This window comes from Planotetraspora phitsanulokensis (genome assembly GCF_016863295.1).
In the GTDB taxonomy this organism is placed as follows: Bacteria; Actinomycetota; Actinomycetes; order Streptosporangiales; family Streptosporangiaceae; genus Planotetraspora; species Planotetraspora phitsanulokensis.
On record NZ_BOOP01000015.1, the window covers coordinates 56,165 to 170,674 of the forward strand.

Sequence of the window (114,510 nt, forward strand, 5' to 3'; positions counted from 1 at the left end):
GCGACGACCGCGTTGAAGGCCTCAGGCTGTTCGATAGCGGACAGATGCCCAGCCTTCTCGATGACCGCCAGCTTCGCCTCCGGGACGGCCTGAGCCATCGCCTCGGCGTCGGAGGGCGGGGACAACTCGTCCTCGTCGCCCACGACGACCAGGACCGGCACGTTCAGCGCCCGCAGCGTCTCGAAGGAGTCCGGTCGCCCGGCCATCGCGCGCTGGGCCCAGGCCACCGCTCCGGGTGGGGCTGCCTGCACCAGGCCGCGGACCCGTCCGACGACCATGCCCCTGCGCTGTTTGGTGGTCGCGCCGAGCAGCGTGGGCAGGACGTCCTCCAGCAGCACCCCTGCACCGCCGTTGAGCACCGCGGCGGCGATCCGCTCCCGGTTGGCCCGGGCCGCCTCCGTGTCCGCGCTCGCCTTCGTGTCGGCGAATATGGCGCCGGTCAGCCGGTCCGGATGGCGGCGGCACAGGGCCATCGTGACGTAGCCGCCCATCGACAGGCCGCCGATCACCGCGCGGTCGATGCCCTCGTCGTCGAGCAGCCGGGCCACGTCGTCGGCCATCGCGTCGACGGAGGGGTCCTCCTCGCCCAGGAGGGAACCGCCGAAGCCGCGTAGATCCGGGGTTATCACCCGGCAATCGGAGGCGAGGGCCTCCCGCTGCGCGAGCCACATCGCCGATGAGAGCGGGAAGGCGTGGAGCAGCACGAGGGGCATGCCCCTCCCGGCTGATCGCGAGTAAAGCTGCATCACGTCAAGGTAACCCGCGATCGGCCGCTTGCCACCCTCCCCGCACCGAATCACCCGCGGCGCGGTCGGAATCCGGTGGTCGGACTCCGGCGGATCAGCCGGCGGTGGGCAGCGGGGCCGCCGACGGGTTGACCCGCTTGACGATCTCGTTCAGCACGATCCGGACGTACGGCTCGCCAACCCACAGGTGCTTGGCCCCGTCGACCCCGACGACCTCGGCCTGGGGCACCCGGCTGAAGCGCCGCCTGGCCTCCTCCGGCTGGAGGTAGTCGTCGAACTCGGGCACCAGGGCGACCAGCGGCCGGCCGAACTCGGCCCAGGCGTCGAGGTCGGCGTCGGTGGCCCGGCGGAGCGGAGGCGACAGCAGGATCGCGCCCTGGACGAGGGGGTCCCTTCCCCACTTCAGGGCCAGTTCGGTGCCGAACGACCAGCCGACCAGCCAGGGATTCGGCAGGTCGTGGAAGTCCGCGTACTCCAGCGCCGCGGCCACGTCGAAACGCTCGCCCTCCCCCTCGTCGAACGCCCCCTGGGACGTGCCGCGATCGGAGGTCGTCCCGCGGGTGTTGAAGCGCAACACGGCCAGGTCGGCGAGGGCCGGCAGCCGATAGGACGCCTTACGCAGGACGTGGCTGTCCATCATGCCGCCGTGCGTCGGAAGCGGGTGCAGGCATATCAGGGTGGCGGCGGGCGACCCGCCCTCCGGAAGCGCGAGCTCTCCCACCAGCGTCAGACCGTCGGCCGTGTTCAGCTCGATGTCCTCCCGCTTGGCGGGCAGGACCGTCGACGCCCTGATGTCCATCCCGACCCCTCCAGCGTGATCATGCACAATTTCTCCCACAGTATCCCTGACCGCCCACTTCTCCCGTCGTGATCATGCACAGATTCGGCGCCGTCCCACCTGACCTGGCCGTCCACCATTCGTGATCATGCGCGGACTCGGAGACATCCCCGCCGACGTGGGCACACGCCGTACGTGATCATGCACGTGCCTTCAATAGCGATTGCGCCCGGGACCCCGGTTGGCCCGGTTCCTCCAGCAGGCCGTGTGCCAGTGCCGCCGCTCGTCCTCGCCTCCGGGCCAGGCGGGCCAGCTCACGATGTGCGGCACGCCGGACCGGATCTCCTGCTCGCAGCCGGGACACCGATAGGCCTTGCCGAGGGCCGGGCCGGACACGTTCCGCACCACCCAGTCGCCGTCCGGTGCGGTCTCCACCCGGTCCACGCCGGGCACCGACTCGACCGGCCGTCCGGCCCCACGGCCGTCGGGACGCTCGAACGGGCCGCGGCGGCGGGCACGACGCGGGCTCACGGCGACAGTCCTCCTCGGGGGGATGTGTCCTGCGAGAGATCACCTGACACACGACAAAACGGCATATCCCTCCGCATTGTTTCAGGCTCCCGTCAGCGCGCGTACGCGCGGAATCCCGGCACTCCGGCCGTCACGAGCTGGTCGAGCAGCGGCGCGGGGGCGAACGACGGCTCGCGGTACTCGGCGTAGAGCGCGCGCAGGCCGTCCCTGACCCGCTCCAGCCCGATGGAGTCGAGCATCTCGAACGGCCCGGCGGGATACCCGCAGCCCAGCCTCATCGCGTCGTCGATGTCCCCGGCCGTCGCGTAACCCGAGTCCACCATGCGGACCGCGTCGTTGAGATAGGGGTACAACAGCGCGTCGACGACCATCTCCGCCCGGTCGCCGCACCGCACAGGCGTGCGTCTGAGCACGGTCACCAGATCCTGTACGGCTCCCGCGACCTCCTCGGACGTCAGGACGGTCGAGGCCACCTCGGCCACCCGGTCCCCCACCAGATGCAGGCCGACGAGCCGTTCGGGATGCGAGAGCCGTACGGCCAGTTCGACGACGGGCCGGTCGGAGAGCGCGACGACCACGTCGGCGTCGGCCACCGGGGTGAGATCGGATCTCTCCGCGACCGTCGCCTTGAATCCGGCGGCGTCGAGATCGGCGACCAGGCCGGCGACCTCGGGCCCGCTGCCGACGATGCCCACCATCGACACCGCGGCCCTGGGGCCGGGCTCCGGGACCGTGGGCGCGCCCTCGGCGTAGGAGTAGAAGCCCCGGCCCGTCTTGCGGCCGAGCAGCCCCGCGGTGACGAACTCACGCAGGACGGGGGCCGGCGCGTGGCGGGGGTCCCTGCTCTCGCGGAACAACACCTCGCACACCTCGTACGACGTGTCGAGACCGATGAGGTCCAGCAGCGTGAAGGGGCCCATGGGAAGGCCGAGGCCCAGCTTCATCGCCGCGTCGATGTCGTCCCGGGAGGCGAGCCCCGATTCGAGCAGGCCGCACGCGTGGTTGAGATAGCCGAGCAGCAGCCGGTTGACCACGAACCCCGCCCGGTCCCCGACCGTCACCGGCGTCTTGCCGAGCCGCCTGGCGAGGTCGGCGATCTCGCCGGCGAGGCCGTCCTCGGTCACGACGGTGCCGATCACCTCGACCAGCCTCATGACCGGTGCCGGGTTGAAGAAGTGCATGCCGACCACCTGCGCGGGGCGGGAGGTGGTCGCGGCGATGGCGGTCACGGAGAGCGAGGAGGTGTTGGTGGCGAGCACGGCGGACGGCTTGCAGATCCGGTCGAGATCCGAGAACAGCCCCCGCTTGTACTCCATGAGCTCGGGGATCGCCTCGACGACGAGATCCACGTCCGCCAGGTCCTCCCGGGACGTGGTGAAGGTGATCCGGCCGAGAAGGGCGGACTGCTGCTCGGCGCTCATCCTGTCCCTCGCGACGGCCCTGGCCGTGGAGGTCTCCAGGTGCCTGCGGCCCCTCTCGAGGGCCGCCTCGTCCGCCTCGACGCCGATCACGCTCATCTCCGCGCGGGCGAACACCTCCGCGATGCCCGCGCCCATGGTCCCGAGCCCGACCACACCGACCGTCTCGAACGTCCGCGTCATGGAGCCAGTTTCCCAGAGTGCCTCGTCACGGCCTCAGGCCCGGTAGGGTTGGCGGCCATGCGGCTGGTCATCGCGCGGTGCAGCGTGGACTATGTGGGAAGGTTGACGGCTCATCTCCCGATGGCGCCGCGACTCATCCTGATCAAGGCGGACGGTTCGGTGTCCATCCATGCGGACGACCGGGCCTTCAAGCCCCTCAACTGGATGAATCCGCCGTGCAAGATCCGCGAGGAGAACATCGACGGATCGGTCACCTGGTCGGTCATCCACGGCAAGACCGGCGAGAAGCTCGTGCTGACGATCGAGGAGATCCTCCACGACTCGAGTCACGAGCTCGGCATCGATCCCGGTCTGCAGAAGGACGGCGTCGAGGCCCATCTCCAGGAGTTGCTCGCCGAGCACATCACCACCCTCGGCGACGGCTGGACAATGGTGCGCCGCGAGTACATGACGGCGATCGGCCCGGTGGACATCCTCTGCCGCGACCACCTCGGCGGCAGCGTCGCCGTCGAGATCAAACGCCGCGGGGACATCGACGGCGTCGAGCAGCTCACGCGTTACCTGGAGCTGCTCAACCGGGATCCCCGGCTGGCGCCGGTCAAGGGCATATTCGCCGCACAGGAGATCAAGCCGCAGGCCAGGGTGCTCGCGGCGGACCGGGGCATCGACTGCGTCATCCTCGACTACGACGGCCTGCGGGGCATCGAACCGGAGAATCCCACTCTCTTCTGAACGCCCGTCGAGGGGGGTTATTGTGGGGGGTCGGCGTCGATCCAACGCCCAACCTCCTTCGGCCTTCCCCGGCAGGGCCGCCTGGCGGAGGCAAAGGGGACCTGCTCCTCGGATCGCTGGTCATTCACCCGCCACAGGGTTCCTCGCCGGGGGTCGAGCCTGCGTGGTGTCGAGGGTCCGATGACAGCGAACAAGCATTTCAAGCGCCGAGTCCGAGAACGCGCCCGCCGTACGGGAGAGTCCTACACCGCTGCTCTGAGGAACCTTCGACGCATCGACGCCGAGGAGCGGCAGATGGAATGGCAGCGCATCGAGAAGGCCGAGTACGGCTATGCCGTACACGTTCCGGACGACTGGGACGAGCGGCCGCCGAACCTGAAGAACAGCCCCTGGGAGACCGCCCGCTTCGGCCAGCCGTCCGACCGCAGGCACAGCATGATCGTCTTTCGCGGACCCGGACGGCCCGGCATGACCCCGGCCGACGTCGCCGAGCTCGTCCAGGGCACCCTGCTGGCCGCCGGATACGCCGACTTCGTCATCTCGGACGCCGATCTGGGCGGGCGGCGGGCCGCCCGGCTCGACTGCGCCCGGCACGACGCCGGCCGGGTGTGGGCGGTCCGCGAATACTTCGTCGTCGATGACGGCGTGCGTTTCTGCCTGGGCCTCGGGTCGTCCGTGCCGGACGAGGACGACGCCCTGTTCACGGCCATGGCGGAACGGTTCGAGATCCTCGGCGCCTGACCGTCCTCAGCTCCCGGCCGGCGGCTCCCCCGCCTGCCGGGAGCGCCTTCCCTCGTACGGAGGACCGGCGAATCATCCCATTTGGGGGTGACGCGACGGTCGTAGATCCATGAACCTGTACGCATGACACACGCCATTCAGGTGCGCGGGCTGACGAAGCGGTACAGCGGCGTCGAAGCGGTCGCCGGAATCGATCTGGAGATCGAACACGGCGCGGTGTTCGCCATCCTCGGTCCCAACGGAGCGGGCAAGTCCACGACGGTCGAGATCCTCGAGGGCTACCGGAAGCGGGACTCCGGAGAGGTGAGCGTGCTCGGCGCCGATCCCGGACGGCCCACCAGGCAATGGCGCTCCCGGATCGGCATCGTCCTGCAGACGAACCAGGACGCCCCCGAACTGACCGTCCGCGAGATCATGCGGCTGTACGCGACGTACTACCCGGCGTCCCGTGACCCGGACGAGGTCATCGAGATGGTGGGGCTCACCGAGAGCGCCGGCAAGCGTGTCCGCCAGCTCTCCGGCGGCCAGCGGCGACGGGTCGACGTGGCCCTCGGCGTCGTCGGCAGACCCGAGTTGTTGTTCCTCGACGAGCCGACCACGGGCTTCGACCCCGAGTCGCGGCGGCGCTTCTGGGATCTGATCTCCGGCCTGGCGCACGACGGCACCACGATCGTGCTGACCACCCACTATCTCGAGGAGGCCGAGACGCTGGCCGACCGCGTCGCGGTGATCGCCCAAGGGAAGATCGTGGCAGCGGGAGATCCGGCGACCCTGGGCGGCCGTGCGACGGCCAAGGCCCGGGTGAGCTGGGCGGGCGGCTCGATCGAGACCGACACCCCGACGAAGACCGTGCTGGAGCTCAGCGGGCGCTTCGACGGCGAGATCCCCGAGCTGGCCGTGGTCCGCCCCTCGCTGGAGGACATCTACCTCCGCCTGATCGAGCCCTCCTGATCCGGATCCCGCCCATCTGCCGCCGGCGCGGGCCGGCGAACGGACATCATCCCTCACCACCCGATCGAGGCCCCCATGGCTGAAACAGTCGAAACCGCCGGCACACGCCCCGCCACCGTCGTCTCCGGACCGATGCCGTCCACCGTCAAGGTGGGCCTGGCCAGGGCGGTGGTGGAGACGAAGATGTTCTTCCGGGAGAAGGACGCGGTCGTGTTCACGTTCGCCTTCCCGATCGTCCTTCTCGTCTTGTTCGGCTCCATCTTCGCCGGGGAGCTGGAAGGCACCGGCGTCACCGTCTCCCAGCTCTACACGGCGGGCCTGATCGGCGCGGGCGTCATGGGTGCGGGCTTCCAGAACCTCGGCATCGGCATCGCGACCGAACGCCAAGACGGCACGCTCAAGCGGCTGGCGGGCACGCCGATGCCGCCCAGTGCGTATTTCTTCGGCAAGGTCCTCATCGTTCTGATCATCGCGCTCCTCGAAGTGCTCATCCTGCTGGCCATCGGCGTCACGATGTACGACCTCGACCTGCCCTCCGAGGCGTCGAAGTGGGTGACGTTCGTCTGGGTGTTCGTGCTGGGCGTCTCGGGCTCGGCACTGCTCGGCATCGCGGCCAGCAGCCTGCCGAGGTCGGCCAAGAGCGCCGCGGCCGTGATCAGCATGCCCTTCGTGGTCCTGCAGTTCATCTCCGGGGTGTTCATCCCCTTCACGGCGATGCCCACGTGGCTGACGAACATCGCGTCGGTCTTCCCGCTGAAGTGGATGTGCCAGGGCTTCCGCTCGGTCTTCCTGGGGGACGGCGGAGCCGCCCTGGAGGCGGCGAAGTCCTACGAGCTGGACCGCGTCGCCCTGGTCCTCGGCGCCTGGCTGATCGGAGGCGCCGTTTTGTGCCTGACGACGTTCCGCTGGAAGAGCCGCCGCGACGGGTGATTGCGGACGCCGGGCGGACCGGATCAGCCCGGCGGGAGGCGACCACGATGTGTGGTCGCGGCAACGCGGACCGGTTATGACAGAGTGACCGGTTTATCCGGATGTCAAGCCTTCTGGCCACCTCGGCATATACGGAAAGTGCCCGTTTCGTGGCACTTCCGTATAAAGGATCTTGCCTTCATAATGGAGAATTCCGGGGGGTATGACGGCGCGAGGTGGAACATTGACGGGACGTGACTACCGGGGCATGTCTGCCGCGGAGCGGCTCGCCGACCGGAGGGAACGGCTGATAACGGCGGCCTACACCCTCTTCGCCCACCCGGGGTTCCACGCCACGACCATCGAGAAGTTGTGCACCACCGCACGCATCTCCAACCGGGCGTTCTACGAGTGCTTCTCGAGCCGCGAGGATCTGATGCACGCGGTCTACTACCGGTGCGTGGAGGAGACCCTCACCTCGGTCAACCAGGCCATCGACAAGGCTCCGCCGATTTTGGACGAGCGGATCGTCGCCGGCATCGCGGAGTACGTCCGGTTCGTCACCAAGGACGTCCGGCGCGCCCGCGTCATGCACTTGGAGGTGCGCCGGGCCGGGAACGTCCTGACCGCCGCCCGCCAGCACACGGTGAAGGCGTTCTCGGAGATCATCGAAGGCGTCGTCCAGGACGTGCCGCAGCGCCACTCCCTCGACACGCACCTGCTGTCCCTCGGCCTGATCGGGGCGATCACGGAGTTGCTGATCGAGTGGGTGCTCGCCAACCCCGCCCCGCCCACCGACAAGGTGATCGACGCCGCCGTGCACATCTTCCGCTGCGCCTTCGGCGCGTGAGCCGTCCCGGCTCGACGACCCGGGGAACGAGGGGCCTGCGTGGATCTGGTTACGCTGAACGACATGACGCGAGCCGATGACGACAAGCCGGTCGTGCTGTCGAAGATCTACACCCGAACGGGTGACGACGGGACGACCACTCTCGGCGACATGAGCCGGACCCACAAGACCGACCCCCGCCTCGCGGCCTACGCCGACGTGGAGGAGGCCAACGCCGCCCTCGGCGTCGCCATCTCCATCGGAGCCGTCTCCACCGGCGTCCGCGGTCTACCGGACGACGTCGTCGCGGTGCTGACCCGGGTGCAGAACGAGCTCTTCGACGTGGGGGCGGACCTCTGCACCCCGGTGACAGAGAACCCGGAGTTCCCCCCGCTGCGCGTGGAGGAGTCCTACATCGTCTGGCTCGAGGAGCAGTGCGACCGGTTCAACGCGTCGCTGAAGCCGCTGCGCAGTTTCATCCTGCCGGGCGGCGCCCCCGCCACCGCGTTCCTCCACGTCGCCCGTACGGTCGTACGGCGTGCGGAGCGGACGACCTGGGCGGCGCTCGAGGCGCACGACGACGTCAACCCGCTGACGGCGAAGTACCTGAACCGGCTCTCCGACCTGCTGTTCATCCTCTGCCGGATCGTGGCCGACGGCGAGGAGATCCTCTGGAAGCCCGGCGGCACCCGCTGAGCTGTGTTTGCTGGCCTCGCCTTCGGCGAGGCAAGTTCGGGGCGCCCCTTTTGGCGGAGCCTTCCCTCGTCGTTCGGAGTCGCTCGTTCCTCGCTCCCCGCTCACTCCTCAGTCCAGGCACCGCCGCGCCCCTCACATGACCGTGAGGGCCGGGAACGGCCATGGATACGCCGGCCTTGGGGTGAGCGACGTGGAACGCGAGGGGCGCGGCCGGGATCTGGACTGAGGAACGCCCGCAGCGAGGAACGAGCGAGGACGTGACGAGGGAAGACCCGGCCAAAAGGGCGCCCCGAGCCCGCCTCGCCGGAGGCGAGGCAAGAAAACACAGAGCACGCGCGAGCGAAGCGAGTGCCATTTACACAGCGTCGAGGTGGGCGCTGGGCGGGGCCGACTCCAGCCAGGCCAGGAAGCCGGTCAGCGCGTCCTCACTCATGGCGAGCGAGAGCGGTCCCCGTTCCGCCGAGCACACGACCGCCCAGTACCCCGCGGGGCCTTCGCCCGACGCCAGCCGCCTACGGCTGGAAACAGTGAGGCCGCGCCTCGCAATCGCGTGGCGCGGCCTCAGTCGCAGTCCGATGAAGGGGATCCAGTGGAGCTCTCCTCCGACGTAGCGGGCTACCCCGCTTTGCCAGGCCCTGTCCCCTCGGCGTACCCGACAGACGACAGAGCCCCGGCTCCGAGCCAGGGCAATGCCGCGAAACAGCAGGAGTGCGGCCACGGCACAGACGCCGAGAAGTATCGTCAGCGCCGCCATAGCCGCCCCCCTTACAAGATCAGACCTCTTCGCCGGCCGCACGCAGCCGGGCGGCGGCACGCTTGGCTTCCAGCCGTGCGTCCGCGTCCTCCTGATCGGCCTCGATCGAGGCCTGGGCGCGCTGCAGCGCGTCCTTCGCGGCCGCGACATCGACCTCCGAGCCCAGCTCGGCGGCCTCCGCCAGGACCGACACGTCGTTGTCCGCGACGGAGAGGAAGCCACCGTGCACGGCCGCGACGAGGTCGGACTCGCTGTCACGCTTGACGCGGAGCACCCCGCCCTCGACGAGGACGCCGAGAACCGGAGCGTGTCCCGGCATAATACCGATCTCGCCGTCGACGGTCTTGGCAATCACCATGTCGGCTTCGCCCGACCAGATCTCACGTTCCGGCGATACAACGCCTACGCGAAGCTTTGCCACTTCTCAGCTCCTCCTTCCAAGGAGACTGGAGACGCCGGTACGGCTTGCCGTACCGGCGTCCCGGGCGACTAGCGCTGGAGTTCCTTCGCCTTGGCGATGGCCTGCTCGATGCCGCCGACCATGAAGAACGCCTGCTCGGGCAGGTGGTCGTACTCACCCGCGCACAGGCCCTTGAAGGAGGCGATGGTCTCGTCCAGCGGCACGAACTCGCCGGGCTGCCCGGTGAACGCCTCGGCGGCGTACATCGGGTGCGACAGGAATCGCTCGATCCGGCGGGCCCGCTGGACGGTGACCTTGTCCTCTTCGGAGAGCTCGTCGATACCGAGGATCGCGATGATGTCCTGCAGTTCCTTGTACTTCTGCAGGATCCGCTTGGTCTCCTGAGCCACCGCGTAGTGCTCGTCCCCGATGACAACGGGGTCGAGGATGCGGGAGGAGGAGTCGAGCGGGTCCACCGCGGGGTAGATGCCCTTCTCCGAGATGGGCCGCGAGAGCACGGTCTGCGCGTCGAGGTGCGCGAACGCGTTGTGCGGCGCCGGGTCGGTGATGTCGTCGGCGGGCACGTAGATCGCCTGCATGGAGGTGATCGAGTGTCCACGCGTCGAGGTGATGCGCTCCTGGAGCACACCCATCTCGTCGGCCAGGGTGGGCTGGTAACCCACCGCGGACGGCATGCGGCCGAGGAGGGTGGAGACCTCCGAGCCCGCCTGGGTGAACCGGAAGATGTTGTCGATGAACAGAAGCACGTCCTGCTTCTGCACGTCGCGGAAGTACTCCGCCATCGTCAGCGCGGACAGGGCGACGCGCAGACGCGTGCCCGGAGGCTCGTCCATCTGGCCGAAGACGAGCGCGGTGTCCTTGAGGACGTTCGCCTCCTCCATCTCCAGCCAGAGGTCGTTGCCCTCACGGGTCCGCTCGCCGACGCCCGCGAACACCGAGGTGCCCGAGAACTTCAGCGCGACGCGGCGGATCATCTCCTGGATGAGAACGGTCTTGCCGACGCCCGCGCCGCCGAACAGGCCGATCTTGCCGCCCTTGACGTACGGCGTGAGCAGGTCGATGACCTTGATGCCCGTGGGCAGCATCTCCGTACGCGCCTCGAGCTGGTCGAACGGCGGCGACGGGCGGTGGATGCCCCACTTCTCGTTGACCTCGAGCGAGGCCTTGGGCACGTCGAGCGGCTCGCCCAGGGCGTTCCACACGTGGCCCTTGACGATGTCGCCCACCGGCACCGAGATCGGCGCCCCGGTGTCGGTGACGGCCGCGCCGCGCACGACGCCGTCGGTCGGCTGCATCGAGATGGCCCGGACCATGTTGTCGCCCAGGTGCTGGGCGACCTCGAGGGTCAGGGTCTTGGTCTCCTCGCCGAGCGTGACGTCAACGGTGAGGGCGTTGTAGATGTCCGGCATGTCTTCGACGGAGAACTCCACGTCGACGACAGGACCGGTGACGCGGGCGACACGGCCCACGCTGGTCTCAACAGTCTGTGCGGTCATATCACTCTTTCCCCGCTGCGGCGTCAGCGAGCGCGTTCGCGCCACCGACGATCTCGCTGATTTCCTGGGTGATCTCGGCCTGGCGAGCCTGGTTCATCTGGCGGGTGAACACGGAGATGAGCTCGTTGGCGTTGTCGGTCGCGGACTTCATCGCCCGGCGCCGGGCGGCGTGCTCGGAGGCAGCCGACTGGAGCAGCGCGTTGAAGATCCGCGATTCGATGTAGCGCGGCAGAAGGGAGTCGAGCACGTCACCAGCCGTGGGCTCGAACTCGTAGTACGGCATCACGGTCTCCGGCGTCGCCTCGGTCTCCTCGACCTCCAGCGGCAGGATCCGCTTGACGACGACCTCCTGCGTCAACATCGAGACGAACTCGGTGTAGACGACGTGGATCTCGTCGATGCCGTCGGCCTCCTTGAAGGAGGAGATGAGCGCGTCGGCGATCTCCTTGGCGTGGCCGTACGACGGGTTGTCGGAGAACCCGTCCCACTCGCCGGACATCTCGCGGCTGCGGAACCGGTGCCACGTGATGCCCTTGCGGCCCACCACGTAGGGCTTTACCTCGAGACCGCGCTCGGACAGGTGCGCCTTCAGCGCCTCCGCCTCACGCAGCACGTTGGCGTTGAAGCCGCCGCAGAACCCCCGGTCGCTCGTCACGATGAGCACGCCGGCCGTGGTCGGCTGCTCCTTCGCGACGGTCAGCGGGTGGTCCACGCTGGAGGTGTTCGACAGGACCGCCGACACCGCATGCGTGATCTCACGCTCGTACGGCACGGCCGCGTGCATCCGCTGCTGCGCCTTGACGATGCGCGACGACGCGATCAGCTCCTGCGCGCGGGTGATCTTCGCCGTGGACTTGACCGACTTGATCCGCCGCCGCAGCAGTCTCAGCTGGGCACCCATACGCTACTTCTTCTCGGTCTTGCGGACGTGCTTGACGATCGTCTCCTGACGCACCTCGTCCGCCGCGAGCGCCTCAACCGGGACGTCCTTGACCAAGAGCTCGCCGCTCGAGGTCGTGAAGCCCTTCTTGAACTCGCCGATCGCGTCCTTGAGCGTCGTGACCGTGTCGTCGGACAGGTCCTTGGTCTCGCGGATGCCGTCGAGCACACCCTTGTACTGGCTGGACAGGTAGTCGAGGAACTCGCCCTCGAAGCGCCGGATGTCCTCGATCGGCACGTCGTCGAGCTCGCCGGTCGTGCCGGACCACACCGAGACGACCTGCCGCTCGACCGGGAACGGGCTGTACTGCGCCTGCTTGAGCAGCTCGACCAGCCGGCTGCCTCGCTCCAGCTGCGCGCGGGAGGCCGCGTCCAGGTCGGAGGCGAAGGCCGCGAAGGCCTCGAGGTCGCGGTACTGCGACAGCGACAGACGCAGCGTGCCGGCGACCTTGCGCATCGCCTTGATCTGCGCCGAGCCGCCGACTCGGGACACCGAGACACCGACGTTGATGGCGGGGCGGACGCCCGCGTTGAACAGGTCGGTCTCCAGGAAGCACTGACCGTCGGTGATCGAGATCACGTTGGTCGGAATGAACGCGGAGACGTCGTTGCCCTTCGTCTCGACGATCGGCAGACCGGTCATGGACCCGCCGCCCATGTCGTCGGAGAGCTTGGCGCAGCGCTCCAGCAGACGCGAGTGCAAGTAGAAGACGTCGCCGGGGAACGCCTCACGGCCCGGCGGGCGGCGCAGCAGCAGGGAGACCGAACGGTAGGCGTCCGCCTGCTTCGTGAGGTCGTCGAAGATGATGAGAACGTGCTTGCCCTGGTACATCCAGTGCTGCCCGATGGCGGAACCGGTGTAGGGGGCGACGTACTTGAAGCCCGCCGGGTCGGACGCCGGGGCGGCGACGATGGTGGTGTACTCCATCGCCCCCTGCTCCTCGAGGCGGCCCTTGACCTGCGCGATCGTCGAACCCTTCTGGCCGACCGCGACGTAGATGCAGCGGACCTGCTTGTCCGGGTCGCCGGAGAGCCAGTTCTCCTTCTGGTTCAGGATCGTGTCGACGGCGATCGCGGTCTTACCGGTACCGCGGTCACCGATGATCAGCTGGCGCTGGCCGCGGCCGATCGGCGTCATGGCGTCGATCGCCTTGAGGCCGGTCTGCAGCGGCTGCTTCACGGGCTGGCGCTGGACCACGGAGGGGGCCTGCAGCTCGAGGGCACGACGGCCCTCGGCCTCGATGGCGCCCTTGCCGTCCAGCGGGTTGCCCAGGGGGTCGACGACGCGACCCAGGAAGTTGTCACCGACGGGGACCGACAGGATCTCGCCGGTGCGGCGAACCTGCTGCCCCTCCTCGATCTTGCTGAAGTCACCCAGGACGACCACACCGATCTCCCGGACGTCCAGGTTCAACGCCAGGCCACGCGTGCCGTCCTCGAACTCGACCAGCTCGTTGGCCATCGCCGAGGGCAGGCCGGAGACATGGGCGATGCCGTCGCCTGCGTCGGCGACGGTCCCGATCTCCTCGCGCGCGGCACCTTCCGGCTCGTACGCCTGGACGAAGCGCTCAAGCGCGTCCCGGATCTCGTCCGGCCGGATCGTAAGCTCCGCCATCTCTCTTTCGTCTCCCTATTCGCCTCAGCCGGCCAACCGGCGGCGGACTTCTTCGATACGTCCAGCGATGGTGGTGTCGATGAGGTCGTCTCCGATCTTGACGGAGAACCCTCCGAGCACCTCCGGGTCCACCTCGACGTTCAGGTGGACGTCGCGCCCGTACGTGGCTCGCAACGAGGCGGCGAGCCGCTGCTTTTGCGCCTCAGTAAGCGGAATGGCACTGCGGACGACACCGACCAGGCGCTCGCGCGTCCTGGCGACGATCCAGCCGAACTCCTCCAAGCCCGTCTCCAGGCTACGTCCCCGCGGGTGCACGACCAGCTGCGTCACCAGACGGAGAGTGGAGGACGCGACCTTGCCGCTGATGAGGCCGGCCAGCAGCTCCTGCTTGCGCTCCCCCGGGATCGCGGCGTCGACCAGCGCACGCCGCAGCTCGGGGTTGGCCGACAGGATCCGCCCGAAGCGGAACAACTCGTCCTCGACGTCGTCGAGCTTGCCCGCCGACTCGGCCTCGGCCGCGGCGGCCGTGACGCCGACACGCTCGACGGCGTCCGCCACGTCGCCGGACCTCGACCACTTGGCGCGGACCGCGGCGACGGCGACCTCGAGGGCGGCCTCGACGACCTTGCCCTGGAGCAGGCCACGGACGGCCTGCTCCTTCTGCTCGGCGGGACGCGAGGGGTCGGAGAGGTTCCGCCGAAGCCCGTGCTCCCGATCGAGCAGATCGGCGATGGCGAACAGCTCATCGGCCAGCGCGCCGAGGTCGGCGGACGCCGCGACGGCGTTGAACCGCTCCTCGACCTCCGCCAGCGCGATCCTGCTCAGACCCCTCATCTGTCACTCACCGCTTCTCGTCCGGCCATGCCGGAGACGCGCTCCGACGAGGCGAAGCACACCGAACCGGCTCGGCCCGGCATCAGCGGACCGCTTCCGGACGGGCCTCGAGCTCCTCGAGGAACCGGTCGATGGTGCGACGCTGACGGGCTTCGTCCTCCAGCGACTCACCGACGATGCGTCCGGCGAGCTCGACCGACAGGCGGCCGATCTCGGCGCGCAGCTGGGCGACCGCCTGCTGGCGGTCGGCCTCGATCTGCGCGTGGGCGGCCTCGACGAGGCGACGCGCCTCGGCCTGGGCCTCCTCGCGGAGCTCGGCCTTGATCTGGGCGCCCTGCTCGCGCGCCTCTTCCCGCAACCGGGACGCCTCCTGGCGGGCCTCCGCCAGCTGGGTCCGGTACTGCTCCAGGGTCTGCTGAGCTTCGGCCTGAAGGTCCTCGGCCTTCTTGATGCCGCCCTCGATCACCTCGGTCCGCTCAGCCAGGGTCTTCTGGATGCGCGGGGTGAGGATCTTGCCGACGACGATGAAGACGACGAGGAAGGCGAAGCTGCCGACGACCAGCTCGGCGGCGTGCGGGAGCAGAGGGTTGTTCCCTTCAGCCGCCAGGAGCGTAGTAGCTGCGATGCTCATGAGTGCAGCCTTCCGTCAGAGGGATTCATCAGGTGTAGATGAAGGGCGCGACAAGGCCGATGAGGGCCAGCGCCTCGGTCAGAACGAAGCCCAGCAGCATGTTCTGCCGGATCAGGCCGTACGCCTCGGGCTGGCGCGCGATGGCCTGCACGCCCTGTCCGAAGATGATGCCCACGCCGATGCCGGGGCCGATGGCGGCAAGACCGTAACCGATGGCGCCGATGTTGCCGGAGACCTCAGCGAGAACGCTCATTGCTGTTTCCTTTACTGGTCGGCCGGTGAGTCCTTCACCGGTCTGGACTACGTCAGAGTTGGTTCTCAGTGATCCGAGTGCAGGGAGCCGCCGATGTACATCGCGGCGAGCAACGTGAACAGGAACGCCTGCAGGAACTGGATGAACATCTCGAAGCCGGTCATGGCGATGGTCATGACCACGCCCAGGACGCCGAGCCCGGCGCCGAGGGGGGTGAGCTTCTCGAAGAGGAACCAGAATCCGACAGCGCTGAAGAAGGCCAGGATGAGGTGGCCGGCGAACATGTTCGCGAAGAGTCGGACGGCGTGCGTGAACGGCGCGATGATCAGGTTCGACAGGAACTCGATCGGCGCCAGCAGGACGTAGATCGGCTTCGGCAGTCCCGGCGGGAACATCATGTTCTTGAAGTAGCCGCCGAGGCCCTGGTGCTTGATGCCGAGATAGATCTTGATGACGTAGATCGTGGCCGCGAACACCGCGGGGAAGGCGATGTGCGACGCGATCGGGATCTGGATCAGCGGGACGACACCGAAGAGGTTCCACAGCAGAATGAGAAAGAACAGGCTGAGGAGCAACGGCATCCAGCGCTCGGCGTCCTTGCCGAGGAACGGCCGGGCCACCTGGTCACGGACGAACTCGTAACCCTTCTCGCCGATGTTCTGCATTCCCCGCGGCACGAGCTGCGGCTTGGCGAACGCGCTCCAGGCGAAGGCGCACACCAGGAGGGCGCCGACGACAGCGAAGATCACCGGCTTGGTCAGCCAGGCGGGCGCCCCGTCGTAGAGCGGGGGGAAGTCGAAGATCGACGGCCCCGGCGCCTTGAAGTCGTCGGCAAGGAGAGTCGTGGCGGTCACGTGACCACCTCGGTTACCTGCTCGGACTGTGACATCCGAGACATGCCATGGTTGTTCGTCCGCTCGCTACGCTCGCGCACGGGCGTTCCCTTCAACGTGATTGATCAACAGAAGAGCGTGGGAAGCCGGCAGCTTTCAGCGGCCGTACTTCAGGTACACGAGGTAGACCGCGAGTACCGCGCCGAGAATGACGCCTATGGGGATGAACGCGTGCACACCGGTCCAATGGCTCAGCAACCAGCCGAGGCCGCCCCAAACCAGGATCCCTGACAGCAGATAGCTGGGGACCGACCAGGCGGCGTCGGCGAAGTCGCGGCCGTCGCTCTCGGGCCTGCGCTCCTGTTCGCTCATCGCGCGCACGACGATAGCAGGAGGCGTGGGGACTAGTCATATCGGGCTGACCCGCGAGCATGATCATCGCGGGCTCCGGCCGGGAACCTCGGCTCCGGGCTCGACGTACAGCAACTTCAGCTTCATGAATCCGCGCATCTCACCGATCGTCCACGTCAGGGTGCACGCGATGACGCTGAGAGCGAACACTCGGGAGTTGAACGCGGTCGTCCCCTCGAAGGCGGTCAGCATCGCCATGATCGCGAGCACCTTCACGACGTATCCCACGACCGCCGCGGCCATCATGGCCATGGGCGAGACCCGGCCGGCCCATGAGACGACGATCAGCCCGAGCGTGAAGAAGACAGCGACCAGAACAAGCCCGATTCCGGCGCCCAGTGCACCCTTGACTCCGGTCAGGATCGCCGCGAGAACAACGGCGACGAGACCCACCGCGAGGGTCGGCACGGCGGCGCCCTTGAGCACGCGCACGTCGTTGGCCTGCATCGGAACTCCAGAATCGGTTGTCAAACGAGCGATTGCTACCTATAAGGACGCGATAAGGTGCGTCCCTGTTAGTGAAAGCTATCACAAGCTCCGCGGTGCCGCCTTTACCAGCCCTTTCAGGAGACTGTGCCGGTCGTCACGTTCGCAGGTCGGGCGGGCGGCTGAGGAGGTGACTGGTGCTGAGCCGGAGTCCGCCCGGAACCCGGGGGCTGGTTCGGAATCTGAGGCCGGCCCGCGACCAGGACATCGGCCGGAGGCGAGATCCGGGACTGGCTGGGGATCTGACCGGCGGACTGCGGATAGGGGTGGGCCCGGACCGGCGCCGCGGGCTCGGCCGCTTCCGGAAAGACGGGGACCACGATCTGCGTGGCGGCCTTGCGCTGGCGCAGCTCCTCACGCTGGCGCCGCCACCGGGGCAGCCCCATCAGCACGAGCACGCCGACCGCGAGCAGGATCGTGAGCGGGAACACGATGAGCGGGACGCCGCCGATCGACAGGCCGACGATGGTGAAGGCGAACAGGAACGTCCACGCGTACATGATCAGGACGCTGCGACGCTGCGAGTGCCCGATGTCGAGCAGGCGGTGGTGCAGGTGGCCGCGGTCGGGCGCGAAGGGCGACCGTCCGGCGGACGTCCGGCGGACGACCGCCAGGATCAGGTCCGTCAGGGGCAGCACCATCACCGCGATCGGCAGGATCAGCGGCAGCATGACGGGGAACTTGTTGATCCCGACCGCGCTCGGCTCGACCGAGGAGGTGATGGTGATCAGCGACGTCGCCAGGAGCAGGCCGATCAGCATCGACCCGGTGTCACCCATGAAGATCTTGGCCGGGTTGAAGTTGTGCGGCAGGAAGCCCAGGCACATCCCGATCAGGATGGCGGCGATCGCGGCCGTCATGTTGATCCGGGAGCCGCCGCTCATCTGGGAGAGCGCGATGGAGTAGGCGAAGGTGGCCATGGCGGCGATGCCCACGATGCCGGCGGCCAGGCCGTCGAGGCCGTCGACGAAGTTCACCGCGTTGATGACGATGACCACGATCATGATCGTGATGACCGTGCGCAGCGTGGTGTCCAGGCCGGTGGATCCCCCGAGGAACTGGGGAAGCGGAAGCCACGGGAGGTACATGCCGAAGTAGACGAGCAGGCCGCCCGCCCCGATCTGACCGCCGAGCTTGACCAGCGAGTCCATGCCCAGCCAGTCGTCCAGGAACCCGGTGACGACGATCAGGCCGCCGGCCGCGAGCAGGGCGATGGTCGTCTGCCCGTTCAGGCCGTGGGCGAAGGCGTCTCCGACGTAAGGCAGATGGTTGGCCATCAGCAGCCCCGCGCCCAGCCCGCCGAACATCGCCAGACCGCCCAGCCGAGGGGTCGGCACCTTGTGCACGTCTCGTTCCCGCACTTCAGGGGCCGCGCCGATGCGCACGGCGAAGACTCTGACCGGGGGCACGAGCAGGAAGGTGACCGCTGCCGCCACGAGCGCCAAGAGGAGATATTCGCGCACGGACCTAGTTTCCTGTAAGGGCGAACCGTATGTGACGAGAAATCAGCACAGACCGCCTCATTCCACGCGGGGATATGTCGGATGCGTGGCGGTCAGCACCTTTACCCGTTGGAGCACCGACGTTACCGCACCGGGGTCGAGGACGGCGCGGGCGACGAGAGACGCGATCTCTTTCATTTCACCCACGCCCATCCCCTGGGTGGTCACGCAGGGAGTGCCGGCCCTGATGCCGGAGGTCACGGTGGGCGGTTCGGGATCGTAGGGGATCACGTTGCGGTTGAGCGTGATCCCGGCTTGCGCGCAGCGGCGCTCGGCCTCGGCGCCGCTCACCCCCAGGTCACGCAGGTCGATGAGGGTGAGATGGGTGTCCGTGCCGCCGGACACCGGCCGCATCCCCTCGGCCGCCAGACCCTCGGTCAGTGCGGCCGCGTTCTCGACGGTCCTGGCCGCGTAACGCTTGAACTCCGGCCGCAGCGCCTCGCCGAAGGCCACCGCCTTGGCCGCGATCACATGCATGAGCGGCCCGCCCTGCGTGAACGGGAACACCGCACGGTCGATCCGCTCCGCCAGTTCCTCCGTGCACAGCAGCCCGCCTCCGCGCGGCCCGCGCAACGTCTTGTGCGTGGTGAAGGACACGACGTCCGCGTACGGCACGGCGGACGGGATCGCCTCCCCCGCCATCAGGCCGATCGTGTGCGCGGCGTCGACGAACAACCACGCGCCGATCTCGTCGGCGATCCCGCGGAACACCGAATGGTCGATCAGCCGCGGATACGACGTGGCGCCACAGATGATCATCTTGGGGTTGTGCCGGATCGCAAGTTCGCGCACCTCGTCGTAGTCGATGAGCTCCGTGTCGCGGCGGACGCCGTAGGAGACGACGTCGAACCACCGGCCGGAGAAGTTGACGTGGGAGCCGTGCGTGAGGTGACCGCCGTGCTGGAGGGCCATCGCCAGGACCGTGTCCCCCGGCTGGAGCAGCGCCGCGTACGCCGCGAGGTTCGCCGAGGCACCGCTGTGCGGCTGGACGTTGGCGTGGTCGGCCTTGAACAGCGCCTTCGCACGATCGATGGCCAGGGTCTCGGCCCGGTCGACCACCTCGCACCCGCCGTAGTACCTGCGCCCCGGATAGCCCTCGGCGTACTTGTCGGTGAGGGTCGACCCGAGCGCCGCCATCACCGCGCCTGAGGTGAGGTTCTCGCTCGCGATCAACTGGAGGCCTCCGCGCAGTCTGGCCACCTCATCCAGCAGGACCTGGGCGACCTCTGGATCCTCCCGCGCCAGCTGGGAGAAATCTGGCCCGTAGAACGGCTCCGACTTGTCCATTGAAATCCGCCCGCATACCGGGGACGACACTCCTCTCAATGTAGACCCCGCGTCGCGGCCGGGCTCTCGACGAGCGGTCCTTTACCCAAGCTGTAGGCAAGGGAGATCAGGAGAATGCGTGTGGAACCCCCACTCCGCCAGGAACCCAGCGGGGGGTGTCGGCGGCCTCGTCGCTGATCGCGGTGAGCACCGCCTGGCGGTACATGCCCAGGCGGCCCCGCCATTCGGCCAGGTCGCGGACGTAACGCTCCGCGACGGGCGCGTCCCAGACGTCCCTGCTCCTGGCCTGCTCGTACGGCCTGTCCAGCGCGCCGGTCAGCCGGTCCATCAGCGGGACCACCTGCAGCCACAGGTCCACGAGCCGCTGGTATTCCGGGTTGAACACCCACGCGGTCGGCTGGCCGCCGGGGCTGAGCAGGTCAGTCCCTGACGGGGCCGGCGGCAGCTCTCCGGGCTGCAGCGGAACCGGTGCGGGCGGGTCGACATACGTCACGATCGCGCCTCCCGTGTGCTCTGTCCCCCGGACGCCTTCACGGCCGGCCTTCCCAGGGGCGTCCCTGCACGTCCGCCGGTCCCGGCGAGCGGTGACGGCCGCCTCCGTAGGAGCCTCCCGGCCCGTCCTGTCCGTACGGCTCCGCCCGGGAGTGCTTCCCGGACGGCTGGAGCGGATCGCCGGACTGCTCCGCGCGAGCCTCGCCGTGTCCCTCCGGGTAGAGCCGGTCGCCGTAGGGCCCGGCCGTCCCGGGCGCCCATCGGCCACCCTCAGGAAGCGTCCCTGCCGGAAGGGTCACATCAGGAATCTGGATCGGCCCGGTCTCACGGCGGCGGTCGACCACGACCCACAACGTGTCGTCGCCCGACCGGCCGGTGGGATAGGAGACCACGTCGACCGGCTGGACCGCGGACGGCAGCGGGATGTCCTGCCAGATCCCGGCGGCGGCCGGCGCCCGGGGATCGACTCCCACGGGGGGCCGCCCGCCGAGGTCGCCCGGACCGTTGAGCGGTCCGTCGGGCACCGGCGCGCCCAGCACCAGGTACGGCTCACGCGCGGCGGCGGAAGGCCGTGCGGCGGCTGAGGGGTCGAACGCGGGGCCGAACGCGGTGGCCGGACCCGGGTCGCGCGCCGCCGCCGCGTCCGCCGGGACGGTCCCGGACCGTGGACCGGTGGGGCAGGCCGCGCCGGGACCTCCCGGCGTTCCCGCCCGATCCGGCGAGACGGGCCTGTGGGAGCGGGGATCGTGGGTCGCGTCGCCGTGCGGGGACCTGCCCGGCCCTGTATAGGGCCTACGGCGGTGTTTCCCGGGATCTGAGACACGTCCATGCGGTGTGCCGCTCCAGCCGCTCTGAGGGCCGTCGCGGTCGCCGGATCGGGAGTCTCCGGGCGGGCAGCCACCCGCCTTGGCGTCACCCGGCTTGGCGTCACCGGGCTTGGCGTCACCGGGCTTGGCATCACCGGGCTTCGCGTCGCCGGGCTTGGAATCCCCCGGTTTCGCGTCTCCCGGCTTGGAGTCGCCCGGTTTCGCGTCCCCCGGTGTGGAATCCCCCGGCTGCGCTCCGCCGCGGACGCCGTCACCCGGCTTGACGCCCAATTTCGTGGGATCGTGCTCGCGCTTCGGCCTGACAGGCTCACGCTTTTCCGGAGAAGGCGTGACATGCTCTCGCCCGGGGCCTGCGGCCTTGTCCTTCTCACGCTCCGTCTCACGCGGGCCGTCGCCGGTGACGACTCGCCTCGGCGCGGGCGTCGAGACGATCGTCATCAGGGACTCGTGGCCGCCCTGCCGCCGCTGCTTCTCCTGCTTCTCGAGGAGGGTCAGACGGTCGGTGACGTCCTTGACCATCCCCCTGCACGCGTCGGCCACCTCCGACGGGTGATGCGTGGCCTGAACGGCGACACCGGCGCCGCGGGTCAGCTGCGCGATCCGCGCGTCGAGCGTGTCCAGCCGCTTCGCGGCCCGCTGGAGACCTGCCAGCATCTCGCGGACGAGCTTCGGATCCATCCCATCGAGCTTGGCCATGGGCATGCCTCCGCAGAGATATCGGCAGAGATATCGGCGCACCTCACGGTAGCCCGGAAGGACCCGTAACCCCATGGTCGATAGCCAGACGGCATGATTCGCCATCGGAGCAGCTCCCCGGGGCGCATGGCCGTGCCAGCGGGAGCCCAGAACCCCCGCTCAGTCCCCCGTACTCAGTCCTCTGTGGCGAGATAGCCGACGATTCCGCGGAGCTTGTCGGCGGGGATGGCCCCCTTGCGGAGGATCCGGGGCACCGCGGTGGTGAGGTCGAGGATCGTCGACGGCACGTTGTCGGCGCACGGCCCGCCGTCGAGGTAGACGGAGACCGAGTCCCCCAACTGCTCCTCGGCCTCAGCGGCGGTGGTCGCCGGCGTGGCGCCCGACCGGTTCGCGCTGGAGACCGCCATCGGGCCCGTCTCCTTGAGGAGGTCGAGGGCCACGGGGTGCAGCGGCATGCGGACGGCGACCGTCCCCCTCGTGTCGCCGAGATCCCACGACAACGACCGGTTGGCCCGCAGGATGAGCGTCAAGGGGCCGGGCCAGAAGGCGTCGGCGAGGTCCTGGCCATAGGTGCCGAGGCTCTCGACCAGGGCGTTCGCGGCCCGGACGGTGCCGACGAGCACGGGGACGGGCATGTCCCTGCCGCGCCCCTTGGCCTCGAGGAGGGCGTTCACCGCGGAATGGGTGAAGGCGTCGGCGCCGATGCCGTAGACGGTGTCGGTGGGGAGGACCACCAGCTCGCCCCGCCGTACGACCGAGGCGGCGTCGATAAGCCCCGAGACCCGTTCACCCTGATTGGCACAGTCATACCGTCGACTCACATGCCTATCCTGCCACGTGCCCCGCCCCACTCCCTCCCCGGCGATCACATACGGGGAAGGACCGAGGTCAGTCCTGGTTCAGGCGGGCGGTGACGTAGCGATCGCGGCCGGTCAGGTCCTGGCGGAGCCGGACATCGCGCCAGCCCTTGTCCTCGGGGAACAGCCAGTACACCGAGTTGCCCTGCTCGTCCGCGTGCTCGACCGCCACGAATCCCCCCGGCCGCAGCAGCCGCCTGGCCGTCCGCTCCACGGCCCTGACCTCGTCGAGGCCGTCGTCTCCCGAGCCGTAAAGCGCGCGGGACGGGTCGTAGTCGCGCACCTCGGGATCGCGCGGGATCGCGCCCGGCGGGATGTACGGCGGGTTGGAGATCACCAGGTCGACCCGCCCGTCGAGCTCCGGCAGGCAGTCGGCGAGATCCTCCGGGTGGAGCGAGGTCCGGCCCTGGCCGTGTTCGAGGATGTTCTTCTTAGCCCAGCCGTACGCCACGGGGTCGATCTCGACGGCGTGCACCTGCGCGAGCGCGACCTCCTGGGCGATCGACAGCGCGATCGCCCCCGACCCCGTGCCGAGATCGACGACGACCGGCGAGGTGACGTCCATCTCCCGCAGGCGGTCGATGGCCCAGCCCGCCACGACCTCGGTCTCCGGCCTGGGCACGAAGACCCCCGGGCCGACCTCGAGCGACAGGTATCGGAAGTAGGCGCGGCCGGTGATGTGCTGGAGCGGCTCCCTGGCCTCCCTGCGGGCGATGCCCTCCCAGAAGAGCGCGTCGAAGTCGGCGTCCTTCACCGTGTGCAGCGTTCCTCGCGACACACCATGCACAAAAGCCGCAATTTCCTCGGCGTCAGTGCGCGGTGACGGAACGCCCGCCTCGGCGAGCCGGGCGGTTGCGTGGGCGATCTCGTCGAACAGGAAGGTCATGGTCTCTTACGGCATGGGCTCACGGGCGGGTCTGGAACGAGACGCCTCTACGACGAATGAGCGGCGAGCTTCTCCGACAGTTCGGCGTCCAGCAAAGCCTGTATCACCGCATCGAGCTCGCCGTCCAGCACTTGGTCGAGGTTGTACGCCTTGAAGCCGACACGATGATCGGAGATGCGGTTCTCCGGGAAGTTGTAGGTCCTGATGCGCTCGGAGCGGTCGACCGTGCGCACCTGGGACTTGCGCTCCGCCATGGCGGCGGCCTCGGCCTCCTCCTGGGCGATGGCGAGCAGCCGGGCGCGCAGGATGCGCAGCGCCGACTCCTTGTTCTGGAGCTGGCTCTTCTCGTTCTGGCAGGAGACGACCACACCGGTCGGAAGGTGCGTGATCCGGACGGCGGAGTCGGTGGTGTTGACGCTCTGACCGCCGGGGCCGCTGGACCGGAAGACGTCGATCCGCAGGTCGTTCGGGTCGATCTGGACGTCGACGTCCTCGGCCTCGGGGTAGACGAGAACCCCGGCCGCCGACGTGTGGATACGGCCCTGCGACTCGGTCACCGGCACCCGCTGGACCCGGTGGACGCCGCCCTCGAACTTGAGCCGGGACCAGACGCCCTCCCTGCCCTTGATCGCGACCGTGACGTCCTTGTAGCCGCCCAGATCGGAGTGCTGGGCGTCGATGACCTCGGTCTTGTAGCCGGCGCGTTCCGCGTACCTCAGGTACATCCGCAGGAGGTCCCCGGCGAACAGCGCGGACTCCTGCCCGCCCTCTCCCGCCTTGATCTCCATGATGATGTCCTTGTCGTCGTTCGGGTCGCGCGGGACGAGGAGGTGCGTCAGCTTCTCCTCCAGAACCGGGATGCGGCCCTCGAGTTCGGCCGCCTCCTCCGCGAAGGCCGGATCCTCCGCCGCCAGCTCCCTGGCCGCGGTCAGGTCCTCCCGGACGCTCTCCAGCTCGCGGTAGGTCCCGACGATCGGGGTCAGGACCGCGTAGCGCTTCCCGTACGTCCTGGCCTTCGCCTGGTCGGCGTGCACGGCGGGATCGGCGAGCCGCTGCTCCAGGTCCGCGTACTCACTGATGATCTCATCGAGGTTCACCGCACACTCCTTCACTCAGAAATCGCCCGTAATCGCCAAGGACGCCGGCTCCGGCGCGCTCCTGATCGACCGAGCGCGCCCGAACCGGCGTCCTGAAAGAGCTACTTGCTCTGAGCCTTCTTCCCGAAACGCGCCTCGAAGCGCGCCACCCGGCCGCCGGTGTCCAGGATCTTCTGCTTGCCCGTGTAGAACGGGTGGCAGGCCGAGCAGACGTCGGCGTGGATCACGCCGCTCGTCGCGGTGCTGCGAGTGGTGAAGGAGTTCCCGCAGGCGCAGGTCACCTGGGTGACCACGTACTCGGGGTGGATGTCGGGCTTCATGTCTGTTTCCTAACGCTCAGTGCGGTCGCCGGGTCGCTTCTGCCGTGGACGGCTTGCGCGCATCGGCACACTCATGTGCGCGCGGCGGGAACCGGTACCGCTGCGGTTCGGGTTCCAGTGTGCCAGATCCTGCAACCTTCCCAGGCCATCGGCTATTCCTCCGCACGCTCCGCATGACGACGCCCCAGGCGGCAGGCCGCCCAGGGCGTCGATCATGTGAGAACTAGTCGCGGTCGTTGCTGACCGTGGTCTTCTGGACCTGGAGCAGGAACTCGGCGTTCGACTTGGTCTCCTTCATCTTCTCGAGAAGGAGTTCCAGAGCCTGCTGCATGTCCAGGGCGTGCAGCACGCGCCGCAGCTTCCAGACGATCGACAGCTCGTCCTTGGCCATCAGGATCTCCTCCTTGCGGGTGCCGGACGCGTCGACGTCCACCGCAGGGAAGATGCGCTTGTCGGCCAGGGACCGGTTGAGCTTGAGCTCCATGTTGCCGGTGCCCTTGAACTCCTCGAAGATGACCTCGTCCATCTTGGACCCGGTCTCGACGAGGGCCGTGGCGAGGATCGTCAGCGAGCCGCCGTTCTCGATGTTGCGGGCGGCGCCGAAGAACCGCTTCGGCGGGTAGAGCGCCGTGGAGTCGACACCACCGGACAGGATGCGGCCGCTCGCGGGCGCCGCGAGGTTGTAGGCGCGACCCAGACGAGTGATCGAGTCGAGCAGGACGACCACGTCGTGACCCAGCTCGACCAGGCGCTTGGCCCGCTCGATGGCGAGCTCGGCGACCGTGGTGTGGTCCTCGGCCGGGCGGTCGAAGGTCGAGTGGATGACCTCGCCCTTGACCGACCGCTGCATGTCGGTGACCTCTTCAGGACGCTCGTCGACGAGAACGACCATCAGGTGGCACTCGGGGTTGTTGTGGGTGATCGCGTTGGCGATCGACTGGAGCACCATCGTCTTGCCGGCCTTCGGCGGCGAGACGATCAGACCACGCTGGCCCTTGCCGATCGGCGAGACGAGATCGATGATCCTGGTGGTCAGGACGTTCGGCTCGGTCTCCAGGCGCAGGCGCTCCTGCGGGTAGAGCGGCGTCAGCTTGTTGAAGTCGGGCCGCTGCCTGGCCTGCTCGGGATCCATCCCGTTGACCGTGTCGAGCCGGACGAGCGCGTTGAACTTCTCGCGCCGCTCCCCGTCGCGCGGCTGGCGGACCGCGCCGGTGATGACGTCGCCCTTGCGAAGGCCGTTGCGGCGGATCTGGGCGAGCGAGACGTAGACGTCGTTGGTTCCCGGCAGGTAGCCGCTCGTCCGGACGAACGCGTAGTTGTCGAGGATGTCGAGGATTCCGGCGATCGGGATGAGGACGTCGTCCTCGCTGATCACAGGCTCGTTGCCGTCGAAACGGTCACGCCCGCGGCGGTTGCGCTCGCGGAACCGCCCGCGGCGGCCACGGGGGTCGTCACCCTGCTGGTCGCCCCGGTCCCCGCCGCGGCCCTGCTGGTCACCGCGCTCCCCGCGGCTCTGCTGGTCGCCCCGCTCTCCGCGGCCCTGCTGGTCACGGCCGGGCTGGTCGCCCCGGCCCTGCTGGTCGCGGTCACGGCCACGGCCCTGGCCGTCACCGGCGTCCGCGGCGCGCTGGTCGGCGCGGCCGTCACGGTCGCCCCTGCGGTCACCGCGCTCCCCGCGGTCGCGGTTGCGACGCTCACGGCGGTCGCCCCGCTCGCCACGACCTTCGCGGACCTCGCCCTGGGCGGCGTCGGACTGCGGGTCGGCGGCGGAAGCGGATGCGGCGTTCAGGGTCTCGGCAGGAGCGACGGCGGCCGGAGCGCTGTCCACGCGCTCCGCCTGTACCCGCTCCTCGCGCGTCACGACGGCGGGCGCCGCGGCCACGGGGTCGCCGGCCGGAGCCGCGACGGGCTCGGCGGCGGACGCGGTGGAGCGGGTACGTTCCCGGCGACCGCGAGTGGGGCGCTCGGCGGCGACGGCGGTCTCCGCCGGCGCCTTGGGCTCGGCGGCGGTCTCCCCCGAGCCGCCCTGCTTCTCCTGGATGGCCGCGATGAGCTGGCTCTTTCGCATCCTGCCCGTCCCGCTGATGCCGAGACCGCTGGCCATGGCCTGCAGTTCGGGAAGCACCATGCCGGCCAGGCCGGTGCCGGAGCGACGACGCTGTCGGGCCGGGGCGGTATTGGGGGTGTCGCCGGCGGCCTGGCCGTCGGAGAGGAGTTCGGTGGTGTCGCTCAACTAAAGGTCCTTCCCAGGGGTCGGGCGCCAGACTTTTGCGTCCATGCGTCCCGGTGGTGCGACCCGGCGGGACAGACCGGGTCGGAATTCGCGAATCTCATGTGTCCATGACCCTCGGGACTCGCGAGCGGTAGGTGCCCGGGGATCAGCCCCCGGATCGTCGCCACCGACCAGGTGTCTTGGTGGAACGAACTCGCATGTCTCCGAGAACCCCGCCTCTGGCCAGGCCACCCGGAGGTGTGCCGACTGGAGGAAACGGTTTCAGGGAAATCGCCCTGCCCGCGTCGAAAGACGCGAGGCGAAGTGCAGCGATGTGCGAATGACAAGCACGCACCCAACACGGGGGCACCTGGTGCGGCTATCAGCCTAACATCACCAGCGCGCACAGCTATTCCCTGAAGGTCGAAGAGGCATCAGCGTGTCTCGGGAAACAGAACGCCCGCACCAACCGTGTCGACGTTCATTGGCTGGATTAGCCACTCCGTACCCACTTCTGGCGCGATCAAATCCTGCGTATCCCGTGTCGAAAACACAAGGACGGTCGGACCGGCTCCCGAGACGACGGCGGGCACGCCCGCCGATCGAAGCCGGTGCACCAGATCGGCGGTCCGCGGCATCGCGGGCGCCCGGTAGTCCTGGTGCAGCCGATCCTCGGTGGCGGCCATGAGCAGGCCGGGCTCCGGCGTCTGCGTCAACGCCGCGATCAGCAGCGCCGCCCGCCCCGCGTTCGCCGCCGCATCGGAGTGCGGGACGTCCTTCGGAAGCAGTCCCCGGGCCTCCTCCGTGGAAAGGCGGAAGCCGGGGATCAGCACGACAGGCCGCACGTCTTCGTGCGGTGTCAACTTGACCATACGCGCAGGTCCGGACTGGTCCGACCACGCGATCGTCAGGCCGCCCGCCAGGCAGGGGGCCACATTGTCGGGATGCCCCTCGAGCTCTGTGGCGAGCGCGAAGACGTCGGCGTCCGTCAGATCGCCGGGCCCCGTCGCCTCCGCGCCTCGCGGGCCTGCCGTACCGGCGAGGGCGCGGGCCGCGAGGATGCCCGCGCAGATCGCGGCCGAGGAGGACCCGAGGCCGCGGGCATGCGGGATGCGGTTGAGGCAGCGCAGCCGGATGCCCGCCGGCTGGGCGGCGCCCATGCGGTCGAACGTGGCCCGCATCGCCTTGACGATCAGGTGGCCTTCGCCCAGGTCCAGCTCACCCACGCCCTCACCCTCGACGTGGACGCGCACGCCGCCGTCGGCGAGCAGCGTCGCCTCGACCTCGTCGTGCAGGTCGAGCGCGAGACCGAGGCTGTCGAAGCCGGGACCGAGATTGGCGCTGGTCGCCGGGACGCGCACGACGACGCCGGGACGGTCGTTGTCAGTTGTCATTCATCACCTGAGCCCGCTGAGCATGATCACGAACAGTATCCTGGCTGGCCGGACCGACATTTCGCGAATCCGGGTGCGATCACGCCGGATTCGCGCAGGGCGTACCGGAATCTACGCGCGACCACCTGGATGAAGGCGGCGTCAGGCCAGCTCGAGAGCGGAAGCGGCCGCGAAGGCGTCGACGGGGATCGTCACCGGCGCCGGCGCACCGGAGATCGCCCAGTCGGGGTCCTTGAGCCCGTTCCCGGTCACCGTGCACACCACGCGCTGCCCCGGAACGAGCATCCCCTGCTCGTGGGCCTGCAACAGGCCCGCCACGCTCGCGGCGGAGGCGAGCTCCACGAACACGCCCTCCTCCTGGGCCAGCAGCTTGTAGGCGGCGGCGATCTGGCGGTCGGTGACGGCCTGGATGGCCCCGCTCGACTCGTCGCGCGCGGCCTCGGCGAGCCGCCACGACGCCGGGTTGCCGATCCTGATGGCAGTGGCGATCGTGTGCGGATGCGTGACCGGGGCACCGCTGACCAGGGGCGCCGCCCCGCTGGCCTGGAATCCCAGCATTCTGGGCCGCTTGGTGGCGATGCCCTCTTCCGCGTACTCCTTGTATCCCATCCAGTAGGCCGAGATGTTGCCCGCGTTGCCGACGGGGATGCAGTGCACGTCCGGGGCGTCGCCGAGCTCGTCCACGATCTCGAAGGCGGCGGTCTTCTGGCCCTGGAGACGGTGCGGGTTGACCGAGTTCACCAGGGCGATCGGGTAGTTCTCCGCCAGCTTCCTGGTCATCTCCAGGCAGTCGTCGAACGAGCCCTCCACCTGGAGCAGCTTGGCGCCGTGCACCAGCGCCTGGGCCAGCTTGCCCATCGCGATCTTCCCGCGCGGCACGAGGACGGCGCAGGTCAGCCCGGCCCGTACGGCGTATGCGGCCGCGGAGGCGCTGGTGTTGCCCGTCGAGGCGCAGATGACCGCCTTCGCGCCCTCCTCGAGCGCCTTGCTGATCGCCACGGTCATGCCGCGGTCCTTGAAGCTGCCCGTCGGGTTGAGCCCCTCGACCTTGAGATGGACGTCGCATCCGGTCAACTGGGAGACGCGCCGGGCCGGCACGAGAGGCGTTCCGCCCTCGAAGAGCGTGACCACCGGCGTCGTCGCCGACACCGGAAGCCGGTCACGGTACTCCTCGATGAGGCCACGCCAAGCCCTGGACATGATTACTCCCTTCACGCGCCGAGTACGCGTGCCACCTGGGGTATTGGCCACCGAGTCTACGGCCTCCCGTTCGCCATGTGGGAAGAATTGTCCAATTGCTGGACAGGCCGAGCATCAGGGCGGAACTTCCCAAGCTCCCGTCCGCCGAACCTCGCGGATGGGGCCCCGAGGAGGCCGCCCCAGGAATCGACGGCCGCGCCCGCCCACCGCTTCCGGGATCGACTTCCGGGATCGACGACGCCGTCATCAAGGATCTTGTCCCGGGCACTCAGAGTCGATACATGACCGAGGGCCCGTGGTGTACTGTCTCGCCCGGAGAGGTGGGTTTCGCCGTTATTTGACCGCACATTTCTGGTTCCAGTTTGCCAGGCGAGGTCGATATCAGGCCCCGGACCCTCGTAGATCATTAGGGTGACTGTGCGATGAGGGGTCAGGCTGCGAGGCGGAGTCCTCCGTGCTCAGACGCCGTCCGCCACTCGGCCCCGCCCGTTCGCCCCGCGAGGACCTCGCCGGCGAGGCGCGGCGGAATCCCCGCTCGCCCCCGGACAGAGAGGATGCCGCGCCACCTCCCCACAGCACGGCGGAGGCGAGCCGATTCCGGCGAGGGACGGGCTCCTTTCCTCCCCATCAGGCCTTCGGTTCTCGACCTCCGGACAGTCGGTCGCCCCTTCGCCCACCACTGACGGAGGGGTACGCGGCGGGCCAGGACTACGTAAGTCAAATGGGAGATATCACTAACGATGTGGCCTAATGAGCGTCTCTGAGTTCCCCACGCCCGTGACGAAGCAGGCAACCGCGACCGACGACCTCCCCGCGTCCTCCGACCGGCGTCGAGTCTCGGCCCAGAACGGGGCGCCGTCGGGCGAAACTCGGCATCGTCAGCGCGGCGACATCGAGGGCCTCCGGGCGATCGCCGTCGCCCTCGTCGTCCTGTACCACGCGGGAGTCCCCTTCCTTCCCGGCGGATATGTCGGCGTCGACATCTTTCTGGTGATCTCCGGATTTCTGATCACATCGCAGCTCGTCTCCGAATTGGAACGCACCGGCTCGGTGTCGCTGACGCGGTTCTACGCCCGCAGGGCCAAGCGCCTGCTGCCGGCCGTGGCCACCGTCCTCATCGTGTCGGCCGCACTGACGCGCTTCTTCATACCGAAGACGCAGTGGGAGGCCGTCGGCGGCGACATCGTCGGCTCGGCGCTCTACGTGGTGAACTGGCGCTTCGCGGCCAGGTCCGTCGACTACCTGGCCGAGGGCACGGCGCCGTCGCCGGTCCAGCATTTCTGGTCGCTGGCGGTCGAAGAGCAGTACTACGTCGTGTGGCCACTGCTGATCATCTTGGCGGCTCTCGTGGCGAGGATGTTGCGCAGGCGCGCCAAGCCGCTGGTCTGGACGCTTCTCCTCCTGGTCGCGGTGCCGTCGGTCGTCTACTCGGTGATCGCGACGGCGCACTCCCCCGAGAGCGCCTTCTTCGTGACGCCCACCCGCGTATGGGAACTGGCGATCGGCGCGGGGCTCGCCCTCAGCGTGTCCCAGTGCGCCAGGCTCCCCCGGGTGTGGGCGATCGTGCTCGGATGGGCCGGGGTCGTGTGCATCGCGGCGTCCGCGCTCGTCTTCAGCAGCGAAACGGCGTGGCCGGGCTACAACGCCGCCCTGCCCACTCTCGGCACCGCGGCCGTGATCGCGGCAGGGTGCTCGACCCTGCGCAGGGGGCCGGAGCTGGTGCTGGGAACCGCCCCGTTCCGCTGGGTCGGCGGGCTCTCCTATTCGCTCTACCTGTGGCACTGGCCGTTGCTCGTGGCGGCGACCGCCCACTGGGACGGCACTCTCACGGTCGGCCACGGACTGCTCGTGGCACTGGTCTCCGTCATCCCGGCCTGGCTCACGCATCGCCTGATCGAAAACCCCCTGCGGTACTCCGCGGCGGTGTCCGGCTCTCCCCGGCTGGCACTCAGCCTGGGCGCCAACTTCACCTTCGTGGGCGTCGTGGCGGGCATGGCGATCCTGCTGGGGGTGACGAGCTCCACAGCGGCCGCGGGCGGCCCGGCCCGGCAGGCGCCGGGGGCCGCCGTACTGGCGGCCGACCCTCGCGACGACCCCGCCGGGGCTCCCCCCGACCACGTCGAGTACATGGTGCCGGATCCGCTGCAGGCGACGAAGGACCTGCCCGACGCCTACGCCGACGGCTGTCACCAGAACGCGGACGACGCGAAGGTGCTGTCCTGCACGTACGGCGACCCGAACTCGAAGATCAGGGTCGCCGCGGCCGGAGACTCCAAGATCGCGCAGTGGCTTCCCGCACTCCAGTTGCTCGCGACCCAGAACAACTGGCGCCTCACGATCTTCACGAAGTCGGGCTGCACCCTGACCTCCGCGAAGACGATGAAGACGGACGGCACGAAGCAGCCCTATACGTCGTGCGCGGAGTGGAACTCCCGGCTTCTCCCCTATCTCATCAACACCGAGAAGCCCGACTACGTCATCACGTCCCAGGTGTCGTCCAGTGCGATCGACACCGACGGCCGGACCACCCCCGGGGCGATGGTGGCCGGATTGCGGAAGTCATGGTCGGCCCTCACCCGCGCCGGCATGCGGGTCATCGTCCTCGCGGACAATCCGGATCCCGGCATGGAGGTCTACGAGTGCGTCGCGAAGAACCCCGACCGGCTGTCGGCCTGCGCGTTCGACCGGGACAAGGCGTGGAGCGCCGCACCGATCCAGAAGAGGGCCGCGGCCGGGATGGCCCACGTGTCGGTCGTCGATCTCCACGACGCCATCTGCCCGACGGCGCGCTGCTCTCCCGTCATCGGCAACGTCCTCGTCTACCGGCAGGGATCTCATCTCACGGCGACATACGTCAAGACGCTCACGCCGCGCCTCGCGAAGGCGCTTCCCAAGGCGGGTCTGCGGGCGAAGTTCGACGCGGCCGCCGTGTCCGGGCCCACCAGTTAGAACTCCGCTCACGGAACAGCCACGAGGTGGGGGCGGGACGCCGAGTGGGGGCCGTGTTCGTCAGGACTCGGAGCACCTGAGGAGGCCGGTCAGCTCGACGGAAAGGCGGGAGCCGACGCTACGATTCATCAGGTATTCGACCAGAACCGGCGAGGAGTGGCCATCGTGACGGGCAACGGATCCCGCCCGCGGATCAGGCAAAACAATTATTCCCCGCTGGAGGCCCCCGCCGTGGGCCACTGGACGCCTGAGCTCCAGGTCAGCGTCGTCATCCCCGCCCATGGCGGCCAGTACGTGCTGGATCTCGCCCTCGCGGCTCTGTCCGCGCAGACCTACCCCGGACACCTCACCGAGGTCATCATCGTCGACGACGGCAGCGAGCCGCCCGTCCGGTTGCCCCCCATCAGGCCGGAGAACACCCGGCTGATCGTCGCCGACTCCAGCGGATGGGGCCCGGGACACGCCGTGAACGCCGGCGTCAAGGCGTCGGACGGCACGGTGATCCAGCGCTTCGACGCCGACATGGTCGTGTTCCGCGAGCATCTCGAGGCGCTCATGCGCTGGCACCACCTGACCGACTACGTGGTCGCGATCGGGGGCAAGCGCTTCATCGAGGAGCCCGTCGTGGCGGTCGAGGACATGCGCCACGCCGTGTTGCACGACGCCCTGGGCGAGATCACCGACCTTTCCAAGGCCGTTCTCCACTCGACCGAACAGGTGGTCATCAACCTCGACGGTCTCCGCCGGAGCAAGGCGCCCTACCACGCGCTCACCGGCCCCACGGTGTCGTTCCATCGTGCGATGTTCGATGCCGTAGGCGGCTTCGATCCGGCCGTGATCCGGGGTGAGGACACCGAGCTGGGCTACCGGTTCGCTCAGTACGGAGCCGTGTTCGTGGCGGATCTGGAGGCGAGGGGCCTTCACATCGGCCTGTCCACCCAGGGGATCAATCCGACGGAGACGGTCCGGGTGGTGGCGCCCTACCTCGCCCACCGCATCCCGCTCCGCCGCGATCTTCGTGAGCACGGCGGCCGGAGCTGGCTCGTGCCGTACGTCGACGTGGTGTTCGATGTGAGCGACGCGACGGAGCAGCAGGTGCACGAGGCCGTGGACGCCGCTCTGTCGGGGACGTTGCCCGACGTACGGGTCACGCTCGTCGCGCCTTGGTCGACGCTTCCCCGGGGCCGCCATTCCACCCTGAACGAGCCGGCGTTCGAGCTGCGGATGCTCCGGGAGGCGTACCGGCACGATCCCCGCGTCCGTCTCGTCGACGAGGTGTCTCCGACGTCGTTCCCCAGCCCCTACCGGTACGTCGGCCCACTCGACGTGCTTCTGGAGCCCGCCTCGCTGGAGACCATGATCGAGCAGGTCTCCGAGGGAGGACCGGGCCTGCTCGAGATCACCTTCGACGACGGCCGCGAGGCCCGGCTCGAGCGAACCGAGGCCGTCGGCCGCGCCCTCCTGCTCGCCGCTCCCGACGAGCCGCTCGCCGATGTGATCAGGGAGACCCACGGCGTACGGCAGGAGGCCTCGGCGGCGTTCTGGCCGCCCCGCGAGCTCGAGCAGGACGAGAGCACGCAAGAGGATGACGGTCAGGGGACGGACTCGGCGCAGGCCCCCGTCACCGGCGAGGTCGCACGACCCGCCGGACGGCGATCGGGGAGGTGGCCCGGGCTGGGCGGCCTGCGGCCCTCGTCCCGGTAACCCCCTCCCCCAACGCTCACCGCCGCTTGTTGTCGCCCAGCAGCGACTGGAGGCGGCGGAGGCTGCCGAGCCTGCGGGTGATGCGGGTGATGCCCCGGCCGCGTTTGAGCGCGTTCACCTGCCGGCGAAGCGTGCCGACCTCACGGCGAAACTGCACGGCGCTGGCGCGCCAGCGCTTGGACTCGTCACGCCACTCGTTGACCTTGCCTTTGAGCCGCTCGACCTCCTTGGTCAGGCGGACCACCTCGGCCTTGGAGTGGGCGTCGGTCCGTGCCTGATAGGTGGCACGGCGTCCGGCCGGAGGCCGAGCCGACGCCGCGGGCAGGAACTCGTAACTTTCCGCGTCCACCCACATCGAGCCGAACACGTCGGTCACGGCGTCGTCGAGGTTCTCGCCGTCGCGCGCCACGATCTCGGCCCGCGCGAAGGCGGCCGTCCGCTCCAAGCGGGCCACCGTGAGCCCGTCGCCGGTCTCGTCGAGCAGCACGGACATCAGGCCGAGGTCGCGCTCGACCATCAGCTCGAGCATTCGGGACAGGGAGTTCTCTCCCGGCACCCATCCGGCGGGCACGCGCAGCACGTACGGCGCCGCGCCGGACCGGCCGCCGAGCCGGACCCGTCCCTCGTGGCGATAGAAACCGTGGACCAGCACCATGTCGAGGTCCGGGTCCTTCAGCGGGGCTCGGCGGTCGGGCTCGAGCTGGTCCCAGGGACCCAGCAGCAGCACCGACACGTCGGCGATGGTGCCCGCCAGCACGCCGTCGACGGTCCCACGGACGTCCTCGTAGGAGGCCCCGGTGGCGACGACCTCCACCTCGACATAAGGCACCAGGTACTGGCGGAACGGATGCGCCCGGAGCCACCGGTACTGCGGGATGCGGTCGGGGATGAACGCGTAGTTGGAGCGGCTGATCGCCTTCGCGTCGCGCATCTGCATCGTGGGGCCGAGGTGATAGCCGATCGACGCCGGCTCGGGGACGAAGACCGCTCCCGCCTCGGCCAGCCGGTAGCCCATCTCGGTGTCCTCGCCGAGGATCAGCCCCTCGTCCATGGGGCCCGCCGCCTTGATCAGCCGGGCGTTCACCGACGTCGAGCCGCCGATGTGGATGCCGAACGCGTTCGTCCCGCTGGCGCGGAGCCCGTCCGTGCGCTCGACCAGGTTCACGATCCACTCGTGCGGTTCCGTGGGCTCGAACAGCTTCGCCCGCTCGTCGACCTCGACGATCTGCGCCGGAGCCGGCAGCGGCACGGTCGTGAACCGCAGGTAGCTGGTGACGACGAGGTAAGGCGCGAGGTGGTGCCAGCGCATGTGGGCTTCGAGCGCCGTGCGCTCGAGCACGATGTCGGAGTCGAGCCAGTAGACGACGTCGCCCTCGGCGGCCGCGAGGCCGGCGTTGCGCGCGTTGGACCTTCCCGGGGTCGGGCAGGCGATCAGCCGGGTCCGCTCGGGACGGATCTCGGGCAGCCGCAACGGCGGCACACTGCCGTTGTCGACGACGATGACCTCGATCAGCTCGGGTGGATAGGTCTGCTGGACCAGCCCGGCGAGCGTGAGATCGAGTTTCTCCTGCCCGTTGTACGCCGGAACGATCACGCTCACCCGCATGGCGGGGGTCCACTTCCCGAACTCTGGCGGGACGAGGGTCGAGTAGTCGTTGCCGCGGATCCTGGCCGGGGCGAAGGTCACATCCGGCGTTGACGCCTGCGGCATGACCGGCGTCGGGGGGCGGTTCACGATCCCTCCAGGATCCGGGTCGGGCGGAAACCACGCCATTGGTTGGCCGCAGCCTTGACGAATGCGGCTAGCGGTGACCGCCACGTGTGCTGTTCGATAGGGGAACGCCGGGCCAGGAAGGCCAACCCGTGCGTGCGGTAGATGGATCCGCCCGCGGCGTCGACCGCGGCGAGCAACTTGCCGTCGACGGCCGTGGGCACAGGTTCGAACCCGCCGACTGAGGCCAGCCCGGTGCGCTCCAGCAGGATCGTCCCCCCGGCCACGTGGGTCGAGACGATCTCGCTGTGGTGGCCCGCCCTGCGGATCGTGAGGTTCAGCGGTTCGAGGTAGAAGTACTCGGCGGACGTCCCGACCAGGTCGGCCCCGGAGTAGGCCTTGGCGAGCAGTAGATCGGAAAGGTAATCAGGGCCGTACCAGTCGTCGTCGTCCCATTTCGCAATATAGTCACCGCTCGCCCGCCGTACCGCCTCGTTGAGCACGTCGCCGAAGACGGTCTCGTCCGTCAGCTCGACCGCCTGGATCGGGAACGGGAAACCCTGGTCGGCCGCCGCCTGCCGTACCACGTCGGCGGGGAAACCATGGGCAGCGAAGATCACTTCCAGGTTCACGTGCCGCTGCCTGGCGATCTGCTCGAGCGTCGCGCCCGCGAGCCACGGCCGCTTGCTGGCCACGACCACGCTGACCGGCCGCGACTGGACGGCCACCGCGTTCGCGTCGTGCAGGAGGCCGCGTCGGCGTAACCGCACGCTGTGCTCCTCGCGCCGGAGGTCGGTGACCGAGACGCCCGCGCTGTCGGTCTCGGGTTGCAGCCACCGGGTGTCGGTGACCAGGGCTGCCAGCGGGTCATCGGTGAGCCAGCCCGGCGTCGTCTCCGAGTGCAGCGGAACCCCGGCCGCGGCGAGTTGCAGGATCACGTCCAACGGGACGGCGGAGGAGGGCCAGTCAATGTGGATCCCGCGCAGATCACGCAAGCCTGCCACGTCCGTATCGGTGAGCCCGTCGGGGACGGGCGTTTCCGCGATGATCCACTGGCCCCCCTCCCAGCGGGCCTCCGCCATCTCCGCGCTCCCCGCGCGGAGGAAGCCCTTAGGGCTGGTCATGCCACCTCCACTGTGCACCACCATCGAAATGCCGCTCAATAAGAACCGCATTCTGGCACAGCACAGACCAAAAGCGCTCTTCACCCTATTTGGCAAAATACAGCTACGGAGTGTCGTCGCCTTCGACGCGCATCACGCTCGCTACCGCGCGCACGATGTCGAGATCCTGCAGGTCTTCGATCGTCGCCGACAGGGCCGCGTCGTTGGCCCGATGGGTCACCAGGACGAGCTGGGCGTCGTCCCCCCGGCCCTCCTGCCTGACCGTCTGGATCGAGACGTCGTGGGTGGAGAAGACCTCGGCGACCTTGGCGAGCACGCCGGGCTTGTCCGCCACGTCCAGGGAGACGTGGTAACGAGTGATGGTGTCGCCCATCGGATGGACCTTCAGGTCGGCGTACGTCGACTCCTCGGGCCCGCGGGTCTTGGCGATGCGGTTGCGCGCGACCGCCACGATGTCCCCGAGGACCGCCGAGGCCGTCGGAGCCCCGCCGGCGCCGGCGCCGTAGAACATCAGCCGTCCCGCCGACTGGGCCTCCACGAACACCGCGTTGTACGCCTCCCGGACGCCCGCGAGGGGATGCGTCCTCGGGATCATCGCGGGATGCACCCTGACGCCGATCGAACCGCCGTCGTCGGAGCGCGCGCAGATGGCCAGGAGCTTGATGACGTACCCCATGCCCTTGGCCGAGGCCACGTCGGTGGCGGTGATCTCCGTGATGCCCTCGCGATGCACGTCCGCCGCCGTCACGCGGCTGTGGAAGGCGATGCCCGCGAGGATGGCGGCCTTGGCCGCGGCGTCGAAGCCCTCCACGTCGGCCGTCGGGTCGGCCTCCGCGTACCCGAGCGCCTGGGCCTCCTCCAGGGCGTCGGTGAACGAGGCCCCCGTGGAGTCCATCTTGTCGAGGATGTAGTTGGTCGTGCCGTTCACGATGCCGAGCACGCGGTGGACGTGGTCGCCGGCCATCGACTCGCGCAGCGGGCGCAGCAGCGGGATCGCACCCGCGACGCTCGCCTCGAAGTACAGGTCGGCGCCGTTCTCCCTGGCCGCGGCGTGGATGGTCGCGCCGTCCTCGGCCAGCAGGGCCTTGTTGGCGGTCACCACGGACTTGCCCCGGGACATCGCGGCGAGGATCAGCGACCTGGCCGGCTCGATCCCGCCGATCACCTCGACGACGATGTCCACGTCGTCGCGGGTCACCAGTCCTTCGGCGTCGGTCGTGAGCAGCGCGGGGTCGATCTCCGTGTCGCGCCTGCGGCCCAGACGCCGTACGGCGACGCCGGCCAGCTCCAGGGGAGCGCCGATCCGCGCGGCCAGGTCGTCGGCCTGCTCGCCCAGCAGCCGCACGACCTGCGACCCGACGACGCCACAGCCCAGCAGCGCCACCCTGAGCGCCGGTTTGCCGTCAGTCACGAGCCCTCCTCGTCTCCCCGCCGCGTGGTCCCGCGCCGATTCCGGTCACAGTTGCCCCCGCAACAGATCTTCCTCGGTCTCCCCGCGCACGATCACGCGGGACCGGCCCCCGGACACCGCGACCACCGCGGGCTTCGGGAGGTAGTTGTAGTTGTTCGCGAGCGAGCGGCAGTAGGCGCCGGTGGCGGCCACCGCGATCAGGTCGCCCGGCGCGATGTCCTGAGGCAGCCACAGGTCACGGACGATCATGTCGCCGCTCTCGCAGTGCTTGCCGACCAGGCGGGACAACATCGGCCCGGACGTCGTGTCGCGCGAGGCCATGACGGCCGTGTAGTCCGCCCCGTAGAGCGCGGTCCTGATGTTGTCGCTCATTCCGCCGTCGACGCTGACGTAGGTACGCAGGCCCTCGACGTCCTTGACCGTGCCGACCTCGTAGAGCGTCACTCCGGCGAGACCGGCGATCGCCCGGCCCGGCTCCACCGTGAGACGCGGCACGGGCAGCCCCGCCGCCCGGCAGGTCTTGGTGACGATCTCCGCCAGGCTGTCGGCGATGACCTTGATGTCCGGCGCCTCGTCGCCCGCGACGTAGGGGATGCCGTAACCGCCGCCGAGGTCGAGCTCGGGCAGGATCACCCCGTGCTCGTCCCTGATGTCGACGAGCAGTGCGGCCAGGCGCCGCGCGGCGACCTCGAAACCCGCGGTGTCGGTGATCTGCGATCCGATGTGCGAGTGCAGTCCCACGAGCTCGAGTTGCGGCAGGGCGAGGATGCGCCGGACGGCCTCCGCCGCCGCACCGCTGCTCAGCGACAGGCCGAACTTCTGGTCGTCGTGGGCGGTCGCGATGAACTCGTGAGTGTGCGCCTCAACGCCCACCGTCACCCGGATCATGACCTTGGGCCGCCGGCCGTGCCGTTCCGCGAGGAAGCCGAGCCGGGCGATCTCCTCGAAGGAGTCGACCACGATGTGCCCGACGCCCACCTCGACCGCGCGCTCGAGCTCGGCGAGCGACTTGTTGTTGCCGTGCATCGTGATCCGCTCGGGCGGGAACCCCACGCTGAGCGCGACCGCGAGCTCGCCCGCGCTGCACACGTCGAGGCCGAGGCCCTCCTGGTCGATCCAGCGCGCGACCTCGCGGCACAGGAACGCCTTGCCCGCGTAGTGGACCTCGCCGTCGTGGAAGGCGGCCTTGTGGTCGCGGCAGCGGGAGCGGAAGTCCTCCTCGTCGATCACGTAGAGGGGCGTGCCGTACTCTTTCGCCAGGTCCCGGACGTCGACACCGCCGATCGTGATCACACCGCCAGTTCGGCCGGACGTTCGCGGCCAGATCGCGGGGTCGAGGGTGTTGAGGTCGGCCGGCGCGTGCGGAGGGCGCTCCTCAGGCAGCACCTCGGCATGCCTGTCACCGGCGGGATGGGCGAATCGACTCACCCGAACGAGGCTATCCGACCACGCCGCCCCTATGAGACGGCCGCCCACGTGGCGAGACAGGCTCATCGGACACTCCAGGACCATCCATCACAATTTGCTCGGCAACTCACCGTAAAGGTCCCTCAGCACGGCCTGGACGGCTCTCGCCAGCCAGACCCGGGCGGTGTGCACCTCGTCCGCGCGCCGGTCTCCGGCCGGGACGGCGGGAGCGTGTTCGTGCGCGTCGTGATAGGCCAGGGCCAGTCGCTCGCCGTAGGCCTCCCACGCCGGCTCACGGCCGGCCGCACGGCTGGGCAGTTCGGCGAGGACGCGCAGGACGGCCCGGTCCCGGGGATCGTCCAGCGCCTCGGGGCGGAAGCCCTCCCCCGGGACGCCCAGGTCGCGGGCCCACCTGAGCACGGCGGCCGCGCGCGCGTGCGCGAACCGCACGACGAAGCCCGGGTTCTCCCAGGTCCTGGGGAAATCCGGCAGGCCTGGGAGCGAAACGCGCGGGGTTCCCGGAGATCCCGCCGTCACGATCTCACGGGCGATCTCTCCGGGGACGGCCAGCACGATCTCCAGGAAGGCGTTGGGCCGGACCCGGACACCGGCGACTCCGTCGTGACCGCGCAACCCCTCCGCGATCTCCTCCGCCGCGTCCCGCGGCGGGCGGCCGCGGGCGGCCTTGAGAGCGGCCGCGGACACCACGACGGCCTCGCGGTCCCACGGCCCCTGAGGCACGGGCGGCGCCCCCAGGAGCGGGCCGAGCCGGGCGGGTGTCACGCCGCTCACCCTAGGCCGCGGAAGGCCCTGCGGCACATTCACTCAGTCGCACTCGGTGATCATTCGAAAACAGGTAAAAAGTTACCCTTACCAGGAAGTAAGCAATTACGGTCAGACGTTAAGCAGTGGTAGGTTTGAGTCAAATAAGGCCAAACAAGACGGCGTGAGCTTCAAGGCTCGGGCGTGATCTGGCCGCACGCCCCATTCTTTTCCTCAAGTGAGACCAGATGAACGCTGCTTCGCCATGCCCAGAGCCGGCTCCGCCGGTGTCTGCAGCCGATATGGCCGGCGACCTGACGCCGGACACCCAGATCATCATGTCCGGAGATCTCATGCATGCGAATGAAATCACGGAATACACGCAGCAGGACCCCTACTGGTACAAGCAGGCGGTCTTCTACGAAGTGCTGGTCCGCGGTTTCAAGGACTCCAACGGCGACGGCACCGGCGACCTGCGCGGCCTGATCGAGAAGCTCGACTACCTCCAGTGGCTGGGCATCGACTGCATCTGGCTCCTGCCGTTGTACGACTCGCCCCTGCGCGACGGCGGCTACGACATCTCGGACTACCTCAAGGTCCTCCCGGAGTTCGGCGACCTGGGCGACTTCGTCGAGCTGATCGAGCAGGCGCACGCCCGCGGCCTGCGGGTCATCACCGACCTGGTCATGAACCACACGAGCGACAAGCATCCGTGGTTCCAGGCGTCCAGGCAGGACCCCGAGGGCCCTTACGGCGACTTCTACGTCTGGTCCGACGACCCCACGAAGTACGGCGACGCGCCGGTCATCTTCATCGGGGCCGAGGAGTCGAACTGGACCTACGACCCGGTGCGCGGCCAGTACTACTGGCACCGGTTCTTCCACCACCAGCCGGACCTGAACTACGACAACCCGGCCGTCCAGGACGCGATGATGGAGGTCATCCGGTTCTGGCTCGACCTCGGCGTCGACGGCTTCCGGCTCGACGCCGTGCCGTACCTCTTCGAGCGTGAGGGCACCTCGTGCTCCGGCCTGCCCGAGACGCACGAGTACCTGCGTAAGGTCCGGGCCGAGGTCGACCGGCTCTACCCCGACCGCGTGCTGCTCGCGGAGGCGAACGGCTGGCCCGAGGACGTGGCGGAGTACTTCGGCGACCCCACGACCGGCGGCGACGAGTGCCACATGGCGTTCCACTTCCCGCTGATGCCGCGCATCTTCATGGCCGTGCGCCGGCAGAGCAGGGAGCCGATCTCGGAGATCATGTCCCGCACGCCCAAGCTGCCCGAGAGCGGGCAGTGGGGCATCTTCCTGCGCAACCACGACGAGCTGACGCTCGAGAGCGTGACGGAGGAAGAGCGCGACTACATGCACGCCGAGTACGCCAAGGACCCGCGGATGCGGGCCTACCTCGGCATCCGGCGCCGGCTCGCCCCGCTGCTCGACAACGACCGGGACCAGATCGAGCTGTTCATCGCGCTGCTGCTCAGCATGCCGGGATCACCGGTCATGTACTACGGCGACGAGATCGGCATGGGCGACAACATCTGGCTGGAGGACCGCGACGCGGTCCGCACGCCGATGCAGTGGAGCCCCGACCGCAACGCGGGCTTCTCCAAGGCCGACCCCGGACGGCTCTACCTGCCGGCCGTCATGGACCCGATCTACGGCTTCCAGACCGTCAACGTCGAGGCGCAGCTGAAGAGCGAGTCGTCGCTGCTCCACTTCACCCGGCGGATGTTGCAGATCCGGCGCGAGCACCCCATCTTCGGCACCGGCGACTACACCGAGCTGTGGTCGTCGAACCCCAGCGTGCTGGCCTACATCAGGGAAGAGGGCGACGACCGGGTCCTGTGCGTCAACAACCTGTCCAGGTTCGCGCAGCCGGTCGAGCTCGACCTTCGCCGCTTCAGCGGCATGACGCCGATCGAGTGCCGGGGCGGCGTGCCCTTCCCCGCCATCGGCGAGCTGCCCTACCTGCTCACCCTTCCGCCGCACGGGTTCTACTGGCTGTCGATCCAGCAGGAGTCCTGAGCCGTCGGGTTCTGAGGCGGGCGCCGGGCCGGCCCGGTTCAGAGCCCGGGTCTCAAGCTGGCACCCGACTCAGGGCCCGGGTTTCATCGGACGCCCGGGGTTTCAGCGGGCCGTGACGGGCACCCGTGCCCGCGCGGCCCGCCGCGCGGGGATCAGTGCGACCAGCAGCGTCGCGCCGATCGCGACGAGCAGGGCGCCGGCGAGCATGCCGGGCGTGGGCGCCCGGCCGATTCCCGCCCCCACCCCGCTGCCGCGGCCCTCCAGGTCGATCAGGCCCTTCGACAGGAACGCCCCCGCCGAACCGCCCAGCACCACGCCGGCCATCGCGACGAGCCCGGTGCCCGTCACCAGCGTGGCCATCACCTGCCGCGGGGTCAGCCCCATCGCCTTCAGCACGGCCAGGTCGAGCAGGTGGTCGCGCAGGCCGAGCGCACTCGCCGTCAGCAGGTTCGCCAGCCCGATCAGGGCGAGGACCACGACCAGCGCGACGATGATGACGCGGATGACCGACAGCCGGTCGGCCGGATTCACCGCCTGGTCCACTTCGAGCGCCTGCGCCTGCAACCGCGCGCGCACCTCGCCGGCGTCGGCGCCCGGCCGCAGGACCAGGCTGTAGAACTGCGGCGGCGTCGCATCCTTTGCCGCCAGGCTGTCGACGCCGAACGAGAGCACCTCGCCGTCCTGCTCCGGCTCGATCACCCGGCCGACGATCTTGACGATGAGCGGCGTGCCGCCGATGGTCATGCGGACCCGGTCGCCGATGCGCAGCCCGAGAAGGTCGAGCAGGCCCTGTCCGGCGACGGCCTCGCCGCGGTCCCGGAACATCCTGCCCTCCGCCACCGGGAACGGGTACGGGTCGGAGGACAGGCCGAGCGCCCGGGTGCGTACCGTCCTGGTCTGCCAGGGCACGAGGGCGTCCAGCTCCACCCCCGGATAGGCGGTCACCACGTCGGGGTCGGCCATCGCACGGCCGAGCGCCTCGCTCGCCGTCAGGTCGCCCGGCCGTACGGACAGGGCGGCCGCCTGGCCGACCTGCTCCGGATGGCGGATGAACCCGTCGAGGGTGGCCCAGCAGCCCAGCCCGATGGTGATCATCATCATGGGGATGGCCACACCGGTCAGCGTGAGGATGGCCGAGGTGGGGCGGGTGAAGGCGTCCCTGGCCCCGAGGACGAGTGCGGGCGGGAGCCGTACGAGGAGGGCGACCCTGGCCAGCCGCGACAGGCGGCCGTGCGGAGGCGCCGCTGGGGCCGCCGGGATGGGCGGCGTCGCGCCGCCCCGCCAGGCGGGCAGCCAGACCGCGACCAGCACCACGAGTGCCGTGCCCGCCGTGATCGCCACGAGCGGGCCGGAGGATAGCGGCACGACCACGGTGTCGGAGAGCGCGTAGGCCGTGATGACCCGCCCGGCGACGAGGCCCAGGGCGATGCCGAGCAACCCCAGCGTTCCGTGCTCGGCGACGAGCATGCGCGTCACCTGTTCCCGGGTGAACCCGAGCGACTTCAGCGTGGCGATGTCGCGAAGCTGGGTGAGCACCCGGCCGCCTGTGGCGTTGGCGAGGGCGAGGGCGGCGGCGACCAGCCCGGCGAGGCCGAACAGGGCGAGCAGCAGGCCGAGCAGCCTGTTGTCGAGCTCCATGGAGGCCCGGACCTCGCGCCAGGTGGACACCCGCTGGACCTGGTTGCGCAGTGTGATGACGGCCTGCTGCACCACGATGTCCGTATATCCGGCGTCGGCCAGCCGGAGGCCTGTGACGGACTCGGTGCGGCCGGGCGCCGGTTCGACCATGGTGAGGGTCGAGGAGAGGGTCCAGGCGAGCCCCGGCGTCCACTCGGGATAGAAGCCCTGGTCGCCGCTCTCGGCCAGCCCCGCCACGGTCAGCGTGTGCGTGGCACCGTTCAGTCCGGTGACGGGGAACGGGCTGCCGGGGTGGAGCCCCAGCGCCTTGGCGAACGACTGCTCGACCACGACGCCGTCGGGGTGACGCACGTCGAGCCAGCGGCCTTCTCGAAGGAGCGGCCGGGCGACGGAGGGGAGGGCCGCCGTCGTCTCCTGGAGGGCGATCGGGACCTTCCTGCCGTGGTCCGCGAGCGTGGCGGGAGCGCTTCGGTAGGGCCCGGCGACGTCGGTGACCCCGCCCAGTGCCCGGAGTGCCGGGACGTTCGGCGCGCCCTTGGTGTGGATCCAGACATGGGCGCCCCGCCCGCGTTCGAACAGCCCCCGCCAGGGGTTGGTGCCGTCCTCGAGCAGGGTGGCCGCCGTGATGAGAGCGGTGACGATCCCCGCGACCGCGATGACGGTCAGCAGAGCCTGCCCCCGGCGCGCCCGGAGATCGGCCCGCACCCACCTGACCTCAGCCCGCACGCCCACCCCCGTGATCATGCGCAGATTCGGGGAGACGCCCGCGACCAGCCCTCTCCCCCGGCGTGATCATGTACATGCTCATCCACGCAGCTCGACGATGTCGCCCGCCGTACCGCCCGGACGGCGCTGGATCCTGGCGATGGGCGCGTCGTCGACGATCTGGCCGTCCAGGAGACTGACGACGCGATCCGCCATGCTCGCGACCCTGGCGTCATGGGTGACCAGCACGATCGTCTGGCCCTGCCGATGGACCTTGCCCAGCAGTTTGAGCACGTCACGGGTGTTGCGGCTGTCGAGGTTGCCGGTCGGTTCGTCGGCGAGGAGCAGGCGCGGCTGGTTGGCGAGGGCTCGGGCGAGCGCGACGCGCTGCTGCTCGCCGCCGGAGAGCTGGCCGGGCGCGGCGCTCGCCCGCTCCTCGAGGCCGAGTTCCGCCAGCAGGTATTCGCGCCGCTCCCGTGCGTGCTTCGGCGACGCCCCGCCGAGCAGGGCGGGCAACTCCACGTTGTCGGCCACGGTCATGTTGGTGACCAGATTGAAGAACTGGAAGACGAATCCGACCTTCTGCCTCCGGAGCACCGCCCATCCGCTCTCCGAGAGCGTGTCGGCGCGCTTGCCGTCCAGCCAGATCTCGCCGCTGGTCCGCGTCTCCAGGCCGCCGAGCATGTGGACGAAGGTGGATTTCCCCGACCCGGACGGGCCCATGATCGCGACGAACTCCCCCGGTTCGACGACGAGGTCGACGCCGCGTACGGCCGGCACCGGCAGGCCGCCGGTCTGGTAGATCTTCACGAGGCCGATCGCTCTGATCACAGGGGTCCTCATCGCGGACCACTTCCCTGCATGATCACGAACGGCATCGCCGCAGGTCGAGCGTCATGATCACGAACCTGCGCATGATCACAACACGAGAAGGTGCAGGTCCGGCCGCGAACCGGGAATCCGTGCATGATCACGACGAAGGATGGGGTGGGGGGTGGGGAGAGCATCAGTTCAGGTCCTCCTGGCAGCGTTCGAGCCAGTCCAGGTCGGCTTGGAGGTGGAGCATGGCGCCCTCGATGAGCAGGCGGGCGACACGGTTCCCCGGGTCCGTGCGCTCGGCCAGCTCGTCGAGGTCTCTCATCAACGACAAATAATGCCTGCGCTGCCGGTTGACCAACGCCATCCGGTCGGAGATGCCCGTCAGGGGGGCCAGCACGAGCTTCATGAAGAACTCGTCCCGCACGCGCGGGCCCTCGGTCGGTTCGTCGACCCAGGCCTCCAGCGCCTCACGGCCGGCGGCGGTGAGGTAGTAGACCTTCTTGTTGGGCCGGTTCGACTGCTCGACGTCGACGGCCCGGACGAACCCGTCCTTCTCCAGACGCCCCAGCGTCACGTAGATCTGACCGATGTTGGGTGAGGGATAGGCGCTGCCGAACGTCACCTCGAGCGCTTGTTTGAGCTCGTACCCGTGGGCAGGTTCCTTTGCCAGGAGTGCCAGCAACGGCAGCCGCACTCGCCCACCTCCATGCCAGTCGAGATGCCAGTCGAGATGTCGCCGCGAAGCCCCCGGGCGACCACCGAAGCAGTTACCGGAGCGTTACGGATCCAGCCGTTGACTCCCACATTATCGCTATGCATAACATGCATGCATCTACCTAACACGTATGTAACTACGACTTAATCCGGAGGTCACGTGGTCCGCCGAGCCGCCGCACTCCTGACCGCCCTCCTGGTGGCCGGATGCACAGGGCTGGGCGACTCCGCGGGCCGTACCACGGAGGGCACGAGCGGCACGGGGCCGATCACCTTCGCGACGGGCCGCGACACCACCGCCTATCTCCGCCCGCTGCTCGACCGCTGGAACCAGACCCATCCGACCGAGCCGGTCACGCTGCTCGAGCTCCCCGAGGCGGCCGACGAGCAGCGCGCCCAGATGGTCGCCAATCTCCAGGCCCACAGCGAGGTCTACGACGTGCTCGGGCTCGACGTGGTCTGGACGGCGGAGTTCGCCGACGCCGGGTGGATCGTGCCGCTCGACCGGAGCGTGGTCCCGCTGGACAAGATGCTCAAGGGGGTCGCGGACACCGCGATCTACCGCGACAGGCTGTGGGCCGCGCCGTACACGAGCAATGCCGGGCTCCTCTACTACCGCTCCGACCTGCTGAAGAAGGAGCACCTCAAGCCGCCCACGACGTGGGCCGAGCTGCGCGACGAGGCCTCTCACCTGAGCGCTAAGTACCACATAGGTGGATATGCCGGACAGCTTCTGCCGTACGAGGGCCTGACCGTCAACTTCGCGGAAGCCGTCCAGTCCGCCGGCGGCCAGATCCTCAGCCCCGACGCACGCCGGGTGACGATGGACCTCGGCGCCACCCGCACCGCACTCGACTTCCTGGTCGGCGGCGTCGAGGAGGGCTGGATCCCGCAGGAGGCGCTCACCTACAAGGAGGAGGAGTCCCGGCTCGCGTTCCAGGAGGGCCGGCTGGTCTTCGCCCGCAACTGGCCCCACGCGTACGGCCCGGCGACCCATTCCGCCCTCGCGGGCAAGTTCGAGGTGACCAGGCTGCCCGGGCTGACCGGACCGGGATCGAGCTCGCTGGGCGGGCTCAACCTCGCGATCAGCGCGTATTCCAAGCGGCAGAAGACGGCCCTCGACTTCATCCGCTACTTCACGAGCCCCGAGATCCAGCGCCTCGTCCTGACCGAGGGCTCCTTCCCGCCGGTCTGGGCCGAGCTCTACGACGATCCCGCCCTGATCAAGCGCTTCCCCTACCTGCCCGTGCTGAAGGAGGCGATCCTCTCCGCCCGTCCCCGGCCGGTGACCCCCAACTACAACCAGGTCAGCCTGGTGATCTCCAGCGCCGTGTCCGGCGCGCTCAACCTCAGCAAACCCGTCGACGAAACCGTCGCCGATCTCAAACAGCAGCTCGGCGAGGTCGTCCAGCCCGGAGGATAGATCATGCGCAAACTCCCCCTGACGGTGGCGGTGCTCGCACTCGCGACGGCCGCGTGCGGCGGCAACTCCGCCATCGGCCCCACTCAGAGCAGCAGCGGCGGCGCCGCCGCCGCCAAGCCCCTCTCAGGCGTCAAGATCGAGGTCGCCGCCAAGTGGACCGGCGACGAGCAGGGCAACTTCGAGAAGGTCCTCAAGGCGTTCCAGGACAAGACGGGCGCCACCGTCACCTACGCCTCGACCGGCGAGGACACCGGCGCCTACCTGGGCCCGCGCATCCAGGGCGGCAACCCGCCGGACGTGGCGATCCTGCCCCAGCCGGGCCTCGTCCAGCAGTACGCCGACCAGAACGCGCTCAAGCCGCTGGCCCCCGAGGTGCAGGCGCAGATCGACCAGAACTACACGCCGTACTGGAAGGAGCTCGGCTCGGCCGGCGGCCAGGTCTACGGCGTGCTCGTCAAGGCGGCGCACAAGTCGCTCATCTGGTACCGGCAGACCGCCTTCGCCGACGCCGGCGCCCAGCCGGCGGAGACGTGGGACGACCTGATCGGCAAGACCGCGCAGACCCTGTCGGACTCGGGCACCGCGCCGTTCGCGCTGTGCGCCGCCTCGGGCTGGACGCTGACCGACCTGTTCGAGAACGTCTACCTGTCCTCGGCCGGACCGGAGAACTACGACAAGCTCGCCAAGCACGAGATCCCGTGGACCGACCCCTCGGTCGCCACCGCCCTGCAGAAGATGGGGCAGATCTTCGGGAAGCAGGAGTTCATGCTCGGCGGCTCGTCCGGCGCGCTGCAGACCGACTTCCCGACCTGCGTGACCCAGGCCTACGCCCAGAAGAAGGCCGCCATGGTCATCGAGGCCGACTTCGTGGCCGCGTCCCTGGGCCAGACGGGCGCCCAGGTCGGCCAGGAAGCGAAGATCATGCCGTTCCCGAAGGCGGGCGACACCGCTCCGGTCGTGCTCGGCGGCGACGTCGCTGTGGTGATGAAGGACTCCAAGGGCGCGCAGGCGCTGGTGGAGTACCTGGCCTCCAAGGAGGGCGGCGAGGTCTGGGCCAAGCAGCCCGGCTACCTCTCGCCCAACCGCAACGTCTCCCCCGACAACTACCCGGACGACCTGACCAAGCAGCTGGCGCAGACGATCATCTCCGCGGGCGAGTCGGTCCGGTACGACATGTCGGACCTCGCGCCCAGCGCGTTCGGCGGCACGGACGGCAAGGGCGAGTGGAAGGACCTGCAGGACTTCCTGCGCAACCCCTCCGACGTCAAGGGCGCCCAGGAGAAGCTCGAGGCGGACGCCGCCAAGGCCTTCACGAAGTAGGGAGACGCGGCCGTGACCGAACGGTTGGACGGCCCGCAGGCCCCCGGCGGCGACATCCCCGCCGCCGGGGCCACCTCCGGCCCGATTGAGACCCGATCCGCGCCGGCTCCGGCCGCGCGTGTGGACAGCAGCACCCCCCATCGGCTCGGACCCTCCCCGAGGATGGCGGCGCTCTTCCTCCTGCCCGCCGTCCTCCTCCTGGCCGCGTGGGTGGTCTACCCGATCATCTACTCGATCTTCAGGAGCCTGTACGACTCCGTCGGGGACCGCTTCGTCGGCCTCGGGAACTACGGCTCGATCTTCACGGACTCCGCCACGCTGACCACGATCAGGAACAACGTGATCTGGGTCGTGGTGGCTCCGCTGATCGTGACCGTGCTCGGCCTGATCTTCGCGGTGCTGACCGAGCGCATCCGATGGGCGACGGCGTTCAAGCTCATCCTGTTCATGCCGATGGCCGTCTCCCTCCTCGCGGCCGGAGTGATCTTCCGCCTCGTCTACGAGCAGGACCCCGACAAGGGCGTGGCCAACGCGGTGATCACCGTCGTCCACGACACGTTCTCCTCCAGCGCCGGGTATCCGGGGGCGCGGCCGCGCGAGAACGACCAGGCGCCCGCGGCCGTCCAGAACGGCGCCGTGGTGACCAAGCAGCAGGTGCAGGATGGTCAGCCGGTGCTCATCCCGCTGGTCGGCCTCCCTCCCGACGTCGTCAAGGACGCCGCTCCCGCGAAGGCGGCCCCCGCCGGCGGTGTGAGCGGCACGGTCTGGCTCGACGTCGTCCGGGGCGGCGGCGGCACGCTCAACCAGATCGACCCGCAGGAGAGGGGCCTGGCCGGGATCACGGTCGAGGCGGTCTCCGGCGGCGTGGTCAAGGGCACCACCGAGACGACCGCCGACGGCAGCTTCCACTTCACCGGGCTGCCCGCCGGCTCTTATGTCGTACGGCTTCCGCAGTCGAACTTCCAGGCGCCCTTCAACGGGATCACCTGGCTCGGCCCGGGCCTGATCACGCCCGCGATCATCGGCGCGTACATCTGGGTGTGGGCCGGCTTCGCCATGGTGCTGATCGCGGCCGGGTTGTCCGCGATCCCCCGCGACGCTCTCGAGGCGGCGCGGATCGACGGCGCGACCGAGTGGCAGGTGTTCCGGCGGATCACCGTGCCCCTGCTCTCCCCGGTCCTGCTCGTCGTCTTCGTCACGATGGTCATCAACGTGCTGAAGGTGTTCGACCTGGTGTTCATCATCGCGCCGGGGTCGGTGCAACCGCAGGCCAACGTGATCGCGCTCGAGATGTGGCGGGTCTCGTTCGGCGGCGGCGGCAACCAGGGCATGGGCAGCGCCCTCGCCATCTTCCTGCTGGTGCTGGTCCTGCCGTTCATGATCTTCAACATCCGCCGGTTCAGGAGGGACGAGCGATGACAACCCTGACCGAACCGAGGGCCGCCCAGCCGGTCGAACGCGGTCTCCTCGGGCGCGTGGCCGACCGCCTCGGCGGCGGCGCGGTCCAGGTCGTCCTCGTCCTGGTGGCGGTGTTCTGGCTGGTGCCGACGTTGGGCCTGCTGGTGGTGTCGCTGCGCGGCGAGGCCCAGAACAACGCCTCCGGCTGGTGGACCCTGTTCACCAAACCCGCCGAGATCACCTTCCAGAACTACTCGAGCCTGCTGGCGGCCGGCTTCAGCTCGTCGTTCTGGAACACCGTGCTCATCACGGTCCCCGCGACGGTGCTGGTCATCGGCATCGCGGCGATGGCGGCCTACGCCTTCGCCTGGATCGAGTTCCCGGGCAGGGACGCGGTGTTCCTCGTCGTCATCGCCCTGCTGGTGGTGCCGGTCCAGATCGCGCTCATCCCGATCGCCAAACTGTACGGATTTTTCGGGATATTCGGCTCGATCGCGGGAGTCGTACTGTTCCATGTGGCGTTCGGCCTGCCGTTCGCCATCTTCCTGCTGCGCAACTTCTTCGTCGGCATCCCCCGGGAACTGCTGGAGGCGGCCAGAATGGACGGCGCGCAGGAGTGGCGGATCTTCGCGACCGTGGTGTTCCCGCTGGCCAAGCCCGCGATCGCGTCGCTCGGCATCTTCCAGTTCCTGTGGGTCTGGAACGACCTGCTCGTCGCCCTGGTCTTCGCCGACACCGAGAACCAGCCGATGACCAAGGCGCTGCAATCTCAGATGCGACAGTTCGGCACCAACGTGGACATCCTCGCGCCAGGCGCCTTCCTGTCACTCATCATCCCCCTTGTCCTGTTCTTCGGCTTCCAGCGGTATTTCGTCCAGGGACTGCTCGCGGGCTCCGTGAAATAGCCCCTCATGAACCGGCATGACCGCACAGAAAGGGCCCGGACGCGCGCTTCACGGGGGGAAAAGCGCGCATCCGGGCTAGGCCCCATTCTGTACGGCTAGAGCCGCCGATGTCACCGCATTGACAAGTTTGTCCTCGATCTCATGCCAACTCCTGATATTTCGCCGAGTTCCACCCATGTCGCGATGGTGAGGCGTACAAGGTCGGCATGACCCCGGACATCGGATGCCCGCTTCACGGGGGTAAGCGGGCATCCGATCTTTTGTCTCCGGCGGCCTTGGCCACTCGCGAAAGCCGATAGAGTTCGCGACCATGGCAGGGCGTCCGTTGCACGAAGTAGTGGAAGCCGGATGGGCCACGGCCCTCGAACCCGTCGCCGAGCGGATCTCCGCCATGGGCGACTTCCTCCGGCAGGAGATCACGGAAGGTCGGCAGTACCTTCCCGCGGGGGCGAACGTCCTCCGCACGTTCCAGCAGCCTCTCGGTGAGGTCCGCGTGCTGATCGTGGGACAGGACCCCTATCCCACGCCCGGCCACCCGGTGGGCCTGAGCTTCTCGGTCGCGCCCGATGTCCGGCCGATCCCCGCGAGCCTGGTCAACATCTACAAGGAGTACATGGCCGACCTCGGCTACCCTCAGCCGACCAACGGCGACCTCACCCCGTGGACCGAGCAGGGCGTGTTCCTGCTCAACAGGGTCCTGACGGTGATGCCGGGCAAGCCCGCCTCCCACCGGGGCAAGGGCTGGGAGGAGGTCACCGAGCAGGCCATCAAGGCGCTCGTCGCCCGCGGAGGCCCGCTCGTGGCCATCCTGTGGGGCCGAGATGCGCGTAACCTCCGGCCGATGCTCGGTCAGGTGCCGTGCATCGAGTCGGCCCACCCCAGCCCTCTCTCCGCGCGCAGCGGCTTCTTCGGCTCCCGGCCGTTCAGCAGGGCGAACCAGTTGCTCGCCGAGCAGGGCGCCCCACCAGTCGAGTGGAAGCTCCCCTGATGGCTGCCGATAGGATCACCACCATGAGCGATACAACGGACACGGGACGCTATCTGCGTCTCACCGTCGACCTCGTCGTCGAGGTCATGGACGTGGGCGCCCTTCAGGCGGCGGCTCTCGCGGAGATCCGCGACCCCGAGACGGAGCTGGAGCAGGACGAGCGTCAAGAGCAGATCGAGCTGGTCAACACCGATGACACCGGCGCGGCGGCCCTGCAGTGGCTGATCGAGCCGGACCATGTTCTGGGTCTAGTCGAGCATCTCAGCGACATCGAGCCGCGTGAGGCCATGCTCGGCGTCGAGCCGTCGGACGGCGTCCTCGAGGACGAGGGCGACGAGGACGACCACGACCACGATCACGACGGTCACCAGCACTGACCCGCCCGCCAGGGCTCACACAGGTTCGAGGCGGTGAAGGGGTCCGGCCGGGAGCTCGACGACGATCGGGTCTCCGGGCCGCACCTCACCGCCATCGACGACGATCCCCATGATCCCGGCCTTCCTGACCAGGCCTCCGTCCTCGTCCCGGTCCAGAACCGCTTTCAGCAGTCCGTTCTGGAAGCCGTCGAGCTGCAGGCAGGGATTGCGCAGGCCGGTGATCTCCACCACAGCCGTGTCACCCAGATGAAGCCGCGCGCCCACGGGAAGGCCGAGAAGGTCCAGACCGCGCGTGGTGACGTTCTCCCCCATGTCCCCCGCCCGTACGGCGAAGCCCGCCGCACGCAGTTCGTCGTGCAGCTCCTCGTGGATCAGATGCACCTGCCGCAGATTCGGCTGACCGGGGTCCCGGGCCACCCGGGACCGGTGCTTGACCGTGACCCCCATGTGGGCGTCGCCTTCCACCCCCAGGCCTGCCAGCAGCCGGATGACGTCCTGGTTGGGTTTGCTGAAGGTATGTGCCCCGCTGAGGCTTACCGCCGCCACTGACGCGCTCTGTGCCATCCGCTCCTCCTCATCACCAGACGAGCATCATCTCCCGGCCTCTCGAGTGCGCCGAGCATGCGGACCCGCCGACCCTGGTCAGGGACCGAGCAACTCCTCCCGCTTACCGACCAGCCCGTCGCGCTGACGAGTGAGCTCGCCGGCGCGGGCGGCCAACTGGTTCACCATGCCGTGCACCCACTCGGCCACCTGCTGCACCGCCGTCGCCGTCTGGGCGATCCGCTGATACTTGAGCGCGTCGGTGACGATGTTGTCGAAGAAGGCGTCCGCGAACCAGCGGGTGTCCACCTCCGGCAGCCGTGGAGCGGCCTCCACTCTGACGTCCGCGAGCTCCCTCGCGAACACGTCGAGCGCGCGTTGCGCGTGCCACGCCGCCTCGTCCGCCTTGAGCAGGTGCCCTCGCTTCATCATGTCGGCGAGGCCGCCTCCGCCCAACACGTCCCACGTGGCCGCTCCACGAGCACCCGAGAGATGCCGGAGGAGGTCGCCCACGGCCTGGCCAGCGGCGACTCCCGCCTGATGCGCCTCCTCGTGCTCTCGTAAGTCGGCACGCACACCGGCGAGCCTCGCCGCCACGTCGGCGAGCTCCCGTCCGCGCGGGTCGCCCGACTCGACCAGCATCCGCTCCTTGCGGGCGAGCAGCAGATCGAGCTCCTGATGAGGGCTTCCCTGCTCGACGAGGCCCTCCTCCGCGATCCTGAGGTCGGCGGTCAGCCATTCGAGCCTGACCCGCTGGCCGTCCACCCGCTGTCGCACGGCCGCAGCCTCGGCCCGCTCCCGGGTGAGCCGGTCCTCCCTCCCGCCCGTGAGGCCGGCGATGAAGGAGGCGAAGCCGCCGTGTTCCAGCCGGGCGACGTCGCGATCCTCCTTGGCCGACTCGCGTTCGAGCTCGGCCAGCAGCGCGCGGACCTCGTCGATCTGCCCGATCAGCGTGACGCGTTGGCGGGCGTGCCGCTCACGACGGCGCGCCCGATCCCGGGTCTCGCGCATCTCTTCATCGATCGCATCGAACAGGGTCATATTCCACGAGACGTACGGCAGGGCAGGAAAGTTGCCGCCGCTCGGAAGAGTGTCCGTGAGATGTGGATTCACGCGACGCGGAGCGCGGGCGTACGGCACAGCCATTCGCTGACGGTCCCCTCGAAATCCGCCGGCGGACCGACCCGCAGGCACGACCGGTCGGCCGCGTCGCGCGTCAGCCGTACGTGGAAGGGCTCACGCCCGAGCTCGGGAGAGCCGGAGAAGACGGCGAAGTCGGTGCCCTCGATCCGCAGGTGATCGCCGATCGTGCGGCACCGCGAGCCCGGTTCGCCCCCGAGCCAGGCGAGATGGCCGGCGAGCAGCCGCTCGGCAACGGTGCGGAGCACGTTGACCGTGCACAGGCGGTGGGCGCAGGCCGCGCCGTCCAGCATGACCTCGGGGAGCCCGAACCGCGTGAGCCCCCGCGTCGTCACCCGCAGGCACGTGCAGACGTCGGTGCCGTCCGGGTCCCACGGCGGGCACGAGCGGTCGTCGTCGATGTCGACGGTCCACCCCAGCCAGTCGTCGCCCAGGCGGAAGTCCTGACGTTCGCCCGGGCATGAGGCGCAGTGATAGACGGCTGAGCCGGTCAGCCTGTCCACGATGACCCCACGGTAGGCCTCCGCGACACCGCGCGCCGCCGCGCGGGCGACCTGGGCGGCCTCCGGCTGCGCCTCGACCGGCGCGGTGCTGGAGACCACGACATGATGGCGGGCTCTGGAGACCCGTCTCAGGTCGTCGTCCTTGAGGCCGGTTCGCCGCCAGAGCGAGCGGTCTGCCCTGACCGCCTCCAGTTCCAGGCGCGGCGTGCCGAGCACTTCCATCGCTCTCTTCCGATGTGGTTTTCCCATACGCCACGGGACGATCGACGACAGCTCCACCGGCGCACGGTCCACGGCCACGACGAACACCGACGTCGTCTCCGCGGGAACGGAATAGGTGATCTGCATGGGTCCTCCTGGGGGATCTCGGAAGCCCCACCATGGACGACCCGCCGGGGCGGCCTCCCGCCAGAACCCGGTTCTGTGGATAACGCGCGTTGTCCACAGAACATGCTTCGCCGGACGACGAGACACCGTCGCGGCAGAAGAGATCGCTGTACGGATCGTCGTCGCCCGGGCCGGTCATGTCATACGGAAGACCGGCCCACGGGGACGGAAGGGGAGGGATGCCCCCGCAGGAATCAGGAAGGCGTGCTCGCGCCGAATTCTGACCACGTCACACTCACCGTCGGTGATGACCAGGATGGGCCCGTCTCGGGGAAAGTCGTCGGCCCCTTCGAGCAGACTGATACCCGGCTGGAGAATCGTGCCGCCGCGGCCCCGGACGCGGACCTTCTGGGCTATGTCCTCGACGGGGAGATATCCGGCGTCGTAGGCGGCGGCGTCGCAGAACACGACACGTGCGCGCGGGACGTCCCGGGCCATGGCGTAGGAGGCGATGGCGCCGAGAGCCTTGCCCAGGAGTTTCACGTTCATCGACCCGGAGGTGTCGAGCACCACGCCGAAAGTGGCCTGCCGTACCCGCTCATCGGGACGGGCCCAGCCCGGACGCGGGATGTCGGGTGTGGCCGACTGCCGCCGGGAGGCCCGCGCATACGATCTGCGCCTCTCAACCACTGGGACGTGCGCCTCGAACCATTTGGCGAGTTGGGCGTCCCATTGCAGCGGCGGCTGGTCCAGTGCGCGGATCTCCTCCTCAAGACCGGTCGGGATGTCGCCACGGCCCCCGTCGCGGTGATAGGTGAGTCCGATGGCCAACGCGTTCCGGTAGTACTCGTCGAGATCCACGTATCGACCGGGAGCGCCCGGACGGGGCAACGGCTCCCCCAGGACGTCACCGAGCCCGCGGCCGCGAAGAGTCGCGATCTTCCGGAGCCGGCGCAGGTCTCCGGCGAGTCGCTCGTAAACCGCCTCAGCGGACGACCCGCGCAGCGCCGGGTCGTAGAGCAGACCGTCCGGCATCTCGCCGACGCCCATCTCGACCAGCCAGCCGTTGATGACGTAGTCACACGCCACGTTCCAGAGGTATGGCTCCCGCCAATCGGCCCTGTCGGCGTGACGGAGCGCGGCGTGCAACATCTCGTGAGCCAGCACGAACCGCCATTCGGCGTGCGTCATGGAAACCAGCGGGTTGATGTAGATCTCCGCTGCATGTGCGTTGACCGCGGCGACCGAGATGTCCCAGCCGCGGGCGAGATCGGCGTCCGCGACGATGGTCATCCCGGCCGCCAAGGCACCCAACAATGGATACGAGGAGACGAACCAGCCAAGGGCGACGTCCCAGGGCTTCTTGGCCTGCATCCCTTCGGAACTCCGGGCCCCGCCTACCATCTCGATCGCCCGCGTGGCCGAGGCCGATACTCCGATCGCGAACGATCTCGGGAAATCAAGGCGTTTGGCGACGTCCTCCGAGCCCACGAAGAAATCCGGAAATTTCGGTACTCCTAACTCTGCTGGAATCGCCGTTCGGCGCCACCTGCCGGCCAGTGTTCCCTCGTCCTCACTCGGGAAGTCCAGTGGTAGCGGTTCGGGCGGCCGACCGACCTTGACAGTGCTGAGGAACCGGTCGACGGTCAGGCAACACGCCACGCGATACGCGTGATCCGGGACGCGCTGCCCCGCCATGCGCCCCGTGCCGACGTCGCGCCCCACGTCCCCGGCGGCAGCCGTACGCGGATCGAGATGCCCGAACGCGGCGTGGAGCAGGCAGTGGGCGAACACCCACGCCCACTGATCCACCTCGGCCCGTCGCTTCGGGTGATGGTGCACGGAGCCGTCGGGGGTGATGTATGCCCAGCCGTCCCCGGAAAGCTCTCCGTCAGGAGCGGCGGAGAGCTGACTGCGAAGCGGCTGGAACAGCGGGTGGGCCCGCACCTGGTTCCAGCCCTTCAGTACGGCGTCGCGCCACGGATCGGCCTTGGGCTTCTTGGAGACCACATCAAATCCGGGCGGTGGCCAGGCGGGGCAGGTCCCGGCTTATCTCGACCAGGAACCACGAAGGCAGGACCGGAGCGCCGTCGTCGTCCGTGGCGATCACCAGCTGGGCACACTCAAGGGAGATCTCGGCCAGTTCGATGAGCAACGCCTTGGCGCGGAACGCCAGCTGCCTGCCCACAGGCGACGCGTTGTCCTTGGAAGTCGGCAACCCCTTGATGAGCCTCGCCCGAAACGTCTCAGACAGGAAATAGAGCAGGTCGCGATCGCCGGGGCCGCGCGGCCAGCTCGCGTCGCCCTTGAGCACTGCGTCCAAGTCGTACGCGTGCCGCACGGTCTTGACGTAGGCGCGGAACGCCGACGCGTGCGCCGCCGTCAGTGTGCCGAAGGCCAGGATGGACAACGTCTCATCGTCGATACTCTCGCCGTACGACCAGATGGCGTCCGACAACATGTGCCAGCCACGGGGGGTTGAGAAGGGCTCCTCGGTCTTGGGAGGCGGACTCCACAGATGGTCGGGCCTCTGGACCAGGTAGTCGACGACCCACTGGTGGATGCCGTGATCCGCCGCCCACTTCAGCCAGTCAGTGGCCGATGCCCGCAGATGGATGTGGATCATGCGATTGACGAGCGCGGACGCCATGGGTCTCGCGAGCGCGTTGTCAGTCGCGCGATTGCCGGCGCCGATGACGACCGAGCCGACCGGCAGTTCGTACGTTCCGATCCGCCGGTCGAGGATGAGCGAGTAGAACGCTTTCTGCACCTCGGGCGAGGACGCGTTCAGCTCGTCGAGGAACAGGCAGTACGGCTCGTCCCTGGCGATGGTCTCCGGCGGGGCGAACCTGCTCCGGTCGCCGACGATCTGCGGCACGCCGATGAGGTCCTCTGGGGCGAGCTGGGTGCCGAGGAGCGTGACGCAGTGCAGGCCCAGCGACTCGGCGAACGACTGAACGAGCGAGCTCTTACCGATTCCCGGAGCACCCCAGAGGAACACTGGGCGGACCACTGCGACATGCAGCAGCACGTTGGGAAGCTGCGCCGGGGTGACGGTGAGAGGTGCCTGCACGGCACCGAGATTGCCCGACGGCAAGCGTGCATCGCCACTCGATTTATGGCGAAACGACCCCCGCGCGGCCAGCGGAAAGGCCTACCCGTTCGAACATCTACAGGTCGTTGAAGGGTTGTGCGTAGACGAAACGGCCGCGGATCGACGGGTGGTACCCGGTCAACGGCCTGACCTGGAAGTGCGGGGCCCACTCGGCGACCGGCGGGACGATCCCGTACTCCTCCGCGAGGCCGAAGCCGAACCGCGGGTAGTAGTCAGGATGGCCAAGGAGCACCACCATGGGCTCTCCGAGCGCGTCGGCCGCTCCGAGCACGGCATGCATGAGAGCGTGACCCACACCCTGACGTTGGACGCGTGGAAGCACGCCCAGGGGCCCGAGACCCAGGACGGGCGTCCCGTCGACGTGGGCCCGCGAGCACACCACGTGCCCCACGACGTCGCCGTCCGGTCCGGTCGCGACGAACGACAGCGCGGGCAGCCACGCGTCGCAGGCGCGCAACGCGTCCACCAGGTCCGCCTCGACGACCTGACCGCCGGGGGCCGCCATCGGGGCGAACGCCGCGGTGTGCACCGCGCGGACGGACTCGGCGTCGGCCGCCGTCTCACTTCTGATCAGCATCGGTTCAGACTGCTCGTGCCGATCCGGCCAGTCAATCGAATAACCGGGTCACGTCTGCACGATGGCCAGCGACTGCGCCGGGAGGTAGACGTCGCCCTCCATCAACCGGATGGCCTCGTCGGACGCGAGCAGGATCCGCTTGGCGCCGGGCGAGAGCCGTACGGGCACGGGAAGGCCGCCGAAGTTGGCCAGGACGCGCAGCGAGCCGCGTTCCATGACCAGGAAGTGCCGGTCCTCGTCGTGGCGGACCTTCACCCGGTCGAGCCGGGGGTCGGCGAGCTCGGGGTAGGTCTTGCGCAGCGCGATCAGGTCGCGGTACCAGCCTAGCAGCGACACGGCGCCGTCCTCGGACGGCTCGTCCCAGTCCAGTTTCGAGCGCAGGAAGGTGGACTCCTCCTGCGGGTCGGGGGCCTTCCAGTCGTAGCCGAACTTCTCGAACTCGATCCTGCGGCGCTCTCCCTCGTTCTCGGCGAGCGAGGGTTCGAAGTGGTCGGTGAAGAAGTAGAAGGGCGTTCCCGCCCCCCACTCCTCGCCCATGAAGAGCATCGGCGTGAACGGCGAGGACAGCAGCAGCCCGGCGGCGAGCCACAACTGCTCGGGCTCCATCCGGTCGCCGAGGGGGCGGTTGCCGATCTGGTCGTGGTTCTGCACACAGCAGACGAACCGGTAGCCGGGCACGCCTGCCGCCGACCGCCCGTGGCTGCGGCCGCGGAAGCTCGAGTACGTGCCGTCGTGGAAGTATCCGCGGGTGAGCACCTTCGCCAGCGCCGACAACGAGCCGAAGTCCGCGTAGTAGGCCTGGGTCTCCCCCGTGACGGCGGAGTGCAGCGCGTGGTGGACGTCGTCGTTCCAGGTCGCGTCCAGGCCGAAGCCGCCGGACTCGCGGGGCGCCACCAGGCGGGGGTCGTTCAGGTCCGACTCGGCGATCAGCGTCAGCGGCCGGCCCAGGCTGGTCGACAACGCCTCCACCTCGGCCGTCAACTCCTCCAGGAAGTGCGTCGCGCGCGAGTCGTGCAGCGCGTGCACGGCGTCGAGGCGCAGCCCGTCGATGTGGTAGTCGCCCAGCCACTGCAGCGCGTTCTCGATGAAGTAGCGCCGCACCTCGTCCGAGCCGGGGCCGTCGAGGTTGACGGCGTCGCCCCAGTAGGAGCCCTTGAAGTCGTGGAAGTATGGCCCGAACTTGGCGAGGTAGTTCCCCGAAGGCCCCAGATGGTTGTAGACCACGTCGAGGATCACGCCGAGCCCCGCGCGGTGGCAGGCGTCGACCAGCATCTTGAGCCCGTCGGGCCCGCCGTACTCCTCGTTGACGGCGTACAGGTCGACGCCGTCGTAGCCCCAGTTGCGCCGCCCGGGCACGGGGGGCACCGGCATGAGCTCGATGAAGTCGACGCCGAGAGACACGAGGTGGTCCAGCTTGCCGATCACGCCGCGGAAGGTGCCCTCAGGGGTGAAGGTGCCGACGTGCAGCTCGTAGATGACCGATCCGCGCAGGTCACGGCCGCGCCAGTCCTGGTCGCCCCAGGTGAACCTCGCGTGGTCGCAGACTCGGCTCGGACCCTCGACGCCGTACGGCTGCCGCCGCGTCCTCGGGTCGGGGTAGGGCCCGCCGCCGTCGACGTAGAAGGCGTAGTCGGTGCCGTGCTCGTCCCCGGCCGCGGTCCACCATCCGCCACCTCCCGGCGACATCTCGTGCCTGGTCCCCCCGGACTCGACCTCGACGCGTGCCGCTTGGGGCGCCCAGACCTCGTACATGCCCCTCCAGGTGTCGGGGCGGCCGCGAGGCCGCCGTCCAGCAAGAGTCTCCCCGCCCCCGGCCGGGATTCACCGTTCCAGGATCGCGACGGGGTATCGGGACAGCAGGTGCCCCAGGGGGATCCGGCCGGTGTGCCGCCACCCTGTGAGCAGATCACGCCAGTTCCCCGGCGGCAACATCAGCGTGTCGGCCCCCCAGCCGCCTCGCCGTTCGAGCCTGGCGGGCAGCCGGGTCGCCACGGTCACCGCCCGGTCTCCGCGGGCGAAGGCCACCGCGTGCTCCCCGGCCTCGATCGGCTCGTACGGCAGGGCAGGATCGAGCCGCCTCCTCAGGTTCAGCGCGGTGGTGGTGACGAGCATCTTCTGGCCGTCCCAGCTGTCGTCGGGGCGCTCGAGGAGCGCACGCCGTCTCTCGAAGTCGACCGGCCGCCGGTTGTCCGGGTCGACGAGCGAGAAGTCGGTGATCTCGGAGCCCTGGTAGACGTCCGGGATGCCCGGCATCATCAGCTGCACGAGCTTCTGCCCGAGCGAGTTGATTCGGGCGTACCGGTCGACCACCGCGGTGAAGGACGCCACGGAGGCACCGCAGACGTCGACGGCCCGCTGCGCGAACTCCCTGATCCCCGCCTCGTACGCCGGGTCGCGGTTCTGCCACGAGATGGAGGTCTTGGCCTCGCGGGCGGCCTTGAGCAGGTAGCCGGTGAACCGCTCGGTCGTGATGGGCCACGACGCCATGAGCGTCTGCCAGGCGAGGTAGTCGAGCCGGGGGTCGAACGCCACGGACGAGGTCCACGAGGCCACGGCGCGGGCCCACTCCTCCGGCATCTCCGACAGCACGGCCAGCCTGGCCCTGACGTCCTCCGACCGTTTGGTGTCGTGGGTCGACAGGGTGGTCATGGTCGTCGGCGGCAGGCTCGCGCAGAACGCGTGGAACTCGGCCGGGGAGACCCCGAACCTGTCGGGCTCGCCGCCCACCTCGTTGAGGGCGGCGAGGGGATACCACCGGTAGAGCGCGGTGTCCTCGACGCCCTTGGCCATGACCGGGCCGCAGGTCTGCTGGAACCTGGTCACCGCCTCGGCGGGGCCGTACAGGACGAGGTTGGCCGTCTTCTCGACGGCGTCGGGGTCGGTGTGGGCGGCCGCGTGCGACGCCGCCGACTGGACGATCGCGACCGACTCGGCGGACGGCTGCTCGCCGGGGTTCACATACGCCCGGTAGACGGGCATGGCGGCCAGCAACTCGACGGCGGCGTCGCGCAGGCCCGGGTCGCCGAAAGCCGCGACCAGCCGGTCGACCTCGCCCCGGAAGAACAATTCGATGACGTGCTTCTTCGCCTCGTACCGGACCGACTCGTAGGACGCGGACACACCGGTGTGCCGGGTGAAGGTCTCGACCAGCGAGTCCCGGCCGGCCGGGTCGACGAACAGCCGCGTGATCATGTTGAGAGCGTCGTAGCCCGTGGTGCCGTCGCACGGCCAGTCGCCGGGCAGCCGCTCGTCGTCAATGAGGATCTTCTCCACCCACAGCGGGCCGGGCACGCGCGGGCGGAGCCGCTCCAGATAGCCGCGCGGGTCGGCAAGGCCGTCGGGGTGGTCGACCCGCAGGCCCTCGATGACGCCCTCGCCGACCAGCGACAACATCAGGGCGTGGCTGGCCTCGAAGACCTCGGGGTCCTCCACTCTCAGGCCGATCAGGGAGGAGACGTCGAAGAACCGCCGGTATCCGGGGCTCTCGCGCCAGTTCACGAGCCGGTAGTGCTGGGCCTCCAGCAACTCGGGCAGCGGCAGGTGCTCGGTGCCCGGGCGGATCGGGAACTCGTGGTCGTGGTAGCGCAGGACGGACCCGTCGGCCACGAGCCCGTCGGGTTCGTCGCCGAGGACCGGAAGGGCGACGGGCCACTGCACGTCGAACCACCGTGCGAACGGAGAGTCCGGGCCGTCCCGCAGGGCCGCCCAGAGCGGGGCGTTTCCGGACTCGGGCTGTGGCACGGTCATGTGGTTGGGCACGATGTCGGCGATCAGCGGAAGGCCCTGTGCTGCGAGGTCGCGCAGGGCGTCGGCTCCGCCGAACTCGGCCCGGATCCGGCCGTGGTCCACGACGTCGTAGCCGTGCTGGGAATCGGGGACCGCCTGCAGGACGGGCGACAGGTAGAGCCGGCCCACTCCCAGATCCCGGAGATACCCCGTCAGCCGGGCCACCTCCGGGAAGCCGAGATCAGGTGTGAGCTGCACACGATAGGTCGACGTCACGGCACCGCCCTTCCACGAGTCCCCGGGGCATGTCCCATAGTGCCCGCCACCGGGACACCCCGCCATACACCCCGCCATACACGACGTCGGCCGGACGGCCCCGGCCGGTCGCGGCTCCGGGCACGCGCTCACACGCGGAAGCGGGCACGAGTCAGACCCGTCGCAGGACCCGTACGGACCTGCCCGCCACGGGGACGCCCTCGCCGGCGCGGCACATGCGCGACTCCATCGCGCTCGGCATGGCGGTGTCGAGCTCCGTCGCCCAGATCTCCCCGTAATCCTTGGGGATCGTGAACCTGATGACCTCGGAGTGTGCGTTGAACAGCAGCAGGAACGACTCGTCGGTGATGGGCCTGCCGCGCCGGTCGGGCTCGGTGATCGCGTCTCCGTTGAGGAAGACCGCCAGTGCCTTGGCGTAGCCGTTGTGCCAGTCGGCGTCGGTCATCTCGGTCCCCGACGGGGTGAGCCACGCGATGTCGCTGAGCTCGTCGTGGGATCCCCGCTCCGGCCTGCCGTAGAAGAAACGTCGGCGGCGGAACACCGGGTGGCTGTGGCGGAGCCGGGCGAGCCTCCGGGTGAACTCCAGCAGTTGCCGGCTCTCCCCCTTCCTGACCCCGGCCCCCGGCCTCGTCCCCGGATCGGTCACGGCCGACCAGTCGACCCAGCTGATCTCGTTGTCCTGGCAGTAGGCGTTGTTGTTGCCACTCTGGGTGCGTCCCAGCTCGTCTCCGTGTGACAACATCGGCACGCCCTGGGACAGGAACAGCGTGGCCAGGAAGTTGCGCTTCTGCCGTTCGCGCAGCTGCGCCACCGGGCCGGTCGCCGGGCCCTCGACCCCGCAGTTCCAGGAGCGGTTGTCGTCGGCGCCGTCGCGGTTGTCCTCCCCGTTGGCCTCGTTGTGCTTGACGTCGTACGACACGAGGTCCTGCAGGGTGAAGCCGTCGTGGCAGGTGACGAAGTTGATCGAGGCGGCGGGCCGGCGGCTGTCGTCCTGGTAGAGGTCGCTCGAGCCGGTCAGCCGCGAGGCGAACTCGGGCAGCGCGGCGGGCTCGCCCCGCCACAGGTCGCGGATCGTGTCGCGGTACCGGCCGTTCCACTCCGTCCAGCGGGCGGGGAAGTTGCCCACCTGATAGCCGCCCGGCCCCACGTCCCACGGCTCGGCGATGAGCTTGACCTGCGACAACACCGGGTCCTGCTGGACGAGGTCGAAGAACGCGCTCAGCCGGTCGACGTCGTGCAGCTCCCGGGCCAGTGAGGACGCGAGGTCGAAGCGGAAGCCGTCCACGTGCATGTCGCTGACCCAGTAGCGCAGCGAGTCCATGATCAGCTGCAGGGCGTGCGGGCTGCGCATCAGCAGGCTGTTGCCCGTGCCCGTGGTGTCCATGTAGTACCTGTGGTCGTCCTCGACCAGCCGGTAGTAGTTGGCGTTGTCGATGCCCCGCATGGACAGGGTCGGGCCCAGATGGTTGCCCTCAGCCGTGTGGTTGTAGACGACGTCGAGGATCACCTCGATGCCGGCCTCGTGCAGGGCCTTCACCATGGCCTTGAACTCGAGCACCTGCCCCCCGCGCTCGCCCGCACTCGAGTAGGCGTTGTGTGGCGCGAAGAAGCCGACCGTGTTGTAGCCCCAGTAGTTGGACAGGCCGCGCTTCTGCAGGACGTCGTCCGTCACGAACTGGTGGACCGGCATCAGCTCGATGGCGGTGACGCCGAGCCCGGTGAGGTGGTCGATGATCTCAGGGTGGCCCAGGGCGGCGTACGTCCCCCGGATCGGCTCGGGGATCTTGGGGTGGTTGATGGTCAGCCCCCGGACGTGGGCCTCGTAGATCACCGTGTCGTGGTACGGCGTGGCCGGCGGCCGGTCGTGGCCCCAGCCGAAGAAGGGATTGATCACGATCGAGCGCGGCATGAACGGCGCGGAGTCGCTGTCGTCGCGGCTGTCCGGCTCGCCGAAGCGGTAGCCGTACACGGCCTGGTCCCAGCGGACCGAGCCCTCGACCGCCTTGGCGTACGGGTCGAGCAGAAGCTTGGCCGGATTGCAGCGCAGCCCCTCCGACGGCTTGTACGGCCCGTCCACGCGGTAGCCGTACCGCTGACCGGGACCGACTCCCGGCAGGTAGCAGTGGTAGACGAACCCCTCGACCTCGCTGAGCGGGACCCTCTCCTCTCCGCCCTCGTCGTCGAACAGGCACAGCTCGACGCTCTCCGCCACCTCGGTGAAGAGCGCGAAGTTCGTTCCCGCACCGTCGTACGTGGCTCCGAGGGGATAGGGGTCCCCCGGCCAGATCTCCCTCACGCGACCTCCTCGCCCGCTGGGCCGGCGGGACGGGGAGAGGGCTCCCCGCGCGGTTCACCGGCCCAGCCGCGGCGGCCGCTCACACGACCACCGACATGACACTCGTTCACAAGACATCGTGCCTGCCCACAGAAGGCTCTGACAGTCCCTCCGCGTTAACGTCGCGTATGGGGAGGGGTGAAACACGCCACCTGGCCGCAAAGTCCCCCACAGTTGGTGATCATGCACCATGACTCGGCCGTACCCGTATCAGTGGGCCCGGCCACGGCGCAGCAGGCGCCGGGGGCGCGACTGGGCGGGCCTGCTCTCGGTCCGGAGCCACAGGTTCACGCACACTCCGCCGAGCGCCGAAGGCTCGATCCTGACGTTGCCCCCGGTCGACTCGGCGAGGCGGCGGACGATGTCGAGACCCAGGCCGGTCGAGCCGGCGCCGCTGTGCCCGCGCCGCAAGGCGCCCTGCGGGTCGGCGATCCCGGGCCCCGCGTCCGCCACCAGGATGCCGACCATTCCGCTGCCCTGGTGGAGGGTGACGCGGAACCCCGCCCGCTGCGGCGTGTGCCGGAAGACGTTGCCGAGGATCGCGTCGACCGCCGCCCCGAGGTCCGCCGCGGCCACCGGCACCCTGCTCGGCACGTCCGCCCCGACCAGTTCCCAGCTGCGTTCCTGGTCCTCGGCCAGTGCCGACCAGAAGGCGAGCCGCTCCCGCAGCACTTCGGCCGCGTCGCATCCGCTCTGAATCGGCCGGGTCGGCCGGCGGGCGGCCTCGATGATCTCGTCGACGGCCCGTTCCAGCCGGTCGATGGCGAGCCTGCTCTGCTCCGCCTCCGGGCCGTCGCCCCCGACGTTGAGCCGCAGCGCCGTCAGGGGCGTGCGCAGCCGGTGGGACAGGTCTGCCGCCATCTCCCGCTCGGCCGACAGGAGCCCGGCCACCTGGTCGGCCATCGTGTTGAACGCCCTGCCGAGCGCGACCAGTTCCGGCGGCCCGTCCGGCGTGACGCGTACGGACAGGTCACCGGAGCCGAGGGACGCCGCCGCGTCGCCCAGCCGCCGGGCCGACCGCACCACGCGGGCCGCGAGCCGGTCGCCGACCGCCACAGAACCCGCGACCAGGGCGACGGCGACGCCGGTCAGCGCGGTCCACGACGTCGCCACGCCCCGCGTCACGTCCTTGTCCGGCGCGTAGGCCTCGATGACGACCCGGCGTCCGCCGGCGAGGGCGACGGGTTTGAGCAGCGCGTATCCGCCGGGCACCGGGACCGTCCTCGGCCGCTCGCCCGCCCCCGCGACCTCTCCCGCCGCGACCCGGGAGAAGCCGACGGTCCTGCCGCCGGACAGGTGCACGGCGAGCCGTTCCGCACCGGCCGGCGTGCTGGCCAGCGCCCTCTGCAGCGCCTCGGCGTCGTCGGTGACCACAAGTGCGGGGACGATCGCGGCGGCCTGCCGTTCGGCCTCGGCGATGGCTCGGGTCTCCGCGATCTCCTTGACCGCCATGGCGAGCGGGATGAGGAACGCCAACGCGACCATCGCGGTCACGGCCACCGCCACGAGGGCGATGCTCCGCCTCACCTCCGGCCCCTCACTCCGGGTCCGCGGGCGGCGGGCTGAGCCGTACCCCGACTCCGCGGACCGTGTGCAGGTAACGCGGCCGTGACGCGCTCTCGCCGAGTTTGCGCCGCAGCCAGGACAGGTGGACGTCGATCGTCTGGTCGTCTCCGTAGGACTGCCGCCACACCTCGGCGAGCAGTTCCTTCCTCGACACCACCCGGCCGGGCCGGGCGCACAGGTAGGCCAGCAGGTCGAACTCCCGCCGGGTGAGGTCGAGGGGAGCTCCGTCCAGGCCCGCCTCCCGCCGGTCGGAGTCGACGGTGAGACCTCCGACGCGGATGACGGCCGGCGAGGAGCCCGGCCTGGCCCGCCGCAGCACCGCCTCGAGCCGGGCGTTGAGGTGGTCGCCGGAGAAGGGCTTGACCAGGTAGTCGTCGGCCCCGTCCCGGAGCAGCCGCACGATCTCGGCCTCGTCGTCACGGGCCGTCGCCACGATGACCGGCACGTCCGAGACGGCCCGGAGCATCTTGAGCGCCTCGGCCCCGTCGAGGTCGGGCAGCCCCAGATCGAGGATCACCACGTCGGGCGCGGAGTGGGCGATCTCCCGCAGGGCGTCCAGCGCACGGCCCGCGCTGCGGACCGCATGGCTGCGACCAGTCAGGTCGCGAATGATCGCGGAACGGACGAACTCATCGTCCTCCACCAGCAGAACGGTCGCCATGGGCCAGAAACGTACACGTCTCCGAGGTAATCACGTCCGTTTTCGTCTGCCCGATATCTGTTTTGTCCAGTTATTTCGCTTGTCAGACGCTGATGATGGCGAATATCCCCCTCTCGGAATGAACAGGTGCCGCTAGAGTGAGCGCCCGATGAAACGGGCCCTCGGTTACCTGCTCGCCTGGTGCGGGGCGACCGCGCTCGCCGTCGGCATCTCCTGGCTCGGCGTGCGCGACGTGCTTCGCAACACGGTCATGGACGAACCGCCGCTCGCTCCGGTCGTGGCCGAGGAGGTGGGCGGCACCTCGCGCCCCATGCCCTCCGCCGTGCGCTCCTCACCGGCCGAGCGGCCCGCCACGCCGCGTCCCTCCTCTTCCGCCGTACGGCGTCCGCCTTCGCCCTCACCGCACGTCTCCGCTCACCCCAGCCCCAGGTCGAGCCCGAAGAGTCAGGCGGACGAGACCTTGCGGACGTTCACGCTCAAGGGCGGCCGGGCGACCATCGCGGTCACCGCCCACGACTGCCGGATGGTGACCGCGACGCCCAACGACGGCTACCGGCTCGGGGTGTGGGAGACCTCGACCTGGATCCGCGTCGCGTTCCTCCAGGAGCCCCACGAGTCGTCGGCGTTCTGCACCTGGAACGGCACGCCGCCCCGGCTCGAGACGTACGAGAACTGACCTCGGAAAACGGCGCCTGGACGCCCTCGACCGGGTCGGAGTCGCGCTCGCCTGAGCGTGATTTCCCGGTGCCCTCAGAAAAAGTTCCGTCAGGATGTAGAGGACGTCGAGCCGTGCTTCGACCTACCGGTGGAAGCGCCCTCGAGGGCGCCTTGGCCAAAGGAGACCGCACGTGAAGTACATGATGCTCATGCAGTTCGGCCCGCTGTCCGGCCTCCCGCCGATGGACACCTGGCCGGCGGAGGACGTCAGCGCCCACATCCAGTTCATGCACGACACGAACAAGACGCTCACCGAAGCCGGAGAGTTCGTGGACGCGCAGGGGCTGGCCGATCCCGGACAGGCCAAGATCGTGCGCGCCGGCGCCGACGGCAAGCCGGTGATCACCGACGGCGTGTTCCCGGAGACGAAGGAGTTCCTGGTCGGCTACTGGATCATCGACGTGGAGAGCCCCGAGCGGGCCGTCGAACTCGCCGCGTACGTCTCGGCGGCGCCTGGGCCCGGGGGCAGACCGTTGAACATGCCGATCGAGGTCCGCCAGGTGATGTCCGTCGAGACCGGAGAGCTCTGACCCTGGACGAGACCGCCATCGACGGCCTGCTGCGCGAACTTGTGCCGCAGGTCGTCGGCGTGCTCACCCGGCGCTTCGGCGACTTCGACGCGGCCGAGGACGCCGTCCAGGAGTCCCTGATCGACGCCGCCGCCCAGTGGCCGGAGCAGGGCGTGCCCGCCAACCCACGGGGCTGGCTCATCCAGGTCGCCTACCGCCGCATGATCGAGCAGGTGCGCAACGAGCAGTCGCGGCGCCGCAGGGAAGAGCTCGTGGCCGCCCAGGAGCCGGCGGGCGAGCGGACGGCACCGGCGGCGGACGACGCACTCGAACGGGAACGGGACGACACGCTGACCACGCTGTTCCTGTGCTGCCATCCGGCGCTCAGCCCGGCCTCGGCCATCGCTCTCACGCTGCGTTCCGTCGGCGGTCTCACGACGGCGGAGATCGCCCGGGCGTTCATGGTGCCCGAGGCGACGATGGCGCAACGGATCAGCCGGGCCAAGCAGCGGATCAAGGCGTCCGGCGTGCCGTTCCGCATGCCCGATCACCAGGAACGCCCCCGGCGGCTCGCCTCGGTGCTGCACGTGCTCTACCTGATCTTCAACGAGGGCTACGCCAGCAGCGCCGGACCCGACCTGCACCGCGTCGAGTTGTCCCGCGAGGCGATCCGGCTGGCCAGAACCGCCCACGCCCTGCTTCCCGACGACTGCGAGGTCGCCGGGCTGCTCGCTCTCATGTTGCTCACCGACGCGCGGCGCCCCGCGAGGACGGACGCGATCGGCACGCCGATCCCCCTGACGGACCAGGACAGGAGCCTGTGGGACGCCGGCGCCGTCGCGGAGGGGGTCGCGCTCATCACCGCCGCGCTGTCCAGGGGCGCGGTCGGGCCGTACCAGCTCCAAGCGGCGATAGCCGCGGTCCACGACGAGGCGGCCACGGCCGGGGAGACCGACTGGCCGCAGATCCTGGCCCTGTACGGCCTGCTGGAACGCATGTCGGACAACCCCATGGTCACGCTCAGCCGGGCCGTCGCCGCCGCCATGGTCCACGGTCCCGCGACCGGGCTCGACATGCTCAAGGCGCTCGACGCCGACGGGAGGCTCGCGGAGCACCACCGCTTCTACGCGACCCGCGCACACCTGCTGGAGATGGCCGGGGACCGTCAGGCCGCCGTCGACGACTACCGCGCGGCGGCCGGCCGTACGACCAGCACCCCGGAGCGGGACTATCTCACCACTCGCGCCGCCCGCCTGTCGTCGGACCTGCGGCGTCAGCCGTGAGGACTGTCGCTCCGGACAGCCCGTCACATCGAGCCATAACCGAGATCTTTCCGTCCAGGTTGCACAGTGTTGACCAAACCGGATAGGTCATACCCCCATGACCGGATTCAAGAAATTCCTCGTGCGCGGCAATTTGGTCGAGCTCGCCGTCGCGGTCGTCATCGGAGCCGCGTTCAGCGGCCTGGTCGACGCCCTGGTCTCGGACATCATCACCCCGCTCATCGGCGCGGTGACGGGCGGGCGCGAGCCCGACTTCGCGGACTACTCCTTCAAGCTCAACGGCGCCCAGTTCCAGTACGGCGACTTCGTCAACCACGCCCTGTCGTTCCTCATCGTGGCCGCCGTCATCTACTGGCTGGTCGTGCTGCCCATGACCCGCCTGCTCGGCCTCCTCACCCGGGACAAGGCCGTCACCGAGAAGCAGTGCCCCGAGTGCCTGAGCGACATCCCCGTCGCCGCGCGCCGCTGCGCGTTCTGCACCGCGGTGCTCGTCTCCCCCTCCGGCTCCCCCGCCCCCGCCCACGGCAGGCACTCCGCCTGATCCGCCGTACGACCGCCGCGTCCTCGCGAGCAGGCGAGCCGAGCACCCCCTTGCGCGCTATTTGCGCATCGTCCGCCTCGCCCACATGGTGGGTGCGGACGTCCATTCACGTTCCCCGTGCTCGGCTCGCCTGACCACATCGAGGATCACGAGCGAGGCCCGGTCCGGGTGCCGCATCACTCGTACGTCCCTCGCGAACCAGCACGAGGCCGCGATGAGCTCGCGTGCCCTCTCCAGATCTCCCGGGCTCGTCCCCGCGCGGCACCAGATCCACAGCCGCTCTCCGAACGGCTCGGGCTTCGTGTGGACGATGATCGGCAGCTTGCCCTTGCGCGTGACGATCAGCGCCTCCGCGCACGCCTCGCGCACCCGATGCGGTGTCACCACGCACCAGAACCTGGCCTCGACCTCCCGGCGCGCCTGCGGAAGCACGGCGGCCACCAGGCAGATCACCGCCGCCCCGACGATCGTCGGCGCCATGCCGATCGCCCGCCAGGACACGGCCACCAGCGCGGGCACACCGACCAGCAGGGCGGCCTCGTACCGCCACCTCCAGAGAACCGTGAACGGACCCGGACGGGCGACGGGGACCACCGCGCTCTCGACGAACCGCGCGACCAGGCGGTTGTGACGCTGGAGTCCGTGTCTCACGTGAGCGCTCCTGGAGGACGCTCGTCACGCGCCGGCTGGGTGGTGACGCCTTCAGCGCCGCTGTCCTCCCCTTCCGGCCTGGGCGGCGGTTCGAGCAGATTCACCCGTCCGAATCCCCCGCACGTACGGCACGGCCGGTCGCCGGCCTTTCCTGTCGCCTCGCAGGCCCGACAGGTGATGAGAGCGTTGAACTGCTTGTCACGGTAGGTGCGGCTGTGCCAGGTGCGCTTGATCTCCCAGTTCTGTACCCACGCGAACGCGTCTACTTCGGCGAAGACGGCTTCGCTGACGGACCATAAGAGGGTGATGATGCGCATCCGTAACTCGGAGCGGGAAGTATTCCGGATGCCGAGGTGGTTAGTATTCACCGGGATCGTCCTTTGCTTGAGCAGCGACTTTGGGTGGTCTTCTGCGCTGGGTCGATGTGCCTGCATCGGCCCAGCGGTGCATCTGAACTGAAGAACCGCGCCTGGGTCTCGAACCCCTAAGGACCATCGCCTCCCCTCCGGAACTGGCGCGGACGCCGCCACGTTGAGGCTTATGTCGTCATTACCCGCCCATTGCCAGCGGCAACCTACATTTGGCAATTGCCATTAGTTGTTTGCCGACGGTACATGCCCTGCGTAGTGCTAGGCTGCAACCCGAGGACCTCCTTCAGGCCCGTCGGCGACGGCACAAGGAAGTGGGTGGGCGCCGATGGCCGGAAGCAATCAGACCCTTCGCCGCCGTCAATTGGCGAGTCGCTTGAGAGCGCTTCGACACGCTTCAAACTTGACCGTCGAGCAGGTTGCCCAACAGTTGCTTTGCAGCCCCGCGAAAATCAGTCGACTGGAGACCGGTCAGCGCGGTGCGAGCTTGAGGGATGTGCGCGATCTCTGTCGCATATACGACGTCCCCGAGGAGACCGTCACTCATCTTATGAATCTGGCGCGTGAGTCACGTCAGCCAGGCGTCAAGCATGAACTGGGAGACCTCGGCAACGACAACCTGTACATGTACATGGACCTGGAAGCGGCCGCGTTCTCGATCACAGAGCTCCAGATCACGTTCCTACCGGCCCTGTTCCAGACCGAGGAGTATGCCCGGACATTGATTGAGGGCCTCCTGCCAGGCATACGTTCCGACGTCCTGGATCGCCGTGTGGAGGCACGGATCAAGCGACAACAGTTGCACACACAAAAGGAGCCCCCTCGATACTGGACCTTCATCGACGAGGCGGCTCTACGTCGACTGGTTGGCGACAGGGCGCTGATGATTGCCCAACTCGAACGTGTGCTTGATTTAGCCCGATTGCCACATGTGACGATCCAGGTCATCCCTTTCACCCAGGGCCCTTACATGTGTGCGGACAGCCCCTTCGTGATGTTCGAGATCAAGGATCCGACATTATCGAAAGTGGTATACCGCGAGTCACCTGACCGTGCGGAGTATTTGGAGAAGCCAGCAGAAATAGAGATCTTTCAAGAGGCGGTCGACAGCATCCGCGCGGTCGCGATGCCGCCGAAAGAGTCCATCAAACGCATTGCCAGGGCGATATCGGACTTTAGTGAAATTGGACCACAGGAATGATCGGCTGTCTCGAGAGCATCGTAGCCTAGGGACAGGGAAACAGGATGGAACCATCGATCGAGGTTTCACAGTCGGACTTGAAGTGGCACATCGCTTCCCGCTGCACCTCCGGAAACTGTGTTGAAGTAGCAGTCGATACCGACGCAGTCTTCCTTCGCGACTCGAAAGATCCAGGCAGCGGAGGCCTTCGCTACTCGCATCGCGAGTGGCAGAACTTCGTAATAGCCGCAAAGGCGGGCGTTTACGACATGCCGAAGTAGGCTGTTGGCCGCGAGGCGGGCGAATGCTCGCACCTACCCAACAATGCGGACATACCGATAAAGAACGGCATAGATTAAACTGCTGTCGGCGATGTCTCTCACTCTTGAGTGAGCCGATCCCCGGGAGCGCGCATGGTGAGCCAACCTTCATTCCACAACGCTCTCTGGGAGCAGTCGTGCACCGGTGGCGACTGCGTTGAAGTGGCGTTCCGGGATGGCTGGGTCGGTCTTCGAGACAGCAAGGCAGGCGACGACAGCCCTGTCCTGATCTTCAATCATGAGGAATGGGATGGCTTTGTAACAGCGATCAAGAGCGGCCAGTTCGACCGGCCACCTCTTTGATCAACAAGCGTCGACGCGGCGCAGACACGCCAGCAAACGCACCGAAGGGGTCCGGAGGAGCGATGTCCTTCGGGCCCTGCTGCACATGGTCGAATGGCGCAAAGGCGCATCCCGGTGGGATGCGCCTTTGACTGCGTTGGCCGTACGGCCGGTTGAAGTGCTGGCGTCCGGGAGGCGGGTGGTAACCCGCCTCCCGGAGTAGGTGTCCGGCCGGCGCGAGGCTCGAAGCGCCTCGCCGCCGACCAGGTTGTGCGGCGTCCCTACGACCAGGGGGACGGCGCCGGGGGCGCGACGACCGGTGGGCGGTCGTCGCAGGTGATGGTGTTCGGCAGTTCCCAGGGGGCGAGCCACGGGCCGGTGGTGCCGCCGCCGTCGTTGCCGCCGAGGTCCGTCAGCGAGAACTCCGAGCCGGCGGGCGTGAAGTTGAACGATCCGCAGTTGTTGACGCCGACCGCGCCGACGTTGCGGGCGTCCACGTTCTCGAAGGTCGCCGACCCCTTCACGCGGGCGCTGACCACCGAGGTGCCCGTGCCGTCGACCCTGATGTCCTTGAAGTGGACGTTCGTGATCGAGTACAGGTCCTTCACCGGGAAGTCGCTGACCAGCATGATCGCGTTGTAGGTGTTGTCGAGGAAGTGGTCCCCGACGACCTGGATGTCCGCGTCGATGTTCTTCTCCAGCGCGTACAGCCAGATGGCCCCGAGGCCGATGTTCCAGTTCAGCTCGTACGTGCCGGCGCGGACCGTGGTGTTGTCGGTGATCCACAGGTGCCCGGCGAACGGCTCGGCGCCGAAGCGGGAGCCCGCCTGAATCGCGCTGCCCTCCCGGATCGGGTCGGCGATCAGGTTGTTGGACACCGTGTTGTCCGTACCGCCGTAGATGGCGATGCCGTTCGCCAGCACCGGCGTCTGCACGGTGTTGTGGTCGAAGGTGTTGCCGGTGTTGGAGACCTTCTCCGACCACATGGCGAGGGCGTCGTCACCCGTGTTACGGACGAAGTTGTTCTTCACGAGTGACTTCGTGACGCCGGTGTGGAAGTTCAGGCCGTCGGCGATCTGGTCGACGATGACGTTGTTCGTGACCTTCACGTTCTTCATCGGCCCGTCGAACCACAGGCCCACCTTGGTGTGACGGATGTAGAGGCCGTCGATGGTCGAGTCGCTCATCGCGCCGCCGATGCCGTTCACCTGGTCGGTGTCGATGCGCTCGCGGACGTCGCCCTCGATCGCGAAGCCGGACAGGTGGACGTTCCTGCTGCCGCCGGCGGACGCGTCCTTGCCGTAGAAGCCGACCCCGGTGTGCACCGAGCCGTCGGGGGCCGGTGTGCTGAGCGCGACCTCGCGGCCCTTGATGATCGTGTACCAGCTGCCGGCGCCCTCGATCGTCACGTCGTCAACGATGATGTGGCGGTTCACCTGGTAGGTGCCCGGCGGGATGTAGACCTTCAGGTGGGTGCGCTTCGCGAACGCGATGGCCTTGTCGAACGCCCCGGCGGAGTCGCGTTTGCCGAACGGGTCGGCCCCGAACGCCAGCACGTTGGCCGCGACGAGGTTGACCTTCGGTGCGCCGACGAGCTGCGAGTCGAGCAGGTCGACGACCGTCCACGCGGCCTTGGCTCCCGCGGGCACCGTCAGCCGCACCTTGTCGCCCGCGCGGTACTTCTTGCCGAGGAGCAGCCGCTGCTCGACGTAGAAGTGGTTCGGGCGGAACGGCTTGGTGATCGTCGGCGTCGGCGTCGTCGCGTTGGGCACGCAGGCGCACTCAGTGATCCACCAGTCGGGGTGCAGCAGGTCGGCGTTCGGGTCGTTCGTGAACGGATACTGGTTGTACAGCCACGCGTACTGCGACGTGAGCGTCATGGTGGTGCGGTTCTTGCCGTTCACCGTGACGTCGAGCGGCGAGGTGATGCCCCCGCCCCCCGGCGCGTCGGGGATGCTGTACCGCACGGTGATCGCGTTGGCCGCGCTCGGCAGCGTGAACTCGACGTACTGACCGGGCGTCAGCTTGACCGCCTTACGGCCTGACGCCTCCGCGGGCAGCGTGTACGCGGTGCGGTCCGGCCCGATGACCGAGCCGTTCGTCGCGGCGTTCTCCGCCTCCTGTTCGGCGAAGTCGACGCTCGCGCCCCGGCCCGTGACGAGCGACGGGGCGAGGGCGGCGCGCGTCACGACGGGCGACGCCCCGCTGGAGGCGGAGGCGGGGGCCGACAGCGCCACGAGACCGGTGGCCGCGAGGGCCCCCGATAAGAGCGACACGGATAAGAGAGATCTGACCATGGGGGGTGTGACCTACCTTCAGGAGGAAAGCCAGGCGGTGGTGTCGGTGGGCAGAAGATCACCGTCAAGGGGTCCGCTCGTCAGCAGGATCGACTCGTGCGGCGGGAGCCGTACCGGCTGGGAGCCGAGGTTGACCACGCAGATCAGGCCGGATTCGCGAGTGAAGGCCAGGACGCCGTCCCCCAGGGGCAGCCAGGTCATCACCCCGTCTCCGAGCCGCTCGCGGCGGATGCCCAGAGCGGCGCGGTAGAGCGACAACATCGATCCGGGGTCGTCGAGCTGGGCCTCGACCGTCATCGTGCTCCAGCCCGCGGGCTGCGGCAGCCAGGGAGTGCCCGTGCTGAAGCCGAACGCCGGCTCGCCGCCCGACCACGGCAGCGGAACCCGGCAACCGTCGCGACCCGGGTCGGTGTGTCCCGACCGGGCCCAGATCGGGTCCTCGCGCAGGTCGTCGGGGATGTCCTCGACCTCCCACAGGCCGAGCTCCTCGCCCTGGTAGACGTAGACACTGCCGGGCAGGGCCATCGCCAGGAGGGCGGCCGCCCGCGCGCGCCGGGTCCCGAGCTCGAAGTCGGACGGCATGCCGTGCTTGCGGTCGGCGTGGTCGAAGGACGTGTCCGCCCTGCCGAACCGGGTCGCGGGCCGGGTGACGTCGTGGTTCGACAACACCCAGGTCGCGGGGGCGCTGATCGGCACGTGGGTGGCCAGCGTCATGTCGATGACGTCGCGCAGGGCGTCCGGCTCCCATGGGCTCGCCAGGAAGGCGAAGTTGAACGCGGTGTGCATCTCGTCCTGACGCAGGTACAGGGCGAACCGCTCCTGGTCGGGCAGCCAGACCTCGCCGATCAGGACCCGGTTCCCGTACTCGTCGGCGATCCGGCGCCACTCGCGGTAGATCTCATGGACGCCGTCGTGGTCGGTGTAGGACTCCTCGACGCTGTCGAGGTCCTTGACGAGCACGGCCGCCGAGTCGATGCGGATGCCGTCGACGCCGCGGTCGAACCAGAAGCGCAGCACGTCGAGGAACTCCTCCCGCACGGCGGGGTTGTTCCAGTTGAAGTCGGGCTGCTCGGGCGCGAACAGGTGGAGGTACCACTCGCCGTCGGGGACCTGGGTCCACGCCGGCCCACCGAAGATCGACTTCCAGCCGTTCGGCGGGCCGTCGCCGTTCCCCGGACGGAACCAGAACCGCTCCCGAGCCTCCGAACCGGGACCGGCCTCCAGCGCCTCCTGGAACCAGACCATCTGGTCGGAGCCGTGGTTGGGGACGACGTCGACGATGGTGCGGATGCCGAGTTCGTGCGCCTCCTCGATGAGCTTCTCCGCCTCGGCCAGGGTGCCGAAGACCGGCTCGATGTTCCGGTAGTCGGCCACGTCGTAGCCGCCGTCGGCCATGGGCGAGGGGTACCACGGGTTCAGCCAGATGGCGTCCACGCCGAGCTTGGAGAGGTACGGGAGACGTGCCCGCAGCCCTGCCAGGTCACCTGTGCCGTCGCCGTTGCCGTCGGCGAAACTGCGCAGGTAGACCTGATAGATCGAGGCACCCCTCCACCATCCGTCGGGATTGCGAATCGTCCCCGGGGACATGCTGGCGGGCATGCTGAATACAGCTCCTTACGGGTGAAGGCCCTCAGCCCTTGAGGCTTCCGGCGGTGAGACCGGCCATGATGTGGCGCTGGAAGATGAAGAAGACGACGATGGTCGGGATGCTCGCGATCACCAGTGAGGCGACCAGCACGTTCTGCGGCATCTGCGAGGACAGCGAGGCGATGCCGATGCTGATGGACATCTTGTCGCTGTCCGGCAGGACCAGCAGCGGCCAGACGAAGTCCCGCCAGACGTTCACCACCGTGAGGATGGAGACCACGCCGAGGATCGGACGGGAGATCGGCATCACCACGGACCACAGGATGCGGCCGGGCGACGCGCCGTCGATCTCGGCGGCTTCCAGCAGCTCCCTGGGGATCGAGTCGAAGAAGCGCTTGAGCAGGAAGACGTTGAATCCGTTCGCCGCGGCCGGCAGCCAGATCGCCCACGGGGTGTTGAGCAGGTCCCAGTGGAAGAACGGCACGTCCTTCACGGTGAGGTACGCCGGCAGCATGATGACCAGCGGCGGGATCATCAGCGTCGACAACATCAGGGCCAGGACGACCTTGCCGAGCACCGGGCGGAGCTTGGACAGGGCGTAGGCCGCCGAGACGTCGAACGCGAGGGTCAGCAGCCAGGCGCCGCCCGCGTAGAGGGCCGTGTTGCCGAGCAGCCGGCCCAGTTCCAGCAGGTCCCACGCCTGGGCGTAGCCGTCCAGCGAGAAGTGCTCCGGCAGGAAGGTCGGCGGGATGGAGTTGAGCTCCTCCGTCGACTTCATCGCGCCGGTGATCATCCAGTAGAGCGGGAAGACGAACGCGGCGGTGAAGCTGACGACCACGATCACCAGCACGATCCAGTAGATGATCCGGCCGTGGGTCGTGTTGAGCTGGTGCGGCGAGACGGCGGTGCGGAACTGCGTGTTGATCGGCTTGCGCGGGCGCCGCTGCCGGCGACCGTCGCGATCGTCCCGGCCGGGAGTGAGAGGCGTCTGCGCGGAACGGCCCGGCGTGACGGTGACGTTGGACATGGTCGCTCCCCTCACACCGTGTTGTCGCGCGAGATGCGCAGGTAGATGGCGGAGAACACCATGAGCACGAGCATCAGCATCAGCCCGAGGGCGTTGCCCGCGTTCAGGCTGCCGAAGTTGAAGGCGTACTGGTACATGAGATAGACGACGGTGACCGTCGAGTTCTCCGGGCCGCCGCCGGTGAGCAGATAGGGCTCGATGAAGACCTGCATGGTCGCCACGATCTGCAGCAGCAACATCACCAGCAGGATCAGCTTGGTCTGCGGGATCGTGATGTGCCTGATCCGCTTGAAGAGGCCGGCGCCGTCCAGCTCCGCGGCCTCGTACAGCTCGCTCGGGATGGTCTGCAAAGCGGCGAGGTAGATCAGGGTGCCGCTGCCCATGTTCATCCAGGTGGAGACGATGACCAGCGAGATCAGGGCGGTGCTCGTCGAGTTGAGCCACTGGAGCCCGGGCAGGTGGAAGAAGCTGAGGACCTGGTTGAACAGCCCGTAGTCGGGGTTGTAGAACCACTGGAACAGCAGGACGCCCACCGCGGGCGGCAACATGACCGGCAGGTAGACGACGAAGCGCAGGTATGCGCGCGCGTGCCGTAGTTCGTTGAGGATGAGCGCGGTGATGAAGGGGATCACGTAGCCGCACAGCAGTGCGAGCAGTGTGAACATCGCCGTGTTGATCCACGCGGGCGCGAAGGCCGGGTCGCTGAAGACGGTGCGGAAGTTCTTCAGCCCCACCCATTCGGGCGCGTCCACGAAGTTCGTCTTCTGGAAGCTGAGGATGACCTGCCGGACCATCGGATACCAGGAGAAGAACGCGAAACAGATCAGAGCGCCGCAGAGGAATCCGTAGGCGGTCAGATTGCGTCGCACGGCACGCCGCAGCTTCGTGGGCTGCCGCCGCCTGCGGTTCGCTACCGGGATACTCGCTGTGGTCATCGTTGTGATTCCGATCTCGACGTGCTTGCCGGGGCGCCGGCCGCGGCCAGATCACGGCCACGGGCGGCGCCCCGGATTATCGAACGGTCAGCTCTTCGAGGCGAGCATGGAGTTGACCTTCGCCTCGGCGTCGGACAGGAGCTGGTCGACGTTGGCGTCCTTCCTGGTGAGGACTGCCGACATCGGGGTGTCGAGAATCGCGTAGATCTCCTGGGCGTACGGCCCCGGCTCCGGCTTCGGCGTGATGCCCTTGGAGCCTTCGACCCATCCGGCGAACTGGGCGGCGTCGATGTTGGCGTTCGCCGCGCGCAGGTCGGTGACGGCCTTGCCCGACGCCGTGTCCGCGCCGTACAGGTCGGGGTAGGGCTGGCCGACGGTCAGGTCCTGGCTCTTGGCCCGCACGTAGTCGAGCTGGCCCTTGCCCGGGGTGAGGAACTTGTACTCGATCCACTTGAGGCCGGCCCTGATCTGGTCCGGGGTGGCCTTCGGGTTGATCATGTAGCCTGCGCCACCGTTGAGCAGGGCCTTGGCCTCGGGCTGGGCGGTGACGGCGTAATTCTCGAACTTGCCGCCGAAGTCGTTGCGGAGCGAGATGAGCACGTCGGGCGCGCCCAGCATCATGCCCATCTTGCCGCCGGCCATGGCCTTCATGAGCGCCGGCCACTCGATGTACAGCTGGGAGCCCATGCTGTTGTCGGTCCACCGCATCTGCTGGAGGTTCTGCAGCACGGCCTTGCCCTCGGGGGTGTTGAAGGCGGCCTTCTTGCCGTCGTCGCTGATGACCGAGCCGCCACGGCCGTAGAGGGAGGCGGTGAAGTGCCAGCCACCGGTGTTGCCGCCGCTGTACTCGCCGTACCCGACGTAACCGGGGCCGAGCGCGGCGATCTTCTTGGCCGCGGCCTGCACCTCGGCCCAGGTCTTGGGCGGGTTGTTCGGGTCGAGGCCGGCCTTGGTGAAGACGTCCTTGTTGTAGACGAGGCCCATGCCGTAGCCGTCGGTCGGCAGACCGTAGACCTTGCCGTCCTTCTTGAACAGGTCGAGCGAGCTGTTGTAGTCCGGGTAGGTCTTCAGCTCGGTGACGTAGGACGAGATGTCGGCGGCCTGCCCGCTCTCGATGAGGCGGCCCACGTTGGGGAAGTTGACGTAGAAGACCGTCTCGAGCTCGCCGCTGGCCAGCTTGGGCTCGAAGGTCTTCGGGTCGTAACAGGGGAAGGCGTCGGTGACCTTGGAGACCGTGATGTTCGGGTACTGCTTCTGGAAGCCCGCCACGTCCTCTTCGAACGTTGCGCGCTCCGCCTTGTTCGTCTTCGGCGGCTCACAGTTGACGCTGATCGACACCGGGGCGTTCGGGTTGGCGGACGGCGCGGCGGACTTGTTGGCGGCGTCGCCGCTGTCGTTGCCGCTGCCGCAGCCCGCCGCCGCGAGGGCCAAGCCCGCGGCCAGAACTATTGAAAGCTTGCGGGGTTTCATGATTGTTCCCTCCTGGAACGGCGCACCACGACCCGTCTTGGAGCTCGCTGTCTCGGGGGCATGGGGGGCGCCTCCGATCCAGCTCGGTTGCGAGAAACATACAGAGCCATGCAGAACCCAGCAATACTCCGGCATTCATGATGCAAAAAAGTGACAGTGAATCCGGCGAAACCGCAACGCCTGATCGTTGTCACACCGCGTGAAACGACGGAGCCCCTGGACACAAGGGGTCCAGGGGCTCCGGAAGGCCGTGTCTACTCGGCTCTGGCGGCCGGGCGCCGCGGAGCCGACCCGGCCGCGGACGACCCAGGTGTCACAGACGACGCAGATGACGCGGACGCGGAACGCCCGGCCGGCAAACTCGGAGAACCCGCGGACCCCTGCCGGACCGAACGCGGCGCGGGCGCGGTCGAGGACCGGACCACCAGTTCGGGCTCGAAGAGCAGCTCGTTCGCGGGGACGATCGCGGCGTCGATCTGCGCCACCAGCAGCTCGACGGCCGCCCGGCCCATGGCGTCGATCGGCTGGCGGACCGTGGTCAGCGGCGGATCGATGCAGTTCATCAGGGCCGAATCGTCGTAACCGATGACCGAGAAATCCTCAGGTACGGCAAGGCCCGCGCGGCGGGCCGCCCGGATGGCCCCCAGGGCAAGAACGTCGCTCGCGCAGATCACCCCGGTGACGCCCGCCTTGATGAGCCTGGCCGCTCCAGCGTGCCCGCCCTCGACCGAGAACATGGTGTGTTCCACGTGGTCGGCCGGCAGTTCGAGGTCGTTCGCTTCGGCGAACGCACGATAGGCGGCCAGCTTGAGCCGCGAGGGCTCGTGGTCGGGGGCGCCGAGGAGCATGCCGATCCGGCGATGCCCGAGAGCGAACAGGTGACTGAGCGCCATCTCGGCGGCCGCCGCGTCGTCGCAGGAAACCTGGGGGAATCCCAGGTGCTCGACGGCCGCGTTGACCAGCACCGCGGGGAGCTTGCGATCCAGCACCCGCTCGTAGTGGTCGTGGGGCGCGTCGCCCTGGGCGTACTGGCCGCCGGCGAAGACGATGCCCGAGACGTGCTGCTGGAGGAGCAGGTCGACGTAGTCCGACTCCGACACCCCGCCGACCGTCCGGGTGCACAACACCGCGGTGAAACCCTGCTGCGCGAGAGCGCCGCCGACGATCTCGGCGAAGGCGGGGAAGATCGGGTTCTGCAGCTCGGGAAGGACCAGGCCGACCAGGCGGCCCCTGTCTCCGCGCAACTGGGTCGGCCGCTCGTATCCGAGCACGTCGAGCGCGGTCAGCACCGTCTCACGAGTGGTCTCGGAGACGCCGGGCTTGCCGTTGAGCACGCGGCTCACGGTCGCCTCACTCACGCCGACCTTCTTGGCCACTTCCGCAAGCCGTCGAGTCATAGGCGCAACTATACGACAAATAGCGCAAGCACTTTCATGGGCTTGCGCAGCCAGTCAGGAAACCTCACCGGCAGTCAGGGAAATTTGACCTGCGGCGGATCGTTCCATCAGGTCGTTCACCTGCGGTTTGTCGACTTCGGTAACTGTGGCGTGATATTGCGACTTGTCGTCGAAATATTGCAGTTACGTGTCCCCCAACCTAATGTGTGGGCCACCTCACCATGTTGCGGAGGTACGACGGCTTCAGCGTCCCCGTCGTCCCTCGCGGATCTTCATGCAGAAAGGGCCACTCATGAAACGATCCGGAGCCGCCGCCATCGCGGTGGCCGGGGCGCTGATCGCTCTGGGGAGCGTGGTCACGTTCCCGGGCACCTCGTCGGCGGCCGTCTCGCCGTCGCCGTTCTCCGTTCCCGGACGCGGCGCGACCGTGCCCTTCACCGAGATCGAGGCCGAGTCGGCCGCGACCAACGGCGAAGTGATCGGATCCGACCGGGTGTACACACGCCTGCCGTCAGAGGCCTCCGGACGCCGGGCCGTACGGCTCGACGCCGCGGGCGAGTACGTCGAGTTCACCCTGCCCAAGGCCGCGAACGCGATGACGGTGCGCTACAGCGTCCCGGACAACGCGGCCGGCACGGGCATCACCGCCCCCGTCGACCTGCGCGTCAACGGGACCAAGCTGAAGGACCTGTCGTTCACCTCGAAGTACGGCTGGTACTACGGCGGCTACCCCTTCGGCAACCAGCCGGGCAACCAGCCTCACCACTTCTACGACGAGACCCGCACGATGTTCGGCTCCACCCTGGCGGCCGGAACCAAGGTCCGGATCCAGGTGGCGTCCACCTCGGCCTCCCCCTGGTTCGTGGTCGACCTCGCCGACTTCGAGCTGGTGCCCGACCCGATCCCCCAGCCCGCCGGATCGCTGAACGTCGACGACTTCGGCGCCGTACGGAACGGCACGACCGACTCGACCGCCGCGTTCCAGGCGGCCGTCGACGCCGGAAAGGCGCAGGGCAAGGCCGTCTACATCCCCGCCGGCACCTACACGCTCTGGGACCACGTGGTCGTGGACGGTGTGACGCTCCGCGGCGCCGGCCCCTGGTACAGCGTGCTCACCGGCCGCAACCCCACCCAACGCAACCGAGCCGCCGGCATCTACGGCAAGTACGTCAGCGGCGGCGGCTACACCGGCCCCGTCCGGTCCCACGAGGCGGGCGGCCCGAGCCGGGGAGTCACCCTCAGGGACTTCGCCATCATCGGTGAGATCACCGAGCGGGTGGACGAGGACCAGGTGAACGCCCTCGGCGGCGCGATGACCGACTCGGTGGTGGACAACCTCTGGATCCAGCACACCAAGGTCGGGGCCTGGATGGACGGCCCGATGAACAACTTCACCATCAAGAACAGCCGGATCCTCGACCAGACCGCCGACGGCGTGAACTTCCACACCGGCGTCACGAACTCCACGGTGACCAACACCTTCGTGCGCAACACCGGGGACGACGGCCTCGCGATGTGGCCCGACCGGGTGGCGAACGTCAACAACTCGTTCACCTTCAACACCGTGGTCGCGCCGGTTCTCGCCAACAACATCGTCACGTACGGCGGCAGGGACATAAAGATCACCGACAACGTGGTGAGCGACACGGTCACCAACGGCGGCGGCATCCACATCGCCAACCGCTATCCGGGCGTCAACTCCGGCCAGGGCACCGCGGTCGCCGGCACCATCACGGCCGCCCGCAACACCCTGATCCGGGCCGGCAACAGCGACTACAACTGGAACTTCGGCGTCGGCGCCATCTGGTTCGACGGGCTCAACGAACCCGTCAACGCGACCATCAACGTGACCGACACCGACATCATCGACAGCTCGTACGAGGCCATCCAGTTCATCGAGGGCAGCACCAGCACCGTCAACTTCAGCAACGTGAAGATCGACGGCACCGGCACGTACATGATCCAGGCGCAGTCGGGGGCGTCGGCCACGTTCACCAACGTGACGGCCGCCCACATCGGCGCGGGCACCGCGATCCACAACTGCGTGGGCACCGCATTCACCCCCGTGTACGGCACGGGCAACTCCGGCTGGAGCCCGTCCTCGACCACCTGCACCGGTCAGTGGCCCGCCCCGAACTACATCTACGACGGCACCGGCACGCCGCCGCCCGACACCCCCACTCCCACGCCCCCGGTGACCCCGACCCCCACGCCGACCCCCACACCGACTCCGCCCACCTGCTCCGTCGGGACCGGCGACCTGGCCCGGGGCAAGCCCGCCACCGCGACCAGCAGCACCCAGTCGTTCGTCCCCGCGAACGCGGTGGACGGCGACGCGGGCAGCTACTGGGAGTCGGCCAACAACAGCTTCCCGCAGTCGATCACCGTCGACCTGTGCGGCGTCGCGTCCGTGAACCGGGTCGCGCTGAAGCTGCCGCCGAGTGCCGCGTGGGCCACCCGCACCCAGACGTTGTCCGTCCTGGGCAGCACCGACGGGTCGAACTTCACGACGCTCTCCGCGTCGGCGGGACGCGCCTTCGACCCCGCGAGCGGCAACACCGTGAACATCTCGTTCAACACGGCCTCCGTCCGTTACGTCCGGATCACCGTCACGGGCAACACGGGGTGGCCGGCGGGGCAGCTCTCCGCGCTGGAGGTCTACGGGTCCGGATCGACCCCGCCGCCGGTGACCCCGACCCCGACTCCCACGCCCACGCCCACCCCCACTCCTCCGGCCGGGGGGAACCTGGCGGGAGGCAGGCCGATCACCGCGAGCAGCCACTCCGACGTCTACGTGGCCGGCAACGCGGACGACCGCAACGCGGACACCTACTGGGAGTCGGCCAACAACGCCTTCCCCCAGACGCTGACCGTCGACCTCGGCTCCGCCACCAGCGTCGGCCGGGTCGTCCTGAAGCTGCCGCCCGCCGCGGCCTGGGCCACCCGCACCCAGACGTTGTCCCTTCAGGGCAGCACCGACGGCTCGACCTACAGCACGATCGTGGGATCCACCGGCTACACGTTCAACCCCGCCGGCGGCAACACCGCGACGATCACCTTCCCGGCGACCGGCAGGCGTTACCTGCGGCTGAACATCACCGGCAACACCGGCTGGCCCGCCGGCCAGATCTCCGAGTTCGAGGCGTACGCCTCGTAGTCGGAACGGAAGCCCGTTGAAGGAGTGGACGCCTCCTTCGACGGGAGGCCCGGAGAAGGAGTGGACGCCTCCTTCTCCGGGTTCCGTTCTTGCCGTACAAATCCATTCTCATCAGGATTCGCCCGAACGCTCAGCCGGCGAGTGCTCCCATTCGTCCCGTCGAGGACCGGACGACGAGCTCGGGCTCGAAGAGGAGCTCTCCGGTCGCGACGGCGGCGCCGTCGATCTGGCTGACCAGCAACTCGACGACCGCCCTGCCCATCGCCTCGATCGGCTGGCGCACGGTGGTCAGCGGCGGGTCGACGCAGTTCATCAGCGCCGAGTCGTCGTAACCGATGACCGAGACGTCGGCGGGCACACGCAATCCCTCGCGCCGGGCCGCCCTGATGGCGCCGAGCGCGAGCGGGTCGCTTCCGCAGATGATGCCGGTGACCTGCTGCCGCAGCAGCTTCACCGCAGCGGCGTGGCCGCCCTCCAGCGAGTGCATGGTGTGCTCGACCCGTTCGCCGCCCTGCGCCCGGAACGCGTCCAGCTTGCGGATCGACGGCATGTGATCCGGCGGCCCCACGATCAGGCCGATGCGCTCGTGGCCCAGCGCGCGCAGATGCCCCAGGGACTGCTCCACCGCGATCGTGTCGTCACAGGAGACGCGCGGGAACTCCCAGTGGTCGGCCGCCGCGTTCACCATGACGGTCGGAAGACGCCGGTCGATCAGCCGAAGGTAGTGCTCGTGGACCACGCCCGACTGCGTGTAGAGCCCACCGGCGAAGACCACGCCGGAGACCTGTTGCTGGAGCAGCAGGTCGACGTAGTCGGCCTCGGAGACCCCGCCGACGGTGCGCGTGCACAACACCGGGGTGAACCCCTGCTGGGCGAGCGCGCCACCGACGACCTCGGCGAACGCCGGGAAGATCGGGTTCTGCAACTCGGGCAGGACGAGCCCGACGAGCCGGGCGCGCTCTCCGCGCAACTGGGTCGGCCGCTCGTATCCGAGCACGTCAAGGGCGGTCAGCACCGCTTCGCGGGTGGCATCGGAGACTCCGGCCTTGCCGTTGAGGACACGGCTGACCGTGGCCTCGCTGACCCCCACTTTTTTCGCAACTTCAGCAAGCCGTCGCGTCATGGGCGCAAGCATACGACGGCCGATGCCGTGCCTTTGCGATCACTTGCGTTGTCAAGCCCTCGTCAAAAGCACTGTGCACGCCGGACGGCCGAGGCCGGGCCCGGCCTCGGCCGTCCGGTGTCAGTTAGTACTCCAGCCCCCAGTCGTGCGGGCCCAGCACATAGGCCTCGCCTCTGCGCACGAGCCTGCCTCCCCGGGTCAGTGCCTCGAGCCCGTTCCGCACGGACTCCTCGGGCAGTCCCACCATCGCGGCGACCGTCCGGACCGTCGCCGTCCGCCCGTACACGTCCATCGAGGCGACGGCCTCGTAGACGCTGATCTCGGTGGCGGACATCTCCTGGACGTCGCCCAATCGCTCGTTTTCACCCATTGCGCGCCCTCGCTCCGCTGCGCAGCCTCGCGGCGTCGACATGGCGGTCGGGGAATCGTTTGAGGTACTCGCCCTCGAGCTCCTCCGTCCGGGAGGTGTGCCGTTCGAGGGCGTCGTCAGAGCCGTGAAGCAGAGTGTCGGTCCGGGTGTCGTGCAGACTTCGAATCTCCCGGAACAGGTCGTCATCGGCGAGTTCCCGCGGATCGACTCCCATGCTCATGACGTCCTCCCTCGTCAGCCGCCCGGCCCGCCCTCGCGACCCGGCCACCGCCTTCGCCATATGCCGGTCTCCTGCCCTATCGGGACCGACCCATTCATTCAATTTGACGACCTTTATGGCGAAAAAATCGTTCAAAAATGGAGTACGGCTTGCGCCCCTATGAGGCGCAAGCCGTACGGAATCGGGTCCGGGTCAGGACAGGTCGAACTCGCCGCCCTTCACGCCGTCAACGAACGCGTCCCACTCCCCTGCAGTGAACATCAGGTTCGGCCCTTCGGGGTTCTTCGAGTCGCGCACGGCGACGCCTTGGCTCAGGAGCGCCACTTCGACGCACTGGTTGCCCACGGTGTTGGAACGAACCGCCTTGCGCCAGACCGCACCTGTCAGGTCCTGCGCCGGATGGATGCCCTTCATCGTCCTGTCATCTCCTTCTCGACCGAATCGATCTTCTCCAGGGACTTCTCCGGGCCGAGCGCGGCGGCGCGAAGATGATCGAAGACCTGGACATACCTGCGGACCTCTTCCTGGCTCTCCAGGTAGAGCTCGCCGCCCATGTTCTCCAGGAACACCACGTCGGAGTCCTCGGGGTCGGGAAAGGTGAGGATCGCCAGCGAGCTGCCCATGCCGAGGTAGGCGCCCGCCTCGAAGGGGAGCACCTGGAGGGTGACGTTCGGCTGGACGGCGGTCTCCGACAGCCGGCGCAGTTGCTCGGCCATGACGGGCGGACCTCCGACGGGCCGCCGGAGCGCGGCCTCGTCGAGGACGACCCACAGATCCAGACCATCGGACATGGTGAGGCGCCGTTGCCGCTCCATGCGGACCGTGATCCGACGCTCGATCTCCGCCGGGTCCTTCACCAGTGCGGCCCCCACGACCGCACGGGCGTAGGCCTCGGTCTCCAGCAGCCCGGGAACGAGCAGCGGCTCGTAGTTGCGGACCGAGGCGGCCTCCGCCTCGAGCCCGACGTACGGCCCGGGGAGGACGTCCCCGAACGCGTGCCACCAGCCGCGCCGACCGGCCTCCCGAGCGAGCTCGAGGAGGGCCTGCCGTTCCGTGCCGTGGACCTTGTAGAGGTCGAGCAGATCCCGAATGGTCCGGCCCTGGGGCCGGGTGTGTCCGGTCTCGATCCGATACACCGTGGAACTCGCCACGCCAAGGCGGCTCGCCACGTCCTCCCTGCTGAGCCTCGACTCACCCCGCAGGCGCGTCAGCTCACCGGCGAGCCGGCGAAGCCGGACCGATGGGCTGCGTCCTACCCCCATGAGACGACATCTCCCTACGAAAGGAACTTTGCAATAGTGCATTCGCAGTATTGCGTGACGGAATTCCAAAGTGCAGGATGAATGCAGTCTGGCACGGACCGCACTTCCGCATTGGCTGACGGGTACACAGGGAGTTATCACAGGATGACAATTCTCAACCTCCCGGGGAGAACCGCGATCTCGCGCCCCTTCTCTGGAGATCCGTCTCAGGCGGGAGCGGCCCGGCGCTTCGTCGCGGGCCGTCTGGGAGACGGTCATCCCTGCCGGGACGACGCGGTCCAGCTGATCGGTGAGCTCGTCGCGGAGTGCCTGCGGCACGCCGCCGCCTGCAGGAGCCGGCCGGGCTACGCGGTGGCGGTGCGGTCCACCCCGGAGTCCGCCCAGGTGACGCTCGCGACGCAGGCCTGCGGCTGCTGGACCTCGCCCGCACGCACGCCCGGCCGCGGCGTGCACCTCGTCGACCTGTTCACCGAGCGCTGGGGCGTCTCCGCCACCCGTACGGGGGTCTCGGTCTGGTTCGAGCTCGGGCCTGCGGGCACCCGCGTCCAGGGGCAGCCGCTCGACGCCCACGTCAGGTACTCGATCTAGGCGATTACGGCCGGAGCCTCCGCATTTCCGGGCGCCGCGGCCACCCGGACCCCGCCCTGGAGGAGGGGCGGACGGGGCCCGGGTGGTCGCGGGAACACGCGGGCGGGCCGCCCTCCACCCGCCGCCCGATGATTCTCCGGCCCTCTGGCGGGTAGTCGGGCGCCATATCGTGCGATGAAAGGGACGATATGGCGCAAATCAGCACCGACATTCCCGCGCGGCTCGATCGCCTGCCCTGGGCCCGCTGGCACTGGCTCGTCCTCGCCGGCCTCGGGACGGTGTGGGTGCTCGACGGGCTCGAGGTCACCATCGTGGGGGTCATCGGCCCACGGATCACCCAGGCGAACAGCGGGCTCGGGCTGACCGAAAGCCAGGTGGGACTGGCAGCCGGCGTCTACGTCGCCGGGGCCTGCCTGGGCGCCCTGTTCTTCGGCCACCTGACCGACCGGTTCGGCCGCAAGAAGCTCTTCCTCGTCACCCTCGCCGTCTATCTCGTCGCCACCGTGGCGACGGCGTTCTCCACCGAGGCCTGGTACTTCTACCTGTGCCGGTTCTTCACCGGCGCGGGCATCGGCGGCGAGTACGCCGCGATCAACTCGGCGATCGACGAGCTGATCCCCGCGCGCGTGCGGGGCACGGTCGACCTGGTCGTCAACGGCTCCTTCTGGCTCGGCACCACGGTCGGCGCCGCGATCGCCGTCCCTCTGCTGAATCCGGGCGTGCTCCCCGTCGACGTGGGCTGGCGCGTCCTGTTCGGTCTCGGGGCGGTGCTGGGGATCGGCATCCTGCTGATCAGGAGGATGGTGCCGGAGAGTCCTCGGTGGCTGACCATCCACGGCCGCGAGCGGGAGGCCGAGGACATCGTCGGCGACATCGAAAGGCAGGTCAGGGAGGACAGCGGCAAGGCGTTGGAGCCGCCCGCCGGCGAGATCAGGATCACCCAGCGCACGCACACCCCGCTGACCGAGGTGGCCGCCACGTTGTTGCGCCGCTACCCGAGGCGGACGGTCGTCGGGCTCTCGCTCTTCATCGGGCAGGCCTTCCTCTACAACGCGGTCTTCTTCACCTACGCGCTCGTGCTCGCCACGTTCTTCGATGTCCCCGACGCGAGCACGCCCTGGTACCTGATCCCCGTGGCCATCGGCAACTTCCTCGGGCCGGTCCTGCTCGGCCGGTTCTTCGACTCGGTCGGCCGCCGGGCGCTGATCTCGGGCTCCTACGCCCTGTCGGGGCTGCTCCTGCTGGGAACGGCGGCGCTCTTCCACGCCGGGGTGCTCTCCGCGGGGACGCTGACCGCCTGCTGGCTGGTGGTGTTCTTCTTCGCGTCCGCGGGAGCGAGTTCGGCCTACCTGACGGTCTCGGAGATCTTCCCGATGGAGACCAGGGCCCTGGCGATCGCGCTGTTCTACGCGGTCGGGACGGGGCTCGGCGGCATCATCGGCCCCGTGCTCTTCGGCCGCCTCGTGGAGAGCGGATCGGTGGACAACGTCGCGCTGGGATACGTGACCGGCGCCCTGCTGATGATGGCCGCGGGCGCGGTCGAGTGGTTCATGGGGGTGGAGGCGGCCCGGCGGTCGCTCGAGGACATCGCGCAGCCGCTGAGCGTCCAGGAGGAACGGGTGGCGGGATGACCGTCCACCCAGTGGGTATCACCCTGTTCGATGCCGTAAAGGTCGATATGTCATAAATTCGGGGGAATTATGGCTGAGGCACCGAAGAAGAAGCACGCCAAGTCCACGGCGAAGGCGAAGAAGACGGCCATCAAGGAGGCCCGCTCGATCAAGCAGGCCAAGAAGGACAGACGTACCACCGAGGGCGAGTGACCGGCGATCCCAGCCGGAGCAGGAGTGCCCGCGAGCCCGGCTCGCGGGCACTTCGCGGGCCCGCACCGGGGATTCCAGATATATGACATTCGTCCTGAAAAATAGAGGATCACCCCCACTGACTTGGTTGCGGAGCTTCGGGCAGAGTTGAGGGTGTGGAAACCACGACCCTCCGCCCCCCTCAGCACCGGGTGAGCCCCACCGCCCGGTGGTACTGGGCTGCCCACGCCGCCGTCGGCTGGCTGGTCCTCATCGCCGTCCAGGTCGTCTGGCTGATCGCCGACGGCGGTGACGTCCCTCTTCGCGTGGCCGGGCTCGTCGCCACAGGCGTCCTCGCGACGGCGCACGTCGTCGTCATGCCGCTGTGGCGTTATCAGGTACATCGGTGGGAGGCCACCCCCGAGGCCGTCTACACCCAGTCGGGCTGGTTCAGGCAGGAATGGCGGATCGCCCCCGTCTCCCGCATCCAGACCGTCGACAGCGCACGGGGACCTCTCGAGCAGCTGTTCCGGCTGGCGAACGTCACCGTCACGACCGCTTCCGCGGCGGGGCCCGTCCGCATCAGCGGGCTGGACCGCGAGACGGCGCAACGGCTCGTGGACGAGCTCACCGCCAACGCCCAGGCGACCGCGGGTGATGCCACGTGAGTGCGACGGTCACCGACTGGCGGCGGCTGAGCCCCCGGATGCTGGTGATCCACCCCATCCAGGAGGTCGTCCGGGCCGCACCGGCCCTCCTCGGACTCCTCGTCGCCGGCTCGAGCAGCGGCGGCCACGGCCCCCTGTGGAGCCTGGTCGGCGTGGCGATCACGGTCCTGCTCGGCACGACGCGCTGGTTCACGACCACCTACCGCATCACGCCCGAGCACGTCCAGGTGCGCAAGGGCCTGCTGCACCGCAAGGTGCTGACCGTGCCCCTCGACCGGGTCCGCACGGTCGACGTCACCTCCAACATCCTGCACCGCGTGCTCGGCCTGGCCCGGGTCGAGGTGGGCACCGGCCGGTCCGACAGGAAGGGCGGCGGCGAGCTCAAGCTCGACGCGCTCGGCGCTCCCGAGGCCGCCCACCTGCGCGTGGAGCTTCTGCACCGCGAGAACCGCACGGCCACCGCGGCCACCACGGCAGCCACGGCCACCACGGCCGAGGGCCCTGCCGCGGACGCCCCCGCCGCCCCGGTCGCGATCCCGTGGCAGGCCGGCGTCGAGACGGAGCTCGCGGCCCTGCGGCCCGAGTGGATCCGGTTCGGGCCCTTCACGCTCTCCGGCCTCATCACCGTGGGCATCATCGCCGGTTTCGTCTCCCGGCTCGCGTCCGAGGGGAACGTGAACCTGGGGCAGATCACGCCCGTGAAGACCACTCTGGGCTGGTTCGGATCCCTCTCCCTGCCAGTGGAGATCGCGACCGCCGTCCTCGTGCTGGCCGTCTTCGTCGCGGTCGCCTCCACGCTCGGGTACGTCCTCGCCTTCTGGGGATTCCGGCTGACCCGCCATTCCAGCGGGACGCTGCACGTCAACCGTGGTCTCATCACCACGAGAGCGACCACCATCGAGGAGCGGCGCCTGCGCGGGCTCGAGTTCAGCGAGCCCCTGCTCCTGCGTGCCGTACGGGGAGCCCGCCTGATCGCCGTGACGACCGGGCTGCGGGTCGGCCAGGGGGCCCAGCGAGGCGGCTCGATGCTCCTGCCGCCCGCTCCCCGGGGCGAAGCCGAGTCCGTGGCCGTGCGGGTGCTCGGCGGCGACGCCGCCACGGTCTCCGGGCCGCTGGTGCCGCACGGCCCCGCGGCCAGGCGGCGCCGGTTCACCCGGGCCCTCGGCGTGGTCGTCTCGTGGATCGTGGTCTGCCTCGTGTTGTGGGAGTGGTCGGACCTGCCCGCCTGGACCTGGGTGGCCGGTCTGGCCCTGCTGCCGGTGACCGCGCTGATCGCGGCCGACCGGTACCGGAGCCTCGGGCACGCGCTCGTGGCCGGTCACCTGGTCACCCGGTGGGGCTCCCTCGTACGCCGGCGTGTGGCCCTGGAGTACGACGGGATCATCGGCTGGAACATCGAGCGCTCGTTCTTCCAGCGTCGCGCCGGGCTCGTCACGCTGACCGCCACCACCGCCGCGGGCCGCCAGGGGTACCGCGTGCAGGACGTGGCGCTCGCCGAGGCGATCCGGCTCGCGTCGGCCGGTTCGCCCGGACTGCTCGACCCGTTCGTGTCAGGGGGGACGCCGAGGCCGGAGCCGCAGGTCTCCGGTGGGCCGCCGGACGTCGCACAGCCCCTCGTCTCCGGATGAACGTCACATACCATGACGGCGCCGCCTCATCGCCGGACCTGACAGGAAGGCTCCGGACCCCGCGGGGCGGCACCGGCGCTGAAGGAGCCCGATGACCCGTTACGGCCCGATGTTCGGCCCTGACGTCACCTTCCTCGGGGTCGGCCGATGCGACCTCGAGGACGCGGAGACCTACGCCGGGGCGGACGTCGTCATCGTCGGCGCGCCCTTCGACGGCGGGACGTCGCACCGCCCGGGCGCACGCTTCGGCCCGAGCGCCATCCGGCAGGCCTGCTACCTCCCGCACGACGGATCCCGGCCGAGCCTGGCCCTCCGCGTGGACGCCCTCCAGGATCTCCAGGTCCTCGACGCCGGTGACGTCGAGACCTACGCCGGCGACATCGAGGGCAGCCTGCGCGCGATCGAGGAGGCGGTCGCCCGCGTCTCTGCCTCGGGCGCGATCCCCATCGTGCTCGGCGGCGATCACACGGTGGCCCTGCCCGACGCCACCGGCGTCGCGCGCCACCACGGCTTCGGCCGGATCTCCATGCTGCACTTCGACGCCCACGCGGACACCGGCGACGTCGAGTTCGGGCATCTGCACGGCCACGGCCAGCCGATGCGCCGCCTGATCGAGTCCGGGGCGATCCGCGGCGACCGGTTCCTCCAGATCGGCCTGCGCGGCTACTGGCCGGGCCCCGACATCCTCGACTGGATGGCCGGGCAGAAGATGCGCTCCTATGAGATGACCGAGATCGTCTCCCGGGGCCTGGACACGTGCCTCACCGAGGCGTACGGCATCGCGCTCGACGACTGCGACGGCGTCTACCTGTCGGTCGACGTCGACGTGTGCGATCCCGGGCATGCCCCGGGCACGGGCACTCCCGAGCCCGGCGGCCTGTCCGCCCGTCAACTGCTCGACGCCGTGCGGAGGACCTGTTACGAGCTGCCCGTCGTGGGCGTCGAGATCGTCGAGGTCGCCCCGCCGTACGACCACGCGGAGATCACGGCCTACCTGGGGAACCGCGTCGTCCTCGAGGCCCTGTCCGCCATCGCCCGCCGCCGCAGGGACGCCGCGGACGGCACCCGCTGGGACCCTTCGCGCCCCCTGCTCGACGGCCGCTGAGTCGTCCGGAAGCGGTTGATTTACGGGAATCCGTGCCGCACACTACTCGCATGATCGGCGACTGGCTGATCACGCTACGTCGATCTGAGCGACGTGCGTAGGGGTGTGCACCGGGGGCGGGTGGCGCTCCTGGCCGTCGTCGTCTCCTCCATGATGCTGAGCGTGCTCGGCCGTCTCTGGCACCTCCAGATTGTCGACGGCGCGTACTACGCGAGGGCGGCGGCGGACTCACGCGTCCGCACGGTTCCCCTGCCCGCGCCCGCGGGACGGGTCCTCGCCGCCGACGGCCGCCCGCTGGGCTCCGGCGCCCTCGTCGGGCTGGGCCTGGAGACGTGGTACCGCGCCGAACTGGCGGGCCGCGCGGGCGTGCGCAAGCTGGCCGTCGACAGCAGAGGGACGGTCACCGGAGTCCTGGGCGAGAGCGGGCCCCGTCCGGGGAACACGCTCACGACCAGCATCGACCCGCGGATCCAGCGCCTGGCCGAGCAGGCCCTCGCCTCCGGCGCGGCGAAGGCGGGCCGGGCCCCCGCCGGCGCGGTGGTCGTGCTTGAGGCCTCGACCGGACGCGTGGCCGCCCTCGCCGGCCACGCGGGCCAGGAGACGGCCGCGCGGCACGGCGGCGCAGCGGGTGTGGACACCGGCGCTCTTCCCGCCTCCGGAGCCCTGGTCGCGCGGCGCCCGCCCGGGTCCGCTCGGGCGATCACCTCGCCGGCCGCGGCGACGGCGTTCGGCTTCGGCAGACGCACCGGCATCGACCTGCCGAACGAGGCGGCCGGCAGCGTCCCGGACCCCGCGCGGCATCCGGAGCGGGAACCGGCCTCCGGCGCGGACGACGTCCTGGTGACCCCGCTCCAGCTCGCCAGGGCCTACGCGGCCGCCGTCAACGGCGGCACGCTCTTCAGCCCCCGTCTGGCCACCGGCCTGGTGCGGCCGGACGGCACGGTGGCGCACGCGGTCGTCCCGCCCGTCGACGGCCATGTGACGGTCTCCCCCGAGACCATGCGCGGCTTACGGCACGCGCTGTCCTCGAGCCCGTCTCCGGGCAGGACCCTCCATGCGTACGGCGGGTCCGGCACGTCCTGGTCGGCGTGCTACGTCGCGGCCGGGCCTTCCCGGTATGTCGTGGTCGTGGTGGTGCCGTGGTCCGGGCGCGACGCGGCCGGTACAGCGGCGCGCGCCTTGCGGGAGGGCATCCCCCGCCTCGCCTCCGACCCCTCCGGGACATGACCGTCCCCGGGCCGGGCCTGCGGGCGTGGTCGGCGCCGTTCGCCCCGCGCACGCCCCTGGACGCGGGGCTGCTGGTTCCGTCGGCGGCGCTCGCGGCGATCGGCCTGCTGCTCCTGAGCTCGGCCGCCCGGACCGACCCCGGCTCGGTCCTCGTCCAGCGGCAGGCGCTCAGCGTCTGTCTCGGGCTGGCCCTCATGTGGCTCGTCTCCCGGGCGGAGCCGCGGGTCCTGAGGGCGTACGTCCCGGCCGTGTACCTGCTCGGGCTCGCCGCCCTGGTCGCGGTGCTGACCCCGCTCGGCCGTACGGTCAACGGCTCGCAGGCGTGGATCGTGCTGGGGCCCGGGCTGGGGTTCCAGCCCTCCGAGTTCGCCAAGGTCTCGACGATCCTCGCGCTGGCCGGCGTGCTGGGCGGGCGGCGCGAAGCCGGACGGCCGGGCGGCCGGGCCGTACTCCTCGCCCTCGCGCTGGCGGCCCCTCCGGTGATCCTGATCGCCCTGGAGCCCGACTTCGGCACGGCGCTCGTCTTCGGGGCCGTGACGATCGGCATGATCACGGTGTCCGGGGCGCGGATGCGCTGGCTCGCCGGGATCGCCGCGCTGGGCGGCCTTGTCCTCGCGCTGATGTGGCGGCTCGACCTCGTCCGCCCCTACCAGCTGCGACGGTTGTCGGTCCTGATCCATCCCGAGGCCGATCCCCTGGGCTCGGGCTATCACGCCACCCAGTCGCGCATCGCGGTCGGCTCGGGCGAGGTGTTCGGGACCGGCCTGTTCCAGGGCGGGCAGACCGCCGGTCGTTTCGTCCCCGAGCAGCACACCGACTTCATCTTCACCGTGGCCGGAGAGGAGCTCGGTTTCCTCGGGACCGCGTCCATCGTGCTGCTGGTGACCCTGCTGCTGTGGCGGGGCCTGTGGATCACGGCCGTCAGCGCGTCCGCGTACGGCACGGTGCTGGCAGGCGGAGTGGTCTGCTGGCTGGCGTTCCAGTCCTTCGTGAACATGGGGATGACGCTCGGCATCGTGCCGATCACGGGCCTGCCGCTCCCGTTCGTCTCGTACGGAGGCTCCGCCGTCATCGCGGCCTTCGCGGCCGTCGGCCTGCTGGACGCCGTCAAGCGGGCTCGCGAGCCCGCGCCGTAGGGCAGGCTTGGGGGAATGCGGAGCAAGCTGGGCAGCCGGGTGGCGGAGGCCGCGGAGATCGCGCTGGCCACCCGGAAACATGTGACGGCCCTCGACGTGCTGACCGGCCTGCGCTGGCTGCGCGGCCCCGATGTGGACACCTGGCGGCAGGGACGGGCGGGTGACCTGGAACGACTGGCGGCGGTCGACGCCTCGCGCATGGCGGAGGCGATCGAGCACCTGCGGGACTGGGCGGTCGGCGGCGGCCTGATCCCAGGCGAGGCCGCATACATCTCCGCGGACCGGGACCGGCGGCCGCTGCGCTTCACGACCTCGGGCAGCGAGGAGTTGGAGCGCGCGTTCCGCGTCCACTGGGTGTCACCGGACATGAGCGATGCGGCCCGCCGTCGTCTCGAGGAACGGCAGAACCGCGCGCCGGACCTGACGGCCGTCGCACCGGCCGAGTCGTGGACCTGCGCCGGCTGCGGGGCCACGACGCGGGTGGACGCGGTGCGGGCCGGGGAGCGGGCGGCTGACCCGGCCGGATTCATGATCACGGAGGCGGACCGGCCGTTCTGCCTGACCTGCGCGGACATGGACCACCTGCTCTTCCTTCCCGCGGGCGACGCGGCGCTCAGCCGCCGCGCCAAGAAGGGCAGCGGCCTGTCGGCCGTCGTCGTCCGGTTCAACCGGCGGCGCAAGCGTTACGAGCGGCTCGGAATCCTCGTCGAGGAGGCGGCGCTCGCGCTGGCCGAGGAGCGGTGCCTCGCCGACGAGGAGGTGCGGCTCCGCCGCCGCGAGCGCGACCGGGAGCGGCGTGCCGGCGAGGACGTGACGTTCCAGGCGGCCATGGCCGCGGAGATCCTCCGGCTGTTCCCCGGGTGCCCGCCGGATCGAGCGGAGTCCGTCGCCCTCCACGCCGGGCAGCGCGGAAGCGGCCGGGTCGGCAGGACGGCGGCCGCCCGCGTCCTCGACGAGAACGCGATCACGCTCGCGGTGGTCGCGAGCGTGCGCCACCTGGACACCGACTACGACCGCCTGCTGATGTCCGGCGTCCCCCGGATGGAGGCGCGTGACCGGATCCGTTCCCGCGTCGACGAGGTCCTGACGGGCTGGCGGAGCGCTCCACGGCGTTGACGACGGCGTCTCAGCGCACGCGGCCGACCATCCTCGCGTACATCCGGCCGGGGCTAGGGACCGACGACTGGTCCAGGAAGCCCGGCAACATGGGCAGGTCGACCGCGAAGGGCTGCAGCCGCTGGTAGAGGGTGTAGGCGTCCGGCGGCCGGTCGTCCGGGTGCTTCTCCAGGAGTTCGGCGATCAGCCGGTCCAGGTCGGACGGCACGCCCGGTACGCGCGGCGGTCGCTCCTTCACCTGCTTGTCGAACACCGCATACTCCGTGGGCCCGGTGAACAGCTGCCTTCCGGTCAGCATCTCGTGCAGCACGCAGCCGAGCGCGTAGAGGTCGCTCTTCGGGTCGGCCACCCCGCGCTCGATCTGCTCGGGCGACATGTACGCCGGAGTCCCCAGGATCTGACCGACCCGGGTGAACTGGGCGGACTCGCCCTCACGGAGCATCGCGAGTCCGAAGTCGAGCACCTTGACGCTGCCGTCGGGGCAGAGCATGAGGTTGGTCGGCTTGAGGTCCCGGTGGCAGATGGACAGCGCGTGCGCGGCGGTGAGCACCGCGCAGGCCTGGGCGGCGATCGCGGCCGCCCATGGGACGGGGAGCGGGCCGTGCTCGCTGACGAGATCGGCGACCGTCACCCCTTCGATGAACTGCATGACCTGGAAGAGCCGCTGCTCGTAGGTCCCGAAGTCGTAGAGCACCGGCGCGCCCGGGTGGTCGAGCCGTGCGAGGATGCGCGCCTCCCGGATGAAACGGCGCTCCAGCTCGTCGTCGGGCCCGCCGGGCAGGCGGAGGAACTTGACCGCGACCCTCCGGTCGAGCCGCCGGTCGTGACCTCCGTAGACGGCCCCCATGCCGCCCTGGCCCAGGGGCAGGTCGTCAAGCTCGTAACGGTCGCCGATGACCATGCACCCTCCAGTCGGCCTTTCCGGGGCAAAGCTACACCTTTCAACTACCAGGCCGGAGGTGACCCGCGGCGAGCCCCTCCACTCCCAGCCGCACGAGCGCCTCCCCCGCCGCGGCCGCCTCCCGCAGGCCGTCCTCCAGGTCGAGGAGCCGCCGGAACGCCTGGCCGTACCGGCTCTGCTCCGCGAGGGACAGGCGCGGGACCCGCGCCCGGCGGGCGTCCACCCGGCTGGAGCCGAGGTGTGGCCGCCCTGCGGTGGCGAACCGGAGGAATCCGGCCAGGAACTCCGGGTCGATCCGCGTGGGATCCACCCGGAAGAGCGTGAGCTGCGGCCCCAGCACCGCTCCTCCGCTGCCGATCACCCGGGCCGTCATCGCCGAGCCCACCACGTCGCCGTCGGCGATCGTCACCAGGCCGTCCTCGGGAGCCGCCGTGCCCGTGGGCGGGCCGCCACGGGCCAGATCCTCGGCCGTGAGCACGGGGAGGGCGCCCTCGTCGGGACCATCCTCGTCCGCCGCCTTCAGCGTCGAGTGCCGCACGGTCACCAGGCCCGCCCTGACCAGCTCCGCCAGCGTCGCGGGCGGAGAGTCCCATCCCGCGGCGTCGCCGGGCGCGTCCAGATCGCCCAGGCTTCCGGCCGCCACGGCCACCAGCGCCGCCGAGGCGTCCCGGAACCGGTCGCGGGCGGCGGGGAAGTCGCCGGCGTCGCCGCGCGGGGACAGGTGCCGCGCCGGGCTGAGGTCCACCTCGTCGTCGAGGAGGTCGACGATCCCGACCGTACGGCTCTCGCCGGGCGGCTCGGCCCCGGTCAGGTGGGCCGCCCAGGCGGACTCCACGAGCGTCAGGTCGTCGCCCGCCGTCGCCACCAGGACGGTCACAGGTTGCCGCTCGCCGGGCTCGGGACGGCGCAGCAGCCACAGGTCGGGACCGCCCGCGCCCAGGGAGAAGACGGCGCGCACGGCGCCGGCGCGCAGCATGTTGGCCCGGATGCGCCTGCCCGACCTGCGGCTCGCGGCGGCGGCGGGCATCAGGACGGCCACCAGGCCGCCGGGCCGGACATGTGCGAGGCAGTGCTGCGCCCAGGCGAGCTCGGACTCGCCGCGCGGCGGCATGCCGTAGGTCCAGCGTGGATCTCCGACCAGGTCCTCGTGCCCCCACGCCCGTTCGTTGAACGGCGGATCGCAGACGACGGCGTCGGCCAGGGCGCCGGGGAAGCCGTCGTCCCTGAGTGAGTCCCCCGCGACGACCCGCGCGTGTTCCCCGCGCAGCAGCAGACGCAGCGTGGCGAGCAGGGCGACCGTCTCCCCCGAGTCCTGGCCCAGAAGCTCCGGGGCGCGCGGGGCCTTCCGGGACTCGTGGGTCTCGTGGGTCTCGTGGACGGCTTCGCCCGGTGACATGGCGCCGGGGCCGGGCAGCGTGGGATCCTGGCTCCGCGGCCGGGGTTCCTGGCCGGGCAGGGAGGGGCTCCCCGGCGCGACAGGCTCGTCCACCGGCTCACCGCCGGGCGGCGCGGCGTCGCTCCTTCCCCGCCGTGCCTCCTTGACCGCGAGGAGAAGGGTGCCCATGCCGCAGGCCGGGTCGAGTACCGATCCCCCCTCAGAGCAGGCCAGCCGGGCCATCAGCTCCGCCACGTCCGTCCGCGTGATTGAGAGCCGGCGGCTGTGCGCCTCCACGTAGCGCTCACAGAGCAACTCGAACGCCTCGGCGGGCCCGTGTGCGGCCGCCAGTTCGCCGAGCGGGCCGATCAGGCCGGCGTCCTCCGCCCAGATCTCCGCCCGGCCGTCCGCGTGACCGGGCGCGCCCGGCCTGACCGGCAGGTCGGGGGTCGCGGCGGCGACGGCCTCCGCCAGCCGTGCGGGCAGGCCGGGGCCTCCGGCGAGCCTGCGCAGGCCGTCCGGCTCCCGGAGCGTGTAGAGCAGGAACGCCCCCGCCTGGCCGAGCAGGTCTCCCAAGTGCAGGTCGTCGGCCGAAGTCCTGAGCCGCTGCCATACCCTGTCGGCGACGGACACCTCGAATGTCTTGTTGTTCCGCCTGAGCCAGGCCTCGACCTCCGGCAGGGAGAACAGCGGACTGGAGGTCGTTCCGCCGACGGGCTCGGGGAAGTCGTCGTAACGGCGGCGCCAGTTGCTCACCGCGGCCCGTCCGACGTCGGCCATCCGTGCGATGTCACCCGCGTTAACCGTCGCATCGAGGCTCATGCGGCCCAGAATATCTACGCTTGTGAAGTGATTCAACCAATGATTTACTCGAAACCATGACGCACAACCGCATTCGGTATGCCGCTGGATCGGACATCGGGCGGTCCCGTACCAAGAACGAGGACTCGGTGTACGCGAGCGAGCACCTGCTCGCCATCGCCGACGGCATGGGCGGCCACGGCCACGGGGACGTCGCCAGCGCCGCGGCGATCGAGGCGCTGTCCGCCATCGACGACGGCACGCCCCCCGGGGATCTCATCACCACGCTGGAGGGCGGCGTGCGGGAGGCGGCCCGCCGCCTCAGCGAGCTGGCCGAGCACGATCCCACCCTGGAGCGGATGGGAACCACGATCACCGCGATGTTGTGGGACGGCGAGAGCCGGTTCGCGGTCGCCCACGTCGGCGACTCCCGGGCGTACATGTTGCGGGACGGCGGGCTCTACCAGATCACCCGCGACCACACCCTGGTGCAGTCGCTGGTCGACGACGGTCACATGAGCCCCGATCAGGCCGCCAAGCATCCGAACCGGTCGCTGCTGCTGCGGGCGCTGGAGACGAGCGGCCTGGCCGACCCCGACCTGTCCCTGCGCGACGCGCATCCGGGAGACCGCTACCTGCTCTGCTCGGACGGGCTGACCGCCGTGCTGGAGCCGGAGACGCTGCACCAGGTGCTGACCGCGATCGACGAGCCCGCCGAGGCCGTCCGCCGCCTGATCGAGCTCGCCAACGAGGGCGGCGGGCCCGACAACATCACCTGCATCGTCGCCGACATCGCGTTCGACCCCGCGTACGACACGGGCCACGACAACCAGAACGGCGACGGCTCCCAACCCTCGTGACGACCCCCCGCCGTACGGCCGGCCCCGATGGCGGCCGTACGGGCGAGGCGCGCCCACCCGGCCAAGGTGCCGTCTTTGCTCGCATTTTGTCGTTGACCCGTTACGTTCAGTAATCGATGCGGAATATCACCGCATTAAGGGGTCTCGCCAAATCGGGGGCTCGATCACCGGGCGAAAGGGAGTGCGCATGCTCGGCACCTGGGCGTCGGAGAGGAAGACCACGCGGTCGGGCTGGCTGGACTTCGCCGCCGTCCTGACCGTGCTGGTGGGCGTCTACAACGTGATCGAAGGCCTGACCGCGCTGATCCGGCCCGAGTACTTCCTGGTGACGACCGAGAAGATCCTGGTCTTCGACTTCACCGCATGGGGATGGATCATCCTGCTCCTCGGACTCGTCCAGGTCGCCGTGGGCCTCGGCATCGCCGTCGGCCAGATGTGGGCGAGGGCCGCCGGGATCGCCCTCGCGTTCCTCATCGCCATCGTGCACCTGGCGTTCCTCTCGGCCTACCCCGTGTGGTCCATCGTCTCCATCGCGCTGTGCGTGCTCGTCATCTACGGCCTGATCGTGGCCCCCCGGAACGCCACAGGCTGAGAACGCACCGCCAGACCCGTCCCGCTCACGCGTTGCGGGCGCGGAAGGCCGCCGTCTTGACCCGGTTCTGGCACGCGGTCGAGCAGAACCTGCGCGTCCCGTTGCGCGAGGTGTCGACGTAGACGCGGTCGCAGTGCGGCGCCGTGCAGACCCCGAGCCGGTCGAACAGTTCGCCGCCCAGCACGACGGCGAGCGCCGTCGCGCAACTCGCCGCCCAGTCGTTCGCCCGGGTCCCGCCGGCCCCGTGGAAGTGCAGGTGCCAGGGCTCGCCATCGTGCCTGTCGAGGTGCGGGCGAGCGTCCGTCTCCTTCAGCAGCGTGTTGACCTGCCCCGCGGCCGCGTCGGCGTCGCCGCGCGCCACGGCCTCGAAGACCACACGCAGCGCCGCCGCGACGCGGGTCAGCTCGGCCGCCTCGTCGGCGGCCACCTCGGCGTAACGCCGCCCGCCGGCCCGGAGGGCCTCCGTGGCGGCGGCCGCCCGCTCGTCGCCGTCGGGGGCCGGATACGGCCTGCCGCGGAGCTCACCGGCGGTCAGCGCGTTGACCAGCCCGACGGCGATGGCCACCACTCCATCTGTGTGACTGTTGAAGTTCACTTGACCAGTTACCGACTCTCCGTCTATGTTGTGACTGCCAAAAGCATATAAGACAGTTACAAGGAGAGTCGCATGCTGACCTTCGACGTGGCACGGGACTGGATCGACCGCTGGGACCGCCAGCAGGAGGGTTACCTTCCCGACCGGGAGGAGAGGTTCACCGCGCTGATCGACGCCGTCGAGGCGGGGGCCGGGCGGCCCGACCCTCTGGTGATCGACCTCGGATGCGGCCCCGGCTCCCTGTCGGCCCGGCTGCTCGACCGCCTTCCCCGGGCCACCGTCGTCGCCGTCGACACCGACCCGCTGCTGCTCTCGCTCGGCCGGGCGCGGTACGGCGACACCGCCGGATTGCGTTTCGCCGACCTCGACCTGCGGACCCCGGGATGGTCCGCGGGCCTCGGACTCGACCGGCCCGCGGACGCCGCCGTGAGCACGACGGCGCTGCACTGGCTGCCCGAACACCACCTGCGCGCGGCCTACAGGGAACTCGCGGGCGTGCTGCGGCCGGGCGGCCTGTTCCTCAACGGCGACCACCTCGGGGTCGGCGACACGATGCCCGGCATCGGCGGGCTCGAGGTCGCTGTGCACCAGATGGAGGAGCGGCGGCGTTTCGCGGAGGGACGCCCGGAGGACTGGCGGCAGTGGTGGGACGCGATCGCCGCCGACCCCGCGCTGGCGGAGGTCAACTCCGCCCGCGACAGCCGTACCTCCGCCTCGAACCACGACGGGACGGAGACCGCGCACCTGTCCACCCACGTGAACGCGCTGCGGGAGGCGGGCTTCGGCGAGATCGGCACGTTGTGGCAGCGGGGCAACGACCGCCTGCTGTGCGCGATCCGCTCGTGACCCGTGTGACCGGGTGATCGCGGCACCTGTGTGACCGCGGGACTCGGGTGACCGCGGGACTCGCGGGACTGTGTGCAGGGCCGGGCGATCGCCCGGAGCCGGGCCGTTTGCGGCCGGGCCTCGAGGGGAGACGGCAGCTATGACTCCGGTGGTCCTCACTGTCGTCGCCGGCTCCTCGAGCCTGCGCCTCCATCTGATCCGCGACGGCCGGGTGCTGCGCGTCGAGCACAGCGAGCGCAGCCCCGACCCCGCGGCGGCGGAGCGCACGATCGCGGAGTTCCTCGGCCGCACGGGCGACGAGGAAGACGGCCGGGTGACCGTGGGACTCGTCGGGCATCGGCTCGTGCACGGCGGCGACGCCGTGGTCGCCCCGACGGTCGTCGACGACGGCGTGCTGCAGGCGGTGCGCGGGTTCGCCGACCTGGCGCCGCTGCACGTGCCGCCCGCGCTGGCGCTGGTGGAGGCGGCCCGGCGCGCGCTCCCCTCGGTGCCGCACGTGTTGTGCCCGGACACGGCGTTCCACGCTGGACTTCCGGTGGCGGCGGCGACGTATCCCCTCCCCTCCGAGTGGCGCCGGCGGTACGGCCTGCGCAGGTTCGGCTTCCACGGGCTCTCCTACGCCCACGCCACCAGGACGGCGGCCCAACTGCTCGGCCGGCCGGCCGGGGAGTTGCACATGGTCGCCGCCCATCTCGGTGGAGGGGCGTCGGTGTGCGCGGTCCGGGAAGGACGCAGTGTGGACACCTCCATGGGCTTCACCCCGTTGGAGGGCGTCCCGATGAGCAAACGGTCGGGCAGCGTCGATCCGGGCATGCTGCTCTGGCTTCTCACGGGTTCACGGTTGTCGCTCGACGAGCTCAGAGACGGGCTCGAGCACGCTTCGGGGTTGCTCGGGCTGTCGGACGGGCTGTCGGGTGACACTCGCGACCTGGTCGCCTCGCCGGAGCCGGCCGCCGCGCTGGCGCTGGAGGTGTTCGCCCACCGGGTCGCCAGGGAGATCGCCGCTGCCACCACCAATCTGGACCGGCTCGACGCGCTGGTCTTCACCGGCGAGATCGGCTGGGACCAGCCCGAGGTGCGCGACGACGTGTGCCGCAGGCTGGCACTGCTCGGCCTCGAGCCTCCGGTCCGCGGGAACCTCGACGCCGACGGGTTCGTCAGCGCGCCGGGCGCACGCGTGCCCGTCGTGGTGGTCGAGACCCGCGAGGAACTGCAGGTCGCGCGGGAAGCCCTGGCCGCCGTGAACTCGTAGAATCCGCAAATATGCGCCTTTTCACCGTTGATTCATTCAGCGATCGGCCCTTCCACGGCAATCCCGCCGGAGTGTGCCTCCTCGAGGCCCCGGTGCCTGACGAGTGGATGCAGGCCGTCGCCGCCGAGATGCGCCACTCCGAGACGGCCTTCGTCCTCGAACAGGACGGCGGGCCCCGCTCGCTGCGCTGGTTCACGCCCGCGGTCGAGGTCGCGCTGTGCGGGCACGCCACCCTCGCGACGGCGCACGTCCTGTACTCCCTGGGCGCCTCCGGACGCCTGGAGTTCTCCACCCTGAGCGGCGTCCTGACCACCGACCAGGGCGGGGACGGTCTCATCACCATGGACTTCCCCGCCTCGCGGCCGGAGCAGGCGCCGGCCCCCGAGGGCCTGCTGGAGTCCCTCGGCGTGAAGCCCGTCTGGGTCGGCCGCAGCCGGTTCGACTTCCTGGTCGAGGTCGAGAACGCCGACGTCGTACGGTCGATGGCCCCGGACCTCGACCGGCTGAGCACAGTCGAGACCCGGGGGGTCATGGTGACGGCCCCCTCCGACCACGCGGTCGCCGACTTCGTGTCGCGCTTCTTCGGCCCCCGGGCGGGCGTCCCCGAGGACCCGGTCACCGGATCCGCCCACTGCGCGCTCTCGCCGTACTGGTCGGAGAGGTTCGGGCGCGACACCCTCGTCGGCGAGCAACTCTCCGAGCGCGGCGGATTCGTGCGGACCACCCTGCGCGGGGACCGTGTCGAACTGGCCGGACACGCCGTGACCGTCTGGTCCGGCGACCTCACCATCCCCCCTGCGTGATCACCCCCAGCGTGATCACGCACAGGTTCGGCGACACCCCTCCGGCCTGCGCAAACCCCTGCCGTGATCATGCACAGATTCGGTGATCACGGCGCTGACCTCGTCGTCCGTGCTTCGTGATCATGCACGGGCCGGCCTGTTCAGCCCCGCCTCGACGTGGTTCACGGCCGTGATGGCACCGTACGCCAGCAGACGCACGAGGTCGGCGTCGCCGTCCGGCGTGGCGGTCCGGGTGACGGACCGCCACGCGGCCACGTCCGTGTCGGCGATCCGGTACGGCGCGACCGCGGCGAGCAGGGCCAGCCGGGCGGCGGGGCGGTCGGCCTCGGGCAGGAGGGCCGTCTGATCGGACGGCCATCCGCCCGCGAGGGGCGGATGCGCGCCGTCCCACTCCCGGACCTGGGCCTCGACGACCTGCCGGGCGTCGGCGCCGAGCAGCGCCCCGCCGCTCCCCGCGGCCGCGCGAAGGGCGGCGAACGCGGCGGCTATCGCCGTGCCGCTCGATGAGCTCGCCGTCCACGCCGGTGCCGGGCCCGCCCAGAAGCTCGAGCCGTCCGACGAGGCCGGGCCCTCCCACGCACCCGAGCCCTCCCACGCACCCGAACTGTCCGACGGATCCGGACCCATGGGTACCCGGAGCAGCGGCATCCGGAGCAACGGCAGGCTCCGGCCCGGCTCCTGCCGCCGCCGGGTGGTGCGGGCCACGGCACGCCCGCCTGCCCGCCGCACGAGCCGCCACCGCTGGACGCCGCCGGGGAGCAGGTCGTCGGTCAGGAGCGCCGACGCCATGCGGTTGACGAAGTGGAAGGCCAGCGCGGTCCCGATGTGCTCGGCCGCGAGGCCGGCGGGGAAGGGCGGCTCCGCGTGACCGGTCTCTTCAGGCGTGCGGGTGGCCATCGCCCAGGCGAGCAACCGCGCCTGCCGAGGGTCGGCCGGGGTTCCGCCCCGCGCGACCGTCTCCGCGAGCTCGTGGGCGCCGGTCGCATGGAGCAGCATTGTGTGCGCGTCGACGCAGAAGGGACATCGGTTGGCCAGCGACACGGCGACGGCCACGACCTCCTTGTCCGTCCTGGAGGCTTCACCGGCGACCAGCGACTCACGCACCATGGCCCAGGTCGCGGCCAGCACATCGGGTGCGGGCGACAGGGTCATGAACAGCGGCATCCGGGCGAGGCCGAAGTCGTCGGCAAGCTGGCGGTAGACCTCGGCGACCTGGCCGGTCGCCGCCTCCGTCGATGTCGGGGTGACGTAGCGGAACGGTGTGGGCATGTCAGGTGCCTCCGGTGCCTGAGGTACGGCGCGACGGCGGTTCGCCTGCGGCACATGGTGGCGATGGGCGGCGCGCCGGTGTCCTGATCGATGCTGCTCGCCCGGCCGCTCCGTGTCGTCGTACGGGGGAAGGCCGTGTCCGCCACTCCCCCACGGTCCCCGGCGGGAGGACGTACTCCACGGGAAGTAGTGCGGGATCGGTCCCATGGGGGGAAGACCGAAGCCCCGAAAGCGGATTATCGTGCGACCATGAACGGTGATCGCGGATTGCGCCCCCATGCCCCGGACATCGGGCTCGCCGCCGGCGTGGGGGCTCTGCTGGCGGTCGGCGGCGTGATCATTCCTGCGCCGGTGGCCACCGCGCCGGGGCCGCTCGGGTACGCCGCCATCGTCGTGGGAGCCGCCGGCCTCGCCTTCTGCCGCCGTGCCCCTCTCGCGGCTCTCGCCGTCACCACGGTCGGCATGCTGACCTATCTCCTGCAGTGGGGAGCGACCACGTCGGCGGCCTTCCCGGTGCTGATCACCGTGTGCTTCGCCGCGAGGGCGGGCCACCGCGTGCCGGCCATCGTGGCCAGCGTGATCCACCTGGCAGGCAGTCTGGCGGTCGCGCTGTCGGCCACTCCGCCGCCGGGTGTCGCGCCGCCACTGCCCCGCGACATCGCCGACCGCACCGGCCTGCTCCTCGGCTGGTTCGTCGCCGCCAACGTGATGGGCGTGGTCGCCCGGCACCGCCAGGCGTATCTGCAGCAGGTGGAGCAACGGGCGATCGAGGCCGAGCGGACCCGCGAGGAGACCGCACTGCGCCGAGCCGGCGAGGAGCGCCTGCGGATCGCCCGCGAACTGCACGACTCGCTCACCCACAGCATCTCCATCATCAAAGTCCAGTCGGGCGTGGCCGTACACCTCGCGCGCAAGCGCGGCGAGGAGGTGCCCGACGCGCTGGTCACCATTCAGGAGGCGAGCGGAGAGGCCATGCGCGAGCTTCGGGCGACGCTCGAGGTGCTGCGCGTCCCCGGCGACGAGACCGCGGGAGGCGGGGTGGACCGGCTCGCCGATCTGGCCGAACGCACCCAGGCGACCGGGGTGCCCACCGACCTCGAGGTCAGCGGGACGCCTCAGCCGTTGCCCGCCGACGTCGACCGGGCGGTCTACCGCATCGTCCAGGAGTCCCTCACCAACATCGCCCGGCATGCGGGTCCCGCGACGGCCCGAATCCGCCTCCGCTATTCGCCGGACGAGCTGGTCGTCCAGGTCGACGACGACGGGAGGGCCCGGCCGGGCGACGCCCCGACGCCCGGTTTCGGGCTGACCGGCATGCGCGAGCGGGTCGCCGCGCTCGGCGGGACGCTCACGGCCGAGGCCCGAGCGGAGGGAGGCTTCACCGTCCTCGCGGAGATCCCGCTGAACGGGTCACGACCTGACGGCGCGGGGCTCACCAAGGCGCCCCTGTCCAGCCCAAGACCCGCCGACGCCGACCATCCCGGCGCAGGAGCCGCCGACGCCGACCATCCCAGCGCTCGACCCGCCGACGCCGGCCCTCCCGGCGCGGGACTCGCCGGAGCGGGCCTTGCCGGTGCGCGGCGGATCGGCGCGGAACGCAACGGCACGCGGCCGGGGGCGCCGGTGGGCGAGGGGCCGGCGTGAACCGCGCGATCCGCGTGCTCCTCGTCGACGACCAGGCGCTCATCCGGGCCGGGTTCCGCGCGCTTCTGAGCGCCGAGGACGACATCGAGGTCGTCGGCGAGGCCCGCGACGGCCATCAGGGCGTGGCGATGGCGCAGCAGCACCTGCCGGACGTCGCCCTTGTGGACGTCCAGATGCCCGGGATGGACGGCATCGAGACCACCCGCCGGATCGCCGCCGACGCACGCCTGGAAGGCGTGCACGTGGTGATCCTCACCAACTACGGCCTGGACGACTACGTCTTCCAGGCCCTGCGCGCGGGAGCGAGCGGGTTCCTGCTCAAGGACACCGAGCCGGCGGAGTTGCTGAGAGCCGTCCGGGTCGCCGCGCTCGGCGAGGCGCTCCTGTCCCCCTCCATCACGCGCATGCTCATCAGCGAGTACGTCTCCCGCCCGCCGGACGGCATCCGGCCGTCGGCCCTGGAGATGCTCACCAGGCGCGAGCGCGAGGTGGTCGCGCTGGTCGCGCGCGGGCTCAACAACGACGACATCGCCGGGCGCATGGTGATCAGCCCGTACACCGCCAAGACGCACGTCAGCCGGGCCATGACCAAGCTCGGGGCGCGCGACCGGGCACAGCTCGTCGTCTTCGCCTACGAGTCGGGCCTGGTCACCGCGCGGGACTCGGGCTGACGGGCTCCGCCAGCAGGTCCTCGAGGACCCGGGCGAGGGCGGCGACGCCGGCCAGGCAGTCGGCCCGCTCGGCGTGCTCCTCCGGCGAGTGCGAGACACCCGTCGGATTGCGCACGAACAACATGGCCGTGGGAACGGCGGAGGCGAGGATGCCCGCGTCGTGACCCGCGCCCGTGGGCAGGACGGGAGCTCCGCCGAGCAGCCCTGCCAGGCGGTCGCGGAGCGGGCCGTCGAAGTCCACCACCGGCGTGAACGACTCGCGGACGACCTCCGCCCCCGACGCACGGGTGATCTCCGCCACGAGCGCGTCCAGCACGGCGGGGTCGGCGGCCCGGGAATCCAGCCACGCGGTGACCCGCGACGGGATGGCGTTGGTGCCGTTGGGCTCGACCACGACCTTCCCGAAGGTGGCGAGCGCGCCGGAGCGCCGCGCTCGTTCCCGGGCGTCCAGGACGGCGGCGGCGAAGGCCGGCATCGGGTCGCGGCGATCCTCCATGCGCGTCGTGCCCGCGTGGTTCGCCTGCCCGTGGAAGTCGAACCGCCAGCGGCCGTGCGGCCAGATCGCGGAGGCGACCCCGATCGGGGCGTCGCCCAGGTTCCTGCCCTGCTCGACGTGGAGCTCCACGAAGGCCGCGATCCTCGACAGCCGTTCCTCGTCACGCCCGAGCGCCGAGGGGTCGCGGCCCGCCTTCTCCATGGCGGCCGCCAGGCTCACGCCGCCGTCGTCGGTGAGGGCGCGCGCCCGGTCCGCGTCGAGGACGCCGGTCATGAGCCGCGAACCGACGCACGCGACGCCGAACCTGGCGCCCTCCTCGTCGCCGAAGTTGACGATCCCGAGCGGGCGCGATCCGACCGCGCCGCGCTCGCGGAGGAGGTCGAGCGCGGCGAAGGCCGACACCACGCCGAGAGGGCCGTCGAAGGCTCCTCCGTCGGGCACCGAGTCGAGGTGGGAGCCGGTGACGACGGCGCCGCCGGCGGCCGGGTCTCCCGACCAGGCCCACTGGTTGCCGTTCCTGTCGACCTCGTAGGCGAGCCCTCTGGCGCGCGCCTGCTCCTCGAACCAGGCGCGGCACTCGGCGTCGGCGGCCGTCCACGCGTGGCGGCGGTAGCCGCCGGTCCCGCTGTGCCGCCCCACCGGGAGCAGCTCCGCCCACATGCGGGCGAAGCCGTCCTCGGCCTGTACGGCGGCCCGCTCCGGGTCGATCACGCGCCCTCGCTCATCGGGATCCGCACGCCGCGCTCGCCCGCGACCTCGGCGGCCCGGTCGTAGCCGGCGTCGACGTGCCGGATGACGCCCATCCCCGGGTCGTTGGTCAGGACCCGCCTGATCTTCTCCCCGGCGAGAGCCGTACCGTCGGCGACCGTGACCTGGCCCGCGTGGATGGACCGGCCGATTCCGACGCCGCCTCCGTGGTGGATGGACACCCACGACGCGCCCGACGCGACGTTGACCATCGCGTTGAGCAGCGGCCAGTCGGCGATCGCGTCGGAGCCGTCGAGCATGGCCTCGGTCTCGCGGTACGGCGAGGCCACGCTGCCGGCGTCGAGATGGTCGCGGCCGATCACGATGGGGGCCCGCAGCTCTCCGGAGGCGACCATGTCGTTGAACCGCTCGCCGGCCCGGTCGCGCTCGCCGTACCCCAGCCAGCAGATCCGCGCCGGGAGCCCCTGGAAGGCGACCCGCTCGCCCGCCATGCGGATCCAGCGGGCCAGCGCCTCGTTCTCGGGGAAGAGCTCCAGGATCGCCTGGTCGGTCTTGGCGATGTCCTCCGGATCGCCCGACAGCGCCGCCCAGCGGAACGGGCCCTTGCCCTCGCAGAACAGCGGCCGGATGTAGGCGGGCACGAAACCGGGGAAGTCGAAGGCCCTGCCGTACCCCGCGAGCTGGGCCTCGCCGCGGATCGAGTTGCCGTAGTCGAAGACCTCGGCCCCCGCGTCCTGGAAGCCGACCATGGCCTCGACGTGCCTGGCCATCGACGCGCGGGCCCGTTCCGTGAAGCCCTCGGGGTCCTTGGCCGCCTCGGCGGCCATGTCCTCGAACGCCACCCCGACCGGCAGGTAGCTCAGCGGGTCGTGTGCGGACGTCTGGTCGGTCACGATGTCGATCTCCGCGCTCCGGGCCAGCAGCTCCGGCACGGCCTCCGCCGCGTTGGCCTCGACGCCGATCGACAGCGGCCGGCGCGCGTCGCGGGCCTCGTAGGCCAGGCGCAGGGCCTCGTCGAGGCTGTCCGCCCGGACGTCGAGGTAGCGGTGCTCGATCCGCCGCTCGATCGAGCGCGGGTCGCAGTCGATGCAGATCGCCACGCCGCCGTTCATCGTGACCGCGAGCGGCTGGGCGCCGCCCATGCCGCCGAGCCCGGCGGTGAGCGTGATCGTGCCGGCCAGCGACCCGCCGAACCGCTTGGCCGCCACGGCCGCGAAGGTCTCGTAGGTGCCCTGGAGGATGCCCTGTGTGCCGATGTAGATCCACGATCCCGCGGTCATCTGGCCGTACATGGTCAGGCCGAGCTGCTCCAGCCGCCTGAACTCGGGCCAGGTCGCCCAGTCGCCGACCAGGTTGGAGTTCGCAAGAAGCACCCGCGGCGCCCACTCGTGGGTGGTCATCACGCCCACGGGACGGCCGGACTGCACGAGGAGCGTCTCGTCGGCGCGCAGCGTGCCGAGGGTCCGGACGATCGCGTCGAACGACCGCCAGTCACGGGCGGCCCTGCCGGTCCCTCCGTAGACGACGAGCTTGTCGGGATGCTCGGCGACCTCCGGATCGAGGTTGTTCATCAACATCCGCAGGGCGGCCTCCTGCTGCCATCCCTGGGTGTTCAGCGACGTGCCCCGCGGTGCCCGTACCGGGCGCGGACCGCTCTGCTCCATCTTCACGACCTCCTCGACGGCCGTCGGCCGCGGCCGACACGCTCATTCATATCCAAACACCGCTGGACGGCAGGGCGCGTCAGACGCCCTCGGCCAGCCATTCCTGCACCTGCTTGCGCGCGTGGTGCAACCGGGACTTCACGGTGCCCAGCGGGATCTCGAGCCGCTCGACGATCTCGGAGTACTCCAGCTCGCCGATGTCCCGGTAGACCAGCGGGGCCACCAGGTGCGGGTTCTCACGCTCGAGCCGTTCCAGCGCCTCCAGCAGGTCGAGACGCGAGCCCGCGATCACGCTGGTCGTGCGCGGGTCGGGACGGAGGCTCTCCTCGTCGGTGATGCGCTCCTCGCCGGCCCGCCGCTTGAGCTCGCGGTACTTCTGGCGAGAGCAGTTCGCGATCACGGTGTACAGCCAGGTGTTGAACTTGCTGCGCCCCTCGAAGGTGTGGATCTTGCGTGCCACCTGCAGCAGCACGTCCTGCGCGGCCTCCTCCGCGTCCTCCCGGTACGGCAGGAAGCGACCGCAACGCCGTACGACGTCGGGCTCGATGCGCCGGAGCAGAAGATCGAGAGACGCGGGGTCGCCCGCGGCGGCCTGCGCGGCCAGGGTGTCGGTCTCCGGTGCGGGCGGCACGGGGGCGGCTCCTTCTGTGACTTCTACGACTTCTGCGACGACTTTGCGGCGTCGTTCATCGGTTCGGCCGACTCGCCCGGCGATTCTGCCGCCGGTTACCCGGGTGGCTCGTCGGGGATGGGCGGACAACCCGGGCATGATATACGGCATGTCCCCTCCCCCGCAGATAGGCCGCTACCGGCTCGAACGACGTCTGGGCTCCGGCGCGTTCGCAACGGTGTGGCTGGCCCACGACGATCTGCTGGAAGCGCCCGTGGCGGTCAAGGTCATGGCGGAGAACTGGGCGTACCGGATGGACATCCGGGAGCGGTTCCTCTCGGAGGCCCGGCTGCTGCGCCGCGCCGCGTCGGGCAGCGTGGTGCAGGTCTTCGACATCGGCCAGCTTCCGGACGAGCGGCCCTATTTCGTGATGGAGCACGCCGACCGCGGCACGTTGGAGGACCGGCTGGCCGACGGCCCGTTGCCCGTGGTGGAGGCGGTCCGGCTGGCGGCGGAGACCGCGCACGGGGTGGCCGCACTCCACGAGGCGGGAATCCTGCACCGGGACATCAAGCCGTCGAACGTGCTGATCGCGAGCGCGGCGGGCGGCAGGGAACGGGTGCTGGTGGCCGATCTCGGCCTGGCCAAGAGCCTCGCACACGCCTCGGGCCTCACCATGGCAGCGGGATCGGCCGGTTACATGGCGCCCGAACAGGCCGAACCGACCGCGGGCATCGACGAGCGGGCCGACGTGTACGGCCTGGGCGCGCTCGCCTACCACCTGGTCACGGGAAGCGTCCCCGGATCCCCCGGCAAGACCGTCCCGGTCGGTGACCTTCGGCCCGACCTGCCGGAAGGCGTACGGCGGGCCATCCAGCGGGCCATGGAGCCCGACAGGGACAACCGGTGGCCCACCGCGGCGAGCTTCGCGGCCGAGCTCGTGAAGGGACTCAGCGAGCCGGTGAGCACGCCTGGCCACGAGCTGAGCGGCACCCCGGGCGGCACCCCGGGCGGCACCCCGGGCGGCACCCCGGGCGGCACCCCGGGCGGCACGGCGAACGACACGGTGAGCGACGGCCAGGCCGACGGCGAACCGGCCGGACCGAGCGGACAGCCGGTTGGTCGTCCGGCCGCGCCGCCACGACGGCGTGCACGCCGGACTCCGCTGGTCGCCGCGCTCACCGTCGCCGTGCTGGCGCTCGCCGGGACCGGTGTCGCCGCCTACCTGGCGTCCTCCCGGTCCGCGCCGGATCTGGTGGAGGTGAGCGACGCCACCAAGCGGATCACGCTGAAGGTGCCCGCGGCGTGGGGCCGTCAGGTGGTCACCGCCGGCTGGAATCCGAAGA

105 protein-coding genes (2 of these 105 only partly in view) are annotated in these 114,510 nt (G+C 69.7%); 40 read left to right on the forward strand and 65 right to left on the reverse strand.

The window, feature by feature from the left end; genetic code table 11:
• From Pph01_RS17955 to Pph01_RS17970, 4 genes are all read right to left on the reverse strand, one after another.
• On the reverse strand, positions 1-713 hold the 5' portion of the coding sequence (locus Pph01_RS17955; protein ID WP_239116799.1) for an alpha/beta fold hydrolase. The gene continues 25 nt to the left of window position 1, outside the view; the window shows 713 of its 738 coding nt (coding positions 1-713); its start codon is at positions 711-713; its stop codon lies off the left edge, out of view.
• 127 nt (positions 714-840) lie between these two features.
• Positions 841-1,545 (reverse strand): alpha/beta hydrolase, encoded by a 705-nt coding sequence (locus Pph01_RS17960; RefSeq protein WP_204074255.1) that lies wholly within the window; start codon positions 1,543-1,545, stop codon positions 841-843.
• A gap of 192 nt (positions 1,546-1,737) precedes the next feature.
• Positions 1,738-2,055: an Rv1322 family protein gene (locus Pph01_RS17965; RefSeq protein ID WP_204074256.1), complete on the reverse strand. Its 318-nt coding sequence runs from the start codon at positions 2,053-2,055 to the stop codon at positions 1,738-1,740.
• 92 nt (positions 2,056-2,147) lie between these two features.
• A complete protein-coding gene (locus Pph01_RS17970) occupies positions 2,148-3,656 on the reverse strand; it encodes a 3-hydroxyacyl-CoA dehydrogenase family protein (protein WP_204074257.1) in 1,509 nt (502 codons plus the stop codon).
• Positions 3,657-3,713: 57 nt separating this feature from the next.
• Here Pph01_RS17970 and nucS point away from each other — a divergent pair, with 57 nt between their 5' ends.
• From nucS to Pph01_RS18000, 6 genes are all read left to right on the forward strand, one after another.
• Entirely contained in the window at positions 3,714-4,388 is a 675-nt protein-coding gene (gene nucS / locus Pph01_RS17975; RefSeq protein WP_204074258.1) for an endonuclease NucS, read from the forward strand.
• A gap of 180 nt (positions 4,389-4,568) precedes the next feature.
• Positions 4,569-5,129, forward strand: coding sequence for a hypothetical protein (locus tag Pph01_RS17980; protein ID WP_204074259.1), 561 nt, complete (start codon positions 4,569-4,571; stop codon positions 5,127-5,129).
• Positions 5,130-5,252: 123 nt separating this feature from the next.
• Entirely contained in the window at positions 5,253-6,080 is an 828-nt protein-coding gene (locus Pph01_RS17985; RefSeq protein ID WP_204074260.1) for an ABC transporter ATP-binding protein, read from the forward strand.
• Positions 6,081-6,155: 75 nt separating this feature from the next.
• On the forward strand, positions 6,156-7,010 hold the full coding sequence (locus Pph01_RS17990; protein ID WP_204074261.1) for an ABC transporter permease: 855 nt from the start codon (positions 6,156-6,158) through the stop codon (positions 7,008-7,010).
• A 223-nt stretch (positions 7,011-7,233) separates the two neighbouring features.
• On the forward strand, positions 7,234-7,839 hold the full coding sequence (locus Pph01_RS17995) for a TetR/AcrR family transcriptional regulator (RefSeq protein ID WP_239116800.1): 606 nt from the start codon (positions 7,234-7,236) through the stop codon (positions 7,837-7,839).
• A 63-nt stretch (positions 7,840-7,902) separates the two neighbouring features.
• Positions 7,903-8,514 carry a cob(I)yrinic acid a,c-diamide adenosyltransferase gene (locus Pph01_RS18000; protein ID WP_204074262.1) on the forward strand — a complete coding sequence of 204 codons (612 nt, stop codon included), beginning with the start codon at positions 7,903-7,905 and terminating at the stop codon, positions 8,512-8,514.
• Between the two features lie 355 nt (positions 8,515-8,869).
• On the opposite strand, the gene Pph01_RS18005 is transcribed toward Pph01_RS18000, so the two are convergent.
• The 22 genes from Pph01_RS18005 to thrC all read right to left on the reverse strand — a co-directional run bounded on the left by Pph01_RS18005 (position 8,870) and on the right by thrC (position 29,957).
• Complete coding sequence (locus tag Pph01_RS18005) at positions 8,870-9,268, reverse strand: DUF2550 domain-containing protein (protein ID WP_204074263.1); 399 nt, start codon at positions 9,266-9,268, stop codon at positions 8,870-8,872.
• A gap of 19 nt (positions 9,269-9,287) precedes the next feature.
• Positions 9,288-9,689 carry a F0F1 ATP synthase subunit epsilon gene (locus Pph01_RS18010; RefSeq protein WP_203885208.1) on the reverse strand — a complete coding sequence of 134 codons (402 nt, stop codon included), beginning with the start codon at positions 9,687-9,689 and terminating at the stop codon, positions 9,288-9,290.
• Between the two features lie 68 nt (positions 9,690-9,757).
• On the reverse strand, positions 9,758-11,185 hold the full coding sequence (atpD, locus tag Pph01_RS18015) for a F0F1 ATP synthase subunit beta (protein ID WP_204074264.1): 1,428 nt from the start codon (positions 11,183-11,185) through the stop codon (positions 9,758-9,760).
• 1 nt (position 11,186) lies between these two features.
• Entirely contained in the window at positions 11,187-12,086 is a 900-nt protein-coding gene (locus Pph01_RS18020) for a F0F1 ATP synthase subunit gamma (RefSeq protein ID WP_204074265.1), read from the reverse strand.
• A 3-nt stretch (positions 12,087-12,089) separates the two neighbouring features.
• Positions 12,090-13,739, reverse strand: coding sequence for a F0F1 ATP synthase subunit alpha (atpA, locus tag Pph01_RS18025; protein ID WP_204074266.1), 1,650 nt, complete (start codon positions 13,737-13,739; stop codon positions 12,090-12,092).
• Between the two features lie 24 nt (positions 13,740-13,763).
• Entirely contained in the window at positions 13,764-14,573 is an 810-nt protein-coding gene (locus Pph01_RS18030) for a F0F1 ATP synthase subunit delta (protein WP_204074267.1), read from the reverse strand.
• A gap of 82 nt (positions 14,574-14,655) precedes the next feature.
• Positions 14,656-15,204 (reverse strand): F0F1 ATP synthase subunit B, encoded by a 549-nt coding sequence (locus Pph01_RS18035; protein ID WP_204074268.1) that lies wholly within the window; start codon positions 15,202-15,204, stop codon positions 14,656-14,658.
• 28 nt (positions 15,205-15,232) lie between these two features.
• Complete coding sequence (gene atpE / locus Pph01_RS18040) at positions 15,233-15,457, reverse strand: ATP synthase F0 subunit C (protein ID WP_203954934.1); 225 nt, start codon at positions 15,455-15,457, stop codon at positions 15,233-15,235.
• Between the two features lie 65 nt (positions 15,458-15,522).
• Positions 15,523-16,311: a F0F1 ATP synthase subunit A gene (atpB, locus tag Pph01_RS18045; RefSeq protein ID WP_204074269.1), complete on the reverse strand. Its 789-nt coding sequence runs from the start codon at positions 16,309-16,311 to the stop codon at positions 15,523-15,525.
• A 135-nt stretch (positions 16,312-16,446) separates the two neighbouring features.
• The gene (locus Pph01_RS18050; RefSeq protein WP_204074270.1) at positions 16,447-16,662 is read right to left on the reverse strand and encodes an AtpZ/AtpI family protein; all 216 of its coding nucleotides are present in this window, start codon (positions 16,660-16,662) and stop codon (positions 16,447-16,449) included.
• A 63-nt stretch (positions 16,663-16,725) separates the two neighbouring features.
• Positions 16,726-17,148, reverse strand: coding sequence for a Cg1360 family ATP-synthase-associated protein (locus tag Pph01_RS18055; protein ID WP_204074271.1), 423 nt, complete (start codon positions 17,146-17,148; stop codon positions 16,726-16,728).
• A gap of 116 nt (positions 17,149-17,264) precedes the next feature.
• The gene (locus tag Pph01_RS18060; RefSeq protein ID WP_204074272.1) at positions 17,265-18,650 is read right to left on the reverse strand and encodes an MraY family glycosyltransferase; all 1,386 of its coding nucleotides are present in this window, start codon (positions 18,648-18,650) and stop codon (positions 17,265-17,267) included.
• Between the two features lie 57 nt (positions 18,651-18,707).
• The gene (gene glyA, locus Pph01_RS18065) at positions 18,708-19,976 is read right to left on the reverse strand and encodes a serine hydroxymethyltransferase (protein WP_204074273.1); all 1,269 of its coding nucleotides are present in this window, start codon (positions 19,974-19,976) and stop codon (positions 18,708-18,710) included.
• Between the two features lie 106 nt (positions 19,977-20,082).
• The gene (locus Pph01_RS18070) at positions 20,083-20,469 is read right to left on the reverse strand and encodes a hypothetical protein (RefSeq protein ID WP_204074274.1); all 387 of its coding nucleotides are present in this window, start codon (positions 20,467-20,469) and stop codon (positions 20,083-20,085) included.
• Positions 20,470-20,506: 37 nt separating this feature from the next.
• The gene (locus Pph01_RS42800; protein WP_239116801.1) at positions 20,507-21,991 is read right to left on the reverse strand and encodes a hypothetical protein; all 1,485 of its coding nucleotides are present in this window, start codon (positions 21,989-21,991) and stop codon (positions 20,507-20,509) included.
• A 173-nt stretch (positions 21,992-22,164) separates the two neighbouring features.
• The gene (locus tag Pph01_RS18085; RefSeq protein ID WP_204074277.1) at positions 22,165-22,812 is read right to left on the reverse strand and encodes an L-threonylcarbamoyladenylate synthase; all 648 of its coding nucleotides are present in this window, start codon (positions 22,810-22,812) and stop codon (positions 22,165-22,167) included.
• Between the two features lie 67 nt (positions 22,813-22,879).
• On the reverse strand, positions 22,880-23,734 hold the full coding sequence (gene prmC, locus Pph01_RS18090; RefSeq protein WP_204074278.1) for a peptide chain release factor N(5)-glutamine methyltransferase: 855 nt from the start codon (positions 23,732-23,734) through the stop codon (positions 22,880-22,882).
• Positions 23,735-23,781: 47 nt separating this feature from the next.
• Positions 23,782-24,831, reverse strand: coding sequence for a peptide chain release factor 1 (gene prfA / locus Pph01_RS18095; RefSeq protein ID WP_204074279.1), 1,050 nt, complete (start codon positions 24,829-24,831; stop codon positions 23,782-23,784).
• A gap of 101 nt (positions 24,832-24,932) precedes the next feature.
• Entirely contained in the window at positions 24,933-25,151 is a 219-nt protein-coding gene (rpmE, locus tag Pph01_RS18100; RefSeq protein WP_204074280.1) for a 50S ribosomal protein L31, read from the reverse strand.
• 223 nt (positions 25,152-25,374) lie between these two features.
• On the reverse strand, positions 25,375-27,384 hold the full coding sequence (gene rho / locus Pph01_RS18105; protein WP_204074281.1) for a transcription termination factor Rho: 2,010 nt from the start codon (positions 27,382-27,384) through the stop codon (positions 25,375-25,377).
• A 413-nt stretch (positions 27,385-27,797) separates the two neighbouring features.
• The gene (gene thrB, locus Pph01_RS18110) at positions 27,798-28,757 is read right to left on the reverse strand and encodes a homoserine kinase (protein WP_204074282.1); all 960 of its coding nucleotides are present in this window, start codon (positions 28,755-28,757) and stop codon (positions 27,798-27,800) included.
• A 141-nt stretch (positions 28,758-28,898) separates the two neighbouring features.
• Positions 28,899-29,957, reverse strand: a complete 1,059-nt coding sequence (gene thrC / locus Pph01_RS18115) for a threonine synthase (RefSeq protein WP_204074283.1) — start codon at positions 29,955-29,957, stop codon at positions 28,899-28,901.
• Between the two features lie 750 nt (positions 29,958-30,707).
• Between thrC and Pph01_RS18120 the strand changes: the two genes are divergently transcribed.
• Both Pph01_RS18120 and Pph01_RS18125 read left to right on the forward strand, forming a co-directional pair.
• Positions 30,708-32,906: an acyltransferase family protein gene (locus Pph01_RS18120; protein WP_204074284.1), complete on the forward strand. Its 2,199-nt coding sequence runs from the start codon at positions 30,708-30,710 to the stop codon at positions 32,904-32,906.
• Positions 32,907-33,071: 165 nt separating this feature from the next.
• Positions 33,072-34,610 (forward strand): glycosyltransferase family 2 protein, encoded by a 1,539-nt coding sequence (locus Pph01_RS18125; protein WP_204074285.1) that lies wholly within the window; start codon positions 33,072-33,074, stop codon positions 34,608-34,610.
• 16 nt (positions 34,611-34,626) lie between these two features.
• Here the strand turns inward: Pph01_RS18125 and Pph01_RS18130 are convergent, their stop codons facing one another.
• From Pph01_RS18130 to Pph01_RS18150, 5 genes are all read right to left on the reverse strand, one after another.
• A complete protein-coding gene (locus Pph01_RS18130) occupies positions 34,627-36,345 on the reverse strand; it encodes a glycosyltransferase family 2 protein (RefSeq protein ID WP_239116802.1) in 1,719 nt (572 codons plus the stop codon).
• A complete protein-coding gene (locus Pph01_RS18135; RefSeq protein ID WP_239116803.1) occupies positions 36,342-37,445 on the reverse strand; it encodes a glycosyltransferase family 2 protein in 1,104 nt (367 codons plus the stop codon). Before Pph01_RS18135 ends, Pph01_RS18130 begins: the two co-directional genes overlap by 4 nt.
• Positions 37,446-37,548: 103 nt before the next feature.
• Positions 37,549-38,856: a homoserine dehydrogenase gene (locus Pph01_RS18140; protein ID WP_239116804.1), complete on the reverse strand. Its 1,308-nt coding sequence runs from the start codon at positions 38,854-38,856 to the stop codon at positions 37,549-37,551.
• Positions 38,857-38,901: 45 nt separating this feature from the next.
• Positions 38,902-40,284 carry a diaminopimelate decarboxylase gene (gene lysA / locus Pph01_RS18145; protein ID WP_204074287.1) on the reverse strand — a complete coding sequence of 461 codons (1,383 nt, stop codon included), beginning with the start codon at positions 40,282-40,284 and terminating at the stop codon, positions 38,902-38,904.
• 87 nt (positions 40,285-40,371) lie between these two features.
• Positions 40,372-41,046: an anticodon-binding protein gene (locus Pph01_RS18150; RefSeq protein ID WP_204074288.1), complete on the reverse strand. Its 675-nt coding sequence runs from the start codon at positions 41,044-41,046 to the stop codon at positions 40,372-40,374.
• 332 nt (positions 41,047-41,378) lie between these two features.
• On the opposite strand from Pph01_RS18150, the gene treS reads away from it, so the two are divergent.
• Positions 41,379-43,055: a maltose alpha-D-glucosyltransferase gene (treS, locus tag Pph01_RS18155; RefSeq protein ID WP_239116805.1), complete on the forward strand. Its 1,677-nt coding sequence runs from the start codon at positions 41,379-41,381 to the stop codon at positions 43,053-43,055.
• A 102-nt stretch (positions 43,056-43,157) separates the two neighbouring features.
• On the opposite strand, the gene Pph01_RS18160 is transcribed toward treS, so the two are convergent.
• From Pph01_RS18160 to Pph01_RS18170, 3 genes are all read right to left on the reverse strand, one after another.
• The gene (locus tag Pph01_RS18160) at positions 43,158-45,437 is read right to left on the reverse strand and encodes an FtsX-like permease family protein (RefSeq protein ID WP_204074289.1); all 2,280 of its coding nucleotides are present in this window, start codon (positions 45,435-45,437) and stop codon (positions 43,158-43,160) included.
• Positions 45,438-45,497: 60 nt separating this feature from the next.
• Positions 45,498-46,241 (reverse strand): ABC transporter ATP-binding protein, encoded by a 744-nt coding sequence (locus Pph01_RS18165; RefSeq protein ID WP_204074290.1) that lies wholly within the window; start codon positions 46,239-46,241, stop codon positions 45,498-45,500.
• Positions 46,242-46,404: 163 nt separating this feature from the next.
• Positions 46,405-46,911, reverse strand: a complete 507-nt coding sequence (locus Pph01_RS18170) for a PadR family transcriptional regulator (RefSeq protein ID WP_204074291.1) — start codon at positions 46,909-46,911, stop codon at positions 46,405-46,407.
• A 180-nt stretch (positions 46,912-47,091) separates the two neighbouring features.
• Between Pph01_RS18170 and Pph01_RS18175 the strand changes: the two genes are divergently transcribed.
• The 6 genes from Pph01_RS18175 (at position 47,092) to Pph01_RS18200 (ending at position 53,342) form a co-directional block, all read left to right on the forward strand.
• Positions 47,092-48,354: an ABC transporter substrate-binding protein gene (locus Pph01_RS18175; RefSeq protein WP_204074292.1), complete on the forward strand. Its 1,263-nt coding sequence runs from the start codon at positions 47,092-47,094 to the stop codon at positions 48,352-48,354.
• Between the two features lie 3 nt (positions 48,355-48,357).
• A complete protein-coding gene (locus Pph01_RS18180; protein WP_204074293.1) occupies positions 48,358-49,674 on the forward strand; it encodes an ABC transporter substrate-binding protein in 1,317 nt (438 codons plus the stop codon).
• A 12-nt stretch (positions 49,675-49,686) separates the two neighbouring features.
• The gene (locus Pph01_RS18185; protein ID WP_239116806.1) at positions 49,687-51,093 is read left to right on the forward strand and encodes an ABC transporter permease; all 1,407 of its coding nucleotides are present in this window, start codon (positions 49,687-49,689) and stop codon (positions 51,091-51,093) included.
• Entirely contained in the window at positions 51,090-51,977 is an 888-nt protein-coding gene (locus Pph01_RS18190; RefSeq protein ID WP_204074294.1) for a carbohydrate ABC transporter permease, read from the forward strand. The genes Pph01_RS18185 and Pph01_RS18190 overlap by 4 nt, the downstream gene beginning before the upstream one ends.
• Positions 51,978-52,287: 310 nt before the next feature.
• Positions 52,288-52,965: a uracil-DNA glycosylase gene (locus Pph01_RS18195; protein WP_204074295.1), complete on the forward strand. Its 678-nt coding sequence runs from the start codon at positions 52,288-52,290 to the stop codon at positions 52,963-52,965.
• Positions 52,966-52,988: 23 nt separating this feature from the next.
• Positions 52,989-53,342 carry a hypothetical protein gene (locus Pph01_RS18200; RefSeq protein ID WP_204074296.1) on the forward strand — a complete coding sequence of 118 codons (354 nt, stop codon included), beginning with the start codon at positions 52,989-52,991 and terminating at the stop codon, positions 53,340-53,342.
• A gap of 15 nt (positions 53,343-53,357) precedes the next feature.
• Here Pph01_RS18200 and Pph01_RS18205 read toward each other — a convergent pair whose 3' ends face one another.
• The 11 genes from Pph01_RS18205 to Pph01_RS18255 all read right to left on the reverse strand — a co-directional run bounded on the left by Pph01_RS18205 (position 53,358) and on the right by Pph01_RS18255 (position 68,111).
• Positions 53,358-53,906, reverse strand: coding sequence for an MOSC domain-containing protein (locus Pph01_RS18205; RefSeq protein ID WP_204074297.1), 549 nt, complete (start codon positions 53,904-53,906; stop codon positions 53,358-53,360).
• A 78-nt stretch (positions 53,907-53,984) separates the two neighbouring features.
• Positions 53,985-54,926: a hypothetical protein gene (locus tag Pph01_RS18210; protein WP_204074298.1), complete on the reverse strand. Its 942-nt coding sequence runs from the start codon at positions 54,924-54,926 to the stop codon at positions 53,985-53,987.
• A 68-nt stretch (positions 54,927-54,994) separates the two neighbouring features.
• The gene (locus tag Pph01_RS18215; protein ID WP_204074299.1) at positions 54,995-55,876 is read right to left on the reverse strand and encodes a hypothetical protein; all 882 of its coding nucleotides are present in this window, start codon (positions 55,874-55,876) and stop codon (positions 54,995-54,997) included.
• Positions 55,877-56,050: 174 nt separating this feature from the next.
• Positions 56,051-57,865 (reverse strand): vWA domain-containing protein, encoded by a 1,815-nt coding sequence (locus tag Pph01_RS18220; protein ID WP_204074300.1) that lies wholly within the window; start codon positions 57,863-57,865, stop codon positions 56,051-56,053.
• A gap of 1 nt (position 57,866) precedes the next feature.
• A complete protein-coding gene (locus Pph01_RS18225) occupies positions 57,867-58,928 on the reverse strand; it encodes an AAA family ATPase (RefSeq protein WP_204074301.1) in 1,062 nt (353 codons plus the stop codon).
• 97 nt (positions 58,929-59,025) lie between these two features.
• Complete coding sequence (locus Pph01_RS18230) at positions 59,026-59,547, reverse strand: GNAT family N-acetyltransferase (protein ID WP_204074302.1); 522 nt, start codon at positions 59,545-59,547, stop codon at positions 59,026-59,028.
• A gap of 48 nt (positions 59,548-59,595) precedes the next feature.
• Positions 59,596-61,299: a malto-oligosyltrehalose trehalohydrolase gene (gene treZ / locus Pph01_RS18235; protein WP_204074303.1), complete on the reverse strand. Its 1,704-nt coding sequence runs from the start codon at positions 61,297-61,299 to the stop codon at positions 59,596-59,598.
• 69 nt (positions 61,300-61,368) lie between these two features.
• Entirely contained in the window at positions 61,369-63,549 is a 2,181-nt protein-coding gene (gene treY / locus Pph01_RS18240; protein WP_239116807.1) for a malto-oligosyltrehalose synthase, read from the reverse strand.
• A gap of 151 nt (positions 63,550-63,700) precedes the next feature.
• Positions 63,701-65,845 (reverse strand): glycogen debranching protein GlgX, encoded by a 2,145-nt coding sequence (gene glgX, locus Pph01_RS18245; protein WP_204074305.1) that lies wholly within the window; start codon positions 65,843-65,845, stop codon positions 63,701-63,703.
• A gap of 249 nt (positions 65,846-66,094) precedes the next feature.
• Positions 66,095-67,411: a HAMP domain-containing protein gene (locus Pph01_RS18250; protein ID WP_204074306.1), complete on the reverse strand. Its 1,317-nt coding sequence runs from the start codon at positions 67,409-67,411 to the stop codon at positions 66,095-66,097.
• Between the two features lie 10 nt (positions 67,412-67,421).
• Positions 67,422-68,111: a response regulator transcription factor gene (locus Pph01_RS18255; RefSeq protein ID WP_204074307.1), complete on the reverse strand. Its 690-nt coding sequence runs from the start codon at positions 68,109-68,111 to the stop codon at positions 67,422-67,424.
• A 148-nt stretch (positions 68,112-68,259) separates the two neighbouring features.
• Between Pph01_RS18255 and Pph01_RS18260 the strand changes: the two genes are divergently transcribed.
• The 4 genes from Pph01_RS18260 (at position 68,260) to mscL (ending at position 71,161) form a co-directional block, all read left to right on the forward strand.
• The gene (locus tag Pph01_RS18260; protein ID WP_204074308.1) at positions 68,260-68,787 is read left to right on the forward strand and encodes a hypothetical protein; all 528 of its coding nucleotides are present in this window, start codon (positions 68,260-68,262) and stop codon (positions 68,785-68,787) included.
• 181 nt (positions 68,788-68,968) lie between these two features.
• Positions 68,969-69,358, forward strand: a complete 390-nt coding sequence (locus Pph01_RS18265; protein WP_204074374.1) for a YciI family protein — start codon at positions 68,969-68,971, stop codon at positions 69,356-69,358.
• Between the two features lie 2 nt (positions 69,359-69,360).
• Positions 69,361-70,620, forward strand: a complete 1,260-nt coding sequence (locus Pph01_RS18270; protein WP_204074375.1) for an RNA polymerase sigma factor — start codon at positions 69,361-69,363, stop codon at positions 70,618-70,620.
• A 97-nt stretch (positions 70,621-70,717) separates the two neighbouring features.
• Complete coding sequence (gene mscL / locus Pph01_RS18275) at positions 70,718-71,161, forward strand: large conductance mechanosensitive channel protein MscL (RefSeq protein ID WP_204074309.1); 444 nt, start codon at positions 70,718-70,720, stop codon at positions 71,159-71,161.
• A gap of 57 nt (positions 71,162-71,218) precedes the next feature.
• Here mscL and Pph01_RS18280 read toward each other — a convergent pair whose 3' ends face one another.
• Positions 71,219-71,812: a hypothetical protein gene (locus Pph01_RS18280; protein ID WP_204074310.1), complete on the reverse strand. Its 594-nt coding sequence runs from the start codon at positions 71,810-71,812 to the stop codon at positions 71,219-71,221.
• Positions 71,809-72,129 (reverse strand): hypothetical protein, encoded by a 321-nt coding sequence (locus tag Pph01_RS18285; RefSeq protein WP_204074311.1) that lies wholly within the window; start codon positions 72,127-72,129, stop codon positions 71,809-71,811. The genes Pph01_RS18280 and Pph01_RS18285 overlap by 4 nt, the downstream gene beginning before the upstream one ends.
• A 379-nt stretch (positions 72,130-72,508) precedes the next feature.
• Between Pph01_RS18285 and Pph01_RS18290 the strand changes: the two genes are divergently transcribed.
• The 3 genes from Pph01_RS18290 to Pph01_RS18300 all read left to right on the forward strand — a co-directional run bounded on the left by Pph01_RS18290 (position 72,509) and on the right by Pph01_RS18300 (position 73,983).
• Positions 72,509-73,381: a helix-turn-helix domain-containing protein gene (locus tag Pph01_RS18290; RefSeq protein WP_204074312.1), complete on the forward strand. Its 873-nt coding sequence runs from the start codon at positions 72,509-72,511 to the stop codon at positions 73,379-73,381.
• A 44-nt stretch (positions 73,382-73,425) separates the two neighbouring features.
• The gene (locus Pph01_RS18295; RefSeq protein WP_204074313.1) at positions 73,426-73,641 is read left to right on the forward strand and encodes a DUF397 domain-containing protein; all 216 of its coding nucleotides are present in this window, start codon (positions 73,426-73,428) and stop codon (positions 73,639-73,641) included.
• Positions 73,642-73,773: 132 nt separating this feature from the next.
• The gene (locus Pph01_RS18300) at positions 73,774-73,983 is read left to right on the forward strand and encodes a DUF397 domain-containing protein (RefSeq protein WP_204074314.1); all 210 of its coding nucleotides are present in this window, start codon (positions 73,774-73,776) and stop codon (positions 73,981-73,983) included.
• Between the two features lie 260 nt (positions 73,984-74,243).
• Here the strand turns inward: Pph01_RS18300 and Pph01_RS18305 are convergent, their stop codons facing one another.
• From Pph01_RS18305 to Pph01_RS18330, 6 genes are all read right to left on the reverse strand, one after another.
• Positions 74,244-76,238, reverse strand: a complete 1,995-nt coding sequence (locus tag Pph01_RS18305; RefSeq protein WP_239116810.1) for a glycosyl hydrolase family 28-related protein — start codon at positions 76,236-76,238, stop codon at positions 74,244-74,246.
• 39 nt (positions 76,239-76,277) lie between these two features.
• Positions 76,278-77,858, reverse strand: a complete 1,581-nt coding sequence (locus Pph01_RS18310; protein WP_239116811.1) for a glycoside hydrolase family 13 protein — start codon at positions 77,856-77,858, stop codon at positions 76,278-76,280.
• 31 nt (positions 77,859-77,889) lie between these two features.
• On the reverse strand, positions 77,890-78,873 hold the full coding sequence (locus Pph01_RS18315; protein ID WP_204074316.1) for a carbohydrate ABC transporter permease: 984 nt from the start codon (positions 78,871-78,873) through the stop codon (positions 77,890-77,892).
• 11 nt (positions 78,874-78,884) lie between these two features.
• Entirely contained in the window at positions 78,885-79,808 is a 924-nt protein-coding gene (locus Pph01_RS18320; RefSeq protein ID WP_204074317.1) for a carbohydrate ABC transporter permease, read from the reverse strand.
• A gap of 87 nt (positions 79,809-79,895) precedes the next feature.
• Positions 79,896-81,278: an extracellular solute-binding protein gene (locus tag Pph01_RS18325; RefSeq protein ID WP_204074318.1), complete on the reverse strand. Its 1,383-nt coding sequence runs from the start codon at positions 81,276-81,278 to the stop codon at positions 79,896-79,898.
• 254 nt (positions 81,279-81,532) lie between these two features.
• Positions 81,533-82,675, reverse strand: coding sequence for a LacI family DNA-binding transcriptional regulator (locus tag Pph01_RS18330; RefSeq protein ID WP_204074319.1), 1,143 nt, complete (start codon positions 82,673-82,675; stop codon positions 81,533-81,535).
• Positions 82,676-82,967: 292 nt separating this feature from the next.
• Here Pph01_RS18330 and Pph01_RS18335 point away from each other — a divergent pair, with 292 nt between their 5' ends.
• Positions 82,968-85,832 carry a discoidin domain-containing protein gene (locus tag Pph01_RS18335; RefSeq protein ID WP_204074320.1) on the forward strand — a complete coding sequence of 955 codons (2,865 nt, stop codon included), beginning with the start codon at positions 82,968-82,970 and terminating at the stop codon, positions 85,830-85,832.
• Positions 85,833-85,962: 130 nt separating this feature from the next.
• Here Pph01_RS18335 and Pph01_RS18340 read toward each other — a convergent pair whose 3' ends face one another.
• The 5 genes from Pph01_RS18340 to Pph01_RS18360 all read right to left on the reverse strand — a co-directional run bounded on the left by Pph01_RS18340 (position 85,963) and on the right by Pph01_RS18360 (position 88,807).
• Positions 85,963-86,955 (reverse strand): LacI family DNA-binding transcriptional regulator, encoded by a 993-nt coding sequence (locus Pph01_RS18340; protein WP_204074321.1) that lies wholly within the window; start codon positions 86,953-86,955, stop codon positions 85,963-85,965.
• A gap of 124 nt (positions 86,956-87,079) precedes the next feature.
• Positions 87,080-87,325, reverse strand: coding sequence for a hypothetical protein (locus Pph01_RS18345; RefSeq protein ID WP_204074322.1), 246 nt, complete (start codon positions 87,323-87,325; stop codon positions 87,080-87,082).
• Positions 87,318-87,605 (reverse strand): DUF6158 family protein, encoded by a 288-nt coding sequence (locus tag Pph01_RS18350; RefSeq protein ID WP_239116812.1) that lies wholly within the window; start codon positions 87,603-87,605, stop codon positions 87,318-87,320. Before Pph01_RS18350 ends, Pph01_RS18345 begins: the two co-directional genes overlap by 8 nt.
• Before the next feature lie 132 nt (positions 87,606-87,737).
• A complete protein-coding gene (locus tag Pph01_RS18355; protein ID WP_204074323.1) occupies positions 87,738-87,959 on the reverse strand; it encodes a DUF397 domain-containing protein in 222 nt (73 codons plus the stop codon).
• Complete coding sequence (locus tag Pph01_RS18360) at positions 87,956-88,807, reverse strand: helix-turn-helix domain-containing protein (protein WP_204074324.1); 852 nt, start codon at positions 88,805-88,807, stop codon at positions 87,956-87,958. Before Pph01_RS18360 ends, Pph01_RS18355 begins: the two co-directional genes overlap by 4 nt.
• 144 nt (positions 88,808-88,951) lie before the next feature.
• Between Pph01_RS18360 and Pph01_RS18365 the strand changes: the two genes are divergently transcribed.
• The 9 genes from Pph01_RS18365 to Pph01_RS18400 all read left to right on the forward strand — a co-directional run bounded on the left by Pph01_RS18365 (position 88,952) and on the right by Pph01_RS18400 (position 98,077).
• Complete coding sequence (locus Pph01_RS18365) at positions 88,952-89,395, forward strand: ATP-binding protein (RefSeq protein WP_204074325.1); 444 nt, start codon at positions 88,952-88,954, stop codon at positions 89,393-89,395.
• Positions 89,396-89,583: 188 nt separating this feature from the next.
• Positions 89,584-91,026 (forward strand): MFS transporter, encoded by a 1,443-nt coding sequence (locus tag Pph01_RS18370; protein WP_204074326.1) that lies wholly within the window; start codon positions 89,584-89,586, stop codon positions 91,024-91,026.
• A gap of 69 nt (positions 91,027-91,095) precedes the next feature.
• A complete protein-coding gene (locus tag Pph01_RS43355) occupies positions 91,096-91,218 on the forward strand; it encodes a hypothetical protein (protein ID WP_275412843.1) in 123 nt (40 codons plus the stop codon).
• Positions 91,219-91,373: 155 nt separating this feature from the next.
• Positions 91,374-91,865: a PH domain-containing protein gene (locus Pph01_RS42805; RefSeq protein ID WP_239116813.1), complete on the forward strand. Its 492-nt coding sequence runs from the start codon at positions 91,374-91,376 to the stop codon at positions 91,863-91,865.
• Positions 91,862-93,493 (forward strand): PH domain-containing protein, encoded by a 1,632-nt coding sequence (locus Pph01_RS18380; RefSeq protein WP_204074327.1) that lies wholly within the window; start codon positions 91,862-91,864, stop codon positions 93,491-93,493. The genes Pph01_RS42805 and Pph01_RS18380 overlap by 4 nt, the downstream gene beginning before the upstream one ends.
• A gap of 91 nt (positions 93,494-93,584) precedes the next feature.
• Positions 93,585-94,598: an agmatinase gene (gene speB, locus Pph01_RS18385; RefSeq protein WP_239116814.1), complete on the forward strand. Its 1,014-nt coding sequence runs from the start codon at positions 93,585-93,587 to the stop codon at positions 94,596-94,598.
• 93 nt (positions 94,599-94,691) lie between these two features.
• Positions 94,692-95,825 (forward strand): penicillin-binding transpeptidase domain-containing protein, encoded by a 1,134-nt coding sequence (locus Pph01_RS18390; RefSeq protein WP_239116815.1) that lies wholly within the window; start codon positions 94,692-94,694, stop codon positions 95,823-95,825.
• On the forward strand, positions 95,822-96,961 hold the full coding sequence (gene rodA, locus Pph01_RS18395) for a rod shape-determining protein RodA (protein ID WP_204074328.1): 1,140 nt from the start codon (positions 95,822-95,824) through the stop codon (positions 96,959-96,961). The genes Pph01_RS18390 and rodA overlap by 4 nt, the downstream gene beginning before the upstream one ends.
• A gap of 15 nt (positions 96,962-96,976) precedes the next feature.
• Positions 96,977-98,077: a DUF2293 domain-containing protein gene (locus tag Pph01_RS18400; protein WP_204074329.1), complete on the forward strand. Its 1,101-nt coding sequence runs from the start codon at positions 96,977-96,979 to the stop codon at positions 98,075-98,077.
• Between the two features lie 10 nt (positions 98,078-98,087).
• Here the strand turns inward: Pph01_RS18400 and Pph01_RS18405 are convergent, their stop codons facing one another.
• Positions 98,088-98,978 (reverse strand): serine/threonine-protein kinase, encoded by an 891-nt coding sequence (locus tag Pph01_RS18405; RefSeq protein WP_204074330.1) that lies wholly within the window; start codon positions 98,976-98,978, stop codon positions 98,088-98,090.
• Between the two features lie 40 nt (positions 98,979-99,018).
• Complete coding sequence (locus tag Pph01_RS18410) at positions 99,019-101,175, reverse strand: N-6 DNA methylase (protein ID WP_239116816.1); 2,157 nt, start codon at positions 101,173-101,175, stop codon at positions 99,019-99,021.
• Between the two features lie 56 nt (positions 101,176-101,231).
• Between Pph01_RS18410 and Pph01_RS18415 the strand changes: the two genes are divergently transcribed.
• Both Pph01_RS18415 and Pph01_RS18420 read left to right on the forward strand, forming a co-directional pair.
• Entirely contained in the window at positions 101,232-102,014 is a 783-nt protein-coding gene (locus tag Pph01_RS18415) for a PP2C family protein-serine/threonine phosphatase (protein ID WP_204074331.1), read from the forward strand.
• A 187-nt stretch (positions 102,015-102,201) separates the two neighbouring features.
• Positions 102,202-102,606 carry a DUF7144 family membrane protein gene (locus Pph01_RS18420; protein ID WP_204074332.1) on the forward strand — a complete coding sequence of 135 codons (405 nt, stop codon included), beginning with the start codon at positions 102,202-102,204 and terminating at the stop codon, positions 102,604-102,606.
• A 25-nt stretch (positions 102,607-102,631) separates the two neighbouring features.
• On the opposite strand, the gene Pph01_RS18425 is transcribed toward Pph01_RS18420, so the two are convergent.
• Positions 102,632-103,171: a CGNR zinc finger domain-containing protein gene (locus Pph01_RS18425; protein WP_239116817.1), complete on the reverse strand. Its 540-nt coding sequence runs from the start codon at positions 103,169-103,171 to the stop codon at positions 102,632-102,634.
• 102 nt (positions 103,172-103,273) lie between these two features.
• On the opposite strand from Pph01_RS18425, the gene Pph01_RS18430 reads away from it, so the two are divergent.
• The 3 genes from Pph01_RS18430 to Pph01_RS18440 all read left to right on the forward strand — a co-directional run bounded on the left by Pph01_RS18430 (position 103,274) and on the right by Pph01_RS18440 (position 106,102).
• Complete coding sequence (locus Pph01_RS18430) at positions 103,274-104,047, forward strand: class I SAM-dependent methyltransferase (protein ID WP_204074334.1); 774 nt, start codon at positions 103,274-103,276, stop codon at positions 104,045-104,047.
• A gap of 139 nt (positions 104,048-104,186) precedes the next feature.
• Complete coding sequence (locus Pph01_RS18435; protein ID WP_204074335.1) at positions 104,187-105,299, forward strand: acetate/propionate family kinase; 1,113 nt, start codon at positions 104,187-104,189, stop codon at positions 105,297-105,299.
• A gap of 11 nt (positions 105,300-105,310) precedes the next feature.
• Positions 105,311-106,102 carry a PhzF family phenazine biosynthesis protein gene (locus Pph01_RS18440; protein ID WP_204074336.1) on the forward strand — a complete coding sequence of 264 codons (792 nt, stop codon included), beginning with the start codon at positions 105,311-105,313 and terminating at the stop codon, positions 106,100-106,102.
• Between the two features lie 120 nt (positions 106,103-106,222).
• Here the strand turns inward: Pph01_RS18440 and Pph01_RS18445 are convergent, their stop codons facing one another.
• Complete coding sequence (locus tag Pph01_RS18445; RefSeq protein WP_204074337.1) at positions 106,223-107,371, reverse strand: carboxymuconolactone decarboxylase family protein; 1,149 nt, start codon at positions 107,369-107,371, stop codon at positions 106,223-106,225.
• 249 nt (positions 107,372-107,620) lie between these two features.
• On the opposite strand from Pph01_RS18445, the gene Pph01_RS18455 reads away from it, so the two are divergent.
• A complete protein-coding gene (locus tag Pph01_RS18455; RefSeq protein WP_204074339.1) occupies positions 107,621-109,015 on the forward strand; it encodes a sensor histidine kinase in 1,395 nt (464 codons plus the stop codon).
• A complete protein-coding gene (locus Pph01_RS18460; protein ID WP_239116818.1) occupies positions 109,012-109,686 on the forward strand; it encodes a response regulator in 675 nt (224 codons plus the stop codon). The genes Pph01_RS18455 and Pph01_RS18460 overlap by 4 nt, the downstream gene beginning before the upstream one ends.
• On the opposite strand, the gene Pph01_RS18465 is transcribed toward Pph01_RS18460, so the two are convergent.
• From Pph01_RS18465 to Pph01_RS18475, 3 genes are all read right to left on the reverse strand, one after another.
• Positions 109,664-110,842 carry an allantoate amidohydrolase gene (locus Pph01_RS18465; RefSeq protein ID WP_204074383.1) on the reverse strand — a complete coding sequence of 393 codons (1,179 nt, stop codon included), beginning with the start codon at positions 110,840-110,842 and terminating at the stop codon, positions 109,664-109,666. The two genes, Pph01_RS18460 and Pph01_RS18465, sit on opposite strands and share 23 nt — an antisense overlap.
• 47 nt (positions 110,843-110,889) lie before the next feature.
• Positions 110,890-112,554: a urocanate hydratase gene (gene hutU / locus Pph01_RS18470; RefSeq protein WP_204074384.1), complete on the reverse strand. Its 1,665-nt coding sequence runs from the start codon at positions 112,552-112,554 to the stop codon at positions 110,890-110,892.
• 79 nt (positions 112,555-112,633) lie between these two features.
• Positions 112,634-113,185 (reverse strand): RNA polymerase sigma factor, encoded by a 552-nt coding sequence (locus Pph01_RS18475; RefSeq protein WP_239116819.1) that lies wholly within the window; start codon positions 113,183-113,185, stop codon positions 112,634-112,636.
• Positions 113,186-113,333: 148 nt separating this feature from the next.
• On the opposite strand from Pph01_RS18475, the gene Pph01_RS18480 reads away from it, so the two are divergent.
• Positions 113,334-114,510, forward strand: partial view of a serine/threonine-protein kinase gene (locus Pph01_RS18480; protein WP_204074340.1) — the 5' portion only. It continues 362 nt past the right edge of the window; only the first 1,177 of its 1,539 coding nucleotides appear in the window; it begins with the start codon at positions 113,334-113,336; its stop codon lies beyond the right edge, outside the window.

What these genes read in the sequence shown, in the direction of transcription:
- rpmE (WP_204074280.1), bottom strand. Translation starts at nt 25,151, where the DNA reads ATGAAGCCCGACATCCACCCCGAGTACGTGGTCACCCAGGTGACCTGC.
- Pph01_RS18295 (WP_204074313.1), top strand. Translation starts at nt 73,426, where the DNA reads ATGGAACCATCGATCGAGGTTTCACAGTCGGACTTGAAGTGGCACATC.
- Pph01_RS17985 (WP_204074260.1), top strand. Translation starts at nt 5,253, where the DNA reads ATGACACACGCCATTCAGGTGCGCGGGCTGACGAAGCGGTACAGCGGC.
- Pph01_RS17960 (WP_204074255.1), bottom strand. Translation starts at nt 1,545, where the DNA reads ATGGACATCAGGGCGTCGACGGTCCTGCCCGCCAAGCGGGAGGACATC.
- Pph01_RS18210 (WP_204074298.1), bottom strand. Translation starts at nt 54,926, where the DNA reads ATGACCCTGTTCGATGCGATCGATGAAGAGATGCGCGAGACCCGGGAT.
- Pph01_RS18190 (WP_204074294.1), top strand. Translation starts at nt 51,090, where the DNA reads ATGACAACCCTGACCGAACCGAGGGCCGCCCAGCCGGTCGAACGCGGT.
- Pph01_RS18325 (WP_204074318.1), bottom strand. Translation starts at nt 81,278, where the DNA reads ATGAAACCCCGCAAGCTTTCAATAGTTCTGGCCGCGGGCTTGGCCCTC.
- Pph01_RS17970 (WP_204074257.1), bottom strand. Translation starts at nt 3,656, where the DNA reads ATGACGCGGACGTTCGAGACGGTCGGTGTGGTCGGGCTCGGGACCATG.
- Pph01_RS18135 (WP_239116803.1), bottom strand. Translation starts at nt 37,445, where the DNA reads ATGACCAGCCCTAAGGGCTTCCTCCGCGCGGGGAGCGCGGAGATGGCG.
- Pph01_RS18120 (WP_204074284.1), top strand. Translation starts at nt 30,708, where the DNA reads ATGAGCGTCTCTGAGTTCCCCACGCCCGTGACGAAGCAGGCAACCGCG.
- glyA (WP_204074273.1), bottom strand. Translation starts at nt 19,976, where the DNA reads ATGGACAAGTCGGAGCCGTTCTACGGGCCAGATTTCTCCCAGCTGGCG.
- Pph01_RS18315 (WP_204074316.1), bottom strand. Translation starts at nt 78,873, where the DNA reads ATGTCCAACGTCACCGTCACGCCGGGCCGTTCCGCGCAGACGCCTCTC.
- Pph01_RS18330 (WP_204074319.1), bottom strand. Translation starts at nt 82,675, where the DNA reads ATGACTCGACGGCTTGCGGAAGTGGCCAAGAAGGTCGGCGTGAGTGAG.
- Pph01_RS18055 (WP_204074271.1), bottom strand. Translation starts at nt 17,148, where the DNA reads ATGCAGGCCAACGACGTGCGCGTGCTCAAGGGCGCCGCCGTGCCGACC.
- Pph01_RS18465 (WP_204074383.1), bottom strand. Translation starts at nt 110,842, where the DNA reads ATGTGGGCGGAGCTGCTCCCGGTGGGGCGGCACAGCGGGACCGGCGGC.
- atpA (WP_204074266.1), bottom strand. Translation starts at nt 13,739, where the DNA reads ATGGCGGAGCTTACGATCCGGCCGGACGAGATCCGGGACGCGCTTGAG.
- Pph01_RS18345 (WP_204074322.1), bottom strand. Translation starts at nt 87,325, where the DNA reads ATGGGTGAAAACGAGCGATTGGGCGACGTCCAGGAGATGTCCGCCACC.
- Pph01_RS18340 (WP_204074321.1), bottom strand. Translation starts at nt 86,955, where the DNA reads ATGACGCGACGGCTTGCTGAAGTTGCGAAAAAAGTGGGGGTCAGCGAG.
- thrB (WP_204074282.1), bottom strand. Translation starts at nt 28,757, where the DNA reads ATGACAACTGACAACGACCGTCCCGGCGTCGTCGTGCGCGTCCCGGCG.
- rodA (WP_204074328.1), top strand. Translation starts at nt 95,822, where the DNA reads ATGACCGTCCCCGGGCCGGGCCTGCGGGCGTGGTCGGCGCCGTTCGCC.
- Pph01_RS18020 (WP_204074265.1), bottom strand. Translation starts at nt 12,086, where the DNA reads ATGGGTGCCCAGCTGAGACTGCTGCGGCGGCGGATCAAGTCGGTCAAG.
- mscL (WP_204074309.1), top strand. Translation starts at nt 70,718, where the DNA reads ATGACCGGATTCAAGAAATTCCTCGTGCGCGGCAATTTGGTCGAGCTC.
- Pph01_RS18030 (WP_204074267.1), bottom strand. Translation starts at nt 14,573, where the DNA reads ATGAGGGGTCTGAGCAGGATCGCGCTGGCGGAGGTCGAGGAGCGGTTC.
- Pph01_RS18445 (WP_204074337.1), bottom strand. Translation starts at nt 107,371, where the DNA reads ATGCCCACACCGTTCCGCTACGTCACCCCGACATCGACGGAGGCGGCG.
- Pph01_RS18405 (WP_204074330.1), bottom strand. Translation starts at nt 98,978, where the DNA reads ATGGTCATCGGCGACCGTTACGAGCTTGACGACCTGCCCCTGGGCCAG.
- Pph01_RS18355 (WP_204074323.1), bottom strand. Translation starts at nt 87,959, where the DNA reads ATGAAGGGCATCCATCCGGCGCAGGACCTGACAGGTGCGGTCTGGCGC.
- Pph01_RS18035 (WP_204074268.1), bottom strand. Translation starts at nt 15,204, where the DNA reads ATGAGCATCGCAGCTACTACGCTCCTGGCGGCTGAAGGGAACAACCCT.
- atpD (WP_204074264.1), bottom strand. Translation starts at nt 11,185, where the DNA reads ATGACCGCACAGACTGTTGAGACCAGCGTGGGCCGTGTCGCCCGCGTC.
- Pph01_RS18180 (WP_204074293.1), top strand. Translation starts at nt 48,358, where the DNA reads ATGCGCAAACTCCCCCTGACGGTGGCGGTGCTCGCACTCGCGACGGCC.
- nucS (WP_204074258.1), top strand. Translation starts at nt 3,714, where the DNA reads ATGCGGCTGGTCATCGCGCGGTGCAGCGTGGACTATGTGGGAAGGTTG.
- Pph01_RS42800 (WP_239116801.1), bottom strand. Translation starts at nt 21,991, where the DNA reads ATGGCCAAGCTCGATGGGATGGATCCGAAGCTCGTCCGCGAGATGCTG.
- Pph01_RS18410 (WP_239116816.1), bottom strand. Translation starts at nt 101,175, where the DNA reads ATGAGCCTCGATGCGACGGTTAACGCGGGTGACATCGCACGGATGGCC.
- Pph01_RS18360 (WP_204074324.1), bottom strand. Translation starts at nt 88,807, where the DNA reads ATGGGGGTAGGACGCAGCCCATCGGTCCGGCTTCGCCGGCTCGCCGGT.
- Pph01_RS18350 (WP_239116812.1), bottom strand. Translation starts at nt 87,605, where the DNA reads ATGGCGAAGGCGGTGGCCGGGTCGCGAGGGCGGGCCGGGCGGCTGACG.
- Pph01_RS18230 (WP_204074302.1), bottom strand. Translation starts at nt 59,547, where the DNA reads ATGCTGATCAGAAGTGAGACGGCGGCCGACGCCGAGTCCGTCCGCGCG.
- Pph01_RS18265 (WP_204074374.1), top strand. Translation starts at nt 68,969, where the DNA reads ATGATGCTCATGCAGTTCGGCCCGCTGTCCGGCCTCCCGCCGATGGAC.
- Pph01_RS18400 (WP_204074329.1), top strand. Translation starts at nt 96,977, where the DNA reads ATGCGGAGCAAGCTGGGCAGCCGGGTGGCGGAGGCCGCGGAGATCGCG.
- Pph01_RS18415 (WP_204074331.1), top strand. Translation starts at nt 101,232, where the DNA reads ATGACGCACAACCGCATTCGGTATGCCGCTGGATCGGACATCGGGCGG.
- Pph01_RS18365 (WP_204074325.1), top strand. Translation starts at nt 88,952, where the DNA reads ATGACAATTCTCAACCTCCCGGGGAGAACCGCGATCTCGCGCCCCTTC.
- Pph01_RS18370 (WP_204074326.1), top strand. Translation starts at nt 89,584, where the DNA reads ATGGCGCAAATCAGCACCGACATTCCCGCGCGGCTCGATCGCCTGCCC.
- prmC (WP_204074278.1), bottom strand. Translation starts at nt 23,734, where the DNA reads ATGACCTTCCTGTTCGACGAGATCGCCCACGCAACCGCCCGGCTCGCC.
- Pph01_RS18285 (WP_204074311.1), bottom strand. Translation starts at nt 72,129, where the DNA reads ATGCGCATCATCACCCTCTTATGGTCCGTCAGCGAAGCCGTCTTCGCC.
- Pph01_RS18000 (WP_204074262.1), top strand. Translation starts at nt 7,903, where the DNA reads ATGACGCGAGCCGATGACGACAAGCCGGTCGTGCTGTCGAAGATCTAC.
- Pph01_RS17980 (WP_204074259.1), top strand. Translation starts at nt 4,569, where the DNA reads ATGACAGCGAACAAGCATTTCAAGCGCCGAGTCCGAGAACGCGCCCGC.
- Pph01_RS18195 (WP_204074295.1), top strand. Translation starts at nt 52,288, where the DNA reads ATGGCAGGGCGTCCGTTGCACGAAGTAGTGGAAGCCGGATGGGCCACG.
- speB (WP_239116814.1), top strand. Translation starts at nt 93,585, where the DNA reads ATGACCCGTTACGGCCCGATGTTCGGCCCTGACGTCACCTTCCTCGGG.
- Pph01_RS18205 (WP_204074297.1), bottom strand. Translation starts at nt 53,906, where the DNA reads ATGGCACAGAGCGCGTCAGTGGCGGCGGTAAGCCTCAGCGGGGCACAT.
- thrC (WP_204074283.1), bottom strand. Translation starts at nt 29,957, where the DNA reads ATGTCCAGGGCTTGGCGTGGCCTCATCGAGGAGTACCGTGACCGGCTT.
- Pph01_RS18300 (WP_204074314.1), top strand. Translation starts at nt 73,774, where the DNA reads ATGGTGAGCCAACCTTCATTCCACAACGCTCTCTGGGAGCAGTCGTGC.
- Pph01_RS18435 (WP_204074335.1), top strand. Translation starts at nt 104,187, where the DNA reads ATGACTCCGGTGGTCCTCACTGTCGTCGCCGGCTCCTCGAGCCTGCGC.
- Pph01_RS18160 (WP_204074289.1), bottom strand. Translation starts at nt 45,437, where the DNA reads ATGATCACGGGGGTGGGCGTGCGGGCTGAGGTCAGGTGGGTGCGGGCC.
- treZ (WP_204074303.1), bottom strand. Translation starts at nt 61,299, where the DNA reads ATGTACGAGGTCTGGGCGCCCCAAGCGGCACGCGTCGAGGTCGAGTCC.
- Pph01_RS18320 (WP_204074317.1), bottom strand. Translation starts at nt 79,808, where the DNA reads ATGACCACAGCGAGTATCCCGGTAGCGAACCGCAGGCGGCGGCAGCCC.
- Pph01_RS18310 (WP_239116811.1), bottom strand. Translation starts at nt 77,858, where the DNA reads ATGCCCGCCAGCATGTCCCCGGGGACGATTCGCAATCCCGACGGATGG.
- atpE (WP_203954934.1), bottom strand. Translation starts at nt 15,457, where the DNA reads ATGAGCGTTCTCGCTGAGGTCTCCGGCAACATCGGCGCCATCGGTTAC.
- Pph01_RS18335 (WP_204074320.1), top strand. Translation starts at nt 82,968, where the DNA reads ATGAAACGATCCGGAGCCGCCGCCATCGCGGTGGCCGGGGCGCTGATC.
- Pph01_RS18215 (WP_204074299.1), bottom strand. Translation starts at nt 55,876, where the DNA reads ATGCAGATCACCTATTCCGTTCCCGCGGAGACGACGTCGGTGTTCGTC.
- Pph01_RS18005 (WP_204074263.1), bottom strand. Translation starts at nt 9,268, where the DNA reads ATGGCGGCGCTGACGATACTTCTCGGCGTCTGTGCCGTGGCCGCACTC.
- Pph01_RS18200 (WP_204074296.1), top strand. Translation starts at nt 52,989, where the DNA reads ATGAGCGATACAACGGACACGGGACGCTATCTGCGTCTCACCGTCGAC.
- Pph01_RS18260 (WP_204074308.1), top strand. Translation starts at nt 68,260, where the DNA reads ATGAAACGGGCCCTCGGTTACCTGCTCGCCTGGTGCGGGGCGACCGCG.
- Pph01_RS18255 (WP_204074307.1), bottom strand. Translation starts at nt 68,111, where the DNA reads ATGGCGACCGTTCTGCTGGTGGAGGACGATGAGTTCGTCCGTTCCGCG.
- Pph01_RS17990 (WP_204074261.1), top strand. Translation starts at nt 6,156, where the DNA reads ATGGCTGAAACAGTCGAAACCGCCGGCACACGCCCCGCCACCGTCGTC.
- Pph01_RS18440 (WP_204074336.1), top strand. Translation starts at nt 105,311, where the DNA reads ATGCGCCTTTTCACCGTTGATTCATTCAGCGATCGGCCCTTCCACGGC.
- treS (WP_239116805.1), top strand. Translation starts at nt 41,379, where the DNA reads ATGCATGCGAATGAAATCACGGAATACACGCAGCAGGACCCCTACTGG.
- Pph01_RS18050 (WP_204074270.1), bottom strand. Translation starts at nt 16,662, where the DNA reads ATGAGCGAACAGGAGCGCAGGCCCGAGAGCGACGGCCGCGACTTCGCC.
- Pph01_RS18290 (WP_204074312.1), top strand. Translation starts at nt 72,509, where the DNA reads ATGGCCGGAAGCAATCAGACCCTTCGCCGCCGTCAATTGGCGAGTCGC.
- Pph01_RS18455 (WP_204074339.1), top strand. Translation starts at nt 107,621, where the DNA reads ATGAACGGTGATCGCGGATTGCGCCCCCATGCCCCGGACATCGGGCTC.
- Pph01_RS18420 (WP_204074332.1), top strand. Translation starts at nt 102,202, where the DNA reads ATGCTCGGCACCTGGGCGTCGGAGAGGAAGACCACGCGGTCGGGCTGG.
- hutU (WP_204074384.1), bottom strand. Translation starts at nt 112,554, where the DNA reads ATGGAGCAGAGCGGTCCGCGCCCGGTACGGGCACCGCGGGGCACGTCG.
- Pph01_RS18430 (WP_204074334.1), top strand. Translation starts at nt 103,274, where the DNA reads ATGCTGACCTTCGACGTGGCACGGGACTGGATCGACCGCTGGGACCGC.
- Pph01_RS18165 (WP_204074290.1), bottom strand. Translation starts at nt 46,241, where the DNA reads ATGAGGACCCCTGTGATCAGAGCGATCGGCCTCGTGAAGATCTACCAG.
- Pph01_RS43355 (WP_275412843.1), top strand. Translation starts at nt 91,096, where the DNA reads ATGGCTGAGGCACCGAAGAAGAAGCACGCCAAGTCCACGGCGAAGGCG.